The following is a 113,917-nucleotide window of genomic DNA, read 5'->3' on the forward strand; positions in this document are numbered from 1 at the left end:
AGTCGTGACTTTTTTACTGCCAATGGTAAACCCAAACCCTGAACCCATTAAACCTGATTTTGTGGTTTTCTCAAAATCTTGTTCAAAGACACGGTTCTCTGCTTCTTTAATCGTCAGGTTTTTAGCACGAGCGTCGAGTTGATTTTCTGCGACAATATTGGATCCTTGAACCGTCAAATTAGCAAGGCTTTGTAATATCACATTTTTGCCATCTAGGGTTGAGCCTTTAGCTAAATCGTAATCATGATCGTGTTTGGTAACATAAGTGGTGGATTGCAAGAAGCCACTACGTTTTACTTTGCCTGCAGATGAAAGTTGTTCCTTGTCTCTGCCTTCTTCAATGCGGATATCACCCTGCGAAAGCAAGTGAATATCACCTTGTTCGCTATGGACAGTTCCTTGACGAACTACAGTGCCTTGTTCACTTGAAAGCGTGATATCGCCAGTTGCATTAATCTGTGAACCTACTTCTTGTTGTTGATGGAGACGATAGTAATTATCTGCATTCGCATTGTAATGGGTTTTGTTTAAGGTATTGAGTGTGCCTACATCAATATGTTGGCCTTGCACCAGTATTTCGCCTGCACTGTTGAGTATCGCTCCTTTAATGGTGACATCTTCAGGGCTGTAAATAATCAACTTACCATTTTTATCTTGCACATTCACATTGGCAACTTGATCAACATGAGTACGTTCAAATTCATTCCCAAATTGATTGTCGCGACGACTACTAGTGGTGCTGGCGATCTCAACGCCATTTTGTCCTATTAAAGTAGCTGAGCTAAGTGCTTCGATTCTACCACCAAGATTGACTAATTTTTGATTGGCACGCAGATCCACTGAATCTCCTAAGACCACGCCCTGATTACTTAGGTTATTGCTAGAAAGTGCGGTAAGATTCTGTCCTGCTATGGTTCCTGTGTTAGTTAATTCACCGTTGAAGCTTCCTATAATATTTTGTGCAGAAATTAATGCTCCTTGTGAACTCACATCAAGATGACGGGAAACTAAGTAAACTTGAGGAGTAAGCACCGTGATGGTTTTACCATTAGGTAATGTAACGTCTTGGTTAACAAACCACACCATATCGCTGGTAAGTTCTGACATTTGTTCGGCGGTTAAACCTACGCCTAAGCTCAGGTTAAATTGCTTGGCATAATGAATACCATTATCCATTAACGCCTTATATTGCTCTATGTCAGAACTATAATTATCTAGGAAGCGACGACCAGTAAGTTGATTAATTTGTTCGTTAATTAAACGCTGTTCATAATAACCATCTCCCAAGCGTTTCTGTACATTTTCATGGTTTGAACGTAACGCGGTAAACATATAGTCAGAACTGAGCCATTGTTTACGGTTAATAAAACGAGCATCGGTTTCTACTAAATAGCCATTTGGTGCATCAGGATTGATTTTATAAAGGCTCTCTTGTGGTAGTCGAATATCTGCTAAATGAGTTTTAACCTTAGTGTCATGTTCATCGTTATGAGTGGTTACTTCCCCAGAAATGATTGCATCTTGTGTAGCGAGGGAAACATTTTTCAACGAGACGTTTTCATGAGTCGTTTGATTGGCGATGTTAATTGCGGTACTGTGAATCGGAGTGCCGATTTCATTTAGCACTAAATTGAAATTAAAATACTGAGTGGGGTGTGTCTCTTTGAAATTACCTCCACCATCACCATAAACAGCCCAGCGTTTTTTACCTAAAAAACCATAACGATGACGATGCTTGGCAAAACTACTCCAACGTCCTGTATCCGTGATATCAATAGATCCCAAGGTATCTATATTTTTAAGCACAACACCATCAGTGGCCTGTAAGTTGTTATTTTGAGGGTTGTTTGCAAAACTGGTATCGCCTAATAATAATTGGTGACCTACAGATAGGGTAGAAGTATTGTTTTCAAGTTCATTCCCTGACAGATGGAGATCGCCGCCAATTAGAATTTTCGCTGGGTCTCGTTGTTCAATCGTTGAAGTAATGGTGTGGCGATTGTAACCCCAAGTCACCCAGCCATTGGCTGCAATGGTTCTTCCATCATTCAGCCTTAAATAAGAGTTTCTATCCCGTTTATTGTTATTTTTTAAATCAAACCGACCATGCGTACCATCTTTATCTACTAATACGTAGCGTTGAGAAGCATTTTTTGGTGCATATTCAACTCGCCGTTCATCAGTATGATTCTCGCCCAAGGTTAAATACAAATCGTGATTAAATAGTCTTTCGGTATGAATACTTCCATTACCTAAAGCTTCAATCGTCGCACTACCATTATCAATTAGCTTGGCGTAACCCGTTGCCTGATGATTGCTATCAAGCATGCCTCCAATTGCTAAATCTCCAAGACTTAATACAAGGCTGTGATCACGATTGAGTAAGGTGTTAACACCAAGATTAAGAGATTGGCGAGCAGCGATAGTGGCGGATTGATCGTCCTCTTTTACATTGTTTAATTGATCTGTTTGAATAGCCAACTGATCGCCATAAATCCTGCCTGAACCTACATTGTTTAAGGTAACAGTGTTGATAACGTTAGTCGTGCCATCAATCAATCCATAATTGCTTAAAGTTTTGCTGGTAATTAAAGTATGCGTTGAGGAAATTTCGGCATTCTTACTATTTAACAGATTGTTGGCGGTCACCGTTGCTTGGTTGCCCACCACCAGTTCAGCATGGTTGACAAAGTCGCCAGCTGTACTAAAATCTAGATTGTTACCAATTTGAAATGCTTGATTTAAGCTGAAGTCATCCATCAGTTTGATACGGGCATCGCCTTGGGTTTTAATAGTTCCTTCTTGTACTAATCCTTTGGCATCAATATCAATCTTATGTCCTGCTTCAATCAATCCATCTTGGTTATTGATTAATAGTTGTGGGGAGAAAAAGGATACTGCATTACCGCCTAACATCTCGCCATGTTGATTATTTAAGGTTTGAGCTACTTTTGCAGAGAGATTTTCAGAGGCATAAATCCCACCACCTTGGTTAGCGACATCATTGGCAGTTAAGTGAACGTCTCCACCCCAAATTAACCCATCGTTATTGTTAATTTGAGTCGCTTGATATTGAATATTCTGTTGGGCTACTGTTGTGCCTTTTTGATTGATACTCGTTTTGGCGGTTAAATTGGCATTACCGTGACGAGCAATTATTTGTCCCTGTTGGTTTATGTCAGTAGTAGAGGTTAACTTAATATCTTTTTTATTTGATTCAATGCGTCCTATATTTTCAATCTGCTGGGCGTTCACGTTTACTTGTTGTTCGGCATGGATGATATTTTTATTAACAAGCCGCCCTTGTGAGTCAATTAATATCTCTCCTGCCGTCGCTCCAATGTGCCCCGCATTGCGTACGCCAAGACCTTGATCTGTACCTACCAAATGGATTTTTTCCGCATACATCCCGCCAAGTTCTGTCACATCTAAAGCATAATATGGGGTCTTTTCATTGAGATTTTCACCATCAATACGGATAATTTTTAATTCACGATCAGTTTGATCACTATCTGACGGTTGGACAGTATTTTTGCCAGTCACGACATTGAGTTTTTTGCCTGCCCAAATACCCGCATTAATTTCTGCCTCTCTAGCAAGGATATCGGTATAATCAACACGACTGTTATCTAGGCCTCGACCACTGACTTTTACTTGACCTTTTTCGACCTGAAAACCCGCTACACGGCCATCTTCAAGAATTGGTTTACCTGTGGTCATGGTTGAACGACTTGCATTAATCGTACCGCACCCATCGCAATGAAGTCCATTTGGATTGGCAATAATCACTTCGGCTTTTTTCCCTGCAACTTCAAGGTAACCCTTGAGTTGGCTTGGATGGGTGGAAGTCACTTCGTTAAGAATTACTTTGGCTTCACTATGAGCAAGATAGGGATTGCCCTGCACCCAGCCTGCTTGCTGCGTTTGTGTGGCTTTATGGCTATTATTAAGAATTGCTCCTTTGTTATCCACATTAAAATCTTGGTATTTATTATGAGAAAGCCCTTTGTCATTTGGTGTTTGAATATTAACCTGTGGCAATCCATTGGCTGTTTGGATAATAATAGGCTGTTGATTTTTAGGTGCATTAGGATCGGCTTTGATGATCAGTGTATCTGCTGATACATAAGAGGACACGGTAACAAAACCCAAGGCACAGAGTAAACGGAAAGTCAGCGGTTTTAAAGTGCCTAAAATGGGCAAAAAACTTACCGCATGTTGCATTTGAGGTATGGTATTTTTTGATTTACTTTCGGATTTTGCCAATTCCGAAACCGCGACAAAACGTTGTAAGGTTTTGCTAAAAATAACACGAAAGTAACGTTTGTTCATCAGAAAATCCCCGTTTAACTCTAATGCAATGTATTAAAAGTTTAAACCAATATTGAAACCTGTTGTGATATTTGTTGTTTTAAAACCATTTGGTTTATACAAAGGCCGCCCAACAAAAACATCATAATAAAAATGCCTCCAATTTCCACGCAATCCAAGGGCTGTACCTATTAAATAATGTCCTAATCGCATCTCATCATCACGTCCTGTGACCCTACCACCATCCAAGGCTAGATAAACCCAATGTCCTTGATTAGCGATATTCCAGCTCAATTCGTTACGCCACAACCAACCACGTTCCCCTGATAAATTAAGCTCCCCATCGAACCCACGTACTGTATAACGTCCAACAATACTGAATCTATCTTGTTGGATAAGAGGAGTTTTGTTCCATTGAGCAGACCAACTCGTATTAAATACAAACGACTGTTTTCCTATATTAAAAGGATAATTCATTTCTACTGAAGCCGTTATAATTTTAGGACGAGAAGTGCCCTCTCCCCAATATTCTTCAGGAGCAGGTATAGAGCGACGCACACCTGTTCCCCACTTAAACCCTGCAGAAAGCTTAAGTGTGGTCGCTTTAATATATTCAATATGACTAAGATTGATCTGCCAACCAGCCATTCGACGACGTTGAACCTCGATTTCGAATTGATCGATGTAGTTTTTCGAGTGCCGAGACCAAAAACCCCCTGAAAGTGTCGTTTTACGTACAGCATCACGATAAAGAAGATAGCTAATATTGACATTGCTTGTTTCACTACGTCCAGAGTAGAGATAGGTATTGTTAAATGCCCCAAACACCTCTTGATGGTAGTCCGTTTTATATAGTGAGGCAGACAGCGTCCAATAAGCAAAAGGAATGGAGTAATAAAAACCATAGTTTTGAGTTGCACGACGACCTAGTTCATCGCTGTGACGTTTTAGACTATGTGTGAAAGTGGCATAAAATAAGTCATTAGCAGAAAAGAGATTATCCCATGAAACCGTAGTTGATCCTTGCCATTTGCCCGTGGATTTGGATCCCGAATCATCCAAATTTAAATTTAGTCGAAAAGGAAAACGCTGTTGATAAGTGATTTTTATATCGCTTTCTCCAATCTGAGTGCTATCAGCAGGAAGAATTTCAACATTAGCATCAGCTGTTGGCACACGTTTTAAATTCTCTAACGACTGTTCAATATCTCGCACATTCAATATATCACCTTGTTCAAATGCGATCGCTGTTTTTGCCGTCAGTTTACTAAACCAAGGAATGCGACTGGCATCTGCAATAATTGTATGGCGAACGCGACCTGGAATAATAGTTAAAGAAAATACACCTTGATTTAGGTCTTGTTCGCTTGCTACTACTCTTGTGGTGACATAGCCTCGCTCAATAATATTATTTTGTACTTGCTTCATTAAAACACTTAATCCATTAACCCCAAAACAATGAGGTAATTGGAGGTTTAACTGTTTGACAGCTTTATTTAACGCCCATTGAAATTGGCTGGATTGAGAAAGGTTATTGGAAGAGGCGTAGTCAATTAAGGAAATCTGTTGAATGGCATAGCAAGGGGATTCATTAATGGGAAGTGTGGTGGTTTTTTCAGAAGAAATTTCCATTCTCACATCAGCGTCCGAACGAAGTTTCTCTTTTTGTTGCTGAATCTGTTCATGTTGACGTTGTTGCTGTATAGCATCGATACGATTTAATTCGGGAGAAGGTCGTTCTGCTGCCAACAAAAATGATGAGAAACTGCAAAGCCAAATCAATGCCACTATTTTTTTTCATACACAGCTCTACCTAATAAACCAACCATCACTATCTATCAAGATGTTAGGTATATACACCTAACATCCCTTAAACCAAGCCTTGGAAACGCAACACGATTTCTGCAATAATAGCAGAGCCTAAATAAGTTCCCAAAAATACTGCTAGACACACCACCATCGCACGCCAGCCTAAACGACGAAAATCCGCCCAATTTCGACCAATGGAAATACCGGCATAAGCCAAGCAAGGCGTGGTGATAGACAAAAGGCTAATTTTGCCCGTGTAATAAACAAACGTCTCTGAAAATGGCACAGAAGGTAAGGTAACAATCAACGCAAATAGTGAAATATAGCCGATACTTGGCATAGGAAAAGGAATCACTTCTGCAGCGATCATGCCCAAAAGCGTCAATCCTAATAACATCAGTAAGCCTATTGCTGCTTCATCAAAGCTTGATCCGTAACCGATCACATTACCCGTCAAATTAATCGCACAAAATATCGCCAATAAAATAAACCATTCAACAATCTTAGTACTCATTTTTTATTCCCTCTCAAACGATTTAAATGACGATACAAAAATTCACATAAAGGCAATCCAATAAAAATACTTACATAGATACCGGTAACCGTAGAAATCAAGTTACTTGCCCCTGCAAGTGCCACAATCTGGTCCTGATTTTCAGGCGATAGGGCAATCAGAGTACCGCTAGCAGCGGCCATCATACTAGCACTACCTACACCTGAAGCCATCGCCAGTGCCTGAATACTTAATGGCGTAAACTCAGCCAAAATGCCCGCCAACAGACCTAAAAATATCGCACCAAATAAAATACCAAAGATATAAATCGCTAATAAGCCTCGCCCCTCTTCAGAATTTAGTCCGTACTTCTGTGCCACCAAACCCAAATTAGGCTCACGTCCCAAAGAATGTGTCATCCCAATACTTTCTCGTTTAAAGCCCAGCAAAATAGCCAATGGAAGACCCAACAAAATCGTACCCAAGTTACCAATTTCTTGTAGTAATAATGCAGGTCCCATCGACAAAATATGATTCAACTGAGGACCAATGACGGTGCCGATTTTTGCCATTAGCACACCTAAACCCAAAAGAATCATGGGTTCTGCATGCGTGGAACGTTGCTCTGATACCATGGGCGTAAAATAGGATAACAAACCAAGCACCAAAGCATACAGCAAAGGAATCAGGACAATCCGATTGTTGCCTACAGGAATATCGATTCGCCCAATCAACTCGGCAATGATAACGATAGCCAATACCATCGCATGTAATCGCCAATCTTTAATAATATTCTTTTGAATCATTTTGTCTCCTTACTTTTTTATAGGAACAGAAAGTATGTTTTTTGCAATGCCTAAATAAATTTGAACACCTAACTCTAGATCTCGTTCATTGGGCAAAAACTCAGGTGTGTGTAATTTATAACGTCCTCCAGCACCATCATTCACCCCTAAAAACATATAACATCCTGGCACCTGCTCCAAGAAAAATGAAAAATCTTCGCTTGCCATACTTGGATATTCTAAATACTCAGGCGCTTCTGCACCCAATGTTTCAGCAATAACTCCCTGCACAAAATCAATATGATCTTCATGATTAACTGTCACGGGAAAAGCACTTGAATAATGAATATTCGCTTGCAAGCGGAACGTTTCTGCAATACCTTTTGTAATACGTTCTAAAGCATCTTTAGCACGCGCACGAGTTTGTGGATTTAAAGTGCGAATATTACCTTCAAGCACCGATTTTGCTGCAATCACATTGGACTCATTACCGCTATTTAACTTACCAATCGCCACCACACATGAATCCAGCGGACTAATCTCACGACTGGTTATGGTCTGTAAAGCAATAATTAAATGAGCCGCACCCACTAAAGCATCACGCCCTTGTTGAGGCATCGCACCATGTCCGCTTTGTCCAATCAGCTGAATTGAAAACGCATCAATACTTGCCATCAACGCATTTTTACGTAACCCAATTTTGCCAGAAGGCAAATCAGGCCAAACATGAAACCCGTAGATTGCTTGAACGGGAGGATCGTTTAGACAACCCTCTTCTATCATTTTCTTTGCCCCACCCAGCATTTCTTCTGCCGGTTGAAAAATAAACTTAATGCTACCTGATAGCTGATCACGATGACGAGTTAAAATACGTGCTGCCGTCAATAGCATGGCTACATGGGTATCATGACCACAGGCATGCATCTGATTAGTGTGTTTAGAAGCAAAAGAAACCTGTGTTTTTTCCTCAATCGGCAAGGCGTCCATATCGGCACGAAATCCTATGACTGGACCAGGGTTAGCCCCTTCCAACACAGCCACTACGCCCGTTTCTGCAATCTGCGTTTTTGGAGTCAATCCAAATGAACGCAACTCATCTGCAATCAAACGCGATGTCTTAAATTCTTGATAGCCCAATTCTGGATGCTCATGAATCTGTCTGCGAATACGTGATAAATAGGCCTTATCCGCTTCTGTAAACAGCCCCTCCCAAGATAAATCTACCATTTTATACCCCTTTATAAAGAATTCATTTCATCGTTCCAATTTAAAATGAGTACTCGTGTTTGTCAAATTTATTTCTCTTTTTTAGCGTGCGGTGCAGTCAATATGTCTCATTTATGCTGATTGTGATATTGATGTCACCTCATATAATTACTGCAGATGGAAAGGTCACGAAATCATTGATTAATCGAATAATAAGTAATGGTAAATAAGGTTTTTATCTTACTGCTCAGCATACCTTAACTATTCATCACGCCATTCTTCTTTAATAATTCATGTAAAGTAAGCAAATTAAAAGGGAATGCTTTCTGATTCTTGGCCGTTTCTCGTTTTTGTGATGGATGACGCTCCTTACTGCTTTCCATGTTCTAAAAATTCATATAGAAATGATCACAACATCTTTTTATTTTTTCCAATAAAAAACCTCCAGATAATATCACTCTGGAGGTTTGTCATGACAAACTGAGCGTCTAATCATTCTCACGCATAGTATTAATTAGTGGCTTAAGATCTTCGACAAGAAAAGTTTGGCACGATCAGAACGAGCATCTGGGTTACCAAAAAACGCTTCTGCTGGGCAGTCTTCAACGATCTGGCCTTTGTCCATAAAGATAATACGATCGGCTACTTTTCGTGCAAAGCCCATCTCGTGAGTCACCACCATCATGGTCATCCCCTCTTTGGCAAGATCCACCATGACGTCTAATACTTCATTCACCATCTCTGGGTCCAAAGCTGACGTAGGTTCATCAAATAGCATTGCTGTTGGATTCATGGCTAGCGCGCGTGCAATCGCCACACGTTGTTGTTGTCCACCTGATAACTGGCCTGGAAACTTATGAGCGTGTTCTTTTAGCCCCACGCGTTCTAACAACTCTAACCCTATTTTTTTGGCTTCCTCTTTACTACGTTTTAATACTTTAACCTGTGCCAACATTAAATTTTCTGTTACGGTCAAATGCGGGAATAACTCAAAATGCTGAAACACCATACCAATCTGTGAACGTAATTTAGGCAAATCGGTTTTCTTATCGCCCACAGAAACGCCATGAACAAAGATTTCGCCAGCTTGGAATGGTTCTAGTGCATTGGCTGTTTTAATCAACGTGGATTTACCTGATCCTGATGGACCGCAAACCACGACCACCTCGCCTTTTGAAATAGCGGTTGTACAATCTGTTAAGACCTGAAATTTGCCATACCACTTACTTACGTTTTTAAACTCAATTACTTTTTCATCTGTGTGAGACATCATCTTTACCTTAACGAATAATAGCCATGCGTTTGTCTAAATAACGCACGATCATGGAACCAATAAAAGAAACGATAAAAAATACAACTGCTGCAAAAATATACAACTCCACTTGATTTCCTGTATTGTCCGCCACAATACGTGACAATCCCAATAAATCACGCAAAGATAAAGCCGCCACCAGTGAAGTATCTTGGAACAACACAATGACCTGAGTAAATAACACAGGAAGCATATTTCTAAATGCTTGGGGCAATACAATTTGCAACATCACTTGGTGATACCTTAGCCCTAAAGCATAACCCGCTGCTGGCTGACCCTTGGGAATCGCATTAATCCCTGCTCGCATAATCTCGCAAAAATAAGCCGCTTCAAACAGGGTAAAGGTGACGACCGCACAAATAAATCCATCCAATGCAACCGGCGTTATCATGCCAAGATCAATGCCATGCACCCATTTTGACCAATAAAAATTAAGGAAGCCAATAACATAAGGCACCAAGAAAAACATCCAAAAAAGCACCATTAGAATGGGAATCGCACGGAAAATATTAACATAACTAGCTGCGGTCCATCTCACTAGTTTAATAGAGGATAAACGCATGGCGGCTAAAACTGTTCCCAGTAAAATAGCCAATACCGCCGATATAACCGTAATCTTTAACGTTAATACCAATCCATTTGCCAAAATATCAGGTGCATACTTTGCAATCACGCCCCAATCAAACGCCAACGATAAAGAAAAACTCTGAATCCAAAAATTGCTCATTCATTTCTCCTTATTTTGAGGTAACAAAACCGGGGATTTGTACCCAACGTTCTACGCGACTCATCACAAACAAAATAAATAGATTAATCACGATATACAAGACTGTTGCGGCGATATAGGCAGGAAATATTTGAAACGTTGACTCTGCCATAGATGTCGCTGCTCCTGTAATTTCAATCAACCCAATAACTGATGCTACAGACGAGTTTTTCAGCAAATTCAACATTTCAGAAATGGTAGGAGGCAAAATGATTCTAAACGCCACTGGGAGCAATACATATCGATACATCTGAGTACGTTTGAGTCCCAACGCCGTTGCTGCCATAGATTGTCCTCTTGGCAAGGAGCGAATGCCTGAAGACAGCTGAATGGCAATCCGAACCGAAGTAAATAAACCTAAACACAACACCGCCGATAACATGGCATCATAAGGATAGGTAAAGCTTGTAAAGAATCGACCCAATGGCCCTGGCAAAATATGAGGAATAACATAATACCAAAGGAATAATTGGACCAATAAGGGGATGTTACGAAATACTTCTGTGTAAAGAATACAGATTGTTCTTATCCACGTGCTTTTACTAGTCAGACCAATGCCAACCAATACACCAATCACCATGGCGATCAACCATGCGTACAGGGAGACTAATAAGGTCCATTCAACGGCACCTGTAAATAACTCAACGTAAGTAACTCCTGTATCCGATGTGCTACAGAATAAGGACAACCATGAAGCGGTATCTGATGATGTGCATACTAGCGACGAAATACTCATGTTGTTTCTCTAATTTAAAAGGGTGACATGCGTATTTCTTATGCCACCCTGTATCTAATCTAACGTTTAGATAATAATAAGATTATTGGTAGTCTTTAGGATCCCCTGAACTGGTTGGATTTACCAATACTTTCTTCAACTCCTCAGACATAGGTAAGTTCAAATTAATATTCTTAGGAGGGATGGGGTTCATAAACCATTTATTATAAAGCTTTTCGACCGTTCCGTCTTTCATCATCGCAATCACCGCATCATCGATCAATGCTTTCAATTCTACGTCATCTTTTGGATAAATCAGACCATATGGTTCTACTGTATTTGCCTTATCATTTATTACGTAACGGGCAGGATCTTTAGAGTTAGCCACTAACCCAGCCAACAATACATCATCCATGAAAAAGGCTTTGGCACGACCTGTTTCCACGTTCAAAAAGCCCGCCGCATGGTCTTTTGCAGGAATCACGCGCATCTCTAATTTCTGATCCACATTTACCTGATTCAACCATTTTAAACTGCTCGTACCTGCACTGGATGTCACTGTTTGGCCTTTTAGATCTTCCAAACTATGAATATGATCATCTTTTACGGATACAAAACGTGAAGCCGCTACATAAGTAGTTGGTGCAAATGCAACCTGTTTCTGACGTTCTGGGTTATTTGTTGCCGAGCCACAAACCAAATCAACAGAACCATTTTGTACTAATGGAATACGCGTTGCAGAAGTCACAGGCACCAAGTTTACTTGGATTTTCTTGCCTAAATTTTCTTCTAAAGACTTCACAATACCGTAACAAATATCCATCGCATAGCCGATGGGCTGATGATTATCATCTAAGTAAGAAAATGGGATAGAAGCATCTCTATGTCCCATGTTTAGCACGCCTGTATTTTTAATCTTATCTAAACGAACACCGGCCTGTGCTCCCACGGCAACACCTGCAACCACAGCCATCAACGCTAAACGAGATAATTTCATAATCTGACTCCTCAAAAATTTGGCATTCGCCACCTATCTCAATTCATTTATTCTATCACTGTTGTAAAGATTTCATACTAGGGTTTTACCCTATATTCAAGGCAATTACCCCATCCTATTTTGCCCAAAACTTACTGATAATCATCAGGATTGCCCGAGTTAGTCGGATGTTTCACCGCTTTTTTCAAAGCATCAGACATTGGCATATTTAACTGAATATTCTTAGGTGGAATCGGACTCATAAACCATTTCTGATACAGAGTCTCCAATCTACCGTCTTTCATCATGTCTTTAACCGCTTGATCAATCGCTTCTGATAAGGCTTCATCACCTTTTGGATAAATTAAACCGTAAGGCTCCACTGTATAGGCTTTCGAGCTAATACGATAACGACTCGGATCTTTAGCATTTGCCACCAACCCCGCCAATAACACATCATCCATAAAAAACGCTTTCGCACGCCCTGTTTCTACATTTAAAAAGCCGCCTGAATGATCTTTGGCAGGAATAATACGATAATTCAGTTTTTTATCTTGGCTGATTTTATGCAACCACTTAATATTACTGGTTCCTGCGGTCGATGTCACCGTCTGATTTTTCATGTCTTCTAAATCTTCAATACGGTCGTCAGCCACCGAAACAAATCGTAAGGCGGTCACAAAAGTCGTCGGTGCAAAAGAAACCAATGCTTGTCTTTCTAAGTTATTCGTCGCGGAACCACACACCAAATCTACCGTGCCATTTTGTACTAAGGGAATTCGTGTTGCAGAGGTCACTGGCACTAAATTCACTTTCAGCTTAGTGTTTAGTTTCGCTTCGATCGCTTTAACAATTTCTTTACAAATATCAATGGAATAACCGATAGGCTGATGATTGTCATCTAGGTAAGAAAAGGGTAAAGACGCGTCCCTCGTTCCTAGATTTATCGTTTTCGTGTTTTTAATATTCTCCCATCTCACGCCTGCATTCGCTGTAAAGCCCACCACGCCTGCCAATACACCCGATACTAAAATTTTTATATAGTTCATCTCATTCACTCCTTTGTTCACTTTCTTAATATTAAAACAAAGTGTTCATGATAAAAATACTGGTTTATACCAATTATCGAGCGGAAATAAAAAAGACCTAGATATCAATTCCTTTTTGGAAAGATATTCTAGGTCTATCAGAAAGCAAACTAAATTATTCTTCGCTTGCCTCAGCTGCACGGTCAACTAACTCCATGTAAGCCATAGGAGCGTTGTCACCTTGACGGAAACCCATTTTAAGGATACGAGTATATCCACCCTTACGCTCTTTAAAGCGAGGGCCAAGTTCGTTGAATAATTTTGCAACGGCTTCGTGACTGCGAAGACGTGCGAACGCTAAACGACGATTAGCTACTGTAGGCTCTTTTGCCAAAGTAATTAATGGTTCTACAACGCGACGTAATTCTTTCGCTTTAGGAAGTGTTGTTTTGATTGCTTCATGCTGAATTAAAGAAACAGACATGTTGCGGAACATAGCCAAACGATGGCTAGAGGTACGATTTAATTTACGTAAACCATGACGATGACGCATGATATTTCCTTTTTTTAAATGAGAGATAATCTCTCGGTTCTTCTATCTCACCTCATGCTTTTACACAAGGTGAGCGGACTCAAAAAATAAAACGTGAAATCTGTTAACGTTCAAACAGACTCCGTCTTACACCATTAACGATCTAAATCAACAGGTGGCCAGTTTTCTAACTTCACACCTAATGTTAGACCACGAGCAGCTAAAACATCTTTAATCTCAGTCAATGACTTACGACCAAGGTTAGGTGTTTTCAGCAATTCGTTTTCAGTACGTTGGATCAAATCACCAATGTAGTAGATATTTTCTGCTTTCAAGCAGTTAGCAGAACGTACTGTCAATTCTAAATCATCTACTGGACGTAGAAGTACTGGATCGATCTGTGGTGTGCCACGACGTGGTGTTTCACCGATTTCTGTTGCACCTTCTAGTGCCGCAAAGACAGAGATCTGATCCATCAAAATACGAGCAGATTGACGAACAGCTTCTTCTGGAGAAATAACGCCATTCGTTTCAATATCCATAATAAGTTTGTCCAAGTCTGTGCGTTGTTCAACACGAGCGTTTTCAACGTAATAACTCACACGACGTACAGGACTAAATGAAGCGTCTAACACGATGCGTCCGATGCTATGAGAACGATCATCTTGTAATGCACGAACGTTACCAGGAACATAACCACGTCCTTGTTCAACCACAATCGTCATCTCAAGCTTACCGCCTTCAACCAAGTTAGCGATAACATGATCGGGATTTAACACTTCCACATCATGAGGTAAATTAATGTCACTAACTTTTACGGGACCAGGTGTCGATTTAGAAATCGTCACTTCCACACGTTCACGACCGTGAAGTTTAAATACAGCACCCTTTAGATTTAACAAAATATCAACGACATCTTCGCTAACACCAGGAATCGTAGAGTACTCATGTACTACGCCTTCGATTTTTACTTCTGTCGGTGCATAACCTGTCATAGAAGAAAGCAAAATACGGCGTAATGCGTTACCTAACGTATGACCGAAGCCACGTTCAAAAGGCTCCATCACGACACGAGCATGGTGTTTACCTTTTGGTTCTACCTCGATAGCACGAGGTTTTAGAAAGTTTTGTGACATAATTAATATTCCTTTTCAATACCCTCGGCTCGTTACACCGATAAGGCTGATGGATAACAACGAAAGCCTAGTATTTTAACAAAAATACTAGGCCATGAGATAAAAACGCTATGATTAACGAGAATACAATTCCACAATCATAGATTCGTTAATACCGTGAGCAACATCAGAACGATCAGGAACTTGTTTAAACGTACCTGTGAACTTAGCTGGATCCACTTCAACCCACTGAGGGATGCCGTTAGCAACCGCTAAATCCAATGAGTCTTTAATGCGAACCTGTTTCTGAGATTTCTCACGAATAGATACCACATCACCTGCTTTAACCAAAAGAGATGGGATATCTGCTTTTTGGCCATTCAAACGAATAGCTCCGTGGCTAACCAACTGACGTGCTTCTGCACGAGTTGAACCAAAGCCCATACGATAAACAACGTTATCTAAACGAGACTCTAGCAACTGGATCAACGTTTCACCAGTGTTACCACGACGACGTTCAGCTTCTGCAAAGTATTTACGGAACTGTTTCTCTAACACACCGTACATACGTTTCAGTTTCTGTTTTTCGCGTAATTGCAAACCATAATCAGATGTGCGCGCACCAGAAGTACGTCCATGCTGACCAGGTTTTGATTCCATTTTGCATTTTGAATCTAAAGAACGACGACCGCTCTTCAATCCTAAATCAATACCTTCGCGGCGTGAAAGCTTACACTTAGGGCCGGTATATCTTGCCATGATCTTATTTCCTTAAATGATTAACCGTTAAATACGACGACGTTTTGGAGGACGGCAACCATTGTGCGGAACTGGCGTGATATCAGAGATACCGGTAATTTTAATACCCAACGCATTAAGAGCACGAATAGAAGACTCACGACCAGGTCCTGGACCTTTTACGCGTACTTCTAGGTTTTTAATACCATACTCTAATGCTACACGTCCCGCTGACTCGGCTGCAATCTGTGCTGCAAAAGGCGTCGATTTGCGTGAGCCTTTGAAGCCCGCACCACCCGACGTCGCCCATGACAAGGCATTGCCTTGACGGTCAGTAATTGTGATAATAGTGTTATTGAAAGATGCGTGAACGTGAGCGATACCGTCAGTCACTACCTTTCTTACTTTTTTACGTGCGCGTGAAGCGCCTGAAGCTTTCGCCATATTAGCTATCCTCGATTATTTCTTGAGTGAAGCAGCTGCACGGCGCGGTCCTTTACGTGTACGAGCGTTAGTGCGCGTACGTTGACCGCGGACGGGCAAACCACGTCTGTGGCGCATGCCACGATATGTACCTAAGTCGATCAAACGTTTAATCGATAATTGTACTTCGCGTCGCAAATCACCCTCTACTGTAAATTCGCCAACTTGTTCGCGAATTTTTTCAAGTTCTGAATCTGTTAAATCTTTAATTTTCTTGTCAAAAGGTACGCCAGCGACTGTGCAAATTTTGCGAGCGCGTGAACGACCAATTCCAAAAATCGCTGTTAAACCGATTTCAGCGTGTTTTTGCGGCGGAATGTTAATGCCTGCGATACGGGCCATGACTTTTCCTCGTTATTCAATCTCAGGGGAATTAACCCTGACGTTGCTTATGTCTTGGATCTGTACAAATTACTCGTACAACTCCGTGACGTTTAATGATCTTGCAGTTACGGCAGATCTTTTTCACTGATGCCATTACCTTCATTGGTAAACTCCTAATTGGTTCGCTCTATTTAGAACGAAATACGATTCTTCCACGTGACAAATCGTAAGGCGTAAGCTCTACGGTAACTTTATCGCCCGGAAGAATACGAATATAGTGCAAACGCATCTTACCAGAAATATGGCCAAGCACTACGTGACCATTCTCTAGTTTGACACGAAAAGTAGCGTTCGGTAGGTTCTCTACGACCTCACCCTGCATTTGTATAACGTCGTCTTTTGCCATGATTACTCCTTAGCCACGAAAACTGGTTTTACGTAGCAGTGAATCATACTGCTGCGACATCATATATGCCTGGGTTTGGGACATAAAGTCCATGGTAACAACCACGATAATTAGAAGCGATGTTCCGCCAAAATAGAACGGAATATTTGGCCATTCCATGCGTAAAATCTCGGGTAACAAACATACCAATGTAATGTAGATTGCACCTACAAGCGTTAAACGCATTAGAATCTTATCGATATACTGAGCTGTTTTTTGTCCAGGGCGAATGCCTTGGATGATAGCACCGCTTCGTTTTAGATTATCTGCCACTTCTTTACTATTATACTGCAAAGCGGTATAAAAGAAACAGAAGAAAACCACAAAGCCGACAAACAGCGTAATATATAATGGTTGACCTGGTTGCAATGCTGCCGACAAATCACTTAACCAACGAATCTCTCCTGATTTAGAGAAAAGATTTGCAATCGTTGCGGGTAATAAAATAATGGATGAAGCAAAGATGGGAGGAATGACACCTGCCATATTCAACTTCAAAGGTAGGTGGGTTGTTTGGCCACCATAAATCTTATTACCAACTTGACGTTTGGTATAGTTCACCGTAATGCGACGCTGACCTCGTTCTACAAACACCACCAAAGCAGATACCAATACGACTAACGCTAGAATTACTAACGCAGAGAACGTACCAATCTGTTGTTGGCTGACCAATTCAAACATGGAAGCGATTGCCGTAGGAAGCCCTGCAACGATACCCGCAAAAATCAAGATTGAGATACCATTACCTAAACCTCGTTCAGTAATCTGTTCTCCTAACCACATCACAAAGATACTGCCTGTTACCAAGCTAACAACCGTTGTAAAGGTGAAGAAGAATCCAGGATGAACGGCCAAACCAGGCTGTGCCTGAAGAGTGGTCGCAATACCGACTGCCTGAATTGCAGCAAGCACCACCGCACCATAACGCGTATATTGCGTAATTTTACGTTGGCCTGCCTGACCTTCTTTTTTCAATGCTTCCAGCTGTGGAACAACGGCTGTAAGAATCTGCATAATAATCGATGCGGAGATATAAGGCATAATACCTAACGCAAAGATGGAGAAGCGTGATAACGCTCCCCCTGAGAACATATTCAAAAAGCCTAAAATCCCACTAGACTGGCTGCTAAAAAGATCACGCATAGTTTGAGGGTTGATTCCAGGTACTGGAATATGCGTTCCAATACGGAAAACGACCAATGCCATGAGCAAAAATACAAGACGCTGACGTAAGTCACCGTAATTTTTAGTTGTCTTGTTTGCTGCCTGTGCTTTAGCCACACTAAACCCCTTTTACTTACTCAAACGTACCACCAGCAGCTTGAATTGCTTCACGAGCACCTGCTGTTGCTGATAGACCTTTAATAACGACTTTGCGATTAATCTCGCCAGTCTTAATGATCTTAGCGAAACGTACGCATTGACGTACTAAATTAGCCTTTTTCAAAGCCTGAACATCTACTACATCGCCTTCAACTTTTGCCAAATCAGCAAGTGTTACTTGGGCATATAGATGTTGACCTAATGGTGTAAAGCCACGTTTTGGTAAACGACGTTGTAAAGGCATTTGACCGCCTTCAAAACCGACTTTATGGAAACCGCCAGAACGAGATTTCTGACCTTTGTGACCACGACCAGCCGTTTTACCTAAACCTGAACCAATACCACGTCCAACACGACGCTTAGCATGTTTACTGCCAGCGGCTGGACTTAATGTATGTAATTGCATTTCTGACATTATCGTACCTCTTACACTTGAGTTACAGAGACAAGATAGTCTACTTTGCGGATCATACCACGAACTTCTGGTGTATCTTTTAATACTCGGCTGCTGTTAAGCTTGCCAAGACCTAAACCGCGAACGGTGTCACGGTGATCTTTACGAGTACCGATCACAGAACGTACCAGTGTAACTTTGATTTGTTTATCTGCCATGACTTACCCCAAAATCTCTTCGACGGTTTTGCCACGTTTGGCAGCCACATCAGATGGTGTTTGGCATGAACGCAAACCATTCAATGTAGCACGAACCATGTTGTAAGGATTACTAGAACCAAAGCTCTTAGCAACAACGTTACGAATACCCATTACTTCAAAAATCGCACGCATTGGGCCACCAGCGATAACGCCAGTACCTTCTGCAGCTGGAGAAATAAGTACCGTAGACGCACCATGTTTACCTACAACAGTGTGGTGCAAAGTACCATTATTTAAAGGAATCTTGTCCATACCACGACGAGCTTGTTCCATTGCTTTTTGAACTGCCACTGGCACTTCGCGAGCCTTGCCCTTGCCCATACCAATACGGCCATCGCCATCACCTACTACTGTAAGCGCAGCAAAAGACATGGTACGACCACCTTTTACAACTTTACTAACACGGTTTACCGCAATCATTTTTTCGCGGTAAACATCATCTCTTTCTTCAGCGGCATTTTTGCCTTGTGCTTTAGTAGACATATGACAATTCCTCGCTTAAAATTTCAAGCCAGCTTCGCGTGCAGCTTCTGCCAACGCTTTCACACGGCCATGATAACGGAAACCAGAACGATCAAAAGCAACAGATTCTACACCAGCTGCTTTTGCTTTTTCTGCAACGCGCTTGCCTACGATAGTCGCAGCCGCTACGTTTGAACCAGATTTCTTCTCAGCAGCCAAAGCACTACGAACTTCAGGTTCTAGTGTTGATGCAGAGAAAAGTACTTTGTCGCCTTCTGGCGAAATAACGTTCGCATAAATATGCTGGTTAGTACGATGTACGCACAAACGATGTGTACGTAGTTCCGCAATTTTGCGGCGACTAGCCTGTGCACGGCGCAAACGGGATAATTTTTTGTCCATAATGTTGCCCTATATGCGATTATTTTTTCTTAACTTCTTTGATAACAACGTGTTCATCAGCGTAACGAACACCCTTACCTTTATATGGCTCAGGTGGACGATAACCACGAATCTTCGCAGCTACTTGACCAACCGCTTGTTTATCAAAACCTTTAATAACGATCTCAGTCTGGCTTGGGCATTCAGCCTTAATGCCAGCTGGTAGCGGATGAACGACATCATGCGAGAAACCTAACTCAAGTTTCAAGTTAGTACCTTGAACCTGTGCACGATAACCCACACCCACCAATGTAAGACGACGCTCAAAGCCTTTGCTTACACCGATGACCATGTTATTCACCAAGGCACGAATCGTACCTGACATCGCTTGTGCATGACGTGTGTCATTTGTTTTAGCAAATGTCAACTTACCGTCTTCATGCTTAATCGCAACATCGCCTGAAAGTGGCTGGTTTAGTTCACCTAAAGGACCTTTTACACGAATGTTGTCAGAAGTGATAGTCACTTCAACACCACTCGGTACGACTACTGGATATTTAGCAATACGTGACATACTCTATTCTCCTTACGCCACGTAGCACAAAACTTCGCCGCCCACACCTTCTTTGCGAGCTTTACGGTCAGTCATGACGCCACGTGAAGTTGATACGATAGCCACTCCCAAACCATTCATCACTTGAGGAATGCTGTTGGTACCTTTATAGATACGCAAACCAGGACGTGACACACGTTCAATACGCTCGATAACAGGACGACCAGCGTAGTATTTCAAAGCGATTTCAAGCTCAGGCTTGTGTTTTTCGCCTTTGATTTCAAAGTTTTCAATATAGCCTTCATCTTTCAGCACAGTAGCAATAGCTACTTTTAGCTTGGAGGAGGGCATTCTTACCGAAAGTTTCTCGACTTGTTGTGCGTTACGAATACGCGTCAACATATCGGCAATAGGATCGCTCATGCTCATTTATAAATCTCCTACCAACTAGCCTTAGTCATACCTGGTACTTCACCACGCATTGCCATTTCACGCAATTTGTGACGAGTAAGACCAAACTTGCTGAACACACCACGAGGGCGACCAGTAATCACACAACGATTGCGATAACGCGTTGGGTTAGCGTTACGAGGCAACTGTTGCAACTTTAGACGAGCTTCATAACGTTCTTCGTCTGTTTTAGATGTATCGTTAATAATCGCAACTAAAGCAGCACGCTTGTTAGCAAACTTAGCGATTAGCTTAGCGCGTTTTACATCACGGTTAATGAGTGATAATTTAGCCACGTCATTTCCCCTTAATTACGGAATGGGAAACGGAAAGCTGCTAATAGCGCTTTTGCTTCCTCATCTGTTTTAGCACTTGTTGTGATGCTAATGTTCAAACCACGAAGTGCATCGATTTTATCATACTCAATTTCAGGGAAAATGATCTGTTCTTTTACCCCGATATTGTAGTTACCACGGCCATCGAATGCACGACCAGAAACACCGCGGAAGTCACGTACACGTGGCAACGCAATGTTTACCAAACGATCCAAAAATTCATACATACGTTGACCACGAAGTGTCACCATACAACCGATTGGATAGTTTTCGCGAATCTTAAAGCCAGCAATCGCTTTACGAGTCTTCGTAACAACAGGTTTCTGACCAGCGATCTTTGTCAAATCGCTTACCGCATTTTCGATAACTTTACGGTCAGCCACTGCTTCAGACACACCCATATTTAGAGTGATTTTCGTAATGCGAGGCACTTCCATTACACTTTTGTAACCAAACTGTTTTGTTAGTTCAGCTACGACTTTATCTCTGTATATATCTTGTAAACGTGTCATGACTTACCTCTTAACCCTTAACACCTACTACTTCACCAGTAGAACGATATACACGAGTTTTGTGACCATTTTCAACCTTAATCGCAACTTTATCTTTCTTACCCGTTGCAGGGTTAAAAATCGCTACATTTGACACATGAATTGGCATCGCTTTATCCACAATACCACCTTGTGTGTTCGTGTATGGATTAGGTTTCTGGTGTTTCTTAGCAAGATTTACACCTTCTACCAAAACGTAGTCAGCATCAACACGAGCAAGCACAGCACCACGACGGCCTTTGTCCTTACCAGTCAACACGATTACTTCATCACCTTTACGAATTTTCTGCATCTTATGCCCCTTAAATCACTTCTGGAGCCAATGATACGATCTTCATAAAACGCTCAGTACGCAATTCACGCGTTACTGGTCCAAAGATACGTGTACCAATTGGTTCTAGTTTGGCATTGAGCAATACGGCTGCATTACCACCAAAGCGGATTAATGAGCCATCCTTACGGCGTACACCTTTAGCTGTACGCACAACAACAGCGTTATAAATTTCGCCTTTTTTAACGCGACCACGTGGAGCAGCTTCCTTAACGCTAACCTTGATGATGTCACCAACAGAAGCGTAACGGCGCTTAGAACCACCTAACACTTTGATGCACATGACACGACGTGCACCCGTGTTATCAGCCACGTCAAGCGTGCTTTGCATTTGGATCATGATTATTCCTGTTCCAACTTAGTTACATTCGTGTCAAAGGACTTACCCTGACACACCCTTGCAAATTCAGTAAATTAGCGAGCACTAACTTACATGCATATAACCAGTTTTGGCCCCGTATATTGTTGTATTTCTACACAAGCACTAACAAAATATGCTTAACAATCTATGGGAAATCTGTTTAATTTAGCATTTCAATAACCCCTCACTAGCCAAAACCAAAAAACACTCAGAACCCTTAACTCACTGAAAATACTTCACTTTTAGAGTTAAGTCGCTAAGCTTTCTGGCTAGAAAGATTACTGAACTAAGCATTGTAACCTTTTTTTCTTACTTTGACAATAGCTTACTCACTTTACTTCAACATTTACGGGAAGTCCTTACTTTTTTATCAAGGTTCTTGTCTCAAAATGATTGACACCCACCCATCTTATGGCACACAATCATACACATATTGACTACTAATACTGTTTTTAATGATGTATAAACAACTCCCCCCTATCGTTCAAGATCCCATTTTCAAAATTGCGGATGCTTGCCAGAAAGACACTCGAGAAGAAAAAGTCAACTTAGCCATTGGTGTTTATTTAGATAATGATGGCAAAGTACCTTTACCCCTTTCTGTACAAAAAGCAGAAGCATGGCTTGCCGAACAACATATTCCTCGTGCTTATATTGGCATGGAGGGGTTGCCTGCTTTTAACCAGCATGTGCAAAAACTTTATTTTGGCGAACAGTCTCCAGCTTATATTGATGGTCGCATTGCCACCGTACAAACTTTAGGCGGCACAGGTGCGATCAGTCTTGGGGCAGGTTTATTGCACAAAGCATTCCCAGAAGCTCAAGCATGGATTGGCAAACCGGGCTGGGATAATCATTTTGCACTTTTTGAAGCAATGGGTATCAAAACGCACGCCTACGATTATTACTCCCATGAAAAAGGGCTTTTGTTTGATGAGATGGTATCCCTTTTCAAAACCTTAAACAAAGGCAGCATCGTTCTTTTACAACCTTGTTGTCACAACCCTACTGGCTGCGATTTAAATACGGATCAATGGTCTATCGTTCTTGACATCATCAAAGATCGTCAGCTTATTCCCTTTTTAGATATTGCTTATTTAGGCTTCGGCGAGGGATTGACACAAGATCGTCAAGTTGTACAACAGTTTTTAAATGCCAATATTCCTTTCTTATTAGCCAGTTCGTTTTCCAAAAATGTAGGGCTTTATGCGGAACGGATTGGTGCCTTATCGGTGGTTTGCCCTCAAGCCTGCGAGATAGATCAAGTGCGCAGTTATTTGCGTGTGTTAGTACGTAGTCACTACTCCACACCGCCTGCACATGGTGCTTTTATCGTCAACACCATTTTCTCTGATACGGATTTAACCACCCTTTGGCAAAATGAAGTCGATCAGATGAGAATGCGTATTCAAGCCATGCGAACACGCACCCACGAGATTCTAAAAGAACGCGTCCCCAACTTTAATGCCGATCTACTCATTACCCAAAAAGGCATGTTTAGCTACCTACCTTTAAATAGCGAGCAAATCAATGTATTACGCGAGAAATATGCGATATACATGCTAGAAAATGGACGTATTAATGTACCAGGGTTAAACACTCACAATGTAGATTATTTTGCCAACGCCCTAGCCAAGGTATTGTAATCATCGCATTTAAAGACGCTCGGAAAAAGACATGGCAACGGCTGTAAAGTCGTTGCCACTTCTCTCAAAGACGCTTCTACATTCGCTAAGTTAAACATGTAGCGAGTGTTCTAAAATTTATCCCCCCCTCTCCACGAATCAGAGTGGCGAACTTAGTTGCTCACAAATAGGAACTGATGTCTCATCGTGATGCGTTGAGGGGTGACAACCTCATCATCTTTCAACTTCTTTTCATATCAGAACATTTATTAATGTTTGTCTCAAAAAGGGAGACTCGTATTTATCTCAAAAGTTTTTTCATAAAAAAACGCTCCATTCATCACGAACAGAGCGTTCCTTGCTGACATTCAACTCAGCTTTAAACCTTTTGATTTAGTGAGGCATCATCCGCTGCTGCTGTAAACAATACATCGGTTGAAGAGTTCAATGCGGTTTCCGCACTGTCTTGAATCACACCAATAATATAGCCCACGCCAATAACGGATGCAGCAATATCACCATCAATCCCCAACATACTGCAAGCCATTGGGATTAAAAGCAATGAACCACCTGGCACACCCGATGCACCGCAAGCACCTAAAGTCGCAATCACGCATAAAACAATAGCTGTAATAGGGTGTACCTCAACGCCCACTGTATAAGCAGCTGCGAGTGCCATCACGGTAATCGTAATCGCCGCACCTGCCATGTTAATGGTCGCCCCTAAAGGAATCGAAATCGAGTAAGTCTCTTCTTTTAAATTCAATTCGCGGCAAAGTTGCATATTCACAGGGATATTCGCCGCCGAACTACGCATAAAGAATGCCGAGATACCGCTTCTTAGCAAGCACTTAAATACCAACGGGAATGGATTACGTTTCGTGACTGCAAAGACAATTATCGGATTCACTACCAATGCCACAATCAGCATCGCAATCAACAACACCGCTACTAGCTCGGCATAACCTGACAATAAATCCCAGCCTGTCAATGTTTTACCTGCCACCACAACCGATCCTGTGTTGACATCATGAATCGCTTGAGCCACCAAACCGAACACACCGATAGGTGCTAAACGAACCACCCAACCCACAATCACACTGATCACCTCAGCACCATTATCCATCAGCACTTTGGTAGGACCCTCATGACGACGTAACACTAAACCTGCTAGAATCGCCCATGTCAAAATACCAATATAATTACCTTCAGCCAAAGCGGTCACAGGATTGACGGCCATATTCATCAGCAAGTTCATCAATACTACGGTTACATCTTGAGGTGGGTTAGAACCCTGACCTGCCACCGCAATATTCAAATGCACTGGGTGAATATAACTAACTACTGCTGCCACAATTGCCGCTAATAACGTACCAAATATGTACAGCACAATAATCTTACGAAGATTCGTCTGCTGCCCCTCTTTATGCTGAGCAATCGCATGTGTAATTAAAATAAATACTAAGATTGGCGCAATCGCTTTCAAGGCTTTTACAAAAAATGTGCCCAAGAATCCTACATGACTAGCGTATTCTGGTAATGCGGTCGCCCAAATTACCCCCAGTACGATGCCCAACAGAATCTGGATCACCAGATTACCGTTTGTAATTTTTCGAAGAAGTTCAGACATAATATCCTCTCTGTAATTAGTTACCTTAACCTATTATATATAGAATAAGCATAAAGTAAACCGTTTAAATCACGATTTCTTTGATGAATGTTGTTTTATCTTGACCCATTTACTCAATCCCTGCCAACTTATGTGTTTGGATAGATAATTGCCAATGAGGATAATCTGACCCTCTAGCATTAAGCAAACCAATCTGTCGAATCGTTTCATAAATATTCATCTGACCATTAACCTCACACGGCGAAAGGTAATAATGTTCTGCTTTGATTCTATGTTCAACCCATTTACAAAATGGCAATATATCTACTTGATCCACCACGATGCGAACTTCATCAGCCTGTGTAATACAAGACTTTTGGTAACGTTTTGCGTAGAGTGCTTTTGGACTGACCGCAATATAATCAATCTCTTTGGGAACAGGTTTAAGTCCATTGGTCTCAATATGCAAACGATAGCCTCGTGCTTTCAGGATCTGCAATAAATCGCTTATATATGGTTGTATCGTTGGTTCACCGCCTGTGATAATAATCGTACGACTTTGATAAATACTTATTCTTTGTAAAATGTCCTCGGTACAATAGATTTGAAAAGCTTCATAATTCGTATCACACCATGAACACCTTAAATTACACTTCCCAAAACGCAGGAAAATACATGATGTCCCTGTAAAATACCCTTCACCTTGTAGGCTCTCAAAAATTTCAACAATGCGGTACTGATGAGAAACAGCAGACTCAGCATGAACATTTATCACCATTATTCACCATACTCACAAAAACTATTCGGCGTTTCGTATAAACGAACGTTTGACACGTCCAGTCCCGCATCACGCAAACAACGATAAACATAGATGGTCAGATTTTCTGCGGTAGTTCGTTGTTTAAAAGCAAATGTTTTCTTACCTTGACGTTCCAAAACTTCTGCCAACTCACGCTCTTGGGCATTGGTTTGATCGTACAAATAAGCATGATCCAATCGATCAATAATTTCACTTTTTACCTTAGCCTTGAGATCTGAAAAATCAATGACCATGCCTTTCTTAGGGCCATCAGTAATTAGATCACCGCTGACTGTCACTATCAAAGTATAAGTATGTCCATGCAAATTTTTGCATTTACCATCATGCGTATCCAACATATGAGCCGCATCAAAACTAAATGTTTTGCTCACTTTCATCTTTACACTCCTATGTTTTTTGATGAGGTCTAATGCGTCACGTTATCGGTTCGTTCTGTCATTAAACACAACGATGATCGTTTATTATTCAGATACTCTTGAAGCCCACGATCACGCAAAACACAGCTTGGACACTTACCACAACCGCCTTCCACGCCCTCATAGCAAGTATGCGTATGTTTTTGAACATACTCCAAATAACCCAACTCGTCTGCCAACGCCCACGTTTGGGCTTTAGTCAGCCACATCAAAGGCGTATCAATCACAAATGAATAATCCATCGCCAAATTTAACGTCACATTCATCGATTTAATAAAGACATCACGACAATCAGGATAACCTGAAAAATCAGTTTCGCACACGCCCGCAATGATATGTTGGATACCTTGTGACTTCGCATAAATCGCTGCATATAAAAGAAATAAGGCATTACGACCATCTACAAAAGTATTGGGCAAACTGTCTTTAGGTGCTTCAATACGGGTGTTTTCGTCCATCAAGGCATTATGCGTAATACCTTTGATCAAAGACAAATCCATCTCAACCTGCTTAACACCTAAGTCTTGTGCAATCCAACGTGCTTTTTCCAATTCAATAGCATGACGTTGACCATAATAAAAAGTAATGGCTTGCACATTTTCTTTGCCATATTGTGATAATGCCTGAATCAGACAAGTCGTGGAATCTTGTCCACCTGAAAAGATAACAATCGCTTTCATAAAAATTCCTTAGTTTTGATAACGCGGGAGGATTTCGAACCGCGTAAAAGCGTGATAGAAGAAATAACGCCACTTATTATAAAGCGAAAAGCCATATACTTCGTCAATTCAAGTGGTGATAGTCGCCTCAACAAATATTAAGGCTCAAGCGACACAAACTTAGTCTGCAAATAAGGTTTTAAACTATCAACACCACCTTCAACACCCACACCACTGTCTTTAATGCCCACCACTGGCGTTTCTGGCAAAGAGGAGCCAATACGATTTATTCGTATCATACCTGCCTCCAATGCTTGTATTAAGCGGTGCTGACGTTTGGCATCATGAGTAAATACATAAGTCGTTAGACCATAATTTAGACGATTGGCTGCCATGACCACTTGATGTTCATCACGAAAAGGACTAATCGTCAAAATAGGACCAAAAGGTTCTTCATTCATGATACGCATATCATCATTGACATCCGTCAAAATCGTCGGTTCAAAAAAATAACCCGAACCTTTTATTGCACGTCCACCTATCAACAATTTTGCTCCTTTTGACAAAGCATCGTCCACCATTTCTTGCATCACGTTTAATCGTCTTTCATTGGCTAATGGTCCCATCGTCGTTTCTTTGTCTAACCCGCTACCTACCACCACCTTCTTAAAAGTGGCCACTAAAGCGGTTGTCAGGGCTTCGTACTTTGATTCATGTACATAACAACGAGTTGGGGCATTACAAGACTGTCCCGCATTTCTTAATTTATGACGTACCAAAGCAGGTAATAACTCGTGAATATCTGCATCTTCAAAAATCAATACTGGCGAATGACCACCCAATTCCATGACCGTTGACATCATGGATTCAGTTGCCTTAGCTGCCAAGCTTTTACCCACCGAGACCGAACCTGTAAACGCTAGCACTCGAGTGATGGGTGAGCGAATCAAATAATCCGACACCACCTCTGGTACACCCCATACCACATTTAAAACACCTGCAGGCAAGCCTACCTCGTGAAATACTTTGGCAATATTCATCACTGCACTTGGTGCCTCTTCTGAACCTTTGATAATCACCGTACACCCCGCTGCCAAGGCGGCTGAGATTTTGCGTATTGCCTGATTAAATGGGAAGTTCCATGGTGTAATGGCCACACAAACACCGATAGGTTCACGCAATTCTAACTGCATTAAATCCATATCACGACTTTGAATCACGCGTCCTTCAATACGCATCGCCTGTTCAGCATTCCAATTACAATGTGCGACACAAGAAGTGACTTCAGACAAAGCCTCATCATAAATTTTTCCTTCGTCTAAAGTAATGTGATACGCAATTTCTGAAGCCTTTTGTCGCAATCGATCGGCTACTTGATGTAATATCTCTGCTCGTTCTGAAGCGGACTTTTGACACCACAATACAAAAGCATCATGTGCACTTTTTAATGCCAAATCAAGATCGGCCTGGTTGGCATGAGGCAGCTGACCCAACACTTGCAAAGTCGCTGGATTCATGACCGACTGTTCATCTCGTCCTTGACCAGAAAGAAACTCACCATTAATGTACAGTGCCAACTCAGGATATTGATACATATTGATTCCTAAATAAGATATTTTCTATTATCCGCATTGTTCAAAATACTTGAAGTATATATAATAAACCTTTATGAGCGTAATTTTTTGAGTATGGGATTTTTCATGGATAACCAGCACACCATTTTACAAAACGTACCGATTGGACAAAAAGTAGGCATCGCCTTTTCTGGCGGTTTAGATACCTCAGCCGCCTTGCTTTGGATGAGAAAAAAAGGGGCGATTCCTTATGCATATACCGCTAATTTAGGGCAACCCGATGAAGAGGATTATGAGGCTATTCCTCGAAAAGCCAAAGAATATGGTGCTGAAAATGCACGTTTGATCGATTGCCGTCAACAACTGGCACATGAAGGAATTGCGGCGATTCAATGCAATGCCTTTCATATTACTACCGCTGGCGTTACCTACTACAACACCACACCACTAGGTCGTGCCGTTACAGGAACGATGTTGGTAAACGCCATGAAAGAAGATGATGTTCATATTTGGGGCGATGGCAGTACTTATAAAGGCAATGATATTGAACGTTTCTATCGTTATGGCTTACTGACCAACCCTGAACTACGTATTTATAAACCTTGGCTAGATCAGGCTTTTATCGATGAATTAGGCGGTCGTGCAGAGATGTCTGAATTCTTACGTGCCAATGGTTTTAATTATAAGATGTCCGCTGAAAAAGCCTATTCTACTGACTCCAATATGTTAGGGGCGACACATGAAGCGAAAGACCTAGAATTCCTTAATAGCGGTATTCGTATCGTTCAGCCTATTATGGGCGTGCCTTTCTGGAAAACAGACTGCGACGTAAAAGCCGAAGAAGTCAGCATCACATTTGAAGAAGGCTACCCTGTTGCGATAAATGGTGTTGAATATAACCCTGTCGATCTCATTCTCAAAGCTAATGAAATCGGCGGTCGTCACGGTCTTGGCATGAGTGATCAGATTGAGAACCGTATCATTGAAGCTAAATCTCGCGGTATCTATGAAGCCCCAGGAATGGCATTACTTCACATTGCTTACGAACGTCTGGTCACAGGCATTCATAACGAGGATACGATTGAACAATACCGTATCAATGGTATTCGTTTAGGTCGTTTACTCTACCAAGGCCGTTGGTTTGACTCACAAGCATTAATGCTTCGTGAAACAGCAGAACGTTGGGTGGCACGTGCGATCACAGGTACGGTCACACTAGAATTACGCCGTGGCAATGATTACTCTATTCTAAACACAGAATCGCCTAATCTTACCTATCAGCCTGAACGCCTAAGTATGGAAAAAGTGGCAGGTGCGTTTACACCACAAGACCGTATCGGTCAGCTCACTATGCGTAATCTTGATATTACCGACACCCGTACCAAGCTAGGTATTTATAGTAAGTCTGGACTATTATCTATCTCAAATGATAGCAGCGTTCCCTTACTTAAAGACGAAAAGAAATAATGTTTTGAAATCACTATAAAACACTGCCCACGTTTTCTTATGTGGGCAGTTTTTTTATGAAGCAATAGAGTTTAGGCGGTTTCGCGTTTCTCCACCAAACGTCCAAATATCAATCCAATCTCATAAAGCACCACTAGCGGAATCGCCAACATCAGCTGACTCATCACATCTGGTGGGGTCACAATCGCCGCCACGACAAATGCACCCACGATTAGATAAGGTCTTGCTTCTTTCATTTTTTGGGTACTCGCCACTCCCGTCATCGCCAATACAACGACCGCCACAGGCACTTCAAACGTTAACCCAAATGCGAACAACATCGTCAACACAAAACTCAGGTATGATGCGATGTCTGGGGCAAACTGGATAGAATCAGGGGCCACAGAAGCAATAAAGTGAAATACATTACCAAAAACCACATAGTAACAAAATGCCATACCGAGATAAAACAAAGCACTACTGGCGATCACTAAAGGGGCGGCCATTTTTTTCTCGTGACTATATAAACCTGGTGCCACAAAAGCCCATATTTGGTACATCACCCAAGGTAAGGCAATCAAAAACGCTATCAAAAGCGTCACTTTCAACGGCACCAAAAATGGCGTAATCACGCCTGTGGCAATCATTTTATGCCCCTCTGGCAACGTCTCCATCATCGGCATCGCCACCCAGTTATAAATCTTTCCTGCCCCTGGATAGATCATCAAGACAATCAAAACAAGCAAAATACCTGCGATGGATTTTAATAAGCGACTACGTAACTCAATGAGGTGAGAGACCACACTACCCTCTTTTAATTCCTCACTCATCCCACTTTCTCCTGTGTTTCCGTCTTGCTTTCGGATGCGTCAGACGATGTTTTTTTCATCTCCTGGCTAGCCACCAAAGAGGTCTCTTTAGGCAACGGCTTATCCGTCTGTTCTACTTTCGCCACGGATGAATCGGAATCTGTGTGCGTTGGGTTTTCTTGTTGGGGCTGATGAGTCATTTGTTCTACTTCATTTTTCAGCTCCCCCAATCCAGAGGTCAGATCCTGCTTTAGCTTATCCGCACTCGATCTGAGGTCATTGACGGCTGATTCAAATGGATTCGCCACACCTTGTTCTATCGTTTTCTTTAAATCTTTTACTTCGTCGATATTGATTTCGGACTGCAAATCAGATTTTAAATCATTCATGTATCGTTGAAATCGTCCAAATAGCAGTCCTGCTGACCGTGCAACCTTAGGCAATCGTTCTGGCCCCAACACCACGAGTGCCACGAGAGCAATAATAAATAACTCTCCAAAACTAAATCCAAACATGATTTATGCGTCTTTTTTCTCTTTGGCCTGAACGTCAACCGTCTGATTTTCTGCGGGATTAGGCAAAGATTTTTCTTCTTGAGATTCTTGCATGCCTTTCTTAAACCCTTTTACCGCACCACCAAGGTCTTCCCCGATGTTACGTAATTTTTTCGTACCAAATACTAATGCAACGATCACTAACACAATTAGCCAGTGCCAAATACTCATACTACCCATCTTATACTCCATTCATTAAGTTTGTAGTGATAACAAATTGTAGCATAATCGCTATTTTTCTTAGTTTGATTCACGCATCACCATCTAGGCATCATCTTTTTTTACACTGGGAACAAAATCTTCTTAAACCCATTCAATCATGCTCACACAGCCGACACATTCTTTCATACTAAGGAGAGAATCTGATCGTCAAAAGCGTTTCTGTCACTTTATTCAGAACGACTCGCTTTTTCTTTCAACCCTGATAGTCCCTCTCTTCGAGCCAATTCACCTAACACCTGATCAATAGAAATATCGTAATAATTTAAAGCGACCAATAAGTGAAAGACCAAGTCTGCAGACTCATACACCATATGTTCACGATCTTGATCCTTGCAAGCCATCACAAACTCGACCGCTTCCTCGCCCACTTTCTTTAAAAAAGCATCTGGCCCTTTTGCGTACAACTTTGCCACATAAGACGTATCGGGATGCCCATTTAGTTTTCGGTCTTTAAGTATTTCGCTTAATTTGTTTAATATGGATTCATTCATGATGATAAATATCTTTTGGATCTTTCATGACGGGATCGACAGCCTCCCAAGTCTGGGTCTCCCAATCTAAACGTTTGTAAAAACAAGAAGTACGTCCCGTATGACAGGCAATTTGCTGTTCTTGAGTCACCGTTAACAAAATAACATCGCCATCACAATCGGTACGAATTTCATGGACATGCTGTACATGCCCCGATTCTTCACCTTTGTGCCATAACTTACAACGAGAACGAGAAAAATAAACGGCTTGCTTCGTTTGAATCGTTTTTGTCAATGCTTCATGATTCATCCAAGCCACCATTAAAATACGACCTGTCTCTTTGTCCTGTGCAATTGCAGGAATAAGGCCTCTTTCGTCAAAAGAAAGAATATCTTTGAATCCCATTACCCTACCTTAACGTCTAACAGATATACCCGCTTTAGCCATATATTCCTTAGCTTGAGCAATGGTATAGTCTCCATAATGAAAAATACTGGCAGCCAACACAGCACTGGCCCCACCTTTTTGTATGCCATCACACAGGTGTTGAAGATTTCCCACACCGCCTGAAGCAATCACTGGCACAGGTACTGCCTCACTAATGGCTTGAGTTAAAGATAAATCAAAACCATCTTTTGTGCCGTCTTTATCCATGCTGGTCACTAATAGTTCACCCGAACCATAATCAGCCATCTTTTTTGCCCATTCAATCGCATCGATTCCCGTACCTTTGCGACCACCATGCGTATAGATTTCATAACCACTAGGCAAATGCTCACTTTTACGTGCATCAATCGCCACCACAATACACTGTGAGCCATAGTAAGTAGCTGCTTCACGTACCAAGTCTGGACGCAAGACGGCTGCACTATTGATAGAAATTTTATCAGCACCCGCATTTAGAAGTTTATCAATATCCGCCAGTGTTCTTACGCCACCTCCGACAGTAAGCGGAATAAACACTTGTTCTGCGACAGCTGTTATCACTGATAAGAGTGCTTCTCGATCATCACTTGTAGCGGTAATATCCAAAAAAGTTAATTCATCCGCCCCTTGATCGTTATAGCGTTTAGCAACTTCTACTGGATCACCAGCATCCCTTAATCCAACAAAGTTAATGCCTTTAACCACTCGACCGTCTTTAACATCTAAACAAGGAATAATGCGATGGCACAAAGCACTCATGTATTAGTCTTCCTCATCATAAAGATCACGATCACTTAATGAATCCGCCAAATCTTGTGCTTGCACAAAATCAATCTTGCCCTCATATAGACTGCGTCCCATAATCACGCCCTCTATACCCTCGCTTTCAAATTCACATAACTGACGAATATCTTCGATACTGCTTAACCCGCCCGAAGCGTAAATCGGAATATCGACTTGTCTGGCTAAATCCACTGTCGCTTGGATATTGATACCTGACAACATTCCATCACGGCCGATGTCGGTGTAAATAATGCTGTCCACCCCATAGTCTTCAAAACGTTTAGCGAGATCGACTACATTGTACTTAGAAATTTTCGTCCAACCATCTGTGGCAACCTGTCCATCTTTAGCGTCCAAGCCAACGATGATATGCCCAGCAAAGGCACTGCAAGCCTCTTCCACAAAACTAGGTTTTTTCACCGCCGCTGAACCGATAATGACGTATTCAATACCCATATCCAAGTAAAACTCAATCGTTTCCAAATCACGGATACCGCCACCGATCTGCACAGGCAAATCTTCATCAATCGTTTCTAAAATTTGGTCAATCACCTCATGGTTCTTGGGTTTTCCTGCAACCGCCCCGTTTAAGTCCACCAAATGAAGTCTTCTGGCACCTAAATCGCTCCATTTCTGAGCAATGTTGACAGGGTCTTCTGAAAAAATCGTTGCATCACTTAAATCACCTTGACGCAAACGCACACATTTACCATCTTTTAGATCAATAGCTGGAACTAGCAACATGATTACAATATATTTCTAAGTTAAAGTTAATAAACACAAGTATATAGCTAGATTTGCCAATTCACAAAATTTTTTAACAAAACTAGACCATTATTTGCACTTTTTTCGGGATGAAACTGAACCGCAAAAATATTATCCTTGGCGATGACGCTATCAAACAACAAACCATATTCCGTTTGACCAAAAACTACATCAGGACTACGCGATGTATCGGTATGAACAAAGTAGCTATGAACAAAGTAGAAAAATGCACCATCATCAATACCCGCCCACAAAGGATGCGGTTTTTGTGTCACCTTATTCCATCCCATATGCGGCACTTTCAATCGGTTTTTTCCCTCGAATGCAGGACCAGAAAACTTTTTTACATTCCCTGCAAACCATCCTAAACAAGGCGTATTCCCCTCTTCACTATGTTCTAGCATCATTTGCTGGCCCACACAAATCCCCAACAAAGGTTTAGATAAGGCAACTTTCTGGACAGCCTCCATCAACCCTGAATTTTCAAGGTTTTTCATGCAATCGCCCATCGCTCCTTGACCTGGAAACACAACCTTATCCGCACGTTCGAGATCTTGAGCTTGTCGTGCAAAGTACACCTCATCTTTTGCGTCACATACATGTTCTAACGCTCTTTTGACGGAATGTAGATTCCCCATTCCATAATCGACCACGGCGATTTTACTCATTACAACACGCCTTTTGTAGAAGGAATAACATTGATTGCACGTTCATCAAGCGTTAAAGCCATTCTCAATGCACGTCCAAACGCCTTAAACACCGTTTCCGCCTGATGATGCGTATTTAAGCCACGAATATTATCGATATGCAAAGTGATTTTGGCATGGTTCACAAACCCTTGAAAGAACTCTCTAAACAAGTCCACATCAAAGGTACCGACTCGTTCACGCGTAAAGTCCACGTGATATTCCAAACCTGGACGACCTGAAAAATCCACTACCACGCGTGATAAGGCTTCATCTAAAGGCACATACGAATGACCGTAACGAATAATGCCTTTTCGATCACCGACCGCTTGAGCAATCGCCTGTCCCAATGTAATGCCAATATCTTCCACAGAGTGGTGATCATCGATATGCGTATCGCCTTGGCAAGTGACCTCTAGATCGATCAAACCATGACGTGCGATTTGATCCAACATATGATCTAAAAAAGGAATGCCACTATTTAGTTTCGCACTGCCTGTACCATCTAAATTTACGGCGACCGAAATCTTTGTTTCGGCTGTATCACGATTAATCTTTGCAACACGCATCATTACACCTTTTTAAAACGATATTCTGCACTATGTGCATGGGCTTGTAACCCCTCTCCATAAGCCAATCTTGCTGTTAAAGGACCGAGTGTTTTAGCACCTTGTTCAGAGATTTGAATAATACTCGAACGTTTCTGAAAATCATACACCCCTAGAGGTGAAGAAAAACGGGCTGTCCTCGCTGTAGGCAAGGTATGGTTAGGGCCTGCACAATAATCACCAAATGATTCTGAACTATAGGCACCTAAAAATAAAGCGCCCGCATGATGAATTTTTTCAGCTAATGCGGATGCGTTAGTCGTAGAGATTTCCAAATGTTCAGGAGCGATTCGATTCGCAACATCACATGCTTCATCTAAATCTTTTACTTTGATCAAAATACCTCGATTAGAGAGACTGGTTCTGAGAATCGCTTCTCTTGGCATATTCGCGATCTGACGTTGCATAGACGCTTGAACCGCATCTAAAAACGCTTCATCTGGACTTAATAAAATCGCTTGTGCCAATTCATCATGTTCAGCTTGTGAAAACAAATCCATCGCGATCCAATCTGCAGACGTACTACCATCACAGATAATCAAAATCTCACTGGGACCAGCCACCATATCGATACCCACGGTACCAAACACACGTTTTTTCGCCGATGCGACATAAGCATTTCCTGGACCCGTGATTTTATCGACCTGTGGAATACATTCAGTACCATAAGCCAAGGCAGCAATCGCTTGAGCACCCCCAATACGAATGACTCTATCTACCCCCGATATCGCCGCACAGGCCAATACCAAATCATTTTGTTGATCATTAGGCGTTGGGCTCACCATAATGATTTCACCCACTCCTGCTACTTTGGCGGGGATGGCATTCATCATCACCGAAGATGGGTAAGCCGCTTTGCCACCTGGTACATACAAGCCCACTTTATCTAACGGCGTGACTTTCTGTCCCAGCACCGTACCATCTTCTTCTGTATATTGCCATGACGTTAATTTTTGTTTTTCATGATAACGACGAATACGGTCGGCCGCTTGTTCTAAATCTTCGCGTTGCGTTTTATCCAAACTATCTAACGCCCGTTTCATCTGTGCAGGCGTGACTTCCAAGTCTTGCATACAAGTTGCTTGACTGCGGTCGAACTTTTGGGTGAACTCAAGCACGGCCTCATCACCTCTTTGTTTTACCGCTTCCAAAATATGCGTAACCGCCTCTTCAATCGCCTTATCTTCGCTCGCATCAAACGCCAGCAAGGTTTGTAAAGATGGCAAGAAATCGTGATCTTGAGTATTTAATCGATTAATAAATGGCTGCTTCATTTTTGATTAACTGTCTCTTCAAATGTTCTAATAATGGGCATTAAAAGTGAGGTTTTTGTTTTCAGTGACGCTTTATTCACAATCAAACGAGAAGAAATCGGCATCACATATTCGGCCACTTTTAAATGATTGGCTTTCAACGTATTACCCGTGGAGACCACATCTACAATCGCATCAGCCAACCCCATCAGTGGGGCTAGTTCCATCGAGCCATACAATTTAACCAAATCCACTTGTACGCCCTGTGATGCAAAATAACGTCGAGTAATTTCCACGTATTTAGTTGCTACTCTTAATCTAGCACCACGAAATACCGCCGCATGATAGTCAAAGTCCTCTCTGACAGCGACGGCCAGATGACATTGTGCTATTTTTAAGTCAACGGGTTCATATAGCTGGCTTTGATGGCTCAATGTATATTCTTGTAGCACATCTTTGCCTACAATGCCAAAATCTGCCGCCCCATACTCCACATAGGTGGGCACATCTGACGCACGCACAATCAACAATCGTAAATTTGGGTCAGATGAAGGCAATACGAGTTTTCGAGACTGTTCTGGGTGTTCAGATACGTGAATCCCTGCTGCTTCCAACAAAGGAAGTGTTTCATCAAAAATACGCCCTTTTGATAAGGCTAATGTTAATGGTTGTTCTCTCATGATGTCGATATTCTTTCAATAACAGCACCTACCGATCTGAGTTTTTCAGCCATTTGATCATAACCGCGATCTAAATGATAAATGCGATCAATAATGGTCTCCCCCTCAGCAGCCAATGCAGCAATGACTAAGCTTGCAGAGGCTCTTAAATCCGTTGCCATAACTTTTGCACCGTATAATTGAGGCACTCCCTCAACCACTGCGGTATGACCGTCTAGGGTGATTTTTGCCCCCATTCTCATCAATTCTGGCACGTGCATAAAACGATTTTCAAAAATGTTTTCCACCATCACAGAACTACCTTCAGCCACGACATTCATCGCCATAAGCTGTGCCTGCATATCGGTCGGAAATCCGGGATATTCACTTGTTTTAAAGCCTACTGCACGAGGACGTTTATCCATCTTCGCATGAATCCAATCCGCCCCTGTTTCAATCTGCATACCTGCTTCAATCAGTTTGTCCAAAACTGCCCCTAATGTATCAGGAGCCGCTTTTCTAAGCCACAATTCACCCCCTGTGACACCTAAAGCACATAAAAATGTGCCTGTTTCAATGCGATCGGCCACTACACGGTAAGTAGCACCATGCAAGGATGGAACTCCCTGAATAACAATACGGTCCGTACCATGCCCTGAGATTTTCGCCCCCATCGCATTCAGCAAATTCGCCAGATCCACGACTTCAGGTTCTTTGGCCGCATTTTCTAAAATCGTTGTGCCTTTTGCCAATACCGCTGTTAACAGAAACTGTTCCGTACCGCCCACGGTCACCATATCCGTACGAATGCTATTACCCGTTAATTCATCGCACTGAGCATAGACAAAACCATGTTCCACCGTGATAGTCGCACCTAATCGCTCCAGCCCCTTAATATGCTGATCAACAGGTCTTAATCCTATCGCACACCCTCCTGGTAAACTGACTTTTGAGGATTTAAGGCGTGCTAATAAAGGCCCCAACGCTAGTATTGACGCACGCATAGTCTTTACGAGTTCATAAGGTGCTTCATTCGATATCAGTTGACTAGCTTGTAAGACAATCTTATTTTCAGCCTTATTCCACTGAACGTTTACCCCTAACTGAGTCAGTAATTTAACCGTGGTATCAATATCATTTAATGTCGGGACATTGTGTAATTCCAACGGTTCATCGGTTAATAAACAAGCAAATAATATCGGTAACGCCGCGTTCTTTGCTCCCGAAATCGTGATCTCACCATGAAGAGGGTTACCCCCCACAATCCTCAATTTGTCCATTATTTTCCTTGGTTGGCGTATTCTGCAGGCGTTAATGTTTTCATGGATAAAGCATGAATTTCTTCACGCATTCGATCACCTAAAGCCGCATATACCAGCTGATGACGGGCGATCAGACGTTTGCCCTCAAACGCTTCACTTACGATCAATGCTTCAAAGTGTGCACCATCGCCCACTACCGTCACTTTCTCACAAGCTAAGCCTTTCTCAATATGTTCACGAATCGAATCAGGTGTAGGTAACAACATAACCATCCTATAAAAAATTAATAACGCAACTTATAACCTGTTGCCAACATTCTGAGTGCAATGGCAGAAGTGATCAACAATGTTAATAATACAACAGCAAAACTATGCCATGGGGAAACATCTGCGATTCCGAAAAAACCATAGCGAAATCCATCTATCGTGTAAAACAAGGGATTCCAATGAGACACGGTTTGCCAAAAAGGGGGCAAGCTATGTACGGAATAAAAAACCCCTGACAAAAAGGTAGCAGGCATAATTAGGAAATTTTGAAAGGCGGCTAAATGATCAAATTTTTCAGACCACACACCTGCCACCAATCCTAAACTCGACATAATGGCACAGGCCATGATAGAAAAGATAATCAGCCAAATAGGCGACACTGGTATCACCACCGCAAATATACAAGAGGCGACCCAAAGTGCCAAACCTACGCATAAACCTCTGGCACACGCCGCAACAATATAAGCGGAGAAAATTTCCCAATAAGAAAACGGTGGTAATAAAATAAACACCAAATTACCTGTAATACGACTTTGGATCAAAGACGAAGAGGTATTGGCAAATGAGTTTTGCAACATACTCATCATCATTAAACCGGGAATGAGAAAATGCAAATACGGCACCGATCCATACACCTCTGCCTTACCTTTCATCGCCTGTGAAAACACCAGCAAATAAAGCAATGCGGTCACTACAGGTGCAGCGATGGTTTGGGTAGATACTTTAAGATAACGCATCATCTCTTTGTACAAGAGTGTAGGAAATCCCGATGAAAAACGTTGTGACACACGACTGCTCATGTTGATTCCTTATTCATCACTTTTAAGAAAGTATCGTCTAAATGTTCGCTTTGGTAAGCGGTTAACAAATCCTGTGGTGTCCCTTGTTCCACAATCTTACCGCGTTTTAAGAAAGCCAATCGATGACACATCTCTTGGGCTTCTTCCAAATAATGTGTCGTTAAAATAATCGTATGCCCTTCTTTGTTAAGACGGGTAATAAACTTCCATAAGCCATGTCTAAGATCGACATCCACACCCGCCGTGGGTTCATCTAACACAATAACAGGCGGTTTATGAACTAAGGCTTGTGCGACTAACACACGTCTTTTCATGCCTCCAGACAAACTTCTCATATTGGATTCAGCTTTATCTAAGAGGCCCAAATTATCTAAAATCTCATCGATCCAATCATCATTATGACGTAACCCATAATAGCCCGATTGCAACCGTAACGTTTCTCTGACTGTAAAAAACGGATCATAGACTAATTCTTGAGGCACGATACCCAAGGAACGACGAGCCATCCGATAATCTTTTACCACATCGTAACCGCAGACTTTGGTCGTACCCGATGTTGCATAAACCAATCCTGCAAGAATAGAAATGAGGGTGGTTTTTCCAGCACCATTGGGTCCCAACAGGCCAAAAAACTCGCCCTCATGAATATGCAAAGTCGTTTCAAATAATGCTTGGAATCCTTTGGATATGGGGCGACCTAAGAGACGTGACCAAAACGAGGGTTGTTCATCATAGATCTTAGATACGCGGTCAAACGAAACAATAACCTTACTCATTGTTTTTTCTTGCTCAAGGCTTCTACCAAACCATCGATACCATGGCGACTGATTTCACCTGCAAATTGGTTACGATAATTTTGAATTAACCAAATACCCTCTACGGCCAAATCGTAAACCAACCAACTATCGTTAGTTTGAATCATTCGATAATCCACACGAATACGGTTAGTTAGATTCTCTAAGACACTAGAAACCACCACGTCTTTGGCTTTAGGATCGCCTCTAAACGGCAACATCGTAATCTTCGTATCCTTATCTACCGCCTTAAACGCACCACTATAGGTTTGCATCAATGTCATTGAAAAGCCATCCACTAATGCTTTTTTCTGTGCATCAGTCGCTTGTCGCCATGGTGCACCAACAGCCAATCTCGTGGCACGGTTCATATCCACATAAGGCATCACGTATTGATTAACGACCTCTTGAATACCTTCAATATTCCCAGCATGAGCAGAGTCATTTTCTAATATCGCTTTTAGCGTTTGGTTTGCTATCTTTTCGATAAAATCATTGGGATTGGGCAGTGACCATGCTTGTGACGCGATACACAAACAGCACATCGTCAAAAATGTTTTTAGTAGTTTCATATCTATACCTTTTTTCAATCATTAGGGGGAATCGGGATCATCATACTGAGGAACGTTTAAAGCATCCTCTGGATCATCGTATTGCGGTACATTAGGAGCGGCTTTTGAATTATCATCCTGATCAGGATCCTCATAACTTGGCACGCCACTACCACCTGTAACACCATTTATTCTGGCTTTTCTTAACTGTAAATAGGAGTCGCGAATAAAACTATATTTATCCAAAGCGATATTGTCCACCAAACTTTCTGCTTGTAAATACGACGCTCGGACATCCACCCATTTTAAAGCATATACTGGATTTCTAACGCGAACTGGATAAATATCTAATAAGGACGCATTCAGTGCGGATGGCACCCATGCATCCACCGCCATGCCCGCAGCATCTCTAAACGTACTAGGACCAAAAAACGGCAAAACCAGATAAGGACCACGTCCCACACCCCATTTTGCCAACGTCACACCAAAGTCATTAGAAATAGCAGGCAAGCCTCTTTCAGCGGCCAAGTCTTTACAACCGCCACCACCCATTGTGGTGTTAAACAACACACGACCAATGGTATTAAAAAAATCGATAAAACTACCTTGAGCAAGGCTATTTGCACCTGACCACACTTCACCCACATTAGAATAAACGCCATGAATACATTCACGTGCAACCGCTGGAACATATCGGTTATAGGCTTTGGCTACGGGCTTTAACACAATACTATCCACGGTATCGTTAAACGCATAAACCGCACGGTTATAAGGCTCTAAGGGGTCATCAGGATTAGTCGTGCTACACGCCGATAATATGCCTGCACAAGCTAAGATCAATAGATATTTTTTCATTATTTTGAACCTTGTTTTTCGGCACTAGAGAATAAGAACTTACTAATCAAATCCTCTAACACAATGGCACCTTGGGTAAACTGAACATAAGCACCATCGGTCCAATTCTGTTCATCTGCTCCTGGGGTAATGCTCACGTATTGGTCACCTAACAATCCCGCTGTGTTGATAGACAAAGAGCTGTCTTGCGGAAAGACGTAAGGTTCATCAATACTAATATCCACAATGGCTTTAAAATCCTGATTATCAAAGTGAATCGCTTTGACGCGACCGACCACAACACCATTAGATTTCACTGCCGCATTCGTTTTCAACGTCCCCACATTATCAAATTTTGCCGCGATATGATAGGTCTTTTGAAACAAACTAAATGAAGTCATATTGCCTGCACGCAAGGCCAAAAAGATCAGTGCGATAATGCCTAACAATACGAACACACCCACATAAAATTCCGTTTTTCTTTCTGTCATTTTGTAACCTTTTAAAACATAAGTGCCGTCATCACAAAATCGAGTGCAAAAATCAATAAAGCACTGATTACCACGGTATGAGTAGTCGCTCTGGAGACCCCCGATGGCGTGGCTTTTGCATACCATCCTTGATACAAGGCCACTAAAATACACGCCACACCAAAGACCACACTTTTTACAAAACCGCTACCTACGTCACTAAACAAATTCACACCACTTTCCATTAATGACCAGTAAGCACCATTATCCACGCCTAACAGCATCACGCCCACTAGCCATCCGCCCAGAATACCGACGGCAGAAAAAAGTGATGCCAATACCGGCATCGCTATCACCCCACCCAAAAAACGTGGTGCAATGATTCTTGCCAAAGGGTTAATCCCCATCACTTCAATGGCTGTTAACTGTTCACCTGCTTTCATTAAACCGATCTCGGCCGTTACAGAAGTGCCTACGCGACCAGCAAAAAGCAAAGCGGTAATAACAGGCCCTAATTCACGCAATAAAGACAAGGCAACGACTAGCCCTAATTGTTGGGCTGAGCCAAATGTCGCCAAGGTGTTATAGCCTTGTAGCCCCAACACAAACCCCACAAACAAACCAGATACCAAAACGATCAGTAAGGAATAATTACCAATAAAATGAATCTGGTCCACCGTAAGATAAAATCGTTTAAAAGCCATTCCAGAGGCACGAAGAATCCTAGCTAAGAACAAAAAGAATCTTCCCAAAATGGCGATGATATTTAGGACAAAAGAACCCAAGTTTATTATTACATTACGCATCATGTCAGTCCTTTTGTTTTTAACCAGTCTAAATAAGCGGGCGTTTCTGGGTAATTAAAAGCAACTGGCCCCTCTGTTGAGGCCGATAAAAACTGACGCACATAAGGGTCAGTGGAACGACGCAAATCATCAGGTGTTCCCGATGCCAACATCCGTCCTTGTCCGACCATATAAACCTGATCCACGATAGCAAACGATTCCTCAATATCATGCGTGATCAAAATAGACGCACAATTTAAATGAGTGGTTAAATCTCGAATTAACTTAGCGGTAATTCCTAAAGAAATCGGATCCAGTCCAGCAAAAGGCTCGTCAAAAAAGATAATCTCAGGATCTAAAATAATCGCCCTAGCCAAAGCAACTCTTCGTGCCATGCCCCCCGATATTTCAGAGGTACTTAAATGAGCAGCCGCTTTCAGCCCCACTTTTTCTAAACAAGAAAGCACCTTTTGATTAATCTCTTCTTCAGTACATTGGCGCAATTCTCTCAAAGGAAAGGCGACATTTTCAAAGACATTTAAATCGGTAAATAAGGCACCTTGTTGAAATAGCACGCCCATTCTTTGACGAACTTGACTTAAATCTCCCCATGAACGAATATCCTGACCAAATAAGGAAATCTGACCTTTTTGGGCAAAAATCTGGCCTGTCGCTGCACGCAATAAAGTGGTCTTACCTGACCCGGAACCACCCATCAAAGCAACAACTTGTCCTGTCGATACATGAAGATTCAGTCCTTGAAGAATGGTGACCTGACCATACCCCAAGGACACATCTTGAAAGGTTAATACTGTTTTATCCAAGCTCTTGTCTTATAAAATAAAAACTTTTATTTTATACCAACTTTCTTTATCTTGGCAAAACTGATTGACCCATCAAATATTCATCTACCGCCTTAGCAGCTTGACGACCCTCGCGAATCGCCCAGACCACTAAAGACTGACCACGACGCATATCTCCTGCCGCAAAAATTCCTTTTTGGTTCGTCGCGTATTGTTCGGTATTGGCTTTAGCATTACCTCTGGCATCTTTTTCAATGCCAAAAGAATCTAAGACCTGCGGTACGGGGGAAACAAAGCCCATGGCCAGAAAGATTAAATCCGCTTTGATTGAAAATTCAGAATTCGGGATTTCTTTCATGCTCATCTGTCCCGTTTTAGGGTGTTTATCCCATTTAACGCGGACCACATTTAACTGTTTCACCACACCATGTTCACCCTCGATCGACTTCGTTGCAATCGCCCAATCACGCTCACAACCCTCTTCTTGCGATGAAGAAGTGCGTAATTTCATCGGCCAATAGGGCCATGTCAATGACTTATCTTCTTGCTCGGGAGGACAGGGCATTAACTCAATTTGCGTGACGCTTTTGGCCCCCTGACGAATACTCGTTCCCACACAATCAGAACCCGTATCGCCACCACCGATCACCACCACGTGTTTGTCTTTGGCGGTAATTTGATTTCTGATGCGATCCCCTGCATTCACCTTATTTTGCTCACGTAAGAAATCCATTGCAAAATAAACACCTTTTAATTCTCTGCCAGGAACCATCAAATCACGAGGCACTTCAGCACCACCACATAATAAAACGGCATCAAACTCTTTGCTTAATTCTTGTGGTGTGACGCACATCATATCTGAACTGGGCAAATCCTCTAAATTACCGACATAAGTAGAGGGTTTAAACTCCACGCCCTCTTCCTCCAATTGGCTTAAACGTCGGTCGATCAAACTTTTATCTAATTTAAAGTCTGGGATCCCGTATCTTAACAAGCCCCCGATACGATTATTTTTCTCAAAAACAATAACTTTATGACCTGCTCGGGCCAATTGTTGAGCCGCCGCCAAGCCTGATGGACCTGATCCGACAATCGCCACTTTCTTTCCTGAACGACGACGTGCTGGTTTGGCTTTGACCCAACCTTCAGACCACCCCTTGTCAATAATCGCATGTTCAATGGATTTAATTCCCACGGGGGTATTGTTGTAATTCAAGGTACAGCCAGCTTCACAAGGAGCTGGACAAATTCTTCCCGTGAATTCAGGAAAGTTATTGGTGGATAGCAACGTATCCAAAGCCAATTTCCAATCTGCACGGTACACCATATCATTCCAATCTGGAATATTATTATTCACAGGACAGGCATTATTACAAAAAGGAATGCCACAATCCATACAACGTGCTGCCTGCGTCTGAGCCTGCGAGTCTGTCAATGTCGCCACAAACTCATGGTAATGTTTAATACGTTCTTTAGGTGGCTGGCAACTTTCTTCAACACGTTCAAACTCTAAAAAACCTGTAATTTTTCCCATCATGAACTCCTTAAACTGCTTTTTTTGCGGATAATTGAGCTAAGGCTCGTTGATATTCCATCGGCATGACTTTGACAAACTGACCGCGAGACACTTCCCAGTTATCTAACAATTCTTTGGCACGTAAACTACCAGTGAGTTCATAATGTTCACGTAACAAATCAAGTAAAATCGGTTCATCCGCTTGTGCCTGTGCTTCTCTATATGGTTGGTGCCAAGTGTTTTTATCCTGTTCATCGGCTGGCAACACTTGTTGTAATGTCACCATACTGGTATTACACAAGTCTTTAAATGAACGTTCAGGATCCCACACATAAGCCACTCCACCGGACATTCCCGCCGCAAAATTTCGGCCTGTTTGTCCGAGTACAACAACGGTTCCGCCTGTCATATATTCGCAACCATGGTCACCTACGCCCTCTACTACAGTTGCTGCACCTGAGTTACGAACGGCAAATCGTTCACCTGCCACGCCTGAGAAGAACGCTTTTCCACCCAATGCACCATATAAAACGGTATTGCCTGCGATGATATTTTCTGACGTTTTACCTCTGAAATCATTTGGGGCACGAACGATTACTTGACCGCCAGACAAGCCTTTGCCAACATAATCATTCCCCTCTCCCACTAATTCAAACGTAATACCATGGGCTAAAAAGGCTGCAAAACTCTGTCCAGCCGTACCATGGAATTGGACGTGAATCGTATCATCGGGTAGGCCCTCATGACCATATTTTGAGGCAATCTTACCTGATAACATCGCTCCCACCGTACGATTTCGATTACGGATTGGCAAGGATAAATTCACTTTTTTGCCTTTTTCAATCGCAGGCTGACATTTTTCAATCAACTGATTATCTAAGGCTTTATCTAACTCATGATCCTGTGTTTCTGTGTGGTACAAGGCATGTCTTGGAGCTTCTTGTTTGTAGAAAATGCGTGAAAAGTCTAATCCTTTTGCTTTCCAATGCTCAATGCCTGCACGCATATCCAACAACTCGGTACGTCCAATTAAATCATCAAACTTTCTAATTCCTAGCTGCGCCATGATTTCACGCACTTCTTCAGCCACAAAGAAGAAATAGTTCACCACGTGTTCAGGCTTACCTTGGAACTTTTGACGTAATACGGGATCTTGTGTAGCCACCCCTACTGGACAGGTGTTTAAATGACATTTTCTCATCATCACACAGCCCTCAACGACCAAAGGAGCAGTCGCAAATCCAAACTCATCGGCACCTAACAACGCACCAATCACCACGTCTCTACCCGTTTTCATTTGGCCATCTGCTTGAATGCGTACACGACTACGTAAATTATTCAAAACCAGTGTTTGCTGTGTTTCAGATAAGCCCAATTCCCACGGTGTTCCCGCATGCTTAACGGAAGACAAAGGTGATGCACCTGTACCACCATCATGGCCTGCAATCACGATATGATCGGCTTTTGCTTTCGTAACCCCTGCTGCAACGGTACCCACGCCCACTTCAGATACCAATTTCACGGAAATATCAGCTGCCGTATTCACATTTTTCAGATCATGAATTAACTGAGCTAAATCCTCAATCGAATAAATATCGTGGTGTGGAGGAGGTGAAATCAAGCCCACGCCTGGCACTGAATAACGCAACTTAGCGATATAGTCCGTCACTTTATGACCGGGTAATTGACCGCCCTCACCTGGCTTGGCACCTTGAGCCATCTTAATTTGGATTTGATCGGCACTTGATAGGTATTCTGCACTAACCCCAAAACGTCCTGATGCGACTTGCTTAATCTTAGAACGCAAGGAATCGCCTTTTTTCAAAGGAATCACCGCTTCCACTCTATCTTTTCCTAGCACTGAAGCTAAGGTATCGCCCTCTTTAATACCGCTTTTACCTGACTTCAATTCCTTACGATAACGCAACTCATCTTCGCCGCCCTCACCTGTATTTGATTTACCGCCTATTCGGTTCATGGCTACCGCTAACGTCGCATGGGCCTCTGTCGAAATAGATCCCATCGACATCGCTCCCGTTGCAAAACGTTTCACAATCTCTTTAGCAGGCTCTACTTCTTCCAAAGCAATCGCTTTATTCGGATCCACCACAAACTCAAACAAGCCTCTTAACGTCATCATATGGCGAGTTTGATCATTGATTAATTGGGCGTATTCACGATAAGTACTATACTCATTAGAACGCGTTGCATGTTGTAGTTTTGCGATGGAATCGGGTGTCCACATATGGCGATCACCTCGCACACGGAATGCATATTCACCGCCAACATCTAGCTGATTTTCCAATACAGGATCCTCTCCAAATGCTTTTTGATGCAAACGAATTGCCTCTTCTGCGACCGCGAAAATATCTAGCCCCTCAATCGTCGTAGGCGTACCCGTAAAATACTTATCTACCAATGCCTTTTGAAGCCCCATTGCCTCGAAAATTTGTGCACCTGTATAGGACATATAGGTCGAGATACCCATTTTGGACATAATCTTATGAAGCCCTTTCCCAATCGCCTTGATATAATTCTTGACGGCATCAGGCCCCATGCCAGCAACGGCTTTAAGTGCCAAATAAGGATGGATCGCTTCGGCACCGTAACCTGCTAATAAAGCAAAATGATGCACCTCTTTTGCCGATCCCGTCTCAACCACCAACCCTGTTTTCGTACGCAATCCTGTACGTATCAAGTGCTGATGAATCGCTGACAAAGCCAATAATGCAGGAATCGCCACTCGTGTTTCATCTACTTTGCGATCACTGACAATCAAAATGTTATAACCATCTCTTACTGCATCAGCCGCACTGGCACAGATAGAGGCCAATGATGCTTCAATCCCCTGCGTCCCCCATTCTACGGGATAGGTAATATCGAGTTCAAAACTACGGAACTTGTTTCCAGTGTAATGCTCGATATGACGCAATCGTTTCATATCATTAGCCTGCAAAATCGGCTGTGACACTTCAATACGCATCGGAGGATTGACGTTATTGATATCCAATAAATTAGGTTTGGGGCCAATAAACGACACCAAAGACATCACCATTTGCTCACGAATCGGATCGATTGGTGGGTTCGTAACTTGTGCAAAGTGTTGTCTAAAGTAGTTATAAAAAGGTTTTGCATGGTCTGATAATACGGTCAAAGGACTATCATTTCCCATCGAACCCACGTATTCTTGACCTGTTTCGGCCATGGGTTTCAAAATAAACTTAAAGTCTTCCTGCGTCCATGCAAAAGCTTGTTGTAGGTCTAACTCTTTTGCTTTCAGCGGCTCTTCCACTACCGCTTCAGGATTATCCGCCGTTTTTAAATCCTGTAAATGCACACGCAAGCATTCTACCCACTGTGCATAAGGACGACTATTCGCCAACTGTGACTTTATCTCTTCATCTTCAATGATGCGTCCCTGTTCCATATCGATTAACAACATGCGTCCCGGTTGTAAACGCCATTTTTTGACAATTCGATTCTCAGGAACGCCCAAAGTACCTGCTTCTGAGGCCAAAATCACCATATCATCATCGGTCACCAGATAACGAGCAGGTCTTAATCCATTCCTATCCAACGTTGCACCAATTTGACGACCGTCTGTAAAACAAATCGCAGCAGGACCATCCCATGGCTCCATCATCGCCGCATTATATTCATAGAATGCACGGCGTTGTGATTCCATTTTCTCGTTTTGTTCCCACGCTTCAGGAATCATAATCATCATCGCATGAGCCAACGAATAACCGCTCATCACTAACAGTTCTAAACAGTTATCAAATGTGGCGGTATCTGATTGACCCTCGTAAACAATGGGATATAGCTTATTCAGATCCTCGCCTAAAACCGCTGAATCCATCACCCCTTCTCTGGCTCTTAACCAATTAAAGTTACCTTTCACGGTGTTAATTTCACCATTATGGGCAATCAAGCGGAAAGGGTGAGCCAAAGGCCATGCTGGGAAAGTGTTCGTAGAGAATCGCTGATGAACCAGTGCCACAGCAGACACGGTTCTAGTGTCCATCAAATCATGATAATACGCCCCAACCTCATTGGCCAACAACAGCCCTTTATACACCACTGTACGTGTAGAAGCCGATGCCACAAAATATTCCTTACTGTGGGCTAAATCCATTTGTTTAACCGCGTGGTTAGCCGTTTTACGAATCACATAAAGTTTACGCTCCAAGGCATCAGGTACCCTTTGATCAGGGCCACGTCCCACAAACAACTGCTTAATCACGGGTTCACAGGCAATCACGGCTTGAGAACGCAAAACATCATGATTGACTGGTACATCTCGCCAGCCCAACAACACCTGCCCTTCATTCTCTACTGCTCGCTCTAATGCTTTTTGACAGGCTAAACGCGATGCGGTTTCTTGAGGCAAAAACACCATCAATACCCCATACTCACCTGTCGCAGGTAGTGTCACCCCTTGTTTTGCCATCTCTTCACGGTATAAGGCATCAGGGATTTGAATCAAAATACCTACCCCGTCCCCCATATATTTGTCTGCCCCTACGGCACCACGGTGATCAAGGTTTTCCAATATCTTTAAACCCTGCTGAACGATCGTGTGGCTTTTCTTTCCTTTAATATTTGCCACAAACCCTAAACCACAGGCATCATGTTCATAGTGTGATGAATACAATCCTTTTTCTTCTGCCATTCTTATTTGCGTCACAGCCATTCTCCTAAGATTCCGCATCAATCATATTGTTGTGTTTAAGATACCGAAAAAACCCTCGATTCACAAGTTTTATTTCCTATGGTGCGTCACTATTTAATAAATATTGATTTAAAACAAATTATAAATAGGGACACACCGTCATCAAAAATCATCCAGTCATAAAAAATCCATTATAAATCAGTCTATTATAAAAATATCTAATAAAAACAAGCTATTATCACAAATACTACATTTGCTTAGCTTCCATGACTGAGCGATGATGTTTTCAATTTACTTTTGTATCCACACCATTATTTTTTCGCTTTTTTCCCAAGAAACAGGATTTCACACCACCTGTCGATCTCACGCCAATGCTTTATCGTTTCTATTAACGATGTTCGGGATCGAATAACAAAGACCCTATCAATCTCACGCTAATGCTTTATCGTTCCTATTCATCACTATTCATCCTTAGCTAGGATAGATTTAACTCATTCTCTTCATTGGAAAAGTGGTAAAATATAGGGTTTCTTTATATACTTTGCATATGAGCGAAAAGTATTCTCTAACGACACCACCTAATATCGGCAATCTAGGCGATATTGATGCGTACATCACTGCGGTTAATGCCATTCCCATGCTTTCTCCTGAACGAGAGTATGAGTTAGCCACCGCTTTGCATGATCATGAAGATTTAGATGCGGCACGACAACTGGTTTTGTCACATCTACGTCTAGTCGTGTCTATTTCTCGACAATACTTTGGTTATGGCTTACCTCAAGCCGATCTCATCCAAGAAGGAAATATCGGCCTGATGAAAGCCGTTAAACGATTTGATCCTAACCGTGGCGTACGTTTAGTATCGTTTGCCGTACATTGGATCAAAGCTGAAATTAATGAATACGTTGTGCGTAACTGGCGACTCATTAAAATCGCCACCACGAAAGCCCAAAGAAAATTATTTTTTAACTTACGCAGTATGCGTCCTGATACCTATCAGAGCCTCACTGACGAAAACATTCAAGAGATCGCCGACACGCTAAACGTGCGTCCCGAAGATGTTATTGAGATGGAAAAACGTCTGAATAACAACGAGGTATCACTCGAAAGCCAAACGGATGACGATAGTACGGATAACTACGCACCTATCCATTATTTACCCGATGAGGATGTCAGCGATCCCGTTGAAGCCATTGAACAGGAACATCGTCACGATCTCCAAACCAACGGGCTTCAATATGCATTAAATCAACTTGACGAACGGTCTCGCGATATTGTTTCTTCTCGATGGCTGTCCGCAGACGGTCAGGTACCGACCTTACATGATTTGGCCGCAAAATATCACGTATCCGCCGAACGCATTCGTCAGATTGAATCCGCCGCTCTAAAGAAAATGCGCCAATTTCTCAGCACCTATGAGGAACAGCAATATCGCCCTAAATTATTAGGCTACCAACCCAGCGAAAAAGCATCTTAATCTTAATCTGAATGCGTGTTAACGCCGCGTCCCCTTTTTCTCGGACGCATTCTGCGACTAACTGTTGGTTCAATACGCAGCAAGAAATCAGCATCACCCAACACCCATTGCCCCGTCAATGCTTCTCGCAACTGCTTAGACTGTTCAGGTGAAACCCCTTCTTTAAAATACGCATAATATTTTTGTTGTCGTTCAAAAGGCGTATTGCCAATCACCCAATAATCCGCGTGATGCACCAAACAATGATGCACATTAGATAGTCCTGTATGATGTCCTGCTGAAGACCATTTCCAGTATTCTGGCACCACATTACCTCCTTGCGAAGCCAAATACGACTCGATCCACAACATAGCAGGCAAGGCCCATTTCTTATCTTGAATCAAAGACGAACGATAACGTCTTTTGAACACCTTTCCCTGCCTTAATTTTGACGATAAATGTCTGCCTAGCTGTTGTACCAGCTGTGCCATGCTATTAGCGTGTTTGGGCGTGGCCAGCAAATAAATCTCATGATTCAAAAACAACCACGAATGCAAATCCACTTCAAACTCTTTAACCGACTGAGACAAGACGGAATACATGAATTGGGCCAACTGCTCATCTTCCAGCAAGGCAGGCACTAACTCCACCTGCACCAGCTGGACCACTCCCTCTGCATATAATCTAGGTAATCTAGCCACTTATCACCTCTTTTTCTTCTTAAACGCCTTATTCAATTTCTTCGTGTTTCTTGTATTTTTCCCAAACTTGCAACGCATACAAACGTTCTTCTAACACCTCATCCACTTTTTCTTTAATCGTTGGATACTTTTTCATCAGCTGTCTTAACTCACGACGCGTCAATGTTAACAATCGTGTATAGCTAAGCGAACGCACATTCACATAGACATCTTGACGACGTAATAAAATCATCTCGCCAAACATCTGCCCCGTCCCCAATTCTGCTTTTGTATCATCAGCCAAGGTCATCGAAACCGCACCTGATGCGATAAAATAAAGCGATCCCATGTATTTTGAACGTGTAAAGATCATTTGGTTAGGCATGGCAAAAACAGGTTTGAGCATCTTTCTCACCTCTTTCATTCCCTGTTCATCCAACCCCTCAAAGAAAGGCACATTCACCATCAATTCTTTCGTACTCAAAGAAACGTCTAATGGAGGAATATCAACCAAATCTTCCCATCTTTTGTCCGCGTCCGAAATCAGTTCCGTATAAATTTCTGGTGTCACAATCGATTGATCCACCATCTCTTTATAACTTTGTTTTTCCATCGAACGTGCCACACGACCTAGAAAATGCACACGCATATTTCTCACATATTCTGGATAAGTCAGTTCCAATGCCATCACAGCATCATCAACCGCTTGAAGTCTAGCTTGTTGAATGCGACTGACGGCCATTGCAATTTCTTCACCTAACAATACTTTAAGATCTTTTTCGCAGTATTGGATTAACGCCATGATCACACCGTGTTTGCCCAACAACCGCACCAATCTCAAGGCCAAAATCAACGATAAAAAATACTTAATTCTAAAGTGCGTTTGCAACCACCATGCCACACGATAAGCAAAGGTATATCGCAAATCATTTCTTAACGCTTTAACATAGCCTCGACGACCGCCAGAGACGATGGCATCAGATAGACGTTCAGCATCATTGACAAGTATTTGAGCCACTTTTGGCTGAATCACTTGTCCGCTAAACATCTCCATAAAGTGATTCTCTTCACGTTTGGACAAAATACCCAAACCAATCGCGATCTGGTCTTCTTTGTCCAATGATGAAAAGTCCGTTTGTTCCCGCATTTTCTGGATACTATCTTTAAATTTTTGTGCGACCACTGCTTGTGTTTGGTCGTCCAATTCCAGCGTTTTGGCAATCTCTTTTGTTCTTGAACCACTATCATCCAAAGCAACGATCAAAGCTTGATCGCGTAACTGCACCTCCAACGGGCTAAGCTCACTTAATCTAAAATATTTAATCAAAGGACGCAAGGTCAAGCCATTAATAAATAACGTTGACAAGACAAACAAGGTCGTCGCACCTGTTAGAAAATGCTTCACTTCTGAGGGGATGCCAAAATGTTCTGTAACCGACAAGGCCAAAGCAAGGGATAAAGCCCCTCTCAGACCACCCCACGAGATCACGGTTTTATAAGTAGATGAGATTTTATTAGCCAACCCTAATTTGTGCATCAAAGGTAACACGCCAAAAACGGTAATGGCACGTGCCAACATCACCGCAATATACAAAATAATGGTGTAGCCCACATCCGCCCACGTCATGCCTAGCACTAATTGGGGAATCATCATAGCGGCCAATAAGAAAATAAATGAGTTGGCAAAAAAGCCGTATTGCCCCCATGTCTCTTTGAGCTGATTATAGGTTTGTGGACTAATGCTTGTACGCCCCTGGTTACCGACCACTAACCCACACAATACCGTAGCGACTACGCCTGATACACCAAAATAATCTTCCCCCACAATATACGTCACATAAGCCGCACATAAGGTTAAGGTAATTTCTGCAGCAGGAAACCCTCGAATTACTTTAAACGCCCAGCAAGTCGCTAAGCCCATCACACTGCCGAATAACGCTCCCATCAAGAAGCTATACAAGAAATGTTTGGAGATAGAGAATAAACTTAAATGATCCACCCCCATCCCCAAGGTGGCAATCAACACGGAGAACATCGCTAAGGCGGCCGCGTCATTTAACAAAGACTCCCCCTCTAACAAGGTAATCAGCCGTCTAGGAGCCCCGACTTCTTTAAAAATACCCAGTACCGCAACAGGGTCGGTCGTTGCCACGATTGAGCCTAATAGTAAACAAACGATAAGACCATAAGTAGAGAATAACGATAAAATCGCCCCTACAAACGCTGTCGTGAGAAAGACTGCCAAAATCGCCATAACCATAATGGGGCCAAAGTCATTCATCACTTTGCGCAAATTCATCGCCATACTACTTTCAAACAGTAAAATAGGCAGAAAAACGGTCAGCAACATTTCTGATGAAATATGCATCGTATATAAGGCTGATAGAATTTCACCAACCACCGGCACATGATTAAACCAGCCACTACGAGCCACTAAGCCAATCAGGCACCCTACCGAAGACAATACCACGGTATAAGGCAATCTCAGTTTTCCAGACAAAGAAGGAATAAAACACGCTAGCGCTAATACCAGTGCAAACGCAAAAAACAAAAGAGAAGTATCCATTTTTATTTTATTTCACTCATCAATTAATGGTGACGCACCAAATGACTCCATTATACAAGAGTCATCTCCCCTTTATCCGAAAATAAGGCGATGTCCCCCATTCCCACCTCATCCACGAAAACAACACTTAATCCCATCACGCATCAGCTCACCTCTTTTTATCAAAAATCACCAAAAAATCAATCAAATACGCACCCGCAAAACAAAACCCAGATAAACATAACATTCTTTTTCGCTTCATTAAGATATTGACAAAGCCATTTTTTTTCATTCTAATAAGCTTTGCCGATTTGACACAGCTTGCGGGCAAAACAGCTAAAGCGGATAATAATTCTTTTTCTGTTTCCCCTCCCTATGTTGAATCGCACCTACTGAATCTTATGGAGTAAGAGTGCATGATTCGTATCGAACACGTGACTAAATCTTATACACAAAATGGACAACATTATCCCGCTGTCAACGATGTTTCCCTCTCCATCCAAAAAGGCGAAATTTTTGGTTTGATGGGGTATTCTGGGGCTGGAAAATCGACGCTTTTACGCCTGATTAATCTATTAGAACGTCCTGATTCGGGCCAAGTCTTTATGGACAACCAAGAACTCACCGCGTTATCCGAGAAAGATTTGCGTCTAGCTCGTCAAAAAATTGGCATGATTTTTCAACATTTCAATCTCATGCATAACTGGACCATTTACGACAATATCGCCTATCCATTGAGCATTGCTAATGTTCCCAAGGCCCAACGTCACGATAGAATTATGACGTGTCTGGATATCGTGAACTTGGCAGACAAAGCACAACATTACCCTGCCCAATTATCGGGTGGCCAAAAACAACGTATTGGCATTGCTCGTGCTTTAGCAGGCAATCCTCAAGTGATTTTAGCGGATGAACCCACCAGTGCTTTAGATCCCTTAACCACGAAAAACATCGTAGATTGTTTGCGTGATGTCAATCAAAAGTTAAACATTACGATTATTATCGTTACCCACGATCTCCCTGTTATTCGTTCACTTTGCTCACGTGCTGCCTTATTGTCTTCGGGCCGTTTGATCGAGATTGCAACGGTTAAAGATAAAGAAATTTTGGCCACTAGTGAAGAAGGAAAATTACTCGTTAAGGATATTCTATGAACGACTTGTTAACTAGCTTTTATCAAGCATTTGACGTGATTGCCGAACTCAAAGAAGATATTCTTTTGGCTTTTGGTGAAACCTGTCTCATGGTATCCATCGCTACCCTTATTTCTGTCGTTTTCGGCACATTGATGGGCATGGCCTTGTTTTCTTGGAGCCACCCACGTTTAGCGTATCAACCGTCTGCTTACCGTGTTTTAAACTATATTGTCAATGTCATGAGAGCATTGCCTTTTCTTGTTTTAACAGTAATTGTAGGCGTTCCTTTGTCCATGTTGATACTTGGTACGTCCATCGGGCCATTACCTGCCTCCATCCCCTTAGGTTTATCTGGTGCGTTTTTCTTTGCACGCCTTGTGGACAACAGCCTAAGAAGCGTCTCGCCAGGTATTATCGAAGCAGCCGTTGCCATGGGGGCCAAAAACAGCAGTATTTTATTTAAGGTTTTGCTTAATGAAGCTCGTGCCAGAATCGCACGCGACATCACGTTACTGGTTATCAGCATTTTATCGTTCAGTGCCACTGTCGGTATTATCGGCGGAGGTGGACTCGGCGATTTTGTGTTACGTTACGGTTACTATCGTTACCTCACTGAAGTGCTGGTTTTCATTATTATCATTCTCATCATTATCGTCACCATTATCCAAGCCGTCGGTGATTTTGTCGCCAAACGTTTGGATAAGCACTAATTTTTGACAACAAGGAGTCATCATGAAACTTTTAAAAAAATTCTTCTTAGCCACGGCTTTGGCCACGCTTATCGTGCCTGTTTCTCAAGCCAAAGACCCAAATAAAGACCTGATTATATTTGGTGCCACCGTAGGCGATCACGTAGATTTGTTCAAAAAAGCGGTAAAACCCGTACTTGAAAAAGAGGGTTATCAAGTTAAAGTCGTTGAATTCACCGATTATGTGCGTCCTAATAAAGCACTGGCATCTGGCGACATCGATATTAACGCTTTTCAACACAAGCCTTATTTGAATGCGTTCAAAGCGGCCAATCAACTTGATATTATCGATGTATTCAGCACCCCTAATGCACCTTTAGGCTTGTATGCGGGCAAATTCCATCAGTTAGATGAGGTAAAAGACGGTGCCTCCGTTGCCATCCCTAACGATCCTAGCAATGGGGCTCGTGCTTTGATTCTTTTACAAGATTTAGGCTGGATTACTTTAAAACCTGAAATCGATCCATTAAGAGCCTCTGTTAAAGATATTGACGCTAACCCTAAACATTTAAAAATCATTGAACTTGAAGCGGCTCAAATCCCTCGTGCAAGAAATTCTGTTGATTTTGCTGTGATTACAGGGAACTATGCCACCAGCTCAGGACTTAAAATTACAGAGGCCTTATTTACTGAACAAAGCGATGCCTTTACCAATATTGCCGCTGTTCGTTCAGAAGATGCGAATAAAGAATGGGTCAAAGACGTTGAAAATGCTTATAACGCGCAATCCGTCAAAGAATGGGCTTACAAGCACTTCCCAGGGTATAGATACCCTGCCGCATGGAGCAAATAAGCCCCCTCAACATAAAATTAGCCATGTCACACGAGCATGGCTAATTTTTTATCTCGATCAGATCGCTGAATTAAATCAACTTCTCTGCTTTCATCGCCTTGTTCAAGCCCTCATCTTCCTGCATTCTTGCCATAAAAGCAGTCAAGGCTGGGAAACGCTCTAAACTCAAACCGACGACGGCCACCCATCTTAGAATCACGAACAAATAGACATCCGCCGCTGTTTTTTCTTTTGCCAAATAAGGGTATTGTTTTAAACGATCTTCGGCAATCGCCAACAATTTCATGATGATGGTTTTGGCTTTTTTAGCTAGTAATTGCTGAGCTTCTGGACCATCAATACATTTTGCTGCACCAAAAATACTTCCAAAATGACGATGCAAATCATTATTACAAAATGCAAACCAACGACGTGCATCCGCTCGTACCCATTTATCACCACTTCCCCATACTTTTGCTTGAGGGAACGTTTCATGAATAAATTCAGCAATCGCCATATTTTGGGTCAATGCAAAATCGCCTACTTCCAAGCATGGCACGGATCCCAACGGATTTAATTTTAGATACGCTGGCTGTTTTAAAGCGTCGCGACTAATATGAATCGCTTCATAACCGGCTTTTGACCACTCTAACAAAGTATGTTGCACTAAAGAGCAAGCACCTGGCAAATAATATAGTTTCATCATCTATTCTCACTAAAAATATTTATCAAAGGGGTAGTCATCCTGACATCAATTGCATTAATGCCATCTATTATTTTAGTCCATCCTTAACGTTTTCGTTTATCCAGTGGACTCATTCCCTAGCTATCGATTATTTTTTGTTTACCCTCTTTTTTAAATCATCGCCTCACCCACCACGTGTTTTTTTTGGGCAAAAAAAGGATAAAAAAAAGCACCATGAATGTTCATGGTGCCAAAAAATCCGTTTCTTTATTAGGGGAGGGAAAAGAGAGAAACCAAAACGGATTATACCAAGTCTTACATTGCATTCTTACTTGATACACTTACTAAGTCTCCTATTTTTGAATAAAGTTTCATCAAAAGCCCATAAAAATTGTAACAAATTGTAAACCTCCGTCGTTTACATTGCGTTTGCACACTTTTGCAACCCTCTTTTCAACCGCCATTACCTTGATTTTAAAAATATTTATAAATGCACTGCAAACACAACGCTGATGGAACTTCTAGTGCTAAAATACAAACTTAACCTTTATAGCAGGGGGCAGTATATGCTATTACAAGACTTGTTTACGAAAATCTATTTTGAATTTCAATCACTACCTACCAGTAACAGCAAGACGTTACTATTTCAAGGAAGACCTATTGGAAACATTACTGAACAAGCAAGTCAGGCACTCTGCCAAGCGAACCTAGCTCGAGACCAATCTACCCAACTCCATCTTGATTATAAAAACCCGCATATCTGGGATGAAGTAGCGTTATGCCTAAAAGAAGCACATCTTTTACGTGGGTGGCGAAACGAAAAAGTCGATATTTGGGACAAAGAACAATCTATCGGAGCAATAGAACGCACTGCAACAAGACCTTTAGGCTTACGAACGCAAGCCGTTCATTTGCACGCGATCACAAGAAGTGGTTATATCTGGTTAGGGCAAAGGGCGTTGACCAAATCCACCGATCCTGGAAAATGGGACACCACTGCAGGTGGATTAGTCAGTTATGGCGAGTCTGTCAAACAAGCCTTATATCGTGAAAGCTGGGAAGAGGCAGGATTACCTCAAAATCGAATTCGACAAATCGGTCCTGTATATAATATATGTCGTGTTCATCGTCGCTTACCCGAGGGCTTTCAAGTTGAAGATATGTTAGTCATGAAATGTTTTCTGGCTGATGGCGTGGTACCCACCAATCAAGATGGCGAAGTTAGCTGTTTTAAGGCATATACCCAGAATGAGGTGGTTCAGTTAATCGAGGCGGGTCAAGTCTCTAATGAGGCGGCGTTGATTCTATTACATGACTTTTTAAATGAAAAACATGACCGTTTCTTGCGGTAATTGTATAAAATGAAGCCGTACCTATTTTTGTAGAGATAATATGAAACTAAATATTGTGATATTGGCCGCGGGCATGGGCAAACGCATGAATTCATCCAAGCCAAAAGTGCTACACACTATCGCTGGCAAACCCATGATTCAACACGTCATTGATACGGCAAGAAGATTGTCACCTGAACGCATCATCATTGTCGTGGGACATCAAGCAGATGCTATCCAAGAAGCCTTGGCTGGACAAAACGACTTGTTTTTTGCTTCCCAATCTCCCCAACTAGGTACAGGACATGCGGTTCTTCAGGCCGTTCCTTATTTGGAAGAAAGTAGTGATGATATTGCTCGCTTATCTGATGTCACGCTTATTTTGTATGGCGATGTGCCTTTGGTACAGCCTGACACATTACACGCATTACTGAACATTCGACAAGACGATCTTGCTTTATTAACCGAAAACCTTTCCGATCCGACTGGCTATGGACGTATTATTAGAAATGGTTCAGGTCACATCCAACGTATTGTCGAGCAAAAAGATGCCAGCCCTGCTGAACGCGAGATTAATGAAGTCAATACTGGCATGATGGCGGTCAACACGCGTTTACTAAAAAAATGGTTAGGTCAGCTCACTAATGATAATGCTCAAGGTGAATACTATCTAACCGATATTATCGCCATGGCGGTGGAAGAAAAACACCTCATCCACAGCACCCAACCTCAACATGGCTGGGAAACATTAGGGGTCAATAATCGCTTGCAACAAGCCCAGTTGGAACATACTTGGCAGCGTGAACAGGCCCGTCGCGTCTTAAATCAAGGGGTAGCCTTAGCCGATCCCTATCATTTCAATTTAAGAGGCGAGTTAATTTGTGGCAAAGATGTTTTTATCGATGTCGGCTGTTTATTTGAGGGCAAAGTTGAATTAGGTGATGATGTTCATATCGGTCCCTATTGTGTCATCCGTTCATCAAAAATCGCTTCTGGAACAGTGATTGACGCATTTAGTCATATAGACGAGGCTGAAATCGGTGAACACGCTAAAATCGGGCCTTACGCAAGACTAAGACCTAGTACAAAAATCGCTCATCACGCTCACGTTGGCAATTTTACCGAACTCAAGAAAACCCATTTAGGCCCTTATTCCAAAGCCAACCATCTATCTTACTTAGGAGATGCCGAGATTGGCGAACACGTAAACATCGGTGCGGGCACCATTACTTGTAATTACGATGGGGTCAACAAATTTAAAACCATTATCGAAGATCAAGCGTTTATCGGTTCAGACACCCAATTAGTCGCCCCTGTCACCGTTAAAGCAGGCTCAACCATTGCTGCAGGCACCACGGTTTGGAAAGATACGGTAGCTGACGCATTAACGCTCAATCGCAAAACACAAGAAACCAATGCCTCTTGGCAACGTCCAAAAAAACAAAAGAAATAACGTTCGTTGAGATGAATTCGTTTAAAATATTCAACACCTATTAATTTTGCAAAGGGCGGTTATGTGCGGTATTGTTGGTGCCATTTCTCATAAAAACATTGTCAATATTTTAGTTGATGGTCTAAAACGCTTAGAGTACAGGGGATATGACTCCTGTGGTGTGGCTGTGCTGAACCAAAAACAGCTCACTCGTACTCGAAGTGTTAAACGAGTCTCCGATCTGGAAGCTCAGGTTAATCAGTTACACCTAAGTGCTGAAATAGGCATTGCCCATACACGTTGGGCCACCCATGGCATCCCCGAAACCTATAATGCTCACCCTCATTTTTCCGATCCCGATGAAACCAAAGCACGTATTGCATTGGTCCACAACGGCATTATCGAAAACTATGAAAGCATTCGCACTTCTTTGCAAGAGAAAGGACGCCAATTCGTCAGTGATACCGATTCAGAAGTCATCGCCCATCTTATTGATGATATGTATGAGGGCGATATTTTTGAGGCCGTTACCCAAGCGGTTAAACGCCTAAAAGGTGCTTATTCTATCGCCGTTATTTGCAAAGACGAGCCAGAAAAATTAATTGGAGCACGCTTTGGTTCCCCTTTAGTGGTGGGACTGGGCACGCATGAAAACTTTTTAGCCTCTGATGCTTTGGCTTTGGCACAGGTCACTAACCAAATTATCTATATTCAGGATGGCGATATTGTCTGTTTAGATACCGAACACGTCATCATTCACGATGCAGATAATCATCTTGTCCAAAGAGACGTTAACACCGTTACTGGCCATGATAATGCCGTGTCGTTAGGCCCTTATCAGCATTACATGCAAAAAGAGATTTTCGAGCAACCGCGTGCATTAGGAGATACTTTACAAGATATTTTGGAGATCGATCCTATTATCTTTGGCGATGCGGCCCCCGCTATTTTTAAAGATACACGACGCATTATTTTCTTGGCTTGTGGTACAAGTTACTACGCGGCACTGACGGCAAAATACTGGATTGAATCGATTGCCAAGATACATTGTGATGTTGAAATTGCCAGTGAATTTCGTTATCGCGATCCCATTGCAGATCCAGACGCTCTGGTCATCACCATCTCTCAATCAGGTGAAACCGCCGATACCTTAACGGCTTTGGCGTATGCGAAACATTTAGGCATGCTTAAAACACTAACAATTTGCAATGTCAAAACCAGTGCGATGGTTCGTGAATGCACCTTACATTTCATCACAAAAGCAGGTGTGGAAATCGGGGTTGCCTCTACTAAAGCCTTTACCACCCAGTTGTTATCTTTGTTTTTGCTCGCCTTATCTTTAGCAAAAAGCCAACATCGTTTAAGCATCGAACAAGAAAATCACTATCTAAAACAGATTCGCCATTTACCTAGTGCCGTCAGTTCGGTGTTGAATATCGAACCCCAAATAAAATTATGGGCTAATCAGTTTGCCAATAAAGAAAACGCCTTGTTCTTAGGGCGTGGCATCCATTACCCTATCGCTTTGGAGGGGGCCTTAAAGCTAAAAGAAATTTCCTATATCCATGCAGAAGCTTATCCTGCAGGCGAGCTAAAACATGGACCATTGGCCTTGATCACCGAACAAATGCCTGTGGTGACCGTGGCACCCAATGATGAGTTACTGGAAAAACTAAAATCTAATATGCAAGAGGTCCGTGCAAGAGGCGGTAAACTCTATATCTTTGCAGATGCCGATAGTCATATCATTGAGCAAGACGGCACTCACGTCATCAAAATGCCTGAACACTATGGCAAACTTTCTCCGATTTTACACACCGTTGCACTACAATTACTGGCCTATCATACAGCGGTTGCACGTGGCACAGATGTCGATAAACCTAGAAACCTAGCCAAAAGCGTGACGGTAGAATAATGGCTACGTTTGCCTTACTCGATGATATTCGTAACGGTCAAGCACGCCTTTTTACCCAGTGGCAATATCGAGATCGTCTGCTTGCCAGTCAGGTTGACCTTATCGATGAACGTCTAAAAAAAGGCTTTGATCAGTCTTTGTTTTGTACACTGAGAATCCCTTATGAGTTCGGCACAGACTTACACGGCATCACACAAACGCAGACACCTTTGTATATTGATTGGTACAAAAAACAACGTCTTTTAAATGAAGCCGATATTCAAGATTTTTTTTCCTCACAGGCTAAGCCCCAACCCAGTGCCTTACTTCATGCAAGATTAAAAAATAGCCAAGCACATTTTATCGAGCAGATTCATCGCATTCACGAGCATATTCGGGCAGGCGATGTTTATCAAATTAATTACACAGACGAACTAAGTGCGTCTTTCTTTGGTGATCCGATTTACTTTTATCAAAAGCTCAGAGACGCTCAGCCCGCCCCGTTTGCAAGCCTTATGTATCATCCCGATGACGGCTATACCTTATGCTTATCACCAGAATGTTTTTTACGCATCGAGGGCGATCTCATCAGCACTGAACCCATGAAAGGCACTGCCCCAACGCCCTCTCATCCTGACGAGCTACCTCAAGCTATTAAGGCCCTACAGCAAGATAGCAAGAATCGTGCTGAAAACACCATGATTGTGGATTTACTCAGAAATGATTTATCCCAATTATCGATACCATTTGGGGTACGTTGTGACGATCTCTTCAAAGTGGAGGCACATGGATCGGTATTGCAGATGACGAGCAAAGTACAAGCCGTTTTACCTCCTCACACCTCCTTTGCTCATATTCTCAAATCTTGTTTTCCTTGTGGTTCCATTACCGGGGCTCCTAAACGTATGGCCATGAAGATTATTCGCTCCTTAGAAAATCGAGAGCGAGGCCTATACACAGGAAGCATCGGCTTTTTGGAACCTAGCACCTCTGATCAAATCGCTCAAGGTACGTTAAATGTTGTCATTCGGACGATCTGTATTCAAGGACATAAAGCGACACTTGGGCTGGGTGCAGGTATTACCATAGGTAGCGATGCTCACGATGAATATCAAGAATGCTTACTAAAAGGTAAATTTATCAAAGATGCCCAAAATATCGGACTGATCGAGACCATGCCAATTAAAAATGGCAGGATTGTTGATTGGGCGTTACACATGGCACGATTACAACATAGTGCCACAGCATTAGGTATCGCCTTTGAAAAACCGAATCATCCCCTCATCACAAACGCCACAGCCAATGCCTATCGCCTTCATTTACGCTCAGATGGGACGATTCAAGGAGAGGAAAAATATATCCCGCCACTAAGTGGTGAACAGTTTTACAGCATCTGGGAAACGCCTTTTGAGCCTACCAATGCCCTACGTCGGCACAAAATCGACCAGCGTCATCACTATGATCAAATAACACAATGGGCCATTGAGCAACAGTCTTTTGATGCTTTGATTTTTAATGAGTCAGGTTATTTGTTAGAGGGATCTCGCACAAACGTTATCCTACAACTTGAAGAGGGAGAATGGGTCACGCCTAGCCTGTCTCTAGACATTCTTCCTGGCATTGCGAGACAAAAAATTTTAGCCAATCCCTCTTTATACCTGCCAACAACGCAGATCATTGAACACGATCAAATCACCCGTTCAATGCTTAAAAACGCTAAAAAAGTAATCTTATGCAATCATCTCAGAGGCCTCATTCCTGTCTCATTAAGGAACTAGCGACTATCGCACCCCTCACACGGTTTTTTGCATTAAGGTATCCCGCCTTCCAATCAGATCCTGCGATGAAAAATTAACGCCTCATGCAGCTTTTCGCATCAAGGTATTGGCCACTACCATCCCCATGCCTTGTATCATCAGCAACGCCACAACGGTATAAGGCCACTTCCCGACTTCATAAGCCAAGCCACATATAAACGCTCCTGCCGCACCACCAGCGTAAAAGCAAAGATAATAAATGCCAGAAGCCAGCGATCGCCCCTGTGTCACGTTCATCGCAATGTAATTAATCGTGGCACTGTTCGCAATAAACACGCCTGAGGAAATCAAAATCAACGATAGAATCACCACCCAAACAGGGCTCATCAAACTGAGCAAGACACCTGATACGGAAATGAGTACCGACAAGGTGGCGGTCATCGACCCACCAAAACGACTAATCATTTTTGCTGAAATCGGCGTAACCAGCATCCCCACTAAGTAAACAGCAAATACATTGGCCAAATCAGAGGCTGAGAAATAATAAGGGGCTTCAGCAAAGTGCAAATTAATATAAGTAAAACTACCCACCAACGAATACATCACACAAAAACCCAACAAACATGCCGCAATAATATGAGGGTTGTGGATATGTGCCAACAACTGGATAAACGCTTGTTTTACGTTAGGTTTGGCCACAAAATTTTCTGATTTTGGAAGATATTTAATCACGACCAAAGCACTTAAAAACGAGATAGCCGCCATCACGACATAAGCTTTTTGCCACCCTATCCAACTCGTCATATTCCCGACCAAAAACCGTCCCAAAAAGCCACCCAATACCGTTCCAGAAACATAAAAACTCATCAGTTTCAAACGTAAGGTGCCACTAAACTCCTCGCCCACAAAAGCAATCAACACCACGGTAATACTGGGAATACACAAGCCTTGGAAGAATCGACACAGCCATATCTGCTGTTCCGTTTCTGCGTAGCTAATCATAAAAGTAGGCACACTTAATAAAAATATGGCACCAATAATAAATACGCGTCTGCCCAAGGCATCTGAAATCATCCCCATAAAAGGCGAAATCAAAGAAATCGCCAAAACCGTTGCACCTACTAACGATCCTGCCGTCACGGCATTAATTGACAAATCTTCTTGCAAAATCGGTAAGATAGATTGAATGGAGTACACCTGCATAAAAGCAATCATACCCACACAGGCAACCGTCAACAACAATGCAATTTCTTGAGATTTTGAGTTTAAGTATTTACTTTGATCCATGTCTTGACTACACTATTAAGTTATTTGAAACAAATGAATATATAAAAAACATGACACTACTAAATATCTTATTAATGGTTTTTATTCTGCTGTTAATCATCTGCATCATTGGGTTAAAGTTGCGTCACAAAACCATCATAGACCAACAAACCCAAGCCATTCAAGACGGACAAACCCTAAATCAAGAATTACAACAACACATCGACACACAAAATGAAACCATTCGTCATTTAGAACAAAGCAAGAACCAATTAGATATTCAGCTTACTGCTGCCCAAACCCGCTTGCAAGAACGTGATGAGCGTTATCAAGCCTTGCAAGAACAGCTTAATGAAAGCAAAGCTATATTAGGAAAAGAGTTTGAAAACCTTGCCAATCGTATCTTTGAGAACAAATCCAAAGAAATGAATCACCACAATGATCTCCAAATCACTCAGCTTTTACGCCCATTTCGAGAGCAGGTCGATCAGTTTCAAAAACGCATGAACGATATTCATGATGCCTCGTTAAAAGGCAATGCCGCACTTAACCAAGAGATTCAACATTTAGTCAAATTCGGCACAAAAATGAATGAAGAGGCCCAAAACCTCACTCAGGCACTTAAAGGCAAGTCTCAAGTACGTGGTTTATGGGGCGAGATGCAACTTAGCAAAGCATTGGAAGAATCAGGCTTACAAAAAGGCGTGACCTATTCTGAACAAGATAGTTTTCAGCATAATGGTCACACGCTAAGAACGGATTTTCTAATTCGTTTGCCTCAACGGAAATGTTTAATCATCGACAGCAAAGTGCAGTTAATTTCTTATCTTCGTTATTTTGAAGCAGCTGAACACGAGAAAGAGGCGTGTTTGAGCGAGTTTATTAAAGCCATTAAAACGCATATTGATGATTTAAGTCGTAAGGATTACCAAAGCATTCCCGACCTCGATACCCCCAGTTATGTACTCATGTACCTCCCCATAGAATCCGCTTATATCGAAGCATTAAGTCAAGATGCCTCTATCTTCCAATATGGTCTCGATCGCAATGTTGTGATCGTTTCACGCAGCACCTTACTGCCTATTTTACGAACCGTCTCCAGCGTCTGGACTTTGGCTCAAAACAAAGATCTCATTGCCGACCTCTCCAAAACCGCCAATGATATGTTTGATACCGTTTATCGTTTAAGCGAACGCCTAAATAAATTAGGCTCTTCTATCAAAACCCTAACAAAAGGCTATAACGACACGATTACAGCGGTTGTTGGAAAACAAGGCCTACAAACCAAAATACAACAATTCCAACGTCTGTCTTCTCGTGTTCAAAAGGATTTTATTGAGCTTAACGAGATCGAAGATAATCTTGACACCGCTAAATTAGAAACATTTATTGACGAGCTGCCCTAAATGAATGTCTTTGTACATGCGATTTTGCCTATTTTTATCGCTTTGGCCTTAGGATTTGTCGCAGGACGAATCCTTTCTCATCGTTCACAACAGTTTTTGAGCAAGGCCCAAACCCTACTTATCTATATTTTGCTCCTGTGCATTGGCTTTGAGCTTAGTCATAATTTTCCGCATTTTTCAGCCATCAGCACTTATATAGGCTGGGGTGTCCTGTATGGTATCGTCACCAGTTTAGGCAGTTTCTTTGTCGTTTATTTGATTTATCGAACTCGTGCAAAAAAAACCACTCATGCGACTGAGACGACCACCCCTCCAACCGCCACCTTGCTTGATGCGTGCTTACCTTGTGCGATTCCTATTCTTTTTTTCTTGGTGGGTGTTGCTTGTGCTAAATCGATGCAAGTATTAGATTTAAATACCGACCTTATCCCTAGTTCCGAACATATTCTTTGGTATCTTTTATTTTTAATTGGTAGCGATTTAAGTCGACAATTAAATCTATTGAAATTCCCCTCCAAACCTTTCCTATGGGTTCCTTTATTCAGCATATTGGGGGCTTACCTCGCCGCGATACTGTTATCATTCATCTCCGATTTAACTGTGTTACAAGCTGTTTTAGTCAGCAGTGGCATGGGCTGGTATTCACTATCTGGGTCACTTATCAGCAGCCAATATCAAGCATCACTAGGCACCATCGCTTTATGCAGTGATCTGACACGCGAAATCCTATCCATCATTCTGATCTATGTATGGGGCCAAAAGCAAACACTAAGCTGTATTGCCTGTGCAGGGGCCACGGCAATGGACGTGACCTTGCCCATTATCAAAAAAAATACCGATCATTCATCCCTCGTATTAGCCTTGTATTCTGGCATTGTCATTAGCTTTGTTGTGCCATTATTACTGATGGCCACACTTTCCTTATTGCTGTAAAAAATAAGCTTAAAGGGCGGTCAAACGCCCTACGCCTCATTCGTACCTGTCGTTTACGCGTTCGTGCCATTCGGACACAAGCAACTCCTCACTCTTATTAACTACGTTACAACATCACCGAATCTCATCGAGCCACCATTCTCACACCATCACTTCTACATCACACACCTATCCACGCATCTTTCTAACAACCATTCCTCACACCTGCGGTCACGTTACAACACTACTAACCCTACTCCGCCCACCATTCCCACACCATCGCTTCTACAACGCACACCTATCTACTTCATCATTCTACGAGCCAATTCCTCACACCCACGATTGCATTACAACATCACCGAACCTCATCGAGTCACCATTCTCACAACATCACTTTCTACATCACACGCCTATCTACGCATCATTCTACGAGTCAATTCCTCACTCTCACTAACTACGTTACAACACTACTAAACCTACTCTGCTCACCGTTCCCACACCGTCACTTCTACAACACACGCCTATCTACGCATCATCCTACGAGCCAATTCCTCACACCTACCATCACTTTCTACAACATCACCAAACCTCATCGAGCCACCATTCTCACACCGTCACTTTTACAACACACGCCTGCCCCTTTGCTGATTACTTTTTACAACGCACACAAACTCTCAACAAAAAATAAAAACATCCTCTAATATCAATTGCTTACCGCCACTAAATCACACTTAATATGCTGTTGCTTAGCAAAGCTATTTTTATTTTTTTAACATTCACTTGTTTTTTTTGTAAAAATAAGTGATAATGATTCTTATGTATATTTGTATTTGTAATGCCGTCACAGATAAACAGGTTAACGACGCTATTGAGAATGGTGCAACGAGCCTGGACGATCTGAAGACTCAGTTAGGAGTCGCCACCTGTTGCGGTTCATGTGCGAAAACGGTCGATGAAATGATCCAGACCCATCACATGAATCAGGAGAACAGGAAGCTAGTGGCTTGTCTTGAGTATCTCTAAATGAGACTCTTTCTAATTTACTTCTTTATTTAGCTAATTTTGTTACGTTTTTTTCGTTCTTTACTGAAAAAATGAAACGCTTTTTTGGCTTATTGAGATGCCTGCGTTATAATAATTTCAGATTAAACCTTTATTAATAGTATTGAATATGAAAAGCGCAACAAACGTAATTAAATTTTTAAACCAACAGTTAACCCATCATTTAACCTCTATTAACATGTATTTTCTTCATGCACGCATGTTGAAAAACTGGGGCTTGGAAGAGTTAAATGATCACGCCTATAAATTCTCTATTCATGAGATGAAAGTCGCTGACAAACTCATTCAGCGTATCTTTATGTTAGAGGGCTTACCTAACCTACAAGATATCAAAAAATTAAAAATTGGTGAGAATGTCAAAGAAATTCTTGAGTGTATGCATTCACATGAGAAAGCAACTCATGAAGCTGCTGTTGAAGCCATCCACCACTGCGAATCGGTAAAAGATTTTGTATCTCGTGATTTATTAGAAGATATTTTAGAAGCCTCTGACGACCGCGTTGATTGGATCGAAACAGAGCTTGAACTCATCGAGAAAATGGGCTTAGAAAACTATATTCAAAGCCAAGTGGAAGAAGATTAATTATCATAACAACCTCCTTTTACCTTTGCTGACATCCTATACGGGGTGTCAGCTTTTTTTATGCACCACCCATATCCTAGCGTTTCATCCAGACCCCCGTTAGCTATGCCACCTCCTAAAACATGGCAAACTAACCTTTTTTTGGATCCTATAGGGGTGACAGTTATGCACCACCTTTTGCAGTAATTTATGCTATAGTTAGATAACCGTCTAAATGAAAAGGGAAGAAAATGAAAAAAACAGCATTACTATTGGCCACTGCATTATTGGCTGGTTGTGGTACCGTAGGTAACTCAGTTATTACCGACCAAGTACTTCAAAACAAAGTTGCTTTTGCACTTAATACATCATCCGATCTTATTAAAATTTCAAACCGCGTGGGCGATATTAACGACATCCAATTCCAAGCGGTTGCGAATGGACAAACTTACCAGTGCTATGTGACAACTTTAGCAGGTCTGGTCACTTCAGATGCTGTTTGTTCAGGGCCTTTGAAAACAGCCAAAAAGGCGAGTGCTCGTTCCTCTAAATCGACTACCCCTCGCACAGACAACAGCAGCACTCCTACGACATCTCCTAGCAAACCAGCAAATAGCACCCCTGAGTGCAATGCATTGCTAAAAGCTGCTAATCGTTGTTAATCTAAAATCAAAAAGGACTGATCTCATATCAGTCCTTTTTTCCACCTCAATCGTTCCCGTCTTAATTCATTCCCATCCATCTTGGTAACGCCAACGATATATCAGGAATATACGTGATAGCGATCAAGAACATTAACATGATGAGCAACCAAGGCAAAGCCGAACGTATCACCGACACAATGGGTAACTTGGTGACCGCTGAGGCCACAAACAAGTTCAATCCTACAGGTGGGGTAATCATACCAATTTCCATGTTTACCACCATAATAACGCCCAAATGAATAGGATCAATACCTAACTGCACGGCAATCGGGAACAGGATTGGTGCCAAGATTAGGATGATGGCAGATGGCTCCATAAAAGCCCCAGCTATCAATAACACGATGTTCACGACGATTAAGAACGTCCATGGACTTAAATCCAACTCCACTACCAACTGCGTGATGTATTGAGGAATCTGTTCAGTCGTTAGAACATGAGCAAACAACATCGCATTGGCAATAATAAACATCAACATAACGCTGAGTTTTGCTGATTCTAAAATCACTTTTGGACAGTCTTTTAATCGAATATCTTTATAGACAAACACCGCCACAAAGAACGCATAGACCGCCGCAATCGCAGCCGCTTCCGTGGGCGTAAAAATACCAGAATAAATACCGCCCAAAATAATGACCATCAGCAGCAAGCCCCATACTGCCTTACGTCCAGCCCTTACCCACTCTATAAAACTAGCTCTTGGCTGTGCAGGCAAATTCTTAATACGGGCAATAATATAAATAGCGATCATCAATCCCACGCCCAACAATAAACCAGGGATGACACCTGCCATAAACAAAGCACCCACCGAGGTTTCTGTCGCCGCCGCATAAACCACCATGACCACAGACGGCGGAATCAAAATCCCCAACGTGCCTGCATTACAAATAATACCCGTTCCAAACTCGATGGGATAACCTGAACGCACCATCCCCGCAATCGCAATGGATCCCACTGCGGCCACGGTAGCAGGACTGGATCCTGATAATGCCGCAAAAAGCATACAAGATAGAACGGACGCAATGGCCAATCCCCCTCTAATATGCCCTACTGTCGCATTGGCAAAATCTATCAATCGTCTTGCCATGCCACCCGTCGTCATAAAGGCCCCTGCCAACAAGAAAAACGGAATGGCTAATAAGGTATAGTGCTCCGATGTTTCAAATAACTTGATAGCCAAAGAACTCAAAGAATCTTGGCTAAACAACATAATAACGACGGCCCCAGACAAGCCCAGTGCAATGGCAATCGGCACGCCAATCAACATTAAACAAAACAGCAATACAAAAAGAATCAACACAGACATTATGATTCTCCTTGAGCTAATTTAACCGCATCTTTACTTTCATCTGCCAAACCCAAGCCAGTTTGACGACCTTGTAATATACGAATAAAAATTTCAAAAAAACGTATTGCAATCAATCCATACCCAATCGGCATAATCAAGCCCACTTGCCATAACTGAATATGAAAATGATGCAAGTCATCCGCCCCAATCCCTGCCACAAACATCGCACTGATCCAGTCATAACTGGCTATCGCAATCAGCACGCTATACGCCATACAGGCACTAACAGACAGAATACTGACGACTCTTTGTGTTCGAGTTTTCATCATCTTCACTAACACATCAACGCCAATATGCCCTGCTGTACGCACACCGTACGAGGCTCCAAAGAAAATTAGCCACCCAAAACAAAGTTTTGTAATTGCAATACTCCAGGTCATCTCCTGAGCAAGCCACATGATAAATTCACCAATCGGTTCAACGATAAAAGCGATACTGGGAATTTCATTTCCTAAGAAAAAAAACAACTCATAGACATTGTTAAACACGACATAAAAGAAAGTGACCAATGTCATGATTGACAGCAAAAGAGTAATAAAAAACTCTTCAAAATGCCCCCATAAGCTGAGTATCCGTTTCATCATATCTCTCTTTATATCAAAACAAGTGGGTGGCTAAACCCACTTTCCAGCTGTATTATTCTTCGTTCGCGCGCTCGGCTGCTTGAATCAAATCCGCGCCAATTTCTGCTTCAAATTTTTTCCAAACAGGTCTCACCGCTTCTCTCCACTGAGCCTTTTCTTCAGGCGTTAAAGTCAGGATAGTCGTGGTTTTCGCGTCTAGGATTTTTTGTTTATCGCCTAAATTCAACTGATGTGATTTTTCATTCACCACTACCGATACTTCATCCAAAATATCTTTCAGTTCTTTTCTGACATCTTGAGGCAATGAATTCCAAAACTCCGTATTCACAATCACCATATAAGACAACAGACCATGGTTCGATTCGGTAATGTATTTTTGGACCTCATGGATTTTTTGAGAATAAATATTAGAGTATGGGTTTTCAGCACCGTTTACTACCCCCGTTTGTAAGCCTTGATACATCTCACCAAAAGCCATTTTTCTAGGAACTGCTTTCAAGGCTTTAAACTGAGCATCTAATACCTCAGAATTTTGTACTCTAAACTTCAATCCACGTGCATCTTTAGGCACTTTCAACGGTTTATTTGCTGACAACTGTTTCAAGTCGTTATTCCAATAAGCCAATCCTGTGATCCCTTTGTCTTCCATTGATTTCAGCAAAGACTGACCTTCTGGACTTTTTTCAAAACGTTCCACGGCCTTAATATCGTTAAACAAAAAAGGCAAATCAAATAACTGGATTTTCTTCGTGTATTTATCAAACTTCGCAAATGACGGGGCCAGCATCTGAACGTTATTCAGCAATAATGCCTCCATCTCCTTGCCATCTCCATATAAAGATGAGTTAGGATACACTTCAACTTTCACTTTTCCAGCTAGACGTTCTTCCACTAGCTTTTGGAATAATAAAGCACCTTGTCCTTTTGGCGTTTCGTTTGCCACCACATGAGAAAACTTGATCACAATAGGATCTGCCCATGATGGTGCTGATAAGGCTACGCCCAAAACAACCGCTGTCATCATTTTGCGGATATAGTTCATCTCCGACTCCTTCTTTCTAATTAACAAACTGACTCAATAAAAGCTGTGAATCTATTTTTATTACTCAGCTATATATCTTTATATTCTTATACTTTTGATCATTCATCAATCTATTTTTTAATTTTTAGTAGAAACCCTAATGCAAAAAATACACCAACAATATGACGTTTATCTGTTTGTTTTTATCGAGTGATAAGAGACAACATACCAATAAAATACCCCGTCCTATCCTTTCAAAAATAGAACGGGGTAAGATAAGAAGAACTAGACGATATTATTGCGCTTTATACACAGGCACGACCGCACCTTGGTATGTTTCTTCAATAAATTTAGCTGTATCGGCACTTTGTAATGCTTTCATCAACTTCTGAATACGAGGATCGTCTTTTTTGCTAGGAACAGTGGCCACAATATTCACATAAGGTGACTCAGAACCCTCAATAAGCAAAGAGTCTGTCACAGGATTCAAGCCTGCTTGCATTGCAAAGTTAGAGTTAATCACCGCCAAATCTACATCTGGCAACAAACGTGCCACAATCGGTGCATCCGCTGTGGTGAACGATAGTTTCTTGGGATTATCGATAATATCACGAGGAGTGGCTAACAAATCTGTCGCGATTTTTAGCTTAATTAAACCATGTGCTTGTAATAACAATAAAGCACGTCCACCGTTTGTCGGATCACTAGGGACCACAATCTTCGCACCCTCTTTTAGATCTTCCAAACGTTTCACTTTTGAAGAATACAATGCCATCGGCTCAACATGTACGCCACCGACCGAAATGATGTCTGTACCGTTATTCGCATTATACGTTTTCAAATACGGATCGTGTTGGAAGTAGTTGGCATCAATATCGCCCTCTTCTACCGCACGGTTAGGCAAAATATAATCGTTATACACTCTAATATCCAAATCCACGCCTTCTGCTGCCAAAGCAGGTTTCACATGCTCAAGAATTTTTGCATGAGGCACAGGACTGGCACCCACTACCAATGTTTCACCCGCTTGGGCTGTTGCCACTAATGCGACCAAACCCAATGCCGCCAAGAATTTATTTAATATCATCGTTCACTCCTTAAAGCACTTGCGAAAAAATATCAATAAAGATGATTATCATAAATTATTTTTTATCAAAATTGATTACTGATGTGATAAAAATTTCACCATCCCATAACCAATAAGCTCAATTAGTTGCACAATTACAACCGTTAAAATGACCGATACCCATAAAATCGCTTTGTCATAACGATAATATCCAAAATTAATCGCTATATCACCTAGACCACCTGCCCCGATAATACCGCAGATAGCGACATAACCGATTAACACCACCTCGGTCACCACGATAGATTGAATAATCCCAATTCTCGCTTCAGGCAACAAAGCCCAAAATATCGTTTGTCTAACGTTCGCCCCCATCGCACGACAAGCTTCTGTAATCCCCGGCTTTAAAGACAACAAATTATTTTCAACCAAACGAGCGAAAAAAGGAGCGGCCCCGACAATCAAAGGAATTAAGGCTCCTTTGATCCCCAATGCAGAACCAAATACAAAGCGTGACGCATCCACCATCCATAACATCAAAATCACAAACGGGACGGATCGGAAAAAATTCACCCAAACACTCAAGATAAGATGGATCCATTTGTTGGCCAATAATCCCTCTTTCTTTGTTAAAAATAGCAAAATACCGATAGGCATCCCTATCAATACCGCTCCCACCAACGATAATACAGACATGATCAACGTGGCAACAATACCCTCATTAATCATGCCCCAATCTACATTTGCAAAACTTTGAAAAAAACTCATCATACGATCCTTTTACTGTCTTACATTTTGCAAAATTTCAAAACTAACCTGATGCTCAAAAAACAAGGCTTTTAACTTGGGAATATCCGTTTCATTTGCATTGATCGACACCACGACCTGTCCATAAGGAATGCCTTTAATTTGTCCAATCGTCCCCTGCAAGATACTGACAGCAATCCCCAGTCTTTTAGTAATCAGGCTAATGACGGGTTGCGTCGTTTCTTCGCCACGATAAGTCAAACGAACGACTAAACCTGTTGTCACCAGTCTTTGCCAATCTTCGCCTAGTAAATTACTTTCACCTAACAAAGCCTTTGTCGTCGCGTGTTTCGGTGCCAAAAACACATCCATTACACTTCCCTGCTCCACAATCAAGCCACCGTCAATCACCGCCACTTCATCACAAATTGCTCGAATCACATTCATACTATGTGTAATCAATACAATCGTAATATTCAGCTTTTTGTTAATATCTGCCAAAAGATCTAAGATAGACTGCGTGGTTTCAGGATCTAATGCACTGGTTGCCTCATCGCACAATAATAATTTCGGACGACTGGCCAAAGCACGAGCAATCCCTACACGTTGTTGTTGCCCTCCCGATAACTCGCCTGGATATTTGTGTTCTAACCCTGTCAAACCCACCAAATCTAATAATTCTTTCGCACGGGTTAGCTGCTCCTCTTTACTTACACCCATCAATCTTAGAGGAAAACAAACATTTTCTAATACCGTACGCGAACTCAATAAATTAAAGTGTTGAAACACCATACCAATATGATGGCGTTCTTGACGTAATTCGGCATCATTTAGCCCACATAGGTCCTTGTCATCAATTAATACCGCCGCCCCCTCGTCAGGACGCTCAAGCATATTAATCATTCGGATCAAAGTACTTTTCCCAGCTCCCGAACGACCAATAATCCCAAAAACACACCCTTTTTTGATCGATAAATCTATCCCCTTTAGGGCCTTTACCGTCATATTTTTGGCGTGATAAGTTTTATGAATATTCTTTAATATAATCATGGTGTAATATCGATATTTTTCCACCCACTATTGTACAACTAGTTCATGAGTTATTGACCTAATAGGTAGATTCATGGTTACAATCTAGGGCAAATTAGTGTATCCTAAATTAATAAAACATATTTTTATAACAAAAAGGTATTGGTCATATGTCAAAAACGCTTATTATTGCAGAAAAACCATCTGTAGCTCGTGATATTGCTCAGGCGCTTGGGGGCTTTAAACGAGAGGGAGATTTTTATGAAAGTGAGCATTATGTGCTTTCTTCTAGTGTCGGTCATTTATTGACACTAGCCAATCCTGATGATGTCAGCCGTGGAAAGTGGTCTTTTACTAACTTACCAGCGATTCCAAAAAAACATTTTGATATTGTACCTACCGACAAAAAGTCTCAAGCTCGTTTGAATATGCTCACAAAATTAATCAAACGACGTGATGTAGATGCACTCATTAACGCCTGTGATGCGGGACGAGAGGGTGAACTTATCTTCCGTTACATTGTCCAATACAGTGGTACGAAAAAACCTATCCAGCGTCTTTGGCTACAATCCATGACCCGTTCGGCCATTGTCGATGCTTTTTCTAAACTACGTCCTGATGCCGATATGAAACCTCTTGAAGATGCGGCCCGTTCTCGTGCTGAGGCAGACTGGCTCATCGGAATCAATGGCACTCGTGCGATGACCGCCTTTAATAGTAAAGATGGTGGTTTTTATAAAACACCTGTCGGCCGCGTTCAGACACCGACTTTAGCGATTGTATTTGCACGTGAAGAACAAATTCGGGCCCACAAAGAACGCACTTATTGGGAAGTTTACGCTAATTTTGCGTGTGCAAATGGTTTTTATGAGGGGCGTTGGTTTAATCCTAATCACAAGAAAAACAACGAAGATCCCGATGACCGAGATCATCGTATTTGGCTAAAAGAAACGGCTGAACTCATTCAATCCAAATGCCATAGAAAAACTGGCGTGGTCACGGAGGAATCTAAACCCAGTAGCCAACAATCGCCTCTTTTATTTGATTTAACGAGCTTACAAAGAGAAGCTAACTCTCGTTTTGGTTTCACTGCGAAAACCACTTTGGCATTAGCTCAAGCACTTTATGAAAAACATAAGGTATTAACCTATCCTCGTACTGATTCACGTTATTTACCTGAAGATTATTTATCTCAGGTCAAGCAGACATTACAAACCATTACCGAATCTACCACGAGTATTAATCGCCCTCATGTGCCTTTTGCTAGTAAGATATTACAGCATAATTGGGTCGTGCCTAATCGTCGCGTCTTTAATGACAAAAAGGTTTCTGATCACTTTGCAATCATTCCTACTTTGCAAATGCCAAAAGAACTCAGCGATGCGGAAGCAAAAATTTATGATCTCGTATTAAAGCGTTTCTTGGCAGTATTTTTCCCAGCTGCCCAGTTTAATTTAACCACACGTATTACCAATATCGAAGGTCAATTATTTAAGACAGAAGGTAAGGTATTGGTTTCTCCTGGATGGTTAGAAGTATATGGTCGCCAACACACAGAAGAAGACGCTTTGGTGCCGATCGAACATAATGAAAAAGTGTCTGCAGAAGATATTTATATCAAAGAAGCCCAAACACGTCCTCCTGCACGTTATAACGAGGCGACCTTATTAAGTGCCATGGAAGCGGCAGGAAAATTAGTCGAAGACGATGAACTGCGTGAAGCGATGTCTGAACGTGGCTTAGGCACGCCTGCGACACGTGCCACCATTATCGAAGGGTTATTAAACGAACAGTATTTGCACCGTGAAGGTCGTGATTTAGTGCCGACCGCAAAAGCCAGACAGTTAATGACCCTACTGAATGGTTTAAAAGTCACCGAGTTAACCTCTCCTGAACTAACAGGTGAGTGGGAACATAAACTGAAACAAATGGAACAAGGACAGCTAGAACGACAGTCTTTTATGCAGGATATTACGCGTGTCACCCAAGTACTGGTCAAACGTGCCAAAGAATATGAACTTGACACCATTCCAGGCGATTATGTCACGCTTTCTACGCCTTGTCCTATGTGCCATGGTGTTGTCAGAGAAAATTACAGACGTTATGCCTGCGATAATTGCGATTTTTCAATTACCAAACATCCTGGTGGTCGTACATTTGAAACAGATGAAGTGGAAACCTTGTTGAAAAACCGCGAGCTGGGTCCATTAAATGGCTTTATTAGCAAGATGGGACGACCTTTTTCTGCCTTGTTAAAAATCACCTCAGACGGAAAACTTGAGTTTGACTTTGGACAAGACAGTGAGGAAGATGATGAGAAAATCGATTTTGCATCACTAACCCCTACTATTTGCCCTGTTTCTCAAGCCGAAATTTACGATACGGGTATGCAATACATCATTAAACATCCGCCTGCATCGTTAGCATTGAAAGAAGAAGAATTGAAGCTATCCAAAATCATTCTTCAACAAGAACTATCGACCGATCAAGTGGTGAAATTGCTAGATGAGGGCAAAACCGATTTATTAGAGAACTTTGTCTCCAATCGTACTCATCGCAAATTTAAAGCTTACTTGGTACTCAATAAAGGTGGCAAAGTAGGATTTGAGTTTGAAGAAAAAACGCCCAAAACACCTCGTCAGAAGAAAAAATGAAGCAAAATCTCATCCAAAAATACAACATCCCCGGTCCTCGTTATACCAGTTACCCTACCGTTCCATACTGGGATAATGAGGGCTTTAGTAGCGAACGCTATATACAAACACTGAAAAAAAGTTTTGATGAAAGTAATGCCAAAGAAGGTATTAGCTTATACATTCATTTACCCTACTGTGAAAGTTTATGCACGTTCTGTGCCTGTCATAAACGCATTACCAAAAAACATTCTGTCGAAGAGCCGTATATTGACGCACTTCTTAAAGAGTGGTCTTTATATTTGAACATCCTAGGCGATCGCCCGAATATTAGCGAGATTCACCTAGGTGGTGGCACCCCGACTTTTTTCAAACCTGAAAACCTCAAACGTCTGATTGAGGGAATTTTATCCACATCCACCGTCGCACCAGAACATAGTTTTAGTTTTGAAGGTCACCCGAACAACACCACTCGTTCCCATTTACAAACTTTATACGATCTAGGTTTTAGACGCGTCAGTTTCGGCGTTCAAGACTATGACGCTAAGGTTCAAATCGCGATTAACCGCATCCAGCCTTACTTTAAAGTCAAAGAAGTAACGGAAATTGCTCGAGAAATAGGCTACACCAGCATTAGCCATGATTTAGTGTTTGGCCTACCGTTTCAAACTTGGGAAAGCGAAGAAAAAACCATTAAGCAAACCATCGCCTTAAAACCCGATAGACTCGCCTTTTACTCCTATGCACACGTACCTTGGATCAAAGGTGTTGGCCAACGTGGGTTTGATGAAAACGATCTACCCAGTGGTCCAGAAAAACGTAAACTTTACGAAAATGGCAAAGCGTTATTAGAAGCATTAGGCTATGTAGAAATTGGCATGGACCATTTTTCCTTGCCTCAAGATGAGCTATACCAATCGATGTTGAACCGCAAGATTCATCGTAATTTTATGGGCTATACCTCATCCTCAACACAGGTGATGATCGGCTTGGGCGTTTCGGCGATTGGCGATACTTGGTATGCTTTTGGCCAAAATGAAAAGTCTATTGAAACTTACTACGAATATTTGCAAAAAGACCTCCTGCCTATCTATCGAGGACATATTCTTACCTCAGAAGATTTAGTGATCCGTCGTCATATCTTAAATCTAATGTGTTTATTGCACACGCGTTGGGACGATCCGCAAGCACAGTTTGCCGAACTTCCCCAAACATTAGAACGATTACAGGAAATGCAAAACGATGGCTTACTCACTCTGTTACCGAATGGTATCGATATTACCGAAGAGGGGCGAACCTTTGCACGCAATATCTGTATGGCATTTGATTTAAGAATGTTACGAAACAAACCCGAAACTCGTATTTTTTCCATGACGGTATAAGCCCATGAGTCTGATTCCTGAAATTCGCGAAGGTCAATCAATTGAGCTGTTGAAAGCCTTACATATCCTGACACGTGACGGAAAAATTAATCAAGATACACGTCGCAAACTCAAACAGGTCTATCATCTTTTTCAGTTTATTGAACCTTTGATGAAAGATATATTCGATCATCAAGACACCCTGAATCTCGTGGATCACGGGGCAGGCAAATCATATCTCGGTTTTATTCTTTATGATTTGTTCCTCAAAAACTTCCCGCAAGCTCATGTTTACGGTATTGAGACACGTCATGATCTTATTGTTAATGCTCAGTCTTTGGCCAAAAAAATCGGTTTTGAACAAGGCATGAGTTTCTTAGAAATGAATACGGCAGACAGTTTTCATCACCCCAGTCTTCCTGAAAAAGTCGATATCGTGACCGCTTTACATGCTTGTAACACGGCTACAGATGATGCTTTAAAGTTTGCACTTATTCATCAAGCCAAATACGTGGTACTGGTGCCTTGTTGTCAAGCAGAAGTCGCTGCCGTGTTTAGAAAACTCAAAGGCCATACCCTTGGCAAAACCCCTTTGTCCGAAATCTGGCGACATCCCTTACATTCAAGAGAATTTGGTAGTCACTTAACGAATGTATTGCGTTGTTTACAGCTTGAAGCCCATGGCTACCAAGTCACGGTGACGGAACTGGTTGGATGGGAACACTCGATGAAAAACGAACTCATCATCGCCAAGAGCAAACACAGTGCCAGACAGCGACAATTGGCCATTCTACAAGAAATGAATCTCGACTGCCTAAAAGAACGATTCGCCTACGATCTGTGAGATTGTTGATCATGAGGATAAGTCGCCTTAACCGCCGTCTGACCTCACGATTGAATCGGGACATTTTGTTCGAGCAAAAGGTTTTTTGATGTAGATTGACGGCATATCAATGACGTGACAGCCTTGTTTACTCACGGTGAGAGACGCATTACCCCATCAGCAGATCGCCCCTCTTTTTCACCCACCGTGAAACATGCTTCGAGCTATCGCAGCGGTTCGGTGAGCGAATCTACTTGCTGTAAGACACACTCTCTATATCTCAGTAGATTGACAGCCTTGTTTACTCACGGTGAGGGACGCATTACCCCATCAGCAGATCGCCCCTCTTTCCCCCCACCGTGAAACATGCGTCAATTCTTATTCAGAGCACGTTGTAGTATCGAGGCAAAGTCTTGGGCATTTTTAAAACCAATCACTCGCTCGACTAATTTCCCTTCTTTAAAAATCAAAATAGCGGGCGGTCCAAATAATCGATATTGTTTCAAAATATCCATATGTGCTTGCGTTAAATCCGTCATATCAATACGATACAACTTCATTTGACGCATCATTTGTTCAACACGGGGATCGGTAAACGTATATTTTTCCATTTCAATACACGCCACACACCAATCCGCATAAAAATCCACCAAAGCGATTTTTTCTTGTTGCAACACCTGATTCAAGGTGTTTCCATCGTGAATATCATTAAATTCTAAATGACCCGCTACACTGCCCAAAGCTTTGTTTTGAGCCATTGTTAGCGGACTTAAAGGATTTAAGGCATCGCGACCACCCGCCGCATAGCCTATCACGATCACAAACGCCCATAACACAAATAAAAGACTCAACACCTTAGACAAAAGTCGCCATAAAGTGATGTTGCCTATCGATTCAAACAACCCTAAACAAATAGCAAAGCCTAGGCATAGTGCGGCCCACAATATCATCGACAAACCACTAGGTAAAATCGCTTGAGCCAACCATAATGCGGTCGCCAACAGTAACAAACCACAAAATGCTTTCACACGATACATCCATTGTCCTGTTTTAGGCACCCAACGTCCTGCACCTATCCCTAAAAGTAACAATAATGCACCTTGCCCCCACGCCAAGAAAAACAAAGCTAATGCACCTGTTAATAAGCTTTGAGTTTGGGCAATAAATAACAACACGCCCGCCATTGGTGCTGCCACACAAGGCCCTAACACCAACGCCGACAATAAGCCGACCACAAACGCTTGTCCTACACCATGTCCCTTAATCGTATTTGTTTTTTTATTGAGTAAATTCTGGACGGCAACTGGCATCTGTAAATTCAACACATCAAACATGGCCAATGCAAAAACAACCAAAATCACTGCAAACGTGCCTAATACCCAAGGATTTTGCAACCAAATCGATAAAGAGGCCCCCATCGCTGCCGCCAACACGCCCAACAAAGTATAGACCAGCGATACGCCCAATACATAAGCAGCTGACACGCCAAAGCCTCGTTTAGCGGATACCGTTGTCGAAGATGAAGATTTTCCAACAATGATAGACAATAAAATAGGTAACATGGGCAATACGCAAGGCGTTACTGACAACATCACGCCTAACGCAAAACAAATCAACACGATTTGCCATAATGAAGCCTGAGTCAGATAACGTGCGACTCCCTCATCATTTTCGTTCCATAACGCCGTTACATTTGTCGTGCGGTCCGTTTCATTGATGATTGTATCGACCTGACTACTTTGACGAGTATTCAAAGGAAACTTCATAAAGGAAGTGTCCGATGCCGATAAACGCTGCACGTTTAATTTACCAGAAGCATCCTTACTCAGCGTAAACGTCTCGTCCATGGGTGGATAGCACAACCCTGCATCCGCACACCCTTGAAAATGCACTACCAGACTGCCTTCACGCGACGTACCCTTTACATCTATCTGTCCTTGCACTAAAGGCTGATGATAGACTTGTACCACTTTCCCAAAATTTTCATCATACTTTTCTTCGGCCACTGGTAACGTCATATTTAAAGGCGTTGCATCCAGTGTCGCGTTCAAACTTTCTTTGTACAAGTAATAACCAGGTGCCACCTTAATCCCTACTAGCAGCTGATCCTCATCTAATACGGACACCGTTGCTTGAAAGGCTTGTTCAGGCTCCAAAAACTCATCTGCATGAACGACATTCATCCATCCTACCAACAACGCTAACCATAAGGCTAGGCACCCATATATGATTTTCTTGGGGGAAATACTAATCATGACTTGCTACCTCTTTAGCCACCCAAGAAAGATACTCCGGCAATCCGCCTACTATCGGCATCACCACAATTTCTGGAATCTCATAAGGATGTGCTAATTTAATCTCTTGTACACAAGCTTCTTGCTTTGCTTGCGTCGTTTTTATTAATAGTTGCATTTCCGATTCAGCCTGCAATTTGCCCTCCCACATATACACGGACAGACCTGCTGGTGAAATATGTGCACACGCTGCCATGCCATGTTCAACTGTTTGATGAGCAATTCTTTTTGCGGTTAATAAATCAGGGACCGCTGTCATAATCAATACACATGCTGATAAATCTTTCATGCCAAACCATTTCAATGCTTAAAACAAAAGGTATTGTACCCTCATTTTGAGGCCTACACCAAAATACCTTATTGTGCGTGCTACCGCTATCAATGAGTAGCATCTGTTTTCAACGGTACCGCTGCATTCAGTCCTGCCGCACCTTTGACAATACTAATAGACACCTCTTTTTACAAATAGTTTCATTTAAAAATAATTTATTTTTTTGATCAAGTCTGCTCCTATCTAATTTTTTAGCAGAGGTTTATTCAGGCCAATTAAACAGGTGTGTTAGGTTAAAATGAACGCTACTTTAAGTAGATTATTAGAATTGGAATAGTCGTTATGCTTCAAGACCTAGAACAGATTGCCCAGAAAATAAAATACCTCGTCACAGAGAAACATCATTTAGAAAAAAAATACCAAGAAACGCTTTCCGAGAACCAATCCTTATCGGAAAAGATTGATGCTCAAAAAACGACTTTAACTCAAGAAATCCAAGAAAAAGACGCGTTGATTCATCAGCTAAAAAATGAGGTATCTAGTTCTACACTGAAAAGCCAAGAGTTTGAAAAAACCATCAAAAGTCTTGAACAAACCGTTGAACAGCTTCGCGAACAGCTTTCACAGAGCGAAACACAGGTCCAATCCTTAAAAAATGACTATGAAATACTGAAAAATGGGGCGATTCAAGCTCGCGAACGTGTCGAAAAAATCTTGATTAATTTACCTGCCGGAGAAGAATAATGTCAAAAATTACCGTCAATATACTAGGTCGTGATATTAATCTTGCGTGCCAACCTCAAGAAAGCGAGAAAATCCGCAGTGCTGCAGAATATGCAGGTCAGTTAATGGACAGAATCAGAAAGAAAAGCACTAATTTAAGCAGTGAACAAGTCGCTATTTTGGCATGTATCCAACTAGCAACTGAATTACAAAACGTGAAAGCTCAAGATGGTCCTTTGGCTGGCGTTTCCTACGGTAAGCTACAAGAAACACTCGCTGATATTAACGACTTGCTAAATAAAGAACTCAAAACAAATCCTTAAACAACCTTAACATGGGATCTATGCCGATACAGATCCCATCCCCCCTACTTTCGCAACATGATGGCTGATAACGTTCAGAAGCGGTGCCGATGCGAATCTCACACACCACCTTTACACCCTTTCCTGAAACATTTTATAATAGCGACGTCCCTGCTTTATGCGAGATAAGCTTATATTCTCTTACCTATGCTTGTGGCATCGGGTTGTTAGCTTAGAAAGGTGGGCGTGAGCGTCTCTTTGTCAGATGAACCCGAAACCTCTCTCAAACGACCCACTTGAACTTTAGGGTTCGAGATGCCAGCTTACACGCATACTACGCGGGGACTCTCTTTCAGCCACCCCCTCACTGAACATTAAATTTCTAAAAATCTACCGCTGCTTTACTGTACTGTTTCTTCTTTTGGAAAAGACAACGGTGATATAAGTTTTTTATCATCGACAATATCGTTATAAATTAATGGTTCATGCTCTGGCATATGCCTTAAATCATAAGGACTGTAGCGTGAATCCGTTAAATTTGTATCAACACCAATCCATTGTGAAAATAACGATAAAAAATCAAATCCACTAAAATATTTATCATACATCTGATGAGTCGTGCTATCGCTACTTAATATTAAAAATGGAATTCGATAAGCATTCAAAATATTAGAACTCACTCTTACACCATTTTCTTGAACAGACATGCCATGATCAGAGAAATACATCAAAGAATAACTCTCTCCTTGCTTTTCTAAAATATCATGAACTTGTCGAAGAAAGGCATCTGTTTTTTCAATCGAAGCAAGGTAACAATTTGGTACTTTTCTCACAAACACACGATAATGATTAGAAAAATAAAACAAGCGATCACATGGATTAGGATGAGAACCAAACGTATGCAATACGATGAGCTTGGGTTTTTCTGTTTTTTCTTTCAAATAACTTCTTAATGAATTCAACAATACAAAATCATCCGTTTTTATCGAAGAATAATCGCCTAAATTTAAAAATTCTGTCTGAGAGGAATATTTAGCGATTGCACTAATAGGACTATCATGCTCTCCCACAAACCCTTGATTACTAGCCCAATAAGTTTGATAACCAGCGGTATTGGCCAACGTTATAAAATTATTATTCAGCTGATAATGAATACCATCTTCCGTCTTACTTAACATTCGAGACAATGAGCGAACCGTATTAAAACTCGTTGAATAAGCCTTGTTAAAAAATACGCCATTAGCAGTATTTAAAAAAGGAGTGGTTAGATGAGAATAACCGTACACTGAGAAATAATCGGCTCTTGCACTCTCACCAATAACTACCACGTAATAACGATAACGAGCATAATTTTGATTTTTTTCAAGCACCCAATCTACAGGCTTATTCCTTATTGATTCCATCAAGGCAATGTTTTCTTCGTATTCTTTGCCCAACTTATAAAATTTATAACTACTTTGAACAGGAAATGAAAAATAAACGAGGGTAGAAAAAACAAGAATAAATATAAGTTTTGAAATTCGATTCAGCTGGCTAAACTGAATAAGTGGCGTTTTTCGCCCAAAGAAACATAACACCAATAAAAGTATAATAAAGATGCCTGCACCGACATATGTTTTAGGAGGTATCGTAGAAAGAAAACCTATCGCCTCCGTAGCATTAGTCTGAACAACCGCTACATACGTTTCTAAATTAAGTATTACCCCCCCCATATAAGTTTTAAATAAAACGCCAAATACCGTGCTTATAAGCCCCAATGGCAACAACAAATAAAGACAATAACGATTACCTAATGCAAGAAGAAAGCAAAAAATAAATACCGCCATTTCTTTTTTGTTTAATGTTCTATCCGTCCAATCCCCTAGAATAATAAACAAAGCAATAATCAACGTTAAAGAAAGAAAAATATAAAAACGATCTTTAGCGACTACACCCACTTTAACACCTCTAAAAAAACAGCTTAGTCATAAAAACTAAGCTGTTTATTTTATCGTTCTTTATTACCTTTATAAAGTAGGCAATAACACGAACATCAAGCCTGCAATAATCGTGGGGATAGCCGCAGCTGCCAACAAATAATGCGGGGCGATGCTTTGATCGGGGAAGAAGCGTTTTAACAAAGAGAATCCTGCTGGATTAGGGGCATTAGCAATGACCGTTAATCCACCACCTGTCACCGCTCCAGCGACCAACATATAACGCCAAAACTCTGATGTCCCATCCACCAAAGATCCCAAATAGGTCAATGCCGCATTATCCGTGATCGCTGTCAATGCCGTGGTACCAAAGAACAAGACGGTAGGACTTAATCCTCCCAACAAATCTTGCAACCACCATTTTTGCAAGCCACCTAGAATAATTAATCCTGCCAAGAAGAAACCCACTAATAAGCCCTCTTTGATCAATAAAGGATTTTGATGGCGTTCATACGCTTGTGTATAACCTATAAATAGCATTAACAAACCTAAAAACACGCTCGCGTGATGTGCTGAAAGTACCACGCCCAATAAGAACAGACAGTGCATCGCAATCACCACTAATGGCACGGGTTCACGTGTATCTTTTGATACCTCATCAGAAGTGCTAGAAGCGGCTAACAATTCTTTACGAATCATAAACGTCAAAATACTTGAATTAATCAAAACCGCAATAGCTGCTTTCCACCCAAAATGCTCCATCATATAAGCAGTATCCCAGCCAAATGTTTTTGCAACCATCAATACAGGTGGTGCGGCATAGGCTGTCAACACACCGCCAATCGATACGTTTACAAATAACACACCGATCACAAGGTATTTATTAAAAGTGTTTTGGCTAATCGCAAAATAAGTGCCACCCAAGGTTAAGGCTGCTAACGTCATCGCTGCAGGTTCTGTAATCAACGATCCTGCCAATGGCACCAAACAGATCGTGATAAAAAACTGAGCCACACGCGTATCAACAGGGGCCAATTTTGCCAATCCTTTTACCACACTTGAAACAAGCTGTAGAATCGGACGACTGGAGGCAACCACCATAATCGTAAAGACAAACAGAGGTTCAGTAAATTTATGTTCGGCCGCCAACGCATCTAAATAAGCAATGGCCCCTAATTGTCCTGTCGCCGCTTGCGATAATGTATTCGCATCACTCAAATGATGAGAAACATCCGCACCAACTCCCTGAAAAATAAACATAAAGCCAATGAGTATGGCCGCCCACACTCCAAAGACAATTTCCACTTCAGACATCAAGTGCCAAAAACCTGAGTGTCTCGTATCCATGTGTGCTAATTTTGCAAACTTTGAGACTGAGAATGTATGTATAATCGCTAAAGCAAATAAAATCGTTGCGATAATTTCAATTGTTGAGGGTGCAATCCAGGTTTGCATAAAGTAAAATACCTCCACATGTTAAATAAAGTTCTCTTAACAAAAGAACCTATTTTACCAAAACAAAACTTAGCCACCACACAAAATGAGTGTGCAACATGATTTTAAACATATGAATCCTGAAAAAACAGATAATAAGCCTATCTCACACCACGACCTAAACGACATCCGCCTTAATGACTGGGTCAGCAAATACTTACCTGTATCTTGGCAACCTTATGCTCGTCTTTGTCGCCTCGATAGACCAGTGGGGACATGGTTAACATTATTGCCTTGTATTGCGGCATTGATTCAAGCTGCACACGGACTGCCAGACATCGGGCGATTGATCGTTTTTAGCCTAGGGGCTTTATTAATGCGAAGTGTGGGATGTACCATTAACGATATTTGGGATAGAGACTTTGACAAACATGTCGAACGAACACGCTATCGCCCTCTAACGAATGGGGATCTGTCTCTCAAACAAGCCGTTATGTTTCTTTTAGCACAACTGGTCTTAACGGCTTGCCTTTTGTTTTTCCTAAATACCTATACCATTTATTTGGCCATTGCCGTCGTGCCTTTGACCATTATCTATCCTTTATGCAAAAGATTCACCTATTGGCCTCAAGTGGTGCTGAGTTTGGCCTTTAACTGGGGGATGTTAATGGCTTGGACAGACACACTTAACACGTTGCCTTGGGGAGCCGTGCTGATGTGGTTAGGGGCAGTCACATGGCAAATCGCTTACGATACGATGTATGCCTATGCAGATTTAAGCGATGATGAAAAACTTGGGTTAAAATCTACAGCACGCTTATTCCAACAAAATGGATTATACTGGTTATCTTATTTTTATACGTTAACCGCACTATTATGGCTAGTCGGGGGAATATTACTTGATATGAGCATCGGATATTACGTTGCTTTGGCCATAATTACAGCGTTTTTAGTGTGGCAACTCTACCAATTTGATTTAAAAAATCCCGCGAGAAATTTTCAACTCTTTAAAATCAATATTTGGACTGGGGTGCTACTTATTGTTGCAAGTTTACTTGGTGTCTTGCAATAACACATCAGAATAACTACTCAAAGGACTAATATGGAATTTAATGCCTATTACACACTTATTTTTGCAACGATTGTTCTGTTATTTGGACGTTTTTTAGTCAAAAAGATCAAATTCTTGCAAGACTTCAACATCCCTGAACCTGTTGCAGGGGGCTTAGTGGCCGCCATCTTATTACTCATATGGCACAGTGTTCAAGGTACCAGCTTTACCTTTGACGGCAATCTACAGCGGACATTCATGTTAATGTTCTTTGCCTCCATCGGTTTGAGTGCCGACTTTTCTCGTCTCAGAATGGGTGGAAAGCCTCTTATTATCTTTTTATTCGTGGTAGGGGCATTCATTATTGTTCAAAACGTTGTCGGTGTGTCCATGGCGATGTTATTAGGACTTGATCACTCTGTTATCGGCCTTATCACTGGTTCTGTTACCTTAACAGGCGGACACGGTACGGCAGGTGCATGGGGTGGTGTGTTTGAAGCAAAATACGGACTCACCAGTGCCAAAGCCATTGGTATTGCCAGTGCGACGTTTGGTTTAGTATTAGGTGGATTGATCGGTGGACCTGTTGCTCGTCGTTTAATTAATAAAGTAAGAACACCAGGATTAAATACTATTGATGATGGTTCGCAAGACCTAGAGTTTGAACGTCCCAAACACCAACGTTACATTACGTCTAGTGCGGCGATTGAAACCCTAGCCATGTTCGCGGCTTGCTTGGTATCTGCTGAAATTTTAACCGCGGCGACCAAAGGAACTTGGATTGAATTACCTCAATTCGTTTGGGCCTTAGCCAGCGGTGTTGTCATTCGTAATTTCCTAGTATTGGTCTTCAAAGCCAATATGTTCGATCGTGCGATTGATGTATTTGGCAACGCGTCATTATCCTTATTCTTGGCAATGGCGTTATTAACATTAAGATTGTGGGAATTGGCTGACTTAGCCGCACCGATCCTTATCATCTTAGCGGTACAAACTATCGTGATGATTTTATACGCTTATTTTGTGACCTTTAGAGTCATGGGATCTAACTATGATGCCGCTGTTTTAGCCGCTGGACATTGTGGTTTTGGGATGGGTGCTACGCCAACAGCCATTGCAAATATGCAGGCCATTACGGACAAATTTGGTCCCTCTCATAAAGCATTCCTAATCGTTCCCATGGTAGGAGCTTTCTTTATTGATATTATTAACGCAGCGATTCTACAATTATTTAATAGCTTACCGTTTATTAATTAAACAAAGCATTTATGCGAATGCCCAGTGTTTTTATGCTGGGCATTTTTATTTATTACGCCTGCATCCTGCAAACTTAATCTACTTCCCAAAACATACTACCCACTTAATCGCTGTTTTTTATACATAAGCGTTATCCTGATAACTTAACTTAATAAACTTACTTAATTTACTTAATTTAATGAACGATCTTTATAACGTCACCGCCCATACGAATAAGGCGTGTTTTACTACCTTTACAACCCAACACCCTTTTCTGCACCGTCCACCTCAAAAAACCATCAACCCCGCTTCCTCACACGCCACTCAAACGTACCATCACAAAAAAAGCTCAGCCACCTACTCAAACATCTTGACCACGATATTAACCTGCTTCTAAGCCATCAAGCACGCTTCCTCACACGCTGTCTCACACACCTCATCACACGCCACCCCAACGTACCATCGCAAAGAATAAAAAAAAGCCGAGGCACTTACCTCGGCTTCATATGATGAAAAGAAATTATTCTTCGTCTTGTCCCTCATCATCACTTGATGAAGTAGGGATGAACATGGATGCAAATGGGTTCACATTTGTATCGCTTGGAATAATCTCATCAATTTCGGCATCAATCTCTTTGAATGGGTTTTCCAAACCAGACGAATGGCTAGAATACGCTTCGTCTAAGATTTCTGATGCAGGGGTTCCCGCACGTTGTGCAATAGCTTGATGATAAGCCAACCCTGTACCAGCAGGAATCAAACGACCCACGATTACGTTCTCTTTCAAGCCACGTAAATCGTCACGTTTACCCATGATAGCCGCTTCGGTCAAGACACGAGTTGTTTCTTGGAACGATGCAGCCGAGATGAACGAATCAGTAGATAAAGATGCTTTTGTAATACCTAATAAGATATTTTCATACGTCGCAGGCACTTTACCTTCAGCGATGACGCGATCATTCTCATTCAACATTTCTGAACGTTCTACCTGTTCACCTGGAATAAACTTCGTATCACCCGCATCAATAATATTGACACGACGCAACATCTGACGAACAATCACTTCAATGTGTTTGTCGTTAATTTTTACCCCTTGTAAACGATAAACGTCTTGAACCTCGTTCACAATATAAGCAGCTAATTTCTCGATACCTTGCAATCTCAAAATATCATGAGGGTTTGCAGGACCATCGACAATCAACTCACCTTGGTTAACCACTTGGCCGTCATGAACTAATACTTGTTTTTCTTTAGGTACTAAGAATTCATGTGTCGTACCGTCTGTTTCAGTAATAACAAGACGTTGTTTACCTTTTGTATCCTTACCAAAAGAAATCGTACCTGTCACATCTGCCAAGATACCTGAATCTTTAGAAGCACGTGCCTCAAAGACCTCAACCACGCGTGGAAGACCACCCGTAATATCTCTTGTTTTCTGAGATTCTTGAGGAATACGAGCCAACACTTCACCTACGCCGACTTCTTGACCATCACGAACGGTAATCAACGCACCGACTGGGAAAGAAATGCTGACTGGATGATCAGTACCCGCCATCTTAATTTCTTCACCATCGTCATTGATTAACTTCATCAATGGACGAGCCGCTGTCTTACCGCCACGAGATTTAGGCGTAATCGCTACCAAAGTTGACAAGCCTGTTACTTCGTCCATTTGGCGAGCCACAGTAACACCTTCCTCAATGTTCTCAAAGCGAACTTTACCTTGGTATTCCGAAATGATTGGACGCGTTAATGGATCCCATGTCGCCAAACGAGCACCCGCTTTCACCACTTCACCATCACCGACCAATACTGTCGCACCGTATGGTAGTTTATGACGTTCACGCTCACGACCGTTATCATCAAAAATCATCACTTCGCCAGAACGAGAAATAGCAATACGTTCACCTTTTGCATTCGTCACATAACGCATGCTACTTGCAAATCCAACAGTACCTGCTGATTTCGTTTCTACTGAAGAAGCCACGGCTGCACGAGATGCGGCACCACCGATGTGGAACGTACGCATCGTCAACTGTGTACCAGGTTCACCGATAGACTGTGCTGCAATCACACCAACGGCTTCACCTGCATTCACCATAGAACCACGACCCAAGTCACGTCCATAGCAGTGTGCACACAAACCATGACGTGTCTTACATGTCAATGGAGTGCGAATCTTCACTTCATCGATACCAATTTTATCGATCAACTCTACTTTATCTTCGTCTAATAGAGTGCCCGCATAAATAATCGTTTCTTGTGTATCAGGATGGATAATATCAACTGCCGCCACACGACCTAAAATACGGTCACGTAATGGCTCAACCACCTCACCACCTTCAACCAAGGCTTTCATGAGGTAACCATCTGTCGTACCGCAATCATCTTCTGTGATCACTAGGTCTTGAGTCACATCCACCAAACGACGAGTCAAATAACCAGAGTTTGCTGTTTTTAACGCCGTATCCGCTAGACCTTTACGTGCACCGTGAGTGGAAATAAAGTACTGCAATACATTCAAACCTTCACGGAAGTTCGCTGTAATCGGTGTTTCGATAATCGAACCGTCAGGTTTAGACATCAAACCACGCATACCCGCCAACTGACGCATCTGAGTCACCGAACCACGGGCACCTGAGTCAGCCATCATATAGATTGAATTAAACGACTCTTGACGCACTTCTTGTCCAAAGCGGTCGATCACAGGCTCTGTTGCCAATTTTTCCATCATCGCTTTAGAGACGCGATCACCAGCTTTACCCCAAATATCCACCACGTTGTTATAACGTTCTTGGGCGGTAACCAAACCAGACGCGTGCTGTCTTTCAATCTCACGCACTTCCGTCATCGCTTCTGAAAGGATTTTCTCTTTTGAGTCAGGAATCAACATATCTTCCATCGCAATCGAGATACCTGCACGTGTAGCCAAGCGATAACCGTTTGCCATCAATTGGTCAGCTAAAATCACCGTATCGCGTAAACCGCAACGACGGTAAGATTGGTTGATCAAACGAGAAATTTCTTTCTTCTTCAAAGGTTTGTTCAACACTTCAAAAGGCAAGCCTTTAGGCAAAATCTCACTTAATAAAGCACGACCTACTGTTGTTTCAACACGTTTAAGTTTAGAGGTCCATTCGCCGTTTTCATCTTTGAAATACTCAGGCAAACGTACCGTAATACGTGTTTGCAACTCTACTTCGCCATTGTCTAAAGCACGTTGAACTTCTGCCAAATCAGCCAAGAACATCCCCTCGCCTTTTGCGTTAATACGCTCACGAGTTGTATAGTACAGACCCAAGACCATATCTTGAGAAGGTACGATAGAAGGTTCACCGTTGGCAGGGAACAAAATGTTATTTGACGCCAACATCAATGTACGTGCTTCTAGCTGTGCTTCCAAAGACAAAGGTACGTGAACCGCCATTTGGTCACCGTCGAAGTCGGCGTTAAAGGCCGCACACACCAATGGGTGTAACTGGATCGCTTTACCTTCAATCAACACAGGTTCAAACGCTTGAATACCTAAACGGTGCAAAGTCGGTGCACGGTTAAGCATTACTGGGTGTTCGCGAATCACTTCTTCTAAGATGTCCCAAACAACTGGTTCTTGGGCATCTACCAAACGGTTAGCAGGTTTCAAGCTCGTTGCCAAGCCCATAGAGATCAAACGGTTAGCAATAAACGGCTTAAACAATTCCAAAGCCATCAACTTAGGCAAACCGCACTGATGCAATTTCAACTGTGGACCCACCACAATAACCGAACGACCTGAGTAGTCAACACGTTTACCCAATAAGTTTTGACGGAAACGACCACTCTTACCTTTAATCACATCAGACAATGATTTCAACTGATGCTTGTTCGCACCTGTCATCGCTTTACCACGACGACCATTGTCTAACAAGGAATCAACCGCCTCTTGTAACATACGTTTTTCGTTACGCACGATAATATCAGGTGCGTTGGATTCTAATAAACGTTTCAAACGATTGTTACGGTTAATCACGCGACGATACAATTCGTTCAAATCAGAAACGGTGAAACGACCACCCTCAAGCGGCACCAAAGGACGTAAATCAGGAGGCAATACAGGTAACACCTCCATAATCATCCACTCTGGCTTCATGCCTGATCGTTGGAAACCCTCTAATACTTTTAGACGTTTTGAAATCTTTTTGATTTTCGCTTCTGAACCTGTTACTTTCAATTCAGCACGAAGATTCTCAATCTCTGCATCCACGTCAATCGTACGAAGTAATTCAGCGATCGCCTCTGCTCCCATCAAGGCCACAAAGTCATCACCGTACTCTTCAACTTTTTGAACATAGTCCACATCAGACATAATCTGACCACGTGACAACGGTGTCATGCCTGGCTCAATCACGCACCAAGCCTCAAAATACAACACACGTTCAATGTCACGTAATGTCATATCAAGAACCATACCTAAACGAGAAGGCAAGCTCTTCAAGAACCAAATATGGGCAACTGGACTAGCCAACTCAATATGACCCATACGTTCACGACGAACTTTTGAGTCCGTCACTTCTACGCCACATTTTTCACAAATAATACCGCGACGACCAGGTCCTTTATATTTGCCACACAAACATTCGTAATCTTTGACTGGACCAAAAATACGTGCACAAAACAAACCATCGCGTTCTGGTTTATGTGTACGATAGTTAATCGTCTCCGATTTTTTCACTTCTCCATATGACCATGAACGGATTTTTTCAGGAGACGCAATACCGATCTTAATGGCATCAAATGTTGTGTCCTGATTTATCTGTTTGAATAAACCTGCTATGCTTTTCATTCTTTACGCTCCAAATCCATATCTAATGCCAATGAACGAATCTCTCTTACCAATACGTTAAAGGATTCTGGCGTACCTGCTTTTAGAACATGCTCACCTTTAACAATATTGTTGTAAATATTGCGACGACCCACATTGTCATCAGACTTAACGGTCAACATTTCCTGTAAGGTGTACGATGCACCATAAGCCTCAAGTGCCCAAACCTCCATCTCACCGAAACGCTGACCACCAAACTTAGCTTTACCGCCTAGTGGTTGCTGAGTCACTAATGAGTATGGACCTGTTGAACGAGCGTGCATCTTATCATCCACTAAGTGATGAAGTTTCAAATAGTGCATGTATCCAATCGTGACAGGACGCTCAAAACGCTCACCTGTACGACCATCGATCAAATACGCTTGAGTACGTGTTGGCGTTAACTGTAGTTTTTCACGAATTTCTTCAGGATAAGCAATCTTCAACATTTCCTGAATTTCTTCTTCGGTAGCACCATCAAATACTGGTGTTGCAAAAGGTACACCATTACGAAGATTATTCGCCATCGCCAATAACTGATCATCATCAAACTGTTTGAAATCAGTTTTGATACCCGTCGTGTTATAGACGCGATCTAAGAAACTACGTAATTCTTTGATTTGGCCTTTACGTTCTTCGTCAAGCATTTCGGCGATACGTTGTCCTACGCCTTTAGCCGCCCAACCCAAGTGAACTTCCAATACCTGACCCACGTTCATACGTGATGGCACGCCTAATGGGTTCAATACGATATCCACTGGTGTACCATCTGCCAAGTGTGGCATATCTTCTACTGGAACGATACGTGACACCACACCTTTGTTACCGTGACGACCTGCCATCTTATCACCAGGTTGAAGACGACGTTTCACCGCAATATACACTTTTACCATCTTCAACACGCCTGGAGGCAACTCATCGCCTTGAGTCAATTTCTTGCGTTTTTCTTCAAAAGCCAGATCAAACTCTTTGCGTTTTTGTTCAATAGACGCTTTCGCTGATTCCAAAGCATTCGCCGCTTCTTCATCTGCTAAACGAATATCAAACCAATGCCAACGGTTTTCAAGTCCCTCAAGATAAGCAGACGTAATCTTCGTGCCTTTTGCCAAACGACCTGGACCACCGTTTGCCACTTTGCCCTCTAAAATACGAGCAATACGGTCAAACATGTCATTTTCAACGATACGTAACTGATCGTCTAGATCCGTGCGATAGCCTCTCAATTCATCATCAATGATAGATTGGGCACGTTTATCACGCTGTACTCCTTTACGCGTAAAGACTTGAACATCGATAACCGTACCAGACATACCTGTTGGCACAGTCAATGACGTATCTTTTACATCATAAGCTTTCTCACGCAACACCTCACGCAACAAACGTTCTTCGTTCGTTAAGGTAGTGGTTTCGCCTTTTGGTGTCACCTTACCCACCAACAAGTCGCCTGCACTAACTTCTGCACCGATGTGAATAATACCCGACTCATCTAAACGACCTAATTGGGTTTCAGACAAGTTGCTAATATCGCGTGTAATTTCTTCTTTGCCCAAACGTGTATCACGAGCAAATACGCTTAATTCCTCGATATGAACAGACGTATAACGGTCTTCTGCCACTACTTTTTCAGAAATTAAGATCGAGTCCTCGAAGTTATAACCGTTCCATGGCATGAACGCGATCAACATATTTTGACCCAACGCCAATTCACCAATATCCGAAGACGCACCGTCTGCAATCACATCACCACGTGCCACGACATCGCCAGGACGCACGATTGGACGCTGGTTAATGTTAGTGCTTTGGTTAGAACGTGTGTATTTGATCAAATTGTAAATATCAACGCCCACTTCACCGGCACGACTTTCATCATCATTCACACGAATCACGATACGTGAGGCATCAACAAAGTCAACCACACCACCACGCGTCGCGACCACAGGTGTACCTGAGTCAACCGCTACCGTACGTTCAATACCTGTACCAACCAATGGTTTCTCAGGACGCAAGCAAGGAACTGCCTGACGTTGCATGTTTGCACCCATCAATGCACGGTTCGCATCATCGTGTTCCAAGAAAGGAATCAAAGAAGCCGCTACCGACACGATCTGTGATGGTGCCACGTCCATATACCCAATCTCGCTTGGTGAGGCCATAAACGTTTCACCCGCTTTACGGCAAGCCACGCGATCATTGATAAAACGACCGTTCTTATCCAACTCCGCGTTCGCTTGGGCGATCACGTATTTTGACTCTTCAATAGCCGATAAGTATTCTACTTCATTAGTTGTTTTGCCATCTACGACTTTACGATAAGGCGTTTCTAAGAAGCCATATTTGTTCAAACGTGCATACAAGGCCATTGAGTTAATCAAACCAATGTTTGGACCTTCAGGCGTTTCGATAGGGCATACACGACCATAATGCGTTGGGTGTACGTCACGCACTTCGAAACCAGCACGTTCACGCGTCAAACCACCAGGACCTAAGGCCGAAACACGGCGTTTATGGGTAATCTCAGACAATGGGTTTGTTTGGTCCATGAACTGAGAAAGCTGGCTTGAGCTAAAGAATTCTCTAATCGAGTTAGAAATCGCTTTGGTATTCAATAGATCCTGAGGCATTAAGTTATTGCTTTCTGCCTGACCTAAACGCTCTTTCAAAGCACGATCAATACGTGCTAGGCTACTGCGGAACTGGTTACTAATCAACTCGCCAACACAACGAACACGACGGTTACCCAAGTGATCAATATCATCCACATAACCACGACCGTTACGCAAATCAACCAACACTTCGATCGTTCTTAAAATATCCGCGTTTGTCAAAGTCAACGAAGTCTCGTTCAAACCAAGACGACTATTCACTTTCATACGACCGACTGGATCTAGATCGTAAGTTTCTTTGCTATAGAAAAGACGATTTAATAAATCTTCCAACCCTTCTTCAGTTGAAGGCTCGCCCGGACGCATCAAGCGATAAATCGCCGCACGTGCACTCATTTGATCAGGCACTTCATCAGTACGCAATGTCTGAGAAATATAAGCACCGTGATCAAGCTCGTTGGTATAAATCGTTTCAAACTTCTTCACACCTGCTTCACGCAACTGTGTCAAAATCTCTTCCGTAATTTCAGCATTTGCTTTGACAAGCACTTCACCTGTTTTCGTGTCAACAATATCTTTTGCAATCACACGACCAATCAAATACTCGTCAGGCAAATCGATTTTAGAAATTTTTGCTTTTGCGACATCATTCAGATGTTTCTTAGTAATACGCTTATCCTTGGGAATAAGGACATTGCCATCAGCATCTTTCAAATCAAAGCTTAATACTTCGCCTTTCCAACGCTCAGGCACAAACTGCTTCGTCGCACTGGTTTTATTCAAGGTCACTTCTTCAAATTCATAGAAATGCTCCAGAATACTTTCAGGGGTCATGCCGATTGCTTTAAGCAAAATCGTCACTGGCATTTTACGACGACGATCGATACGGAAGAATAAAATATCTTTTGGATCGAACTCAAAATCCAACCAAGACCCACGGTAAGGAATCACGCGAGCTGAAAAAAGCAACTTGCCTGAACTATGCGTCTTACCACGGTCATGTTCAAAGAACACACCAGGCGAACGATGCAACTGAGACACCACAACACGTTCAGTACCGTTAATGATGAAAGAACCAGTATCCGTCATCAAAGGAATTTCTCCCATGAAGACTTCTTGCTCTTTCACTTCTTTGACACTTGCCTTGCTCGAATCACGGTCGATAATTTTCAAACGAACCTTGGCATACAGTTGTGAGGCATAAGTAAATCCACGCAACTGACATTCTTTTACGTCAAACACAGGTTCGGTCAAATGATAGCTAACAAACTCAAGGCGTGCTGCACCATTGTTACTGTCAATTGGGAATATTGAATTAAACGCCGCTTGCAATCCATCGTCTTCACGCTTGTCTGCAGGAATATCTTTCTGCAAGAATCGGCGATAAGACTCTAGCTGTGTTTCAAGCAAGTAAGGAAGTGGCTGTACATTTTCGCGTTTTGCGAAACTTTTACGAATACGCTTTCTTTCAGTAAATGAGTATTGCATTTTCACTCCAGATTGGAGGGGTTGGAGATTTGGGACGTCCAAACCTTTCTTGTTACGACTCCATAGAAAACTACTTTATACAAGCTGTTTTTTATGGAAACACAACAAAAATAAAATCCCTAGTTTATAAACAGCAAACCCCAGGGGCACAAAAATGTGACCCTGGGCATAAAAAGTAATCTAAAAAATTACTTAAGCTCAGCCTTAGCACCAGCTTCTTCAAGTTTAGCTTTAGCAGCTTCAGCTTCAGCTTTTTCCATACCTTCTTTCAATGGTTTTGGAGCGCCGTCAACTAGTTCTTTAGCTTCTTTCAAGCCAAGACCAGTGATTTCACGAACTACTTTAATTACGTTTACTTTGTTAGCACCAACTTCAGCCAACACTAACGTAAATTCAGATTGTTCAGCAGCTGCACCACCAGCGTCACCGCCAGCTACAGGCGCAGCAACAGCAACAGCAGCCGCTGCAGCTGAAACGCCGAATTTTTCTTCCATTTCTTTGATAAGCTCAGAAAGCTCAAGTACTGTCATGCTAGCGATAGCATCTAGAATTTCTGCTTTAGATAAAGCCATTTTAAAAACTCCAATAAAAATATCTATTAAAAACCAGGGTTTGTTTTGCTTTGGTTAAGCAACAACGCATTCTTTCGCAATTATTTTGTATCGCGAACCGCAGCCAAGCCACGAACGAATTTTGTTGGCACTTCGTTAAGCGTACGTACGAATTGTGCAACAGGTGCTTGCATAGTACCAAGTAATTTGGCAAGCAATTCTTCACGAGAAGGCATTTTAGCAAGTGAATTAACACCCGCTACATCCAATACGCTATTAGGTAAAGAACCCAAGCGAATCACGATTTTCTCGTTTTCTTTTGCAAAGTCAGAAAGCACTTTTGCACCAGCTACTGGATCTTTACTGATCGCATAAATTAGCGGACCAGTTAGATCGTTAACGATACCCTCAAATGGTGTACCTTCAATAGCTTTTCTCGCTAACGTGTTTTTCAATACACGCAAATACACGCCTTTTTGACGCGCATTTTTACGCAATACGGTAACCGAAGCAACGTCAATACCACGGTACTCTGCGACAACGATCGATTGTGCTTCTGCAACCTGTGCAGAAACTTCTTCGATAACTGCCGCTTTCTCACTACGATTGAGACTCACGGTTTGAACACTCCTTCAAATGACACGGTGGGAACAATTCCCGATGTGTCGACCATATGCGGCGTCACTGGTAGAGCTTCTAAATGAATATCTTCCATGGGACGCCATCTGCGTAGGATACTTTCGTGATTATGATCATCAAAGGATTTCAATGATCTCCTACGGTCTTTGATAGCTTTGCACACTGAATCCAGCGTGCATTGCCCAAAGTTCTTTACAACGGCTTAGGCTGTTTGTTGCACTGAAGCCGTATCCACGCGAGCACCTGCACCCATTGTTGATGATACAGATAGCTTACGCAAATATACACCCTTAGCAGAAGCTGGACGAGCTTTAACCAAAGCATCTACCAACGCTGCCAAGTTTTGTTGTAACTGTTCTACGGTAAATGATGCACGACCAATAGTGGTGTGAATGATACCTGCTTTGTCTGTACGGAATTGTACTTGACCCGCTTTAGCATTCTTCACTGCAGTAGCAACATCAGGTGTTACCGTGCCTACTTTAGGGTTAGGCATTAAGCCACGAGGACCCAATACTTGACCTAACGTACCTACGATACGCATTGCATCAGGTGACGCAATCACGATATCAAAATCCATCTTACCTGCTTTTACTTCAGCAGCTAAGTCATCAAAACCGACTACGTCCGCACCAGCAGCTTTTGCTTCTTCAGCTTTATCGCCTTGAGCAAACACCGCTACACGTACTGTTTTACCCGTACCAGCAGGCATTACGATAGAACCACGAACTAATTGGTCTGATTTACGTGGGTCAATCCCTAACTGAATCGCTACGTCAATTGACTCATCGAATTTTGCAGTGGCCGTTTCTTTGATCAAAGCCAATGCTTCAGACGCTGTGTAAAGTTTATTACGATCAACTTTTGCACGAAGTGCTGCAACACGTTTAGAAATCTTAGCCATGTTTATACTCCTTCAACCGTAATACCCATACTACGAGCACTACCAGCGATAGTACGTACTGCTGCGTCAAGATCAGCAGCTGTTAAATCAGGCTCTTTAGTTTTTGCGATTTCTTCTACCTGTGCACGTGTCAATTTACCTACTTTATCAACGTGAGGACGTGAAGAACCTTTTTGAACACCTGCAGCTTTCTTAATCAAAATAGAAGCAGGTGGTGTTTTCATCACGAATGTGAACGATTTATCAGCAAATGCTGTAATCACCACTGGAATAGGTAAACCAGGCTCCATGCCTTGAGTTTTGGCATTAAATGCCTTACAAAATTCCATGATGTTTAAGCCACGCTGACCTAATGCAGGACCAATAGGTGGCGATGGGTTCGCCTTACCAGCTGGCACTTGTAGCTTGATAAAGCCAACAATTTTCTTTGCCATTTATAGACTCCTTGGGTTTTAACGCAGACTAGCCGCTTCCCATAGTTTAATGTTAATCAAAAAATACACAACAAACGTTGTTCTTTACACTTTCTCGACTTGATTAAAGTCAAGTTCGATAGGCGTAGGACGACCAAAAATCATCGTCATCACACGCACTTTATTCTTGTCATAGCTCACTTCTTCAACTGTGCCATTAAAGTCCGCAAAAGGACCTTCTTTCACGCGAAGTGTTTCACCCACTTCAAATAGAACTTTAGGACGTGGTTTCTCACCACCCTCTTCCATCTGAGCAAGGATTTTATTAATCTCTACTTTTGAGATAGGCGTAGGACGATTAGTTGAACCGCCCAAGAAACCTGTTACACGATTAGTGCTTCTTACTAAATGCCATGTGTCATCATTCAATTCCATCTCGATAAACACATAGCCTGGATAAATACGACGTTCAGTAACTTTACGCTGGCCAGCTTTATTACGTTCTTCCACTTCCTCAGACGGCACAAGAATACGACCAAAATAATGTGCAAGATCAGAGTTGGCAATACGCTCTTCTAACGCTTGTTGCACACTCTTTTCCATATTAGAGTACACATGTACGACATACCAAAGCTTGCTCATTTGTATTCCTTAACCACCCCAGCCAAGAAACTGGCCGTAAATTAACCATTCAACAATCTTGTCCACAATCCACAAGAATATCGCCATCGCCATAACAAAAGCAAACACGACACCCGTCATCTGGATTGTTTCTTTACGTGTTGGCCAAACAACTTGGCGAAGCTCACGGTAGGAACCCTCACCAAAACCAACAATACGCTTTCCTAAGTTAGTCATCCAAACCAAAAAAGCAGCCACTAAAACACTTAGGACAAAAATCAACGCTCTGGACCAACCTGGAAGCTGAACACTCGACGCATTATCAGGACCAAACCAATAATACGCAAAAATGCCTAGCAGCACACAAATCACCGCTAAGACAATTTTTACCTTATCACCAGAAGAGCTGACTGTTTCTATATTTTGGTTATTAGACATCATACAAATAAAATGGCAGGGGCAGTAGGAATCGAACCTACAACCTTCGGTTTTGGAGACCGACGCTCTGCCAATTGAGCTATACCCCTATAAATCTAAGATCAGTATTAACGAAAAGTTGGACTGCATATTATACAGCCCAACTTTAACTTTTGCAAGTCAATTATGCAGTGATTTTAGAAACCACGCCAGCGCCTACAGTGCGACCACCTTCACGGATCGCAAAACGTAAGCCTTCTTCCATCGCGATAGGCACAATCAACTCAACGTCCATTGCAACGTTATCGCCTGGCAATACCATCTCTTTATCAGCTGGTAGTGTAATCGTACCGGTTACGTCCGTTGTACGGAAGTAGAACTGTGGACGATAACCTTGGAAGAATGGCGTATGACGACCACCTTCTTCTTTTGAAAGAATATACACTTCTGCTGAGAATTTAGTGTGTGGTGTGATAGAACCTGGTTTCGCCAATACTTGACCACGCTCTACTTCTTCACGTTTGGTACCACGCAACAAGATACCTACGTTATCACCTGCTTGACCTTCGTCTAGCAATTTGCGGAACATCTCCACACCTGTACATGTTGTTTTCGCTGTTGGACGAATACCCACGATTTCGATCTCTTCACCAACTTTGATCACACCACGCTCTACACGACCTGTTACCACTGTACCACGACCAGAAATAGAGAATACGTCCTCTACTGGCATCAAGAATGTACCGTCAACCGCACGCTCTGGTGTAGGAATGTAGCTGTCTAATGCTTCAGCCAATGCCATGATTGCTTGTTCGCCCAAAGGACCTGTATCGCCTTCAAGAGCCAACTTAGCAGAACCTTTAACCACAGGTGTATCGTCACCTGGGAAGTCGTAGCTGCTCAACAACTCACGCACTTCCATCTCTACTAAGTCCATCAATTCTTCATCGTCAACCATGTCCGCTTTGTTCAAGAACACAACGATGTAAGGTACACCTACCTGACGGCTCAAAAGAATGTGCTCACGTGTTTGTGGCATTGGACCGTCTGCAGCTGAACACACAAGGATCGCACCGTCCATCTGTGCCGCACCTGTAATCATGTTCTTCACGTAGTCAGCGTGTCCTGGGCAGTCAACGTGTGCGTAGTGACGATTAGCTGTTTCGTACTCAACGTGAGCCGTGTTAATCGTAATACCACGTGCACGCTCTTCAGGAGCCGCATCAATCTGTGAATAGTCTTTAGCTTCACCGCCGAATTTCTTCGCCAAAATCGTGGTGATCGCTGCTGTTAAAGTTGTTTTACCGTGGTCAACGTGACCAATCGTACCGACGTTTACGTGTGGCTTGGTACGTTCAAACTTACTCTTTGCCATGACCCGACTCCTAAAAAATAAAATAAGTCTTGGATGATTGGAAAATAAAATTACCCTGGTGCCCATGGCGGGAATCGGACCCGCGACCTCTCCCTTACCAAGGGAGTGCTCTACCACTGAGCCACATGGGCCTTCTTCACTAAAACACGGGAAAATCTGATGAGAGAAACTCTGGAGCGGGTGATGGGAATCGAACCCACGTCATCAGCTTGGAAGGCTGTTGCACTACCATTGTGCTACACCCGCACATAACAGTCACCCTGTATTTTGGTGGTGGTGGAGGTTGGATTCGAACCAACGTAGGCGCTAGCCAACAGATTTACAGTCTGCCCCCTTTAGCCACTCGGGCACTCCACCGCTGTAGAAAAGATAATTTTACCCATAAATATTTAGAACGTCAAGCAGACAAATTACTTTTTTAAAATTCTTGTCGTATATTTGCACAACTTCATCGAACAAAAGAATGCCTCAGCCAAGCCACCACCTTTCTTGCCTCCTGATCAAATCGTTATTTTTACACCAAGTCCTTTGTCTCTTGTAAACTTTACCCCAATTCTTTTATCCATCCAAACACACGCGTTCCACGAACAAGCCCGTCAGATCGAAATGTTACCTTTATCCACGCAAACACATACGTTCTACGAACCGCCTTATATCAGCTGGTCCCCATGTTTTGGGCAAATACAAAGCTGGCTCAATTAACTCTACTTCCACAATCATCAACTGTTTTTGTTCCGTTAACAACCCATCTATGCGAGCGTAACGAGGCATTTCTGGCAACATTGATAATATTTGCTCGCCTAATTCAATCCATGATTTTTTTGCATCAATTGTTTTGACTTTTGCCCCGTATTGCGAGTTATAACGCCATTCTCCAGATGTTTCCAAATAACGATTAGCCGCATGAGAGAATGTTCCATTTGTATATATCAAACAAATTTCACCTTGAATACTAGATACAAATGGTTGAAGCAACAGGCCATTCGGATAGTCTTCTCGAGAGGGAACATGGCCATTAAACCGAGCAACTCCTTTTCCGCTTTGCCCATAAACAGGCTTAATAACAGGATGTTCACCCAAGCCCAAACCATTAATATTTGCAAACCGAGCGTCCCAATCCTCCTCAACACCCAAGTAAACACTAGCAATCACTGGAATCCCTTTATTTTCCAACTCCAGCAAATAACGCTTATCCATATTCCATAATTGAAGTGAGGCCGTATTCTGAATCCCACCCTTATCGAAAGACAACAGCCAACTCTTATATGCCGTTATCTGCGAAGTATAGTCCCAAACAGCCCATGGCAGCACACATTGATGACGTTTAGGCACCACCTTTTGCCAAGGAATCATCTTTGCATTCAATACGTCTGATAACCGCTTAATATCTTGATTTCCTGTTGGCCACTGTTCACATGTCGCCAATATTAAACTATTGTCCATATCCTGAAATATTTTTTGCGTACGCTTCCCAACGCCCTTTATTAGACTTCACAACACGTTCCAATTTTGGAATCGCTTCTTTGATCTTTTGTAGATTTTTAGCCTCGCCTACTTGAATAATCCCCACCATTCCCATCATTTGATGAGGTGGACACACATATAAATAAACACCCTCTTTATCTAAAACCAAACGAAACGTTTCATCTAACTCACTTCTAAAAGATGTTGCCCCTTCTGGCACCACCTTACTCATCACATTATGTCCCTTTTGAGTGGGTTCAAAAATAACCGTATCCCCCGGTGCAACCTTTAAAAAACCTGGTTCAAAAATCATCGTCTGCCCATCAGGCGACCAATCCAACATCTTTACACGATGCTCAGCCCCATACGCTTGAGAAACCGCTGCTAACAACATACACAAAATAAATTTTTTCATTTCACTTCCTTTTCAAACACTCATTACTGAATAAGACACCCTATCTTTTTTCTGACACACTTCCCTACAACGAACACCCTACAACGAACACCCTACAACGAACACCCTACAACGAACACCCTACAACGAACACCCTACAACGAACACCCTACAACGAACACCCTACAACGAACACCCTACAACGAACACCCTACAACGAACACCCTACAACGAACACCCTATTATTATCCAACAAAACAACGGTATTTCTGTTCCCGCTTATTACTCACATTAAAGAGAACGTTACCATCATCTCCCTCTTTCCTTTCTATAGACACAAAACTGCCTCATTACCGTTAAGATCGGACGCCACCTCACCGCACCCTTTCTTTCTGTGGGAACAAAAACCCGAAGAGGATGTATGTTTAATTGCATATGTATCATCCCTCCCTTTTTTTCTATGGACACAAAAACATCCTTATCGCACCGATGACTTGGGTGTAATCGCCATATTCCCGTTTTCATCGTGATAGAAAAAAATTAGAGGCTATCTTAGATAATTGCTAATTTCCCGATAATTTATAGTATACCCCTCCATCCAATATGGAGGGGTAGGTATTTTTATACTTTAATGTCTAGGTTTAATTCGTTTAAGATTTTGACTTGATCGGTTGTTAGAGGGTGTAATACTTTTTCATCATCAGTAACAAATAACTTAATATCGTCAAGCTCTTCAATTATATTGGTGAGGCTATACTTATATTCGATTTCTGTATGTCTAATTCTATTTCTTAATGCACTTAATAGAATTAACGCAATGAACATGACGAAGATTTTTCCGTTTGTTGTTTCTGAACGTTGAGTTCTTAATCTTCTTGAATCTAAGTTTGTTTTGATGTCGCAAAAAGCTTTTTCGATGAGATCTTTACCTCTATATGCCTCTAACACTTCTCCTGACGTTAAATCTAAATTGTTGGTAATTAAAACAAAATATCCTAGTCTATTATATTCATAAGAAATTTTTTCAATATCTCTTTCATATGAATACTCCGTTTTACCCTCTTGATGAATTTTAAAATACTTACAAGTTTTCTTTGTCACCACTTTTTCTTTTATTTTGTCTTGTAGTGCCTTTTCTTCATACTGCAAGTATTCTTCAAAATCAGACTGTAGCTCAATTTGTTTATCAAGATCTAAGAATACATGCAGATTGCATTTCATTCCTGTTAACTCAGAAGAAATTGTTCGACATTTTACCGTTTTAAATCCAGGAACTAAATCAGTGTAGCCCAGCTTTAGCTCTGAAATCTCATCGATAGATTGTCTTGATAAGTTTGTGTTTCTGGGTAAAAAAGTTATAAATTTATTCCCTAATTCATCGATTGTCTTCAAGTTATCACTTGAGAAATAGCCTTGATCCATGACGAAGGTAATTTTTTTACCTTTTAGATTCTTAGTTAAACTTAACATGAATTTTAGGTACGATTTATCAACAATGTTTCCCTGATACCAAGAGTAATTGAAAGGTAAGCGTGAATCGTAACCATATAGGATGCCAAGGTTTATCTGCTTTGTTTTGTCATTTTCTTTGTTGAATCCAAGTTTTGCTTCAATGATGCTTGAACTCGTTGAAATCGAGGTTGAATCATAGGCTAGAAAGTTTTCTGAACTTGCTTTTTGACTCCATAGATCCAGAAACTGATGTCTTTTTTCTTGAGTTATCACTTGAGAAAAAATATCACTAATCCTTTTGTCATTCATACATAAAGAAGTCGGCAAATAGTGTTTGTTAGCCCATCTTTCATATCCCTTCATCACGTTGCCACAACAGAGCATATAGGTAGCTAACGACATTAAATAGTGATGATCGCTACCAAAAACCTTTCTTAACATAACATCTAATTCTAGTTCTTTTGCTATTGTTTGAACGAGCTGCAACAATCCTTCAGGACGCGTGTATTTAACAGCAGATAATGGAATCTTTGAACAATCAACTTCTTCTTTTATGAACTGTGGTTTATCGTAAACTTTTAAATAATTTTCATTAGGTTGGAATAGTCTAGATTTTTTATCAACTAACTTGCCAATGGTGATTTTCTTTGATTGAGGATTGCCGTTGGCATTTCTTTTATACGCATAGTTATAAATCACATAATAAGTATCTTTGTATTTTAGATACGTGATGTTTTTATCAGGAAGCGTTGCTAGTTGATTTAAATATGCCATTATGTTCACCTAATGTAGACTGTGAATCATATGGTAGTCTACAACAACAAGGAAATCAAGCCAATTAGATTGATTTTCTTGTTATTTTTTTAAAGATTTTTTACACTTAGGTGTTGTTTGTATACCAAAAATTATAAGAACATGTGTATCCGTTTAAACAGAATCAACAACAAAAAGAATATCAGTAGAAAAACGATATAGAATAAAAAATCGGTTTTAGCTACATTTATATTCAAAGGAATGTTAACTTGGCAATATCGTTACATTTTGTATTAAATCGACAGTTATATTCTTTGATTAATATTAAAGAACTTCAACGCCTCTAAAATAATTCAGTTAAAACTTTTAGTCCTAAATAATGAAATCAACATCCATTAAATGAGCTGAATCAAGTTCTTTCATATTTTTTATTTTTTCAAAATATTTAATGATTAACTCACTGGCCAACCTTACCTTCTCTGATTGAATACGTTGTAATCTAACTAGATAAAGTGGTGCAATCGGCAACTGCCAACCAGGACAAAGCTGCACTAATTCACCGCTAGCTAAATATTGAGCTACATCTAATTTTGGTTGAATAGAAATGCCCAATCCATTTAATGCTAATTGACGACTGTTATATAAGGTATTACATCTGATTCGATACCTAGGTTCAAGCGTGATTCGTTCACCCTCTTTCGTGAACTCAAGCAAATTAAATCTATTGTTGTGATGACTAATCCAATTCAGATGGGCTATTTGATCAGGAGACTGTAGTCTTTTAAATCGACTCATATAACTAGGACTAGCACATACCACCATTTCCAAATCATATAGATGAGTTGCAATCATGTGGTCTTGCAATGAACCCGTTCCCACTCTCAACGCAAGATCGACTCTCTTTTCAAACAAATCAACGACCGCATCTTCAAAATAAATACTTAAATTAAATTCTGGGTTTTTATCTAAAATATGTTTGAATGCTTTGATCAACAAACTATCCATCAACCCTGTAACGCAGGTAATTGTTAATTCACCAATAGCCTTCTCTCTTATGATGTCAATCGCCTGAAATGCTTTATCGGCTTGTTGTTTCATAAGTACAGAATGTTGATAAAACGCCTCTCCCGCTTCTGTCAATGACAATTTTCTAGTAGTTCTATTAAATAACTTTATTGATAAAGACTGTTCTAACTTTTTAATATGCTGTGTCACTGCTGAGGGAGTCATTTCGAGCTTTTCAGCAGCAATATTCATTGAACCAGATTTTACCACTTCAACAAAAACAACCATTGACTTAAAATCGTACATAATTCACTCTTTTGTTGATCATCAAACTATATTTTAATAGATAATTACCAGACATCCAACATTAACCAAAAACACCTACCCTCTATTATTCATTAACCACAATGAACTCATAAAAAACACTTCATCCAACCACTCCGTTAACGACGATTAGACACAAATGGACTCAGAAAAAATATTTGATCCAAACATTCCATTAACGATGATTAACCACAAATAAACTCATAAAAAACATTTCACACAAGCATTCCGTAAAAAATACATCATCATTTATTACGCAGAACATTTAATTTAAAGGTATTAATAACTTTTCTCTGTGATTTAAAAAACTTTTCCATCAGCCCTCATTCTTTAAAATCATCAAGCACCAATTAACAAAGAGAAAGCACTTTACACAACCACTTCGTAAACATAATTAACTGCAAATGAACTCATAAAAAACATTTCACACAAGCATTCCGCAAAAACCACTTCATCATTTATGACAAAGAATATTTAACTTAAACATACTAATATTTTTTTCTCTGTGATTTAAAAAGCAGCTACTCGCTTCTTGTTTTTAATCAAAAATCATAACTTTTGGCTTTTTAATCTGACCAATAAAAACAAATATACCTAATTTAATCATCGAATATTTTTTGATGTTTCACGTGGAACATTAAATTTAGATAACAATAGATCCATGTTAAACGCCCCCTTTATAGCCTATTTTGAGGGTTAACATTAACCATAATTGCCTTACTATTTCGCTCTCTCACCCTATCGTTGGAAAACCCTACCCTTGAAACGAAACAGAAAACATATTATTTAATTAGAAAGGATGCGTTTAGTTTTTCTTACCTTGTAATCGCGTTATTCCGCTCGTTTTATTTTTCTTAAATATTAGAAAAACAGTAACCACATAAATTCAGGATAAATTAAACCTATTTTTTACATAAAATATTAAATCAAAGAGTAATAATTCAATCTTCAAACACCCCTTTATAGCCTATTTTGAGCGTTAACATTAACTGTAATCGCCTTACTGTTACACCGCATCCCATCGTTAGAAAATCCCATCTTTGGAACGAAACAGAAAACTAACTCAACCACCTCAAAACACAACACATATTATTTAATTTCAGAAGATGTATTTAGTTTATCTTATCTTGTAATCGCGTTATCCCATCCGTATAATTTTTCTTAAACATTAGAAAGATAGCAACCAATTGAATTTAAAAGGAATAAACACATGTTTCACGTGGAACATTTATACCAATACATCTACTGCTCTACTAAGTTTTAGATTGTTTTTAAATTTTGGGCTTTTTTGTTTATCTAAAAGGCTTTTGTTAATTTGAAATTAAAAGGCGTACGGATTATTAAATATTAAAGATCTTAAAGTTGCTTTCTATGAAATGAAGTTCGTAAATTAAACATTAATTTATAGTTTTAAATTCTAAGGAAGAAAAAAACACGTAAACTTTTGTTAGCAAAACATAGAAACTAAGAAAATTTGGTTTTACTATTTAATTATTTATACAAATAAAAAAATGTTCTTTTTTTTAAATAAAATCCTTGTAAAAACTTTCTATGCTGTTTTCTTATAAATTCGTCGGACTTTATTTTTGTCATTGATTATTTACCTATACAAAAACTACCAAAAATTTTACCTAACAAATCATCACTAGAAAACGTGCCTGTAATCTTGCCTAATGCATCATGAGCTAATCGTAGTTCTTCTGCAAATAAATCTAATAACTCGTCATTTAAATTAAGATAAGCATTATCTAAGTGTGTCTTACACAAATTAAGTGCTTCGATATGACGTTGTCTGGCAATAAAAAATGAATTGTCTAATTCCTGCAATCCTGCCAAAGTCAAAAGCTTAGTTTTTAATTCTTCTATACCTTGACCGGTTTGTGCAGAGATATACAATGTATTTTCATCATTTTTCAATGGCTTATCTGTCAAATCTATTTTATTGATAATATTCAAAATTGGCGTATTAGGTGATACTTTTTGTAAAATTTTTTCATCCAATTCTTTAGATTCATTATTAATCTCTTTTAAGTGAAGTAGTACTTGAGCTTTTGAGATTTCATTCCAACTACGATTAATACCAATATTTTCTACTTCATCGTCTGTTTTTCTTAAACCTGCCGTATCAATAATATGCAATCCAATCCCATTAATTTGGATTTCGCGTTTGACTGTATCTCTCGTTGTTCCTGCAATGGATGTAACTATAGCAACCTCTTCTTCAGCCAAAGCGTTCAATAGACTAGATTTACCTACATTTGGTTCACCAGCCAATACTACGTACAACCCTTCTCTAACAATCATGCCTTGTTTTGCTTTTGCAAAAACTTCATTTAATTCTTTTTGAATAGCATCGAGTTGTTCTTTGGCTTTATATTCTTTAATAAATTCAATATCTTCCTCAGGAAAATCTAATGTAGCTTCCACGAGCATTCTTAGATGAATAATTTGATCGTTTAATTTATTAATTTTTTCAGAAAAAGCCCCACGTAAAGACTGAATCGCACTTTTTGCTGCTGCTTGACTCGATGCATCAATCAAATCCGCTACAGCCTCTGCTTGCGTTAAATCCATACGGTTGTTTAAAAAAGCACGTTTTGTAAACTCACCTGCTTCTGCTAACCGCATTGAAATAAAACTTCCTTTTTTTAAACATAGACTCAATAATCTTTGCATAACGGCAATACCGCCATGACCTTGAAGTTCTAATACATCTTCACCTGTGTAAGAATGCGGCCCTTTAAAGTATAAAACCACCCCTTCATCTATAATTTCGTCTTCATCTTTAAAAGACAAAAAATAGGCTTTTCTTGGTTCGAGGCTTTTTCCAAAAAAATTTAAAATATACTGAGTCAAATCCTTATAGGAAATGCGTATTACACCAATGCCCCCTTTACCTGGGGCGGTAGCTACTGCAACAATCGGATCTTTATCAGTAATCATGTGGATAACTTTGTGAATAAATATTCAATCAAAACAAAAATATTTAATATTTTATTTATAAAATAAAATAACTATTTGATATTAATAAACAAAAAAAGTTTTCTTTGTTAAATTAAAAATTGTCAAAATTATTAACTCATGTGGATAAGTTAGTTGATAATCTTAATTTAAGTTCTTCGGCTATTGCTTCAATCTCTTGTTTATTAACGTTTTCTTGGGCATGTCTATTTAATTTTTTACCCTCATAACACGGTACTAAATGAAAATGTACTTGAAAAATTGTTTGTCCTCCAGCATCAAAATTATATTGTTTTAATTGCAATCCATCCGCTCGAGTCACTTCCATCAACACGGGAGCAATTTTTTTAACGGTATTCATGCAAGCAATAAGTGATTGATTATCCAAATCAAATAAAGTTGGTGCAGGAGATTTAGTTATAACTAGTGTATGTCCTTTGCTTTCTGGCATAATATCCATGATAGCAACTGTAAATTCATCTTCATAAATCTTAAAACTCGGTATTTCGTTTCTAATGATTTTAGAAAATATATTGTTGGGATCAAAATCTAGTTTTTTCATAGTAACCTCTCATTTACAGTATAAGTTTATCGAAAAATTGACTATCTTTAAAGTATTTTTTTTCTCCAAAACTAAGTAAAAACTCTTCATATTGTGGATAACTATAGTAGAAGAAATATGACTAATAACTAAGGGATAACTTTTTAATAACTATAATAAGATATAAAAATTAAAATTTTTTCCAGTTTTTGTTAAGTAAAAATACCTAATTTTTTCAAATAAATTTTTTATTTTATCTTTATGAAAAATAAATGTATTTTTGACTTATTCAACTTATCCACAACCCATATAAAGAAAAATAAGTTTACAAAATTTAAATTAATACTTTTTTTGATTTTTCATTTTTTTTATTGAGTGTTGTTTAAATGCCAAAAGAAAAAAACATTCAA

At 41.4% G+C, this 113,917-nt stretch carries 106 protein-coding genes and 4 tRNA genes (1 of these 110 running past the window's edge); 22 read left to right on the plus strand and 88 right to left on the minus strand.

Going from position 1 to position 113,917, the window contains the following annotated elements; all coding sequences use genetic code 11:
- From IX83_RS07930 to rplN, 28 genes are all read right to left on the minus strand, one after another.
- A protein-coding gene (locus IX83_RS07930; RefSeq protein ID WP_038501155.1) for a two-partner secretion domain-containing protein crosses the window boundary here: on the minus strand, window positions 1-4,332 show its 5' portion. It extends 2,610 nt beyond the left edge of the window; the window shows 4,332 of its 6,942 coding nt (coding positions 1-4,332); it begins with the start codon at window positions 4,330-4,332; the stop codon falls past the left edge of the window.
- A 33-nt stretch (window positions 4,333-4,365) separates the two neighbouring features.
- Window positions 4,366-6,099 carry a ShlB/FhaC/HecB family hemolysin secretion/activation protein gene (locus IX83_RS07935; protein WP_201770241.1) on the minus strand — a complete coding sequence of 578 codons (1,734 nt, stop codon included), beginning with the start codon at window positions 6,097-6,099 and terminating at the stop codon, window positions 4,366-4,368.
- A gap of 82 nt (window positions 6,100-6,181) precedes the next feature.
- A complete protein-coding gene (locus IX83_RS07940; protein WP_038501160.1) occupies window positions 6,182-6,634 on the minus strand; it encodes a hypothetical protein in 453 nt (150 codons plus the stop codon).
- Window positions 6,631-7,419, minus strand: a complete 789-nt coding sequence (locus IX83_RS07945) for a DUF3100 domain-containing protein (protein WP_038501162.1) — start codon at window positions 7,417-7,419, stop codon at window positions 6,631-6,633. The genes IX83_RS07940 and IX83_RS07945 overlap by 4 nt, the downstream gene beginning before the upstream one ends.
- Before the next feature lie 9 nt (window positions 7,420-7,428).
- Window positions 7,429-8,625, minus strand: coding sequence for a M20 metallopeptidase family protein (locus IX83_RS07950; protein ID WP_038501165.1), 1,197 nt, complete (start codon window positions 8,623-8,625; stop codon window positions 7,429-7,431).
- A gap of 493 nt (window positions 8,626-9,118) precedes the next feature.
- Window positions 9,119-9,874: an amino acid ABC transporter ATP-binding protein gene (locus IX83_RS07955; RefSeq protein ID WP_038501168.1), complete on the minus strand. Its 756-nt coding sequence runs from the start codon at window positions 9,872-9,874 to the stop codon at window positions 9,119-9,121.
- 10 nt (window positions 9,875-9,884) lie between these two features.
- A complete protein-coding gene (locus tag IX83_RS07960) occupies window positions 9,885-10,643 on the minus strand; it encodes an amino acid ABC transporter permease (RefSeq protein ID WP_051919571.1) in 759 nt (252 codons plus the stop codon).
- 10 nt (window positions 10,644-10,653) lie between these two features.
- A complete protein-coding gene (locus IX83_RS07965) occupies window positions 10,654-11,418 on the minus strand; it encodes an amino acid ABC transporter permease (protein WP_038501170.1) in 765 nt (254 codons plus the stop codon).
- A gap of 82 nt (window positions 11,419-11,500) precedes the next feature.
- Window positions 11,501-12,394, minus strand: a complete 894-nt coding sequence (locus IX83_RS07970; RefSeq protein WP_038501172.1) for an amino acid ABC transporter substrate-binding protein — start codon at window positions 12,392-12,394, stop codon at window positions 11,501-11,503.
- Between the two features lie 131 nt (window positions 12,395-12,525).
- Entirely contained in the window at window positions 12,526-13,422 is an 897-nt protein-coding gene (locus IX83_RS07975; RefSeq protein WP_051919574.1) for an amino acid ABC transporter substrate-binding protein, read from the minus strand.
- Window positions 13,423-13,576: 154 nt separating this feature from the next.
- A complete protein-coding gene (rplQ, locus tag IX83_RS07980; protein WP_038501174.1) occupies window positions 13,577-13,954 on the minus strand; it encodes a 50S ribosomal protein L17 in 378 nt (125 codons plus the stop codon).
- Between the two features lie 134 nt (window positions 13,955-14,088).
- Complete coding sequence (locus IX83_RS07985) at window positions 14,089-15,072, minus strand: DNA-directed RNA polymerase subunit alpha (protein WP_143244823.1); 984 nt, start codon at window positions 15,070-15,072, stop codon at window positions 14,089-14,091.
- Window positions 15,073-15,183: 111 nt separating this feature from the next.
- Entirely contained in the window at window positions 15,184-15,807 is a 624-nt protein-coding gene (rpsD, locus tag IX83_RS07990) for a 30S ribosomal protein S4 (protein ID WP_038501179.1), read from the minus strand.
- Window positions 15,808-15,834: 27 nt separating this feature from the next.
- Window positions 15,835-16,230, minus strand: a complete 396-nt coding sequence (gene rpsK, locus IX83_RS07995; RefSeq protein WP_038501182.1) for a 30S ribosomal protein S11 — start codon at window positions 16,228-16,230, stop codon at window positions 15,835-15,837.
- A gap of 15 nt (window positions 16,231-16,245) precedes the next feature.
- Window positions 16,246-16,611 carry a 30S ribosomal protein S13 gene (gene rpsM, locus IX83_RS08000; protein WP_038501186.1) on the minus strand — a complete coding sequence of 122 codons (366 nt, stop codon included), beginning with the start codon at window positions 16,609-16,611 and terminating at the stop codon, window positions 16,246-16,248.
- A gap of 31 nt (window positions 16,612-16,642) precedes the next feature.
- A complete protein-coding gene (gene rpmJ / locus IX83_RS08940; RefSeq protein ID WP_014752488.1) occupies window positions 16,643-16,756 on the minus strand; it encodes a 50S ribosomal protein L36 in 114 nt (37 codons plus the stop codon).
- Window positions 16,757-16,780: 24 nt separating this feature from the next.
- Window positions 16,781-16,999 carry a translation initiation factor IF-1 gene (gene infA, locus IX83_RS08005; protein WP_038501190.1) on the minus strand — a complete coding sequence of 73 codons (219 nt, stop codon included), beginning with the start codon at window positions 16,997-16,999 and terminating at the stop codon, window positions 16,781-16,783.
- 9 nt (window positions 17,000-17,008) lie between these two features.
- A complete protein-coding gene (gene secY / locus IX83_RS08010; RefSeq protein ID WP_038501193.1) occupies window positions 17,009-18,319 on the minus strand; it encodes a preprotein translocase subunit SecY in 1,311 nt (436 codons plus the stop codon).
- Window positions 18,320-18,335: 16 nt separating this feature from the next.
- Entirely contained in the window at window positions 18,336-18,776 is a 441-nt protein-coding gene (rplO, locus tag IX83_RS08015; protein WP_077315808.1) for a 50S ribosomal protein L15, read from the minus strand.
- Between the two features lie 11 nt (window positions 18,777-18,787).
- The gene (rpmD, locus tag IX83_RS08020) at window positions 18,788-18,973 is read right to left on the minus strand and encodes a 50S ribosomal protein L30 (RefSeq protein WP_038501196.1); all 186 of its coding nucleotides are present in this window, start codon (window positions 18,971-18,973) and stop codon (window positions 18,788-18,790) included.
- Window positions 18,974-18,976: 3 nt separating this feature from the next.
- Complete coding sequence (gene rpsE / locus IX83_RS08025; protein ID WP_038501199.1) at window positions 18,977-19,498, minus strand: 30S ribosomal protein S5; 522 nt, start codon at window positions 19,496-19,498, stop codon at window positions 18,977-18,979.
- A 15-nt stretch (window positions 19,499-19,513) separates the two neighbouring features.
- Window positions 19,514-19,879, minus strand: a complete 366-nt coding sequence (rplR, locus tag IX83_RS08030; protein ID WP_038501201.1) for a 50S ribosomal protein L18 — start codon at window positions 19,877-19,879, stop codon at window positions 19,514-19,516.
- A 19-nt stretch (window positions 19,880-19,898) separates the two neighbouring features.
- A complete protein-coding gene (gene rplF / locus IX83_RS08035) occupies window positions 19,899-20,432 on the minus strand; it encodes a 50S ribosomal protein L6 (RefSeq protein WP_038501205.1) in 534 nt (177 codons plus the stop codon).
- Between the two features lie 12 nt (window positions 20,433-20,444).
- Window positions 20,445-20,840, minus strand: a complete 396-nt coding sequence (gene rpsH, locus IX83_RS08040) for a 30S ribosomal protein S8 (RefSeq protein WP_038501207.1) — start codon at window positions 20,838-20,840, stop codon at window positions 20,445-20,447.
- 11 nt (window positions 20,841-20,851) lie between these two features.
- Window positions 20,852-21,157, minus strand: coding sequence for a 30S ribosomal protein S14 (rpsN, locus tag IX83_RS08045; RefSeq protein ID WP_038501210.1), 306 nt, complete (start codon window positions 21,155-21,157; stop codon window positions 20,852-20,854).
- A gap of 11 nt (window positions 21,158-21,168) precedes the next feature.
- A complete protein-coding gene (rplE, locus tag IX83_RS08050) occupies window positions 21,169-21,708 on the minus strand; it encodes a 50S ribosomal protein L5 (RefSeq protein WP_038501212.1) in 540 nt (179 codons plus the stop codon).
- Window positions 21,709-21,718: 10 nt separating this feature from the next.
- A complete protein-coding gene (rplX, locus tag IX83_RS08055; RefSeq protein WP_038501214.1) occupies window positions 21,719-22,039 on the minus strand; it encodes a 50S ribosomal protein L24 in 321 nt (106 codons plus the stop codon).
- 10 nt (window positions 22,040-22,049) lie between these two features.
- Complete coding sequence (gene rplN, locus IX83_RS08060) at window positions 22,050-22,418, minus strand: 50S ribosomal protein L14 (RefSeq protein ID WP_038501216.1); 369 nt, start codon at window positions 22,416-22,418, stop codon at window positions 22,050-22,052.
- A gap of 476 nt (window positions 22,419-22,894) precedes the next feature.
- Between rplN and IX83_RS08065 the strand changes: the two genes are divergently transcribed.
- On the plus strand, window positions 22,895-24,085 hold the full coding sequence (locus IX83_RS08065; protein ID WP_077315937.1) for an amino acid aminotransferase: 1,191 nt from the start codon (window positions 22,895-22,897) through the stop codon (window positions 24,083-24,085).
- Between the two features lie 358 nt (window positions 24,086-24,443).
- Here IX83_RS08065 and sstT read toward each other — a convergent pair whose 3' ends face one another.
- From sstT to IX83_RS08090, 5 genes are all read right to left on the minus strand, one after another.
- The gene (sstT, locus tag IX83_RS08070; RefSeq protein WP_038501220.1) at window positions 24,444-25,694 is read right to left on the minus strand and encodes a serine/threonine transporter SstT; all 1,251 of its coding nucleotides are present in this window, start codon (window positions 25,692-25,694) and stop codon (window positions 24,444-24,446) included.
- 109 nt (window positions 25,695-25,803) lie between these two features.
- Window positions 25,804-26,451 (minus strand): 7-carboxy-7-deazaguanine synthase QueE, encoded by a 648-nt coding sequence (locus IX83_RS08075; RefSeq protein ID WP_038501222.1) that lies wholly within the window; start codon window positions 26,449-26,451, stop codon window positions 25,804-25,806.
- Entirely contained in the window at window positions 26,451-26,870 is a 420-nt protein-coding gene (gene queD / locus IX83_RS08080) for a 6-carboxytetrahydropterin synthase QueD (protein ID WP_038501224.1), read from the minus strand. Before queD ends, IX83_RS08075 begins: the two co-directional genes overlap by 1 nt.
- Window positions 26,871-26,899: 29 nt before the next feature.
- Window positions 26,900-27,589, minus strand: a complete 690-nt coding sequence (gene queC / locus IX83_RS08085) for a 7-cyano-7-deazaguanine synthase QueC (protein ID WP_038501226.1) — start codon at window positions 27,587-27,589, stop codon at window positions 26,900-26,902.
- Window positions 27,590-27,726: 137 nt separating this feature from the next.
- Complete coding sequence (locus IX83_RS08090; RefSeq protein ID WP_038501228.1) at window positions 27,727-29,163, minus strand: NAD-dependent succinate-semialdehyde dehydrogenase; 1,437 nt, start codon at window positions 29,161-29,163, stop codon at window positions 27,727-27,729.
- Window positions 29,164-29,268: 105 nt separating this feature from the next.
- Here IX83_RS08090 and argG point away from each other — a divergent pair, with 105 nt between their 5' ends.
- Window positions 29,269-30,609, plus strand: coding sequence for an argininosuccinate synthase (argG, locus tag IX83_RS08095; protein WP_038501229.1), 1,341 nt, complete (start codon window positions 29,269-29,271; stop codon window positions 30,607-30,609).
- Between the two features lie 71 nt (window positions 30,610-30,680).
- Here the strand turns inward: argG and tatC are convergent, their stop codons facing one another.
- The 22 genes from tatC to IX83_RS08205 form a co-directional block, all read right to left on the minus strand.
- Window positions 30,681-31,418: a twin-arginine translocase subunit TatC gene (gene tatC, locus IX83_RS08100; RefSeq protein ID WP_038501231.1), complete on the minus strand. Its 738-nt coding sequence runs from the start codon at window positions 31,416-31,418 to the stop codon at window positions 30,681-30,683.
- On the minus strand, window positions 31,415-31,912 hold the full coding sequence (gene tatB / locus IX83_RS08725) for a Sec-independent protein translocase protein TatB (protein ID WP_051919577.1): 498 nt from the start codon (window positions 31,910-31,912) through the stop codon (window positions 31,415-31,417). Before tatB ends, tatC begins: the two co-directional genes overlap by 4 nt.
- A gap of 3 nt (window positions 31,913-31,915) precedes the next feature.
- Window positions 31,916-32,131 (minus strand): Sec-independent protein translocase subunit TatA, encoded by a 216-nt coding sequence (tatA, locus tag IX83_RS08110; protein WP_038501233.1) that lies wholly within the window; start codon window positions 32,129-32,131, stop codon window positions 31,916-31,918.
- 209 nt (window positions 32,132-32,340) lie between these two features.
- The gene (locus IX83_RS08115; RefSeq protein ID WP_038501235.1) at window positions 32,341-32,664 is read right to left on the minus strand and encodes a phosphoribosyl-ATP diphosphatase; all 324 of its coding nucleotides are present in this window, start codon (window positions 32,662-32,664) and stop codon (window positions 32,341-32,343) included.
- Window positions 32,657-33,049 carry a phosphoribosyl-AMP cyclohydrolase gene (gene hisI, locus IX83_RS08120; RefSeq protein WP_038501237.1) on the minus strand — a complete coding sequence of 131 codons (393 nt, stop codon included), beginning with the start codon at window positions 33,047-33,049 and terminating at the stop codon, window positions 32,657-32,659. The genes IX83_RS08115 and hisI overlap by 8 nt, the downstream gene beginning before the upstream one ends.
- Before the next feature lie 9 nt (window positions 33,050-33,058).
- A complete protein-coding gene (hisF, locus tag IX83_RS08125) occupies window positions 33,059-33,829 on the minus strand; it encodes an imidazole glycerol phosphate synthase subunit HisF (RefSeq protein ID WP_038501238.1) in 771 nt (256 codons plus the stop codon).
- A 3-nt stretch (window positions 33,830-33,832) separates the two neighbouring features.
- The gene (gene hisA / locus IX83_RS08130) at window positions 33,833-34,597 is read right to left on the minus strand and encodes a 1-(5-phosphoribosyl)-5-[(5-phosphoribosylamino)methylideneamino]imidazole-4-carboxamide isomerase (RefSeq protein ID WP_038501240.1); all 765 of its coding nucleotides are present in this window, start codon (window positions 34,595-34,597) and stop codon (window positions 33,833-33,835) included.
- A 47-nt stretch (window positions 34,598-34,644) separates the two neighbouring features.
- Entirely contained in the window at window positions 34,645-35,286 is a 642-nt protein-coding gene (gene hisH / locus IX83_RS08135; RefSeq protein WP_038501242.1) for an imidazole glycerol phosphate synthase subunit HisH, read from the minus strand.
- Entirely contained in the window at window positions 35,286-35,873 is a 588-nt protein-coding gene (hisB, locus tag IX83_RS08140) for an imidazoleglycerol-phosphate dehydratase HisB (RefSeq protein ID WP_038501244.1), read from the minus strand. The genes hisH and hisB overlap by 1 nt, the downstream gene beginning before the upstream one ends.
- 2 nt (window positions 35,874-35,875) lie before the next feature.
- The gene (hisD, locus tag IX83_RS08145; protein ID WP_038501246.1) at window positions 35,876-37,186 is read right to left on the minus strand and encodes a histidinol dehydrogenase; all 1,311 of its coding nucleotides are present in this window, start codon (window positions 37,184-37,186) and stop codon (window positions 35,876-35,878) included.
- Window positions 37,183-37,845, minus strand: a complete 663-nt coding sequence (gene hisG, locus IX83_RS08150) for an ATP phosphoribosyltransferase (protein ID WP_038501248.1) — start codon at window positions 37,843-37,845, stop codon at window positions 37,183-37,185. Before hisG ends, hisD begins: the two co-directional genes overlap by 4 nt.
- On the minus strand, window positions 37,842-39,104 hold the full coding sequence (murA, locus tag IX83_RS08155) for a UDP-N-acetylglucosamine 1-carboxyvinyltransferase (protein WP_038501250.1): 1,263 nt from the start codon (window positions 39,102-39,104) through the stop codon (window positions 37,842-37,844). Before murA ends, hisG begins: the two co-directional genes overlap by 4 nt.
- The gene (locus tag IX83_RS08160) at window positions 39,104-39,349 is read right to left on the minus strand and encodes a BolA family protein (RefSeq protein ID WP_038501868.1); all 246 of its coding nucleotides are present in this window, start codon (window positions 39,347-39,349) and stop codon (window positions 39,104-39,106) included. The genes murA and IX83_RS08160 overlap by 1 nt, the downstream gene beginning before the upstream one ends.
- A gap of 20 nt (window positions 39,350-39,369) precedes the next feature.
- Window positions 39,370-40,152 carry an ABC transporter permease gene (locus IX83_RS08165; RefSeq protein ID WP_038501251.1) on the minus strand — a complete coding sequence of 261 codons (783 nt, stop codon included), beginning with the start codon at window positions 40,150-40,152 and terminating at the stop codon, window positions 39,370-39,372.
- The gene (locus IX83_RS08170; RefSeq protein ID WP_038501254.1) at window positions 40,149-40,928 is read right to left on the minus strand and encodes an ABC transporter ATP-binding protein; all 780 of its coding nucleotides are present in this window, start codon (window positions 40,926-40,928) and stop codon (window positions 40,149-40,151) included. The genes IX83_RS08165 and IX83_RS08170 overlap by 4 nt, the downstream gene beginning before the upstream one ends.
- Entirely contained in the window at window positions 40,925-41,518 is a 594-nt protein-coding gene (locus IX83_RS08175) for an MlaC/ttg2D family ABC transporter substrate-binding protein (RefSeq protein ID WP_038501256.1), read from the minus strand. The genes IX83_RS08170 and IX83_RS08175 overlap by 4 nt, the downstream gene beginning before the upstream one ends.
- 21 nt (window positions 41,519-41,539) lie before the next feature.
- Window positions 41,540-42,352, minus strand: coding sequence for an MlaA family lipoprotein (locus IX83_RS08180; protein ID WP_038501257.1), 813 nt, complete (start codon window positions 42,350-42,352; stop codon window positions 41,540-41,542).
- Window positions 42,352-42,822 (minus strand): outer membrane lipid asymmetry maintenance protein MlaD, encoded by a 471-nt coding sequence (gene mlaD, locus IX83_RS08185; protein ID WP_038501259.1) that lies wholly within the window; start codon window positions 42,820-42,822, stop codon window positions 42,352-42,354. The genes IX83_RS08180 and mlaD overlap by 1 nt, the downstream gene beginning before the upstream one ends.
- Window positions 42,823-42,833: 11 nt before the next feature.
- Window positions 42,834-43,610 (minus strand): lipid asymmetry maintenance ABC transporter permease subunit MlaE, encoded by a 777-nt coding sequence (gene mlaE / locus IX83_RS08190; RefSeq protein ID WP_038501261.1) that lies wholly within the window; start codon window positions 43,608-43,610, stop codon window positions 42,834-42,836.
- Window positions 43,607-44,410, minus strand: coding sequence for an ABC transporter ATP-binding protein (locus IX83_RS08195; protein ID WP_038501263.1), 804 nt, complete (start codon window positions 44,408-44,410; stop codon window positions 43,607-43,609). Before IX83_RS08195 ends, mlaE begins: the two co-directional genes overlap by 4 nt.
- A 46-nt stretch (window positions 44,411-44,456) precedes the next feature.
- On the minus strand, window positions 44,457-45,923 hold the full coding sequence (locus tag IX83_RS08200) for a glutamate synthase subunit beta (protein WP_038501265.1): 1,467 nt from the start codon (window positions 45,921-45,923) through the stop codon (window positions 44,457-44,459).
- Window positions 45,924-45,933: 10 nt separating this feature from the next.
- Window positions 45,934-50,598, minus strand: a complete 4,665-nt coding sequence (locus tag IX83_RS08205) for a glutamate synthase-related protein (protein ID WP_236620609.1) — start codon at window positions 50,596-50,598, stop codon at window positions 45,934-45,936.
- Between the two features lie 526 nt (window positions 50,599-51,124).
- On the opposite strand from IX83_RS08205, the gene rpoH reads away from it, so the two are divergent.
- Complete coding sequence (rpoH, locus tag IX83_RS08210) at window positions 51,125-52,054, plus strand: RNA polymerase sigma factor RpoH (RefSeq protein WP_077315938.1); 930 nt, start codon at window positions 51,125-51,127, stop codon at window positions 52,052-52,054.
- A gap of 2 nt (window positions 52,055-52,056) precedes the next feature.
- Here the strand turns inward: rpoH and IX83_RS08215 are convergent, their stop codons facing one another.
- Both IX83_RS08215 and IX83_RS08220 read right to left on the minus strand, forming a co-directional pair.
- Window positions 52,057-52,734: a hypothetical protein gene (locus IX83_RS08215; protein ID WP_038501269.1), complete on the minus strand. Its 678-nt coding sequence runs from the start codon at window positions 52,732-52,734 to the stop codon at window positions 52,057-52,059.
- Between the two features lie 28 nt (window positions 52,735-52,762).
- Entirely contained in the window at window positions 52,763-55,279 is a 2,517-nt protein-coding gene (locus IX83_RS08220) for a cation:proton antiporter (protein WP_038501271.1), read from the minus strand.
- 395 nt (window positions 55,280-55,674) lie between these two features.
- On the opposite strand from IX83_RS08220, the gene IX83_RS08225 reads away from it, so the two are divergent.
- Genes IX83_RS08225 through IX83_RS08235 form a run of 3 tightly spaced genes read left to right on the plus strand, consistent with a single transcriptional unit; the run spans window position 55,675 to window position 57,936 of the window.
- Window positions 55,675-56,412: a methionine ABC transporter ATP-binding protein gene (locus tag IX83_RS08225; protein WP_051919580.1), complete on the plus strand. Its 738-nt coding sequence runs from the start codon at window positions 55,675-55,677 to the stop codon at window positions 56,410-56,412.
- A complete protein-coding gene (locus IX83_RS08230; RefSeq protein WP_038501272.1) occupies window positions 56,409-57,104 on the plus strand; it encodes a methionine ABC transporter permease in 696 nt (231 codons plus the stop codon). Before IX83_RS08225 ends, IX83_RS08230 begins: the two co-directional genes overlap by 4 nt.
- Window positions 57,105-57,126: 22 nt before the next feature.
- Window positions 57,127-57,936, plus strand: a complete 810-nt coding sequence (locus IX83_RS08235; protein ID WP_051919582.1) for a MetQ/NlpA family ABC transporter substrate-binding protein — start codon at window positions 57,127-57,129, stop codon at window positions 57,934-57,936.
- 70 nt (window positions 57,937-58,006) lie between these two features.
- Here IX83_RS08235 and IX83_RS08240 read toward each other — a convergent pair whose 3' ends face one another.
- Complete coding sequence (locus tag IX83_RS08240) at window positions 58,007-58,621, minus strand: glutathione S-transferase family protein (RefSeq protein ID WP_051919585.1); 615 nt, start codon at window positions 58,619-58,621, stop codon at window positions 58,007-58,009.
- 545 nt (window positions 58,622-59,166) lie between these two features.
- On the opposite strand from IX83_RS08240, the gene IX83_RS08245 reads away from it, so the two are divergent.
- From IX83_RS08245 to IX83_RS08260, 4 genes are all read left to right on the plus strand, one after another.
- The gene (locus IX83_RS08245; RefSeq protein WP_038501274.1) at window positions 59,167-59,952 is read left to right on the plus strand and encodes an NUDIX hydrolase; all 786 of its coding nucleotides are present in this window, start codon (window positions 59,167-59,169) and stop codon (window positions 59,950-59,952) included.
- Window positions 59,953-59,992: 40 nt separating this feature from the next.
- Window positions 59,993-61,384, plus strand: a complete 1,392-nt coding sequence (glmU, locus tag IX83_RS08250; protein ID WP_038501276.1) for a bifunctional UDP-N-acetylglucosamine diphosphorylase/glucosamine-1-phosphate N-acetyltransferase GlmU — start codon at window positions 59,993-59,995, stop codon at window positions 61,382-61,384.
- A 61-nt stretch (window positions 61,385-61,445) separates the two neighbouring features.
- A complete protein-coding gene (gene glmS / locus IX83_RS08255) occupies window positions 61,446-63,278 on the plus strand; it encodes a glutamine--fructose-6-phosphate transaminase (isomerizing) (RefSeq protein WP_038501278.1) in 1,833 nt (610 codons plus the stop codon).
- Window positions 63,278-65,035, plus strand: coding sequence for a bifunctional anthranilate synthase component I family protein/class IV aminotransferase (locus tag IX83_RS08260; protein WP_038501280.1), 1,758 nt, complete (start codon window positions 63,278-63,280; stop codon window positions 65,033-65,035). Before glmS ends, IX83_RS08260 begins: the two co-directional genes overlap by 1 nt.
- An 81-nt stretch (window positions 65,036-65,116) precedes the next feature.
- Here the strand turns inward: IX83_RS08260 and IX83_RS08265 are convergent, their stop codons facing one another.
- Window positions 65,117-66,301 carry an MFS transporter gene (locus IX83_RS08265; protein ID WP_038501282.1) on the minus strand — a complete coding sequence of 395 codons (1,185 nt, stop codon included), beginning with the start codon at window positions 66,299-66,301 and terminating at the stop codon, window positions 65,117-65,119.
- Between the two features lie 50 nt (window positions 66,302-66,351).
- Here IX83_RS08265 and IX83_RS08270 point away from each other — a divergent pair, with 50 nt between their 5' ends.
- The 5 genes from IX83_RS08270 (at window position 66,352) to IX83_RS08290 (ending at window position 70,884) form a co-directional block, all read left to right on the plus strand.
- On the plus strand, window positions 66,352-67,686 hold the full coding sequence (locus IX83_RS08270) for a DNA recombination protein RmuC (protein ID WP_051919588.1): 1,335 nt from the start codon (window positions 66,352-66,354) through the stop codon (window positions 67,684-67,686).
- A complete protein-coding gene (locus tag IX83_RS08275) occupies window positions 67,687-68,619 on the plus strand; it encodes a lysine exporter LysO family protein (protein WP_038501284.1) in 933 nt (310 codons plus the stop codon).
- Window positions 68,620-69,414: 795 nt separating this feature from the next.
- Window positions 69,415-69,621: a (2Fe-2S)-binding protein gene (locus IX83_RS09130; RefSeq protein WP_051919592.1), complete on the plus strand. Its 207-nt coding sequence runs from the start codon at window positions 69,415-69,417 to the stop codon at window positions 69,619-69,621.
- Window positions 69,622-69,769: 148 nt separating this feature from the next.
- A complete protein-coding gene (bfr, locus tag IX83_RS08285) occupies window positions 69,770-70,243 on the plus strand; it encodes a bacterioferritin (protein WP_038501285.1) in 474 nt (157 codons plus the stop codon).
- A 230-nt stretch (window positions 70,244-70,473) separates the two neighbouring features.
- On the plus strand, window positions 70,474-70,884 hold the full coding sequence (locus IX83_RS08290; RefSeq protein ID WP_051919595.1) for a hypothetical protein: 411 nt from the start codon (window positions 70,474-70,476) through the stop codon (window positions 70,882-70,884).
- A 61-nt stretch (window positions 70,885-70,945) separates the two neighbouring features.
- Here IX83_RS08290 and IX83_RS08295 read toward each other — a convergent pair whose 3' ends face one another.
- From IX83_RS08295 to IX83_RS08320, 6 genes are all read right to left on the minus strand, one after another.
- Window positions 70,946-72,229, minus strand: a complete 1,284-nt coding sequence (locus tag IX83_RS08295; protein WP_038501287.1) for a TRAP transporter large permease — start codon at window positions 72,227-72,229, stop codon at window positions 70,946-70,948.
- The gene (locus IX83_RS08300) at window positions 72,229-72,855 is read right to left on the minus strand and encodes a TRAP transporter small permease (RefSeq protein WP_201770242.1); all 627 of its coding nucleotides are present in this window, start codon (window positions 72,853-72,855) and stop codon (window positions 72,229-72,231) included. The genes IX83_RS08295 and IX83_RS08300 overlap by 1 nt, the downstream gene beginning before the upstream one ends.
- 52 nt (window positions 72,856-72,907) lie before the next feature.
- Window positions 72,908-73,879, minus strand: coding sequence for a TRAP transporter substrate-binding protein (locus tag IX83_RS08305; protein WP_051919692.1), 972 nt, complete (start codon window positions 73,877-73,879; stop codon window positions 72,908-72,910).
- A gap of 292 nt (window positions 73,880-74,171) precedes the next feature.
- Window positions 74,172-74,963, minus strand: coding sequence for a MetQ/NlpA family ABC transporter substrate-binding protein (locus tag IX83_RS08310; protein WP_038501293.1), 792 nt, complete (start codon window positions 74,961-74,963; stop codon window positions 74,172-74,174).
- 75 nt (window positions 74,964-75,038) lie between these two features.
- Window positions 75,039-75,713, minus strand: coding sequence for a methionine ABC transporter permease (locus IX83_RS08315; RefSeq protein ID WP_038501295.1), 675 nt, complete (start codon window positions 75,711-75,713; stop codon window positions 75,039-75,041).
- 9 nt (window positions 75,714-75,722) lie between these two features.
- The gene (locus IX83_RS08320; protein ID WP_038501297.1) at window positions 75,723-76,739 is read right to left on the minus strand and encodes a methionine ABC transporter ATP-binding protein; all 1,017 of its coding nucleotides are present in this window, start codon (window positions 76,737-76,739) and stop codon (window positions 75,723-75,725) included.
- A 149-nt stretch (window positions 76,740-76,888) separates the two neighbouring features.
- On the opposite strand from IX83_RS08320, the gene IX83_RS08325 reads away from it, so the two are divergent.
- The 3 genes from IX83_RS08325 to IX83_RS08335 are packed head-to-tail and all read left to right on the plus strand — an operon-like array spanning window position 76,889 to window position 81,556.
- Window positions 76,889-79,372: a DNA topoisomerase III gene (locus IX83_RS08325; RefSeq protein WP_038501299.1), complete on the plus strand. Its 2,484-nt coding sequence runs from the start codon at window positions 76,889-76,891 to the stop codon at window positions 79,370-79,372.
- Complete coding sequence (gene hemN / locus IX83_RS08330; RefSeq protein ID WP_038501301.1) at window positions 79,369-80,733, plus strand: oxygen-independent coproporphyrinogen III oxidase; 1,365 nt, start codon at window positions 79,369-79,371, stop codon at window positions 80,731-80,733. The genes IX83_RS08325 and hemN overlap by 4 nt, the downstream gene beginning before the upstream one ends.
- A gap of 4 nt (window positions 80,734-80,737) precedes the next feature.
- A complete protein-coding gene (locus IX83_RS08335; protein WP_038501303.1) occupies window positions 80,738-81,556 on the plus strand; it encodes a class I SAM-dependent methyltransferase in 819 nt (272 codons plus the stop codon).
- A 350-nt stretch (window positions 81,557-81,906) separates the two neighbouring features.
- Here IX83_RS08335 and dsbD read toward each other — a convergent pair whose 3' ends face one another.
- Together dsbD and cutA are read right to left on the minus strand one after the other, a co-directional pair.
- Window positions 81,907-83,790 carry a protein-disulfide reductase DsbD gene (dsbD, locus tag IX83_RS08340; RefSeq protein ID WP_051919602.1) on the minus strand — a complete coding sequence of 628 codons (1,884 nt, stop codon included), beginning with the start codon at window positions 83,788-83,790 and terminating at the stop codon, window positions 81,907-81,909.
- A complete protein-coding gene (gene cutA / locus IX83_RS08345; protein ID WP_038501305.1) occupies window positions 83,783-84,118 on the minus strand; it encodes a divalent-cation tolerance protein CutA in 336 nt (111 codons plus the stop codon). Before cutA ends, dsbD begins: the two co-directional genes overlap by 8 nt.
- Window positions 84,119-84,442: 324 nt before the next feature.
- On the opposite strand from cutA, the gene IX83_RS08350 reads away from it, so the two are divergent.
- Both IX83_RS08350 and IX83_RS08355 read left to right on the plus strand, forming a co-directional pair.
- Window positions 84,443-84,844, plus strand: coding sequence for a hypothetical protein (locus tag IX83_RS08350; protein ID WP_038501308.1), 402 nt, complete (start codon window positions 84,443-84,445; stop codon window positions 84,842-84,844).
- Window positions 84,844-85,146, plus strand: coding sequence for a cell division protein ZapA (locus IX83_RS08355; RefSeq protein ID WP_038501310.1), 303 nt, complete (start codon window positions 84,844-84,846; stop codon window positions 85,144-85,146). Before IX83_RS08350 ends, IX83_RS08355 begins: the two co-directional genes overlap by 1 nt.
- Before the next feature lie 380 nt (window positions 85,147-85,526).
- Here IX83_RS08355 and IX83_RS08360 read toward each other — a convergent pair whose 3' ends face one another.
- Together IX83_RS08360 and IX83_RS08365 are read right to left on the minus strand one after the other, a co-directional pair.
- Window positions 85,527-87,062, minus strand: coding sequence for a phosphoethanolamine transferase (locus tag IX83_RS08360; RefSeq protein ID WP_038501312.1), 1,536 nt, complete (start codon window positions 87,060-87,062; stop codon window positions 85,527-85,529).
- A 69-nt stretch (window positions 87,063-87,131) separates the two neighbouring features.
- A complete protein-coding gene (locus IX83_RS08365; RefSeq protein WP_038501314.1) occupies window positions 87,132-88,496 on the minus strand; it encodes a putative Na+/H+ antiporter in 1,365 nt (454 codons plus the stop codon).
- Window positions 88,497-88,608: 112 nt separating this feature from the next.
- Between IX83_RS08365 and ubiA the strand changes: the two genes are divergently transcribed.
- On the plus strand, window positions 88,609-89,547 hold the full coding sequence (ubiA, locus tag IX83_RS08370) for a 4-hydroxybenzoate octaprenyltransferase (protein WP_038501889.1): 939 nt from the start codon (window positions 88,609-88,611) through the stop codon (window positions 89,545-89,547).
- Between the two features lie 30 nt (window positions 89,548-89,577).
- Window positions 89,578-90,783 carry a sodium/glutamate symporter gene (gltS, locus tag IX83_RS08375; protein ID WP_038501316.1) on the plus strand — a complete coding sequence of 402 codons (1,206 nt, stop codon included), beginning with the start codon at window positions 89,578-89,580 and terminating at the stop codon, window positions 90,781-90,783.
- 499 nt (window positions 90,784-91,282) lie between these two features.
- Here the strand turns inward: gltS and rpoC are convergent, their stop codons facing one another.
- The 19 genes from rpoC to IX83_RS08470 all read right to left on the minus strand — a co-directional run bounded on the left by rpoC (window position 91,283) and on the right by IX83_RS08470 (window position 113,528).
- On the minus strand, window positions 91,283-95,584 hold the full coding sequence (gene rpoC, locus IX83_RS08380; protein ID WP_038501317.1) for a DNA-directed RNA polymerase subunit beta': 4,302 nt from the start codon (window positions 95,582-95,584) through the stop codon (window positions 91,283-91,285).
- Window positions 95,581-99,693 (minus strand): DNA-directed RNA polymerase subunit beta, encoded by a 4,113-nt coding sequence (gene rpoB, locus IX83_RS08385; protein ID WP_038501319.1) that lies wholly within the window; start codon window positions 99,691-99,693, stop codon window positions 95,581-95,583. The genes rpoC and rpoB overlap by 4 nt, the downstream gene beginning before the upstream one ends.
- A gap of 188 nt (window positions 99,694-99,881) precedes the next feature.
- Window positions 99,882-100,265, minus strand: coding sequence for a 50S ribosomal protein L7/L12 (gene rplL, locus IX83_RS08390; protein WP_038501321.1), 384 nt, complete (start codon window positions 100,263-100,265; stop codon window positions 99,882-99,884).
- An 80-nt stretch (window positions 100,266-100,345) separates the two neighbouring features.
- Window positions 100,346-100,861, minus strand: coding sequence for a 50S ribosomal protein L10 (rplJ, locus tag IX83_RS08395; protein WP_038501323.1), 516 nt, complete (start codon window positions 100,859-100,861; stop codon window positions 100,346-100,348).
- Between the two features lie 224 nt (window positions 100,862-101,085).
- Entirely contained in the window at window positions 101,086-101,787 is a 702-nt protein-coding gene (rplA, locus tag IX83_RS08400; protein ID WP_038501325.1) for a 50S ribosomal protein L1, read from the minus strand.
- Window positions 101,788-101,789: 2 nt separating this feature from the next.
- The gene (rplK, locus tag IX83_RS08405) at window positions 101,790-102,221 is read right to left on the minus strand and encodes a 50S ribosomal protein L11 (RefSeq protein WP_038501327.1); all 432 of its coding nucleotides are present in this window, start codon (window positions 102,219-102,221) and stop codon (window positions 101,790-101,792) included.
- Window positions 102,222-102,305: 84 nt separating this feature from the next.
- Complete coding sequence (nusG, locus tag IX83_RS08410) at window positions 102,306-102,842, minus strand: transcription termination/antitermination protein NusG (protein WP_038501328.1); 537 nt, start codon at window positions 102,840-102,842, stop codon at window positions 102,306-102,308.
- Between the two features lie 9 nt (window positions 102,843-102,851).
- Complete coding sequence (gene secE / locus IX83_RS08415) at window positions 102,852-103,262, minus strand: preprotein translocase subunit SecE (protein WP_038501330.1); 411 nt, start codon at window positions 103,260-103,262, stop codon at window positions 102,852-102,854.
- Window positions 103,263-103,272: 10 nt separating this feature from the next.
- Window positions 103,273-103,348, minus strand: a tRNA-Trp gene (locus IX83_RS08420).
- 74 nt (window positions 103,349-103,422) lie between these two features.
- Window positions 103,423-104,613, minus strand: a complete 1,191-nt coding sequence (gene tuf, locus IX83_RS08425; protein WP_038497853.1) for an elongation factor Tu — start codon at window positions 104,611-104,613, stop codon at window positions 103,423-103,425.
- Window positions 104,614-104,669: 56 nt separating this feature from the next.
- Window positions 104,670-104,744 (minus strand) — tRNA-Thr (locus tag IX83_RS08430).
- A gap of 41 nt (window positions 104,745-104,785) precedes the next feature.
- Window positions 104,786-104,859 (minus strand) — tRNA-Gly (locus IX83_RS08435).
- 25 nt (window positions 104,860-104,884) lie between these two features.
- A tRNA-Tyr gene (locus IX83_RS08440) sits at window positions 104,885-104,970 on the minus strand.
- Between the two features lie 258 nt (window positions 104,971-105,228).
- Complete coding sequence (locus IX83_RS08445; RefSeq protein ID WP_051919608.1) at window positions 105,229-106,056, minus strand: ATP-grasp domain-containing protein; 828 nt, start codon at window positions 106,054-106,056, stop codon at window positions 105,229-105,231.
- Window positions 106,046-106,492 (minus strand): plastocyanin/azurin family copper-binding protein, encoded by a 447-nt coding sequence (locus IX83_RS08450; RefSeq protein WP_038501332.1) that lies wholly within the window; start codon window positions 106,490-106,492, stop codon window positions 106,046-106,048. Before IX83_RS08450 ends, IX83_RS08445 begins: the two co-directional genes overlap by 11 nt.
- A 600-nt stretch (window positions 106,493-107,092) precedes the next feature.
- Window positions 107,093-108,697 carry an IS1634 family transposase gene (locus IX83_RS08455; protein WP_038501334.1) on the minus strand — a complete coding sequence of 535 codons (1,605 nt, stop codon included), beginning with the start codon at window positions 108,695-108,697 and terminating at the stop codon, window positions 107,093-107,095.
- 351 nt (window positions 108,698-109,048) lie between these two features.
- The gene (locus IX83_RS08460; protein WP_051919609.1) at window positions 109,049-109,987 is read right to left on the minus strand and encodes a LysR family transcriptional regulator; all 939 of its coding nucleotides are present in this window, start codon (window positions 109,985-109,987) and stop codon (window positions 109,049-109,051) included.
- Between the two features lie 1,614 nt (window positions 109,988-111,601).
- The gene (gene mnmE, locus IX83_RS08465) at window positions 111,602-112,948 is read right to left on the minus strand and encodes a tRNA uridine-5-carboxymethylaminomethyl(34) synthesis GTPase MnmE (protein ID WP_081888802.1); all 1,347 of its coding nucleotides are present in this window, start codon (window positions 112,946-112,948) and stop codon (window positions 111,602-111,604) included.
- Between the two features lie 136 nt (window positions 112,949-113,084).
- Window positions 113,085-113,528: an HIT family protein gene (locus tag IX83_RS08470; RefSeq protein WP_038501335.1), complete on the minus strand. Its 444-nt coding sequence runs from the start codon at window positions 113,526-113,528 to the stop codon at window positions 113,085-113,087.
- Window positions 113,529-113,917 lie beyond the last annotated feature (389 nt).

This window comes from Basilea psittacipulmonis DSM 24701, from assembly GCF_000743945.1.
In the GTDB taxonomy this organism is placed as follows: domain Bacteria; phylum Pseudomonadota; class Gammaproteobacteria; order Burkholderiales; family Burkholderiaceae_B; genus Basilea; species Basilea psittacipulmonis.

Coding starts and splice junctions, on each gene's coding strand:
- IX83_RS07940 (WP_038501160.1), bottom strand. CDS start 6,634: ATGAGTACTAAGATTGTTGAATGGTTTATTTTATTGGCGATATTTTGT.
- IX83_RS07945 (WP_038501162.1), bottom strand. CDS start 7,419: ATGATTCAAAAGAATATTATTAAAGATTGGCGATTACATGCGATGGTA.
- IX83_RS07950 (WP_038501165.1), bottom strand. CDS start 8,625: ATGGTAGATTTATCTTGGGAGGGGCTGTTTACAGAAGCGGATAAGGCC.
- IX83_RS07955 (WP_038501168.1), bottom strand. CDS start 9,874: ATGTCTCACACAGATGAAAAAGTAATTGAGTTTAAAAACGTAAGTAAG.
- IX83_RS07960 (WP_051919571.1), bottom strand. CDS start 10,643: ATGAGCAATTTTTGGATTCAGAGTTTTTCTTTATCGTTGGCGTTTGAT.
- IX83_RS07965 (WP_038501170.1), bottom strand. CDS start 11,418: ATGAGTATTTCGTCGCTAGTATGCACATCATCAGATACCGCTTCATGG.
- IX83_RS07970 (WP_038501172.1), bottom strand. CDS start 12,394: ATGAAATTATCTCGTTTAGCGTTGATGGCTGTGGTTGCAGGTGTTGCC.
- IX83_RS07975 (WP_051919574.1), bottom strand. CDS start 13,422: ATGAACTATATAAAAATTTTAGTATCGGGTGTATTGGCAGGCGTGGTG.
- rplQ (WP_038501174.1), bottom strand. CDS start 13,954: ATGCGTCATCGTCATGGTTTACGTAAATTAAATCGTACCTCTAGCCAT.
- rpsD (WP_038501179.1), bottom strand. CDS start 15,807: ATGGCAAGATATACCGGCCCTAAGTGTAAGCTTTCACGCCGCGAAGGT.
- rpsK (WP_038501182.1), bottom strand. CDS start 16,230: ATGGCGAAAGCTTCAGGCGCTTCACGCGCACGTAAAAAAGTAAGAAAG.
- rpsM (WP_038501186.1), bottom strand. CDS start 16,611: ATGGCCCGTATCGCAGGCATTAACATTCCGCCGCAAAAACACGCTGAA.
- rpmJ (WP_014752488.1), bottom strand. CDS start 16,756: ATGAAGGTAATGGCATCAGTGAAAAAGATCTGCCGTAACTGCAAGATC.
- infA (WP_038501190.1), bottom strand. CDS start 16,999: ATGGCAAAAGACGACGTTATACAAATGCAGGGTGAGGTCGTAGAGAAC.
- rplO (WP_077315808.1), bottom strand. CDS start 18,776: ATGTCAGAAATGCAATTACATACATTAAGTCCAGCCGCTGGCAGTAAA.
- rpmD (WP_038501196.1), bottom strand. CDS start 18,973: ATGGCAGATAAACAAATCAAAGTTACACTGGTACGTTCTGTGATCGGT.
- rpsE (WP_038501199.1), bottom strand. CDS start 19,498: ATGTCTACTAAAGCACAAGGCAAAAATGCCGCTGAAGAAAGAGATGAT.
- rplR (WP_038501201.1), bottom strand. CDS start 19,879: ATGGACAAAAAATTATCCCGTTTGCGCCGTGCACAGGCTAGTCGCCGC.
- rplF (WP_038501205.1), bottom strand. CDS start 20,432: ATGTCACGTATTGCTAAATATCCAGTAGTCGTACCGAGTGGTGTTGAA.
- rpsH (WP_038501207.1), bottom strand. CDS start 20,840: ATGAGCATGAGCGATCCTATTGCCGATATGTTGACGCGTATTCGTAAC.
- rplE (WP_038501212.1), bottom strand. CDS start 21,708: ATGACACGTTTACAAGATATATACAGAGATAAAGTCGTAGCTGAACTA.
- rplX (WP_038501214.1), bottom strand. CDS start 22,039: ATGCAGAAAATTCGTAAAGGTGATGAAGTAATCGTGTTGACTGGTAAG.
- rplN (WP_038501216.1), bottom strand. CDS start 22,418: ATGATCCAAATGCAAAGCACGCTTGACGTGGCTGATAACACGGGTGCA.
- IX83_RS08065 (WP_077315937.1), top strand. CDS start 22,895: ATGATGTATAAACAACTCCCCCCTATCGTTCAAGATCCCATTTTCAAA.
- sstT (WP_038501220.1), bottom strand. CDS start 25,694: ATGTCTGAACTTCTTCGAAAAATTACAAACGGTAATCTGGTGATCCAG.
- IX83_RS08075 (WP_038501222.1), bottom strand. CDS start 26,451: ATGGTGATAAATGTTCATGCTGAGTCTGCTGTTTCTCATCAGTACCGC.
- queD (WP_038501224.1), bottom strand. CDS start 26,870: ATGAAAGTGAGCAAAACATTTAGTTTTGATGCGGCTCATATGTTGGAT.
- queC (WP_038501226.1), bottom strand. CDS start 27,589: ATGAAAGCGATTGTTATCTTTTCAGGTGGACAAGATTCCACGACTTGT.
- IX83_RS08090 (WP_038501228.1), bottom strand. CDS start 29,163: ATGTATCAATATCCTGAGTTGGCACTGTACATTAATGGTGAGTTTCTT.
- argG (WP_038501229.1), top strand. CDS start 29,269: ATGGATAACCAGCACACCATTTTACAAAACGTACCGATTGGACAAAAA.
- tatC (WP_038501231.1), bottom strand. CDS start 31,418: ATGAGTGAGGAATTAAAAGAGGGTAGTGTGGTCTCTCACCTCATTGAG.
- tatB (WP_051919577.1), bottom strand. CDS start 31,912: ATGTTTGGATTTAGTTTTGGAGAGTTATTTATTATTGCTCTCGTGGCA.
- tatA (WP_038501233.1), bottom strand. CDS start 32,131: ATGGGTAGTATGAGTATTTGGCACTGGCTAATTGTGTTAGTGATCGTT.
- IX83_RS08115 (WP_038501235.1), bottom strand. CDS start 32,664: ATGAATGAATCCATATTAAACAAATTAAGCGAAATACTTAAAGACCGA.
- hisI (WP_038501237.1), bottom strand. CDS start 33,049: ATGGGATTCAAAGATATTCTTTCTTTTGACGAAAGAGGCCTTATTCCT.
- hisF (WP_038501238.1), bottom strand. CDS start 33,829: ATGAGTGCTTTGTGCCATCGCATTATTCCTTGTTTAGATGTTAAAGAC.
- hisA (WP_038501240.1), bottom strand. CDS start 34,597: ATGTTGCTAGTTCCAGCTATTGATCTAAAAGATGGTAAATGTGTGCGT.
- hisH (WP_038501242.1), bottom strand. CDS start 35,286: ATGAGTAAAATCGCCGTGGTCGATTATGGAATGGGGAATCTACATTCC.
- hisB (WP_038501244.1), bottom strand. CDS start 35,873: ATGCGTGTTGCAAAGATTAATCGTGATACAGCCGAAACAAAGATTTCG.
- hisD (WP_038501246.1), bottom strand. CDS start 37,186: ATGAAGCAGCCATTTATTAATCGATTAAATACTCAAGATCACGATTTC.
- hisG (WP_038501248.1), bottom strand. CDS start 37,845: ATGAGAGAACAACCATTAACATTAGCCTTATCAAAAGGGCGTATTTTT.
- murA (WP_038501250.1), bottom strand. CDS start 39,104: ATGGACAAATTGAGGATTGTGGGGGGTAACCCTCTTCATGGTGAGATC.
- IX83_RS08165 (WP_038501251.1), bottom strand. CDS start 40,152: ATGAGCAGTCGTGTGTCACAACGTTTTTCATCGGGATTTCCTACACTC.
- IX83_RS08170 (WP_038501254.1), bottom strand. CDS start 40,928: ATGAGTAAGGTTATTGTTTCGTTTGACCGCGTATCTAAGATCTATGAT.
- IX83_RS08175 (WP_038501256.1), bottom strand. CDS start 41,518: ATGAAACTACTAAAAACATTTTTGACGATGTGCTGTTTGTGTATCGCG.
- IX83_RS08180 (WP_038501257.1), bottom strand. CDS start 42,352: ATGAAAAAATATCTATTGATCTTAGCTTGTGCAGGCATATTATCGGCG.
- mlaD (WP_038501259.1), bottom strand. CDS start 42,822: ATGACAGAAAGAAAAACGGAATTTTATGTGGGTGTGTTCGTATTGTTA.
- mlaE (WP_038501261.1), bottom strand. CDS start 43,610: ATGATGCGTAATGTAATAATAAACTTGGGTTCTTTTGTCCTAAATATC.
- IX83_RS08200 (WP_038501265.1), bottom strand. CDS start 45,923: ATGGGAAAAATTACAGGTTTTTTAGAGTTTGAACGTGTTGAAGAAAGT.
- IX83_RS08205 (WP_236620609.1), bottom strand. CDS start 50,598: ATGGCTGTGACGCAAATAAGAATGGCAGAAGAAAAAGGATTGTATTCA.
- rpoH (WP_077315938.1), top strand. CDS start 51,125: ATGAGCGAAAAGTATTCTCTAACGACACCACCTAATATCGGCAATCTA.
- IX83_RS08220 (WP_038501271.1), bottom strand. CDS start 55,279: ATGGATACTTCTCTTTTGTTTTTTGCGTTTGCACTGGTATTAGCGCTA.
- IX83_RS08225 (WP_051919580.1), top strand. CDS start 55,675: ATGATTCGTATCGAACACGTGACTAAATCTTATACACAAAATGGACAA.
- IX83_RS08230 (WP_038501272.1), top strand. CDS start 56,409: ATGAACGACTTGTTAACTAGCTTTTATCAAGCATTTGACGTGATTGCC.
- IX83_RS08235 (WP_051919582.1), top strand. CDS start 57,127: ATGAAACTTTTAAAAAAATTCTTCTTAGCCACGGCTTTGGCCACGCTT.
- IX83_RS08240 (WP_051919585.1), bottom strand. CDS start 58,621: ATGATGAAACTATATTATTTGCCAGGTGCTTGCTCTTTAGTGCAACAT.
- IX83_RS08245 (WP_038501274.1), top strand. CDS start 59,167: ATGCTATTACAAGACTTGTTTACGAAAATCTATTTTGAATTTCAATCA.
- glmU (WP_038501276.1), top strand. CDS start 59,993: ATGAAACTAAATATTGTGATATTGGCCGCGGGCATGGGCAAACGCATG.
- glmS (WP_038501278.1), top strand. CDS start 61,446: ATGTGCGGTATTGTTGGTGCCATTTCTCATAAAAACATTGTCAATATT.
- IX83_RS08260 (WP_038501280.1), top strand. CDS start 63,278: ATGGCTACGTTTGCCTTACTCGATGATATTCGTAACGGTCAAGCACGC.
- IX83_RS08265 (WP_038501282.1), bottom strand. CDS start 66,301: ATGGATCAAAGTAAATACTTAAACTCAAAATCTCAAGAAATTGCATTG.
- IX83_RS08270 (WP_051919588.1), top strand. CDS start 66,352: ATGACACTACTAAATATCTTATTAATGGTTTTTATTCTGCTGTTAATC.
- IX83_RS08275 (WP_038501284.1), top strand. CDS start 67,687: ATGAATGTCTTTGTACATGCGATTTTGCCTATTTTTATCGCTTTGGCC.
- IX83_RS09130 (WP_051919592.1), top strand. CDS start 69,415: ATGTATATTTGTATTTGTAATGCCGTCACAGATAAACAGGTTAACGAC.
- bfr (WP_038501285.1), top strand. CDS start 69,770: ATGAAAAGCGCAACAAACGTAATTAAATTTTTAAACCAACAGTTAACC.
- IX83_RS08290 (WP_051919595.1), top strand. CDS start 70,474: ATGAAAAAAACAGCATTACTATTGGCCACTGCATTATTGGCTGGTTGT.
- IX83_RS08295 (WP_038501287.1), bottom strand. CDS start 72,229: ATGTCTGTGTTGATTCTTTTTGTATTGCTGTTTTGTTTAATGTTGATT.
- IX83_RS08300 (WP_201770242.1), bottom strand. CDS start 72,855: ATGATGAAACGGATACTCAGCTTATGGGGGCATTTTGAAGAGTTTTTT.
- IX83_RS08305 (WP_051919692.1), bottom strand. CDS start 73,879: ATGATGACAGCGGTTGTTTTGGGCGTAGCCTTATCAGCACCATCATGG.
- IX83_RS08310 (WP_038501293.1), bottom strand. CDS start 74,963: ATGATATTAAATAAATTCTTGGCGGCATTGGGTTTGGTCGCATTAGTG.
- IX83_RS08315 (WP_038501295.1), bottom strand. CDS start 75,713: ATGATGAGTTTTTTTCAAAGTTTTGCAAATGTAGATTGGGGCATGATT.
- IX83_RS08320 (WP_038501297.1), bottom strand. CDS start 76,739: ATGATTATATTAAAGAATATTCATAAAACTTATCACGCCAAAAATATG.
- IX83_RS08325 (WP_038501299.1), top strand. CDS start 76,889: ATGTCAAAAACGCTTATTATTGCAGAAAAACCATCTGTAGCTCGTGAT.
- hemN (WP_038501301.1), top strand. CDS start 79,369: ATGAAGCAAAATCTCATCCAAAAATACAACATCCCCGGTCCTCGTTAT.
- IX83_RS08335 (WP_038501303.1), top strand. CDS start 80,738: ATGAGTCTGATTCCTGAAATTCGCGAAGGTCAATCAATTGAGCTGTTG.
- dsbD (WP_051919602.1), bottom strand. CDS start 83,790: ATGATTAGTATTTCCCCCAAGAAAATCATATATGGGTGCCTAGCCTTA.
- cutA (WP_038501305.1), bottom strand. CDS start 84,118: ATGAAAGATTTATCAGCATGTGTATTGATTATGACAGCGGTCCCTGAT.
- IX83_RS08350 (WP_038501308.1), top strand. CDS start 84,443: ATGCTTCAAGACCTAGAACAGATTGCCCAGAAAATAAAATACCTCGTC.
- IX83_RS08355 (WP_038501310.1), top strand. CDS start 84,844: ATGTCAAAAATTACCGTCAATATACTAGGTCGTGATATTAATCTTGCG.
- IX83_RS08365 (WP_038501314.1), bottom strand. CDS start 88,496: ATGCAAACCTGGATTGCACCCTCAACAATTGAAATTATCGCAACGATT.
- ubiA (WP_038501889.1), top strand. CDS start 88,609: ATGAATCCTGAAAAAACAGATAATAAGCCTATCTCACACCACGACCTA.
- gltS (WP_038501316.1), top strand. CDS start 89,578: ATGGAATTTAATGCCTATTACACACTTATTTTTGCAACGATTGTTCTG.
- rpoC (WP_038501317.1), bottom strand. CDS start 95,584: ATGAAAAGCATAGCAGGTTTATTCAAACAGATAAATCAGGACACAACA.
- rpoB (WP_038501319.1), bottom strand. CDS start 99,693: ATGCAATACTCATTTACTGAAAGAAAGCGTATTCGTAAAAGTTTCGCA.
- rplL (WP_038501321.1), bottom strand. CDS start 100,265: ATGGCTTTATCTAAAGCAGAAATTCTAGATGCTATCGCTAGCATGACA.
- rplA (WP_038501325.1), bottom strand. CDS start 101,787: ATGGCTAAGATTTCTAAACGTGTTGCAGCACTTCGTGCAAAAGTTGAT.
- rplK (WP_038501327.1), bottom strand. CDS start 102,221: ATGGCAAAGAAAATTGTTGGCTTTATCAAGCTACAAGTGCCAGCTGGT.
- nusG (WP_038501328.1), bottom strand. CDS start 102,842: ATGAGCAAGCTTTGGTATGTCGTACATGTGTACTCTAATATGGAAAAG.
- secE (WP_038501330.1), bottom strand. CDS start 103,262: ATGATGTCTAATAACCAAAATATAGAAACAGTCAGCTCTTCTGGTGAT.
- tuf (WP_038497853.1), bottom strand. CDS start 104,613: ATGGCAAAGAGTAAGTTTGAACGTACCAAGCCACACGTAAACGTCGGT.
- IX83_RS08445 (WP_051919608.1), bottom strand. CDS start 106,056: ATGGACAATAGTTTAATATTGGCGACATGTGAACAGTGGCCAACAGGA.
- IX83_RS08450 (WP_038501332.1), bottom strand. CDS start 106,492: ATGAAAAAATTTATTTTGTGTATGTTGTTAGCAGCGGTTTCTCAAGCG.
- IX83_RS08455 (WP_038501334.1), bottom strand. CDS start 108,697: ATGGCATATTTAAATCAACTAGCAACGCTTCCTGATAAAAACATCACG.
- IX83_RS08460 (WP_051919609.1), bottom strand. CDS start 109,987: ATGTACGATTTTAAGTCAATGGTTGTTTTTGTTGAAGTGGTAAAATCT.
- mnmE (WP_081888802.1), bottom strand. CDS start 112,948: ATGATTACTGATAAAGATCCGATTGTTGCAGTAGCTACCGCCCCAGGT.
- IX83_RS08470 (WP_038501335.1), bottom strand. CDS start 113,528: ATGAAAAAACTAGATTTTGATCCCAACAATATATTTTCTAAAATCATT.